The organism is Bacteroides sp. 3_1_23 (assembly GCF_000162555.1).
GTDB lineage: Bacteria > Bacteroidota > Bacteroidia > Bacteroidales > Bacteroidaceae > Bacteroides > Bacteroides ovatus.
In genome coordinates, this window is sequence record NZ_GG774949.1 from 1,248,124 (window position 1) to 1,360,869 (window position 112,746).

General features: G+C 40.3%; 60 protein-coding genes and 3 pseudogenes. 53 read left to right on the plus strand and 10 right to left on the minus strand.

Annotated features, from left to right (window positions below):
* The 22 genes and pseudogenes from HMPREF9010_RS19520 to HMPREF9010_RS19415 form a co-directional block, all read left to right on the plus strand.
* A pseudogene (locus HMPREF9010_RS19520) lies at nucleotides 1–3,095 on the plus strand (SusC/RagA family TonB-linked outer membrane protein); the annotation flags it as partial.
* Nucleotides 3,096–3,113: 18 nt separating this feature from the next.
* A complete protein-coding gene (locus HMPREF9010_RS19515) occupies nucleotides 3,114–4,691 on the plus strand; it encodes a SusD/RagB family nutrient-binding outer membrane lipoprotein (RefSeq protein ID WP_008647366.1) in 1,578 nt (525 codons plus the stop codon).
* A gap of 32 nt (nucleotides 4,692–4,723) precedes the next feature.
* Nucleotides 4,724–5,789, plus strand: a pseudogene (locus tag HMPREF9010_RS19510) (glycoside hydrolase family 18).
* 22 nt (nucleotides 5,790–5,811) lie between these two features.
* Entirely contained in the window at nucleotides 5,812–7,023 is a 1,212-nt protein-coding gene (locus tag HMPREF9010_RS19505; protein WP_008640544.1) for a DUF1735 and LamG domain-containing protein, read from the plus strand.
* A gap of 23 nt (nucleotides 7,024–7,046) precedes the next feature.
* Complete coding sequence (locus tag HMPREF9010_RS19500) at nucleotides 7,047–8,012, plus strand: BT_3987 domain-containing protein (protein ID WP_008647367.1); 966 nt, start codon at nucleotides 7,047–7,049, stop codon at nucleotides 8,010–8,012.
* Between the two features lie 164 nt (nucleotides 8,013–8,176).
* Nucleotides 8,177–10,378 (plus strand): DUF4838 domain-containing protein, encoded by a 2,202-nt coding sequence (locus HMPREF9010_RS19495; protein ID WP_032852463.1) that lies wholly within the window; start codon nucleotides 8,177–8,179, stop codon nucleotides 10,376–10,378.
* Nucleotides 10,379–10,475: 97 nt separating this feature from the next.
* Nucleotides 10,476–11,804, plus strand: coding sequence for an MFS transporter (locus HMPREF9010_RS19490; protein ID WP_008647371.1), 1,329 nt, complete (start codon nucleotides 10,476–10,478; stop codon nucleotides 11,802–11,804).
* A gap of 16 nt (nucleotides 11,805–11,820) precedes the next feature.
* Nucleotides 11,821–12,789 (plus strand): 1,4-beta-mannosyl-N-acetylglucosamine phosphorylase, encoded by a 969-nt coding sequence (locus HMPREF9010_RS19485; protein WP_004318517.1) that lies wholly within the window; start codon nucleotides 11,821–11,823, stop codon nucleotides 12,787–12,789.
* A gap of 7 nt (nucleotides 12,790–12,796) precedes the next feature.
* Nucleotides 12,797–15,070, plus strand: a complete 2,274-nt coding sequence (locus HMPREF9010_RS19480) for a GH92 family glycosyl hydrolase (RefSeq protein WP_008647373.1) — start codon at nucleotides 12,797–12,799, stop codon at nucleotides 15,068–15,070.
* Between the two features lie 294 nt (nucleotides 15,071–15,364).
* A complete protein-coding gene (locus HMPREF9010_RS19475; protein WP_008647374.1) occupies nucleotides 15,365–16,258 on the plus strand; it encodes a sugar phosphate isomerase/epimerase family protein in 894 nt (297 codons plus the stop codon).
* A 172-nt stretch (nucleotides 16,259–16,430) separates the two neighbouring features.
* Nucleotides 16,431–17,867, plus strand: coding sequence for a DUF4992 family lipoprotein (locus tag HMPREF9010_RS19470; RefSeq protein WP_008647375.1), 1,437 nt, complete (start codon nucleotides 16,431–16,433; stop codon nucleotides 17,865–17,867).
* Between the two features lie 29 nt (nucleotides 17,868–17,896).
* The gene (locus HMPREF9010_RS19465) at nucleotides 17,897–21,283 is read left to right on the plus strand and encodes a SusC/RagA family TonB-linked outer membrane protein (RefSeq protein WP_008647376.1); all 3,387 of its coding nucleotides are present in this window, start codon (nucleotides 17,897–17,899) and stop codon (nucleotides 21,281–21,283) included.
* A 12-nt stretch (nucleotides 21,284–21,295) separates the two neighbouring features.
* Nucleotides 21,296–23,488, plus strand: a complete 2,193-nt coding sequence (locus tag HMPREF9010_RS19460; protein ID WP_008647377.1) for a RagB/SusD family nutrient uptake outer membrane protein — start codon at nucleotides 21,296–21,298, stop codon at nucleotides 23,486–23,488.
* Between the two features lie 447 nt (nucleotides 23,489–23,935).
* Nucleotides 23,936–24,790, plus strand: a complete 855-nt coding sequence (locus HMPREF9010_RS19455; protein WP_004311799.1) for a DUF6261 family protein — start codon at nucleotides 23,936–23,938, stop codon at nucleotides 24,788–24,790.
* Between the two features lie 326 nt (nucleotides 24,791–25,116).
* Nucleotides 25,117–26,856 carry a thrombospondin type 3 repeat-containing protein gene (locus HMPREF9010_RS19450; RefSeq protein WP_008647379.1) on the plus strand — a complete coding sequence of 580 codons (1,740 nt, stop codon included), beginning with the start codon at nucleotides 25,117–25,119 and terminating at the stop codon, nucleotides 26,854–26,856.
* A 2-nt stretch (nucleotides 26,857–26,858) separates the two neighbouring features.
* Nucleotides 26,859–27,527, plus strand: coding sequence for a DUF3826 domain-containing protein (locus tag HMPREF9010_RS19445; RefSeq protein WP_008647380.1), 669 nt, complete (start codon nucleotides 26,859–26,861; stop codon nucleotides 27,525–27,527).
* A gap of 205 nt (nucleotides 27,528–27,732) precedes the next feature.
* The gene (locus tag HMPREF9010_RS19440) at nucleotides 27,733–28,656 is read left to right on the plus strand and encodes a glycoside hydrolase family 43 protein (protein ID WP_008647381.1); all 924 of its coding nucleotides are present in this window, start codon (nucleotides 27,733–27,735) and stop codon (nucleotides 28,654–28,656) included.
* Between the two features lie 32 nt (nucleotides 28,657–28,688).
* Nucleotides 28,689–32,009: an MGH1-like glycoside hydrolase domain-containing protein gene (locus tag HMPREF9010_RS19435; RefSeq protein ID WP_008647382.1), complete on the plus strand. Its 3,321-nt coding sequence runs from the start codon at nucleotides 28,689–28,691 to the stop codon at nucleotides 32,007–32,009.
* Between the two features lie 153 nt (nucleotides 32,010–32,162).
* Nucleotides 32,163–34,997 carry a glycoside hydrolase family 78 protein gene (locus HMPREF9010_RS19430; RefSeq protein ID WP_008647387.1) on the plus strand — a complete coding sequence of 945 codons (2,835 nt, stop codon included), beginning with the start codon at nucleotides 32,163–32,165 and terminating at the stop codon, nucleotides 34,995–34,997.
* Between the two features lie 199 nt (nucleotides 34,998–35,196).
* Entirely contained in the window at nucleotides 35,197–36,549 is a 1,353-nt protein-coding gene (locus HMPREF9010_RS19425; protein ID WP_008647389.1) for a glycoside hydrolase family 28 protein, read from the plus strand.
* Between the two features lie 96 nt (nucleotides 36,550–36,645).
* Nucleotides 36,646–38,610 (plus strand): DUF3826 domain-containing protein, encoded by a 1,965-nt coding sequence (locus HMPREF9010_RS19420; protein ID WP_008647392.1) that lies wholly within the window; start codon nucleotides 36,646–36,648, stop codon nucleotides 38,608–38,610.
* Nucleotides 38,611–38,811: 201 nt separating this feature from the next.
* Nucleotides 38,812–39,603, plus strand: coding sequence for a patatin-like phospholipase family protein (locus HMPREF9010_RS19415; RefSeq protein WP_008647394.1), 792 nt, complete (start codon nucleotides 38,812–38,814; stop codon nucleotides 39,601–39,603).
* A gap of 26 nt (nucleotides 39,604–39,629) precedes the next feature.
* Here HMPREF9010_RS19415 and HMPREF9010_RS19410 read toward each other — a convergent pair whose 3' ends face one another.
* From HMPREF9010_RS19410 to HMPREF9010_RS19390, 5 genes are all read right to left on the minus strand, one after another.
* On the minus strand, nucleotides 39,630–40,514 hold the full coding sequence (locus HMPREF9010_RS19410; protein WP_008647395.1) for an SDR family NAD(P)-dependent oxidoreductase: 885 nt from the start codon (nucleotides 40,512–40,514) through the stop codon (nucleotides 39,630–39,632).
* A 113-nt stretch (nucleotides 40,515–40,627) separates the two neighbouring features.
* A complete protein-coding gene (locus HMPREF9010_RS19405) occupies nucleotides 40,628–44,488 on the minus strand; it encodes a family 78 glycoside hydrolase catalytic domain (protein ID WP_008647401.1) in 3,861 nt (1,286 codons plus the stop codon).
* A gap of 31 nt (nucleotides 44,489–44,519) precedes the next feature.
* Nucleotides 44,520–45,986 carry a glycoside hydrolase family 140 protein gene (locus HMPREF9010_RS19400; RefSeq protein WP_008647403.1) on the minus strand — a complete coding sequence of 489 codons (1,467 nt, stop codon included), beginning with the start codon at nucleotides 45,984–45,986 and terminating at the stop codon, nucleotides 44,520–44,522.
* Between the two features lie 20 nt (nucleotides 45,987–46,006).
* Nucleotides 46,007–47,209, minus strand: coding sequence for a glycoside hydrolase family 105 protein (locus HMPREF9010_RS19395; protein WP_008647405.1), 1,203 nt, complete (start codon nucleotides 47,207–47,209; stop codon nucleotides 46,007–46,009).
* A 14-nt stretch (nucleotides 47,210–47,223) separates the two neighbouring features.
* Nucleotides 47,224–49,692, minus strand: coding sequence for a glycosyl hydrolase family 95 catalytic domain-containing protein (locus HMPREF9010_RS19390; protein WP_008647406.1), 2,469 nt, complete (start codon nucleotides 49,690–49,692; stop codon nucleotides 47,224–47,226).
* Between the two features lie 251 nt (nucleotides 49,693–49,943).
* On the opposite strand from HMPREF9010_RS19390, the gene HMPREF9010_RS19385 reads away from it, so the two are divergent.
* The 5 genes from HMPREF9010_RS19385 to HMPREF9010_RS19365 all read left to right on the plus strand — a co-directional run bounded on the left by HMPREF9010_RS19385 (nucleotide 49,944) and on the right by HMPREF9010_RS19365 (nucleotide 55,630).
* Entirely contained in the window at nucleotides 49,944–50,951 is a 1,008-nt protein-coding gene (locus HMPREF9010_RS19385) for a quinone-dependent dihydroorotate dehydrogenase (RefSeq protein ID WP_032852602.1), read from the plus strand.
* The gene (locus tag HMPREF9010_RS19380) at nucleotides 50,948–51,742 is read left to right on the plus strand and encodes an alpha/beta hydrolase (protein ID WP_008647410.1); all 795 of its coding nucleotides are present in this window, start codon (nucleotides 50,948–50,950) and stop codon (nucleotides 51,740–51,742) included. Before HMPREF9010_RS19385 ends, HMPREF9010_RS19380 begins: the two co-directional genes overlap by 4 nt.
* Before the next feature lie 70 nt (nucleotides 51,743–51,812).
* Entirely contained in the window at nucleotides 51,813–52,604 is a 792-nt protein-coding gene (locus HMPREF9010_RS19375; protein WP_004306212.1) for a head GIN domain-containing protein, read from the plus strand.
* A 262-nt stretch (nucleotides 52,605–52,866) separates the two neighbouring features.
* Nucleotides 52,867–53,481, plus strand: coding sequence for a DNA polymerase ligase N-terminal domain-containing protein (locus tag HMPREF9010_RS19370; protein WP_004306211.1), 615 nt, complete (start codon nucleotides 52,867–52,869; stop codon nucleotides 53,479–53,481).
* A gap of 385 nt (nucleotides 53,482–53,866) precedes the next feature.
* Nucleotides 53,867–55,630 carry a helix-turn-helix domain-containing protein gene (locus HMPREF9010_RS19365; protein ID WP_008647415.1) on the plus strand — a complete coding sequence of 588 codons (1,764 nt, stop codon included), beginning with the start codon at nucleotides 53,867–53,869 and terminating at the stop codon, nucleotides 55,628–55,630.
* 50 nt (nucleotides 55,631–55,680) lie between these two features.
* Here the strand turns inward: HMPREF9010_RS19365 and HMPREF9010_RS19360 are convergent, their stop codons facing one another.
* Together HMPREF9010_RS19360 and HMPREF9010_RS0124090 are read right to left on the minus strand one after the other, a co-directional pair.
* Complete coding sequence (locus HMPREF9010_RS19360) at nucleotides 55,681–58,464, minus strand: N-6 DNA methylase (RefSeq protein ID WP_008647416.1); 2,784 nt, start codon at nucleotides 58,462–58,464, stop codon at nucleotides 55,681–55,683.
* A complete protein-coding gene (locus HMPREF9010_RS0124090; protein WP_008647417.1) occupies nucleotides 58,445–59,260 on the minus strand; it encodes a DNA-methyltransferase in 816 nt (271 codons plus the stop codon). Before HMPREF9010_RS0124090 ends, HMPREF9010_RS19360 begins: the two co-directional genes overlap by 20 nt.
* Before the next feature lie 354 nt (nucleotides 59,261–59,614).
* Here HMPREF9010_RS0124090 and HMPREF9010_RS19355 point away from each other — a divergent pair, with 354 nt between their 5' ends.
* The 18 genes and pseudogenes from HMPREF9010_RS19355 to HMPREF9010_RS19275 all read left to right on the plus strand — a co-directional run bounded on the left by HMPREF9010_RS19355 (nucleotide 59,615) and on the right by HMPREF9010_RS19275 (nucleotide 86,770).
* Entirely contained in the window at nucleotides 59,615–60,556 is a 942-nt protein-coding gene (locus tag HMPREF9010_RS19355) for a hypothetical protein (RefSeq protein ID WP_032852604.1), read from the plus strand.
* A gap of 54 nt (nucleotides 60,557–60,610) precedes the next feature.
* The gene (locus tag HMPREF9010_RS19350; RefSeq protein ID WP_032852464.1) at nucleotides 60,611–61,771 is read left to right on the plus strand and encodes a restriction endonuclease; all 1,161 of its coding nucleotides are present in this window, start codon (nucleotides 60,611–60,613) and stop codon (nucleotides 61,769–61,771) included.
* A gap of 188 nt (nucleotides 61,772–61,959) precedes the next feature.
* Nucleotides 61,960–63,891, plus strand: a complete 1,932-nt coding sequence (locus tag HMPREF9010_RS19345) for a DUF262 domain-containing protein (RefSeq protein WP_008647427.1) — start codon at nucleotides 61,960–61,962, stop codon at nucleotides 63,889–63,891.
* Nucleotides 63,888–66,362, plus strand: a complete 2,475-nt coding sequence (locus HMPREF9010_RS19340; RefSeq protein ID WP_008647428.1) for a DUF262 domain-containing protein — start codon at nucleotides 63,888–63,890, stop codon at nucleotides 66,360–66,362. The genes HMPREF9010_RS19345 and HMPREF9010_RS19340 overlap by 4 nt, the downstream gene beginning before the upstream one ends.
* A 51-nt stretch (nucleotides 66,363–66,413) precedes the next feature.
* Nucleotides 66,414–66,734: pseudogene (locus HMPREF9010_RS19335) on the plus strand (PD-(D/E)XK nuclease domain-containing protein); the annotation flags it as partial.
* 790 nt (nucleotides 66,735–67,524) lie between these two features.
* Entirely contained in the window at nucleotides 67,525–68,271 is a 747-nt protein-coding gene (locus HMPREF9010_RS19330) for a DUF5131 family protein (RefSeq protein ID WP_008647431.1), read from the plus strand.
* Between the two features lie 98 nt (nucleotides 68,272–68,369).
* The gene (locus tag HMPREF9010_RS19325; RefSeq protein WP_008647433.1) at nucleotides 68,370–68,690 is read left to right on the plus strand and encodes a nucleotidyltransferase domain-containing protein; all 321 of its coding nucleotides are present in this window, start codon (nucleotides 68,370–68,372) and stop codon (nucleotides 68,688–68,690) included.
* Nucleotides 68,691–68,692: 2 nt separating this feature from the next.
* Complete coding sequence (locus tag HMPREF9010_RS25230; RefSeq protein ID WP_008647435.1) at nucleotides 68,693–69,091, plus strand: HEPN domain-containing protein; 399 nt, start codon at nucleotides 68,693–68,695, stop codon at nucleotides 69,089–69,091.
* A 138-nt stretch (nucleotides 69,092–69,229) separates the two neighbouring features.
* Nucleotides 69,230–71,326 carry a glycoside hydrolase family 127 protein gene (locus HMPREF9010_RS19315; RefSeq protein WP_008647437.1) on the plus strand — a complete coding sequence of 699 codons (2,097 nt, stop codon included), beginning with the start codon at nucleotides 69,230–69,232 and terminating at the stop codon, nucleotides 71,324–71,326.
* 36 nt (nucleotides 71,327–71,362) lie between these two features.
* On the plus strand, nucleotides 71,363–73,219 hold the full coding sequence (locus HMPREF9010_RS19310) for a right-handed parallel beta-helix repeat-containing protein (RefSeq protein WP_004306181.1): 1,857 nt from the start codon (nucleotides 71,363–71,365) through the stop codon (nucleotides 73,217–73,219).
* Between the two features lie 165 nt (nucleotides 73,220–73,384).
* Nucleotides 73,385–75,589, plus strand: coding sequence for an alpha-L-rhamnosidase C-terminal domain-containing protein (locus tag HMPREF9010_RS19305; protein WP_008647438.1), 2,205 nt, complete (start codon nucleotides 73,385–73,387; stop codon nucleotides 75,587–75,589).
* A 196-nt stretch (nucleotides 75,590–75,785) separates the two neighbouring features.
* On the plus strand, nucleotides 75,786–76,406 hold the full coding sequence (locus HMPREF9010_RS19300) for an RNA polymerase sigma factor (RefSeq protein ID WP_004310318.1): 621 nt from the start codon (nucleotides 75,786–75,788) through the stop codon (nucleotides 76,404–76,406).
* A gap of 7 nt (nucleotides 76,407–76,413) precedes the next feature.
* Complete coding sequence (locus HMPREF9010_RS19295; RefSeq protein WP_008647439.1) at nucleotides 76,414–77,421, plus strand: FecR family protein; 1,008 nt, start codon at nucleotides 76,414–76,416, stop codon at nucleotides 77,419–77,421.
* A gap of 200 nt (nucleotides 77,422–77,621) precedes the next feature.
* A complete protein-coding gene (locus HMPREF9010_RS19290) occupies nucleotides 77,622–81,122 on the plus strand; it encodes a TonB-dependent receptor (RefSeq protein WP_032852466.1) in 3,501 nt (1,166 codons plus the stop codon).
* 27 nt (nucleotides 81,123–81,149) lie between these two features.
* Nucleotides 81,150–82,895, plus strand: a complete 1,746-nt coding sequence (locus HMPREF9010_RS19285) for a RagB/SusD family nutrient uptake outer membrane protein (protein ID WP_008647441.1) — start codon at nucleotides 81,150–81,152, stop codon at nucleotides 82,893–82,895.
* A 29-nt stretch (nucleotides 82,896–82,924) separates the two neighbouring features.
* Nucleotides 82,925–83,818: an endonuclease/exonuclease/phosphatase family protein gene (locus HMPREF9010_RS19280; RefSeq protein ID WP_032852467.1), complete on the plus strand. Its 894-nt coding sequence runs from the start codon at nucleotides 82,925–82,927 to the stop codon at nucleotides 83,816–83,818.
* 16 nt (nucleotides 83,819–83,834) lie between these two features.
* Nucleotides 83,835–85,997 carry a hypothetical protein gene (locus HMPREF9010_RS0124095; protein WP_032852468.1) on the plus strand — a complete coding sequence of 721 codons (2,163 nt, stop codon included), beginning with the start codon at nucleotides 83,835–83,837 and terminating at the stop codon, nucleotides 85,995–85,997.
* A gap of 23 nt (nucleotides 85,998–86,020) precedes the next feature.
* Nucleotides 86,021–86,770, plus strand: coding sequence for an endonuclease/exonuclease/phosphatase family protein (locus HMPREF9010_RS19275; protein ID WP_232284318.1), 750 nt, complete (start codon nucleotides 86,021–86,023; stop codon nucleotides 86,768–86,770).
* A gap of 645 nt (nucleotides 86,771–87,415) precedes the next feature.
* On the opposite strand, the gene HMPREF9010_RS19270 is transcribed toward HMPREF9010_RS19275, so the two are convergent.
* A complete protein-coding gene (locus HMPREF9010_RS19270) occupies nucleotides 87,416–89,848 on the minus strand; it encodes an ATP-binding protein (protein WP_008647444.1) in 2,433 nt (810 codons plus the stop codon).
* A gap of 216 nt (nucleotides 89,849–90,064) precedes the next feature.
* Between HMPREF9010_RS19270 and HMPREF9010_RS19265 the strand changes: the two genes are divergently transcribed.
* From HMPREF9010_RS19265 to HMPREF9010_RS19255, 3 genes are all read left to right on the plus strand, one after another.
* Nucleotides 90,065–92,764, plus strand: a complete 2,700-nt coding sequence (locus HMPREF9010_RS19265) for a hypothetical protein (protein WP_008647446.1) — start codon at nucleotides 90,065–90,067, stop codon at nucleotides 92,762–92,764.
* 202 nt (nucleotides 92,765–92,966) lie between these two features.
* Nucleotides 92,967–97,166 (plus strand): malectin domain-containing carbohydrate-binding protein, encoded by a 4,200-nt coding sequence (locus HMPREF9010_RS19260; RefSeq protein ID WP_008647448.1) that lies wholly within the window; start codon nucleotides 92,967–92,969, stop codon nucleotides 97,164–97,166.
* A gap of 214 nt (nucleotides 97,167–97,380) precedes the next feature.
* On the plus strand, nucleotides 97,381–98,226 hold the full coding sequence (locus tag HMPREF9010_RS19255) for a helix-turn-helix domain-containing protein (RefSeq protein ID WP_008647450.1): 846 nt from the start codon (nucleotides 97,381–97,383) through the stop codon (nucleotides 98,224–98,226).
* Here HMPREF9010_RS19255 and HMPREF9010_RS19250 read toward each other — a convergent pair.
* Both HMPREF9010_RS19250 and HMPREF9010_RS19245 read right to left on the minus strand, forming a co-directional pair.
* Entirely contained in the window at nucleotides 98,223–99,725 is a 1,503-nt protein-coding gene (locus HMPREF9010_RS19250) for an ATP-binding protein (RefSeq protein WP_008647452.1), read from the minus strand. The genes HMPREF9010_RS19255 and HMPREF9010_RS19250 overlap by 4 nt on opposite strands.
* A gap of 172 nt (nucleotides 99,726–99,897) precedes the next feature.
* Nucleotides 99,898–101,427 carry a TlpA disulfide reductase family protein gene (locus HMPREF9010_RS19245; protein WP_050428252.1) on the minus strand — a complete coding sequence of 510 codons (1,530 nt, stop codon included), beginning with the start codon at nucleotides 101,425–101,427 and terminating at the stop codon, nucleotides 99,898–99,900.
* A gap of 126 nt (nucleotides 101,428–101,553) precedes the next feature.
* On the opposite strand from HMPREF9010_RS19245, the gene HMPREF9010_RS19240 reads away from it, so the two are divergent.
* The 5 genes from HMPREF9010_RS19240 (at nucleotide 101,554) to mgtA (ending at nucleotide 112,662) form a co-directional block, all read left to right on the plus strand.
* The gene (locus HMPREF9010_RS19240) at nucleotides 101,554–104,808 is read left to right on the plus strand and encodes a glycoside hydrolase family 2 TIM barrel-domain containing protein (RefSeq protein ID WP_083792317.1); all 3,255 of its coding nucleotides are present in this window, start codon (nucleotides 101,554–101,556) and stop codon (nucleotides 104,806–104,808) included.
* 36 nt (nucleotides 104,809–104,844) lie between these two features.
* Entirely contained in the window at nucleotides 104,845–107,694 is a 2,850-nt protein-coding gene (locus HMPREF9010_RS19235; RefSeq protein WP_008647457.1) for a glycoside hydrolase family 2 protein, read from the plus strand.
* A gap of 145 nt (nucleotides 107,695–107,839) precedes the next feature.
* Nucleotides 107,840–108,526, plus strand: a complete 687-nt coding sequence (locus tag HMPREF9010_RS19230; RefSeq protein WP_008647459.1) for a response regulator transcription factor — start codon at nucleotides 107,840–107,842, stop codon at nucleotides 108,524–108,526.
* Complete coding sequence (locus HMPREF9010_RS19225) at nucleotides 108,523–109,890, plus strand: sensor histidine kinase (RefSeq protein ID WP_008647461.1); 1,368 nt, start codon at nucleotides 108,523–108,525, stop codon at nucleotides 109,888–109,890. Before HMPREF9010_RS19230 ends, HMPREF9010_RS19225 begins: the two co-directional genes overlap by 4 nt.
* Nucleotides 109,891–110,010: 120 nt before the next feature.
* Nucleotides 110,011–112,662 carry a magnesium-translocating P-type ATPase gene (gene mgtA, locus HMPREF9010_RS19220; RefSeq protein ID WP_008647463.1) on the plus strand — a complete coding sequence of 884 codons (2,652 nt, stop codon included), beginning with the start codon at nucleotides 110,011–110,013 and terminating at the stop codon, nucleotides 112,660–112,662.
* Nucleotides 112,663–112,746 lie beyond the last annotated feature (84 nt).

A 112,746-nucleotide genomic window follows, 5' to 3' on the forward strand; every position in this document is an offset into this window, starting at 1 on the left:
GAATAATGTAATGAATCAGTTATCAGAGGAGTAAATGTCTAGTTTTTCAATAGTAGATAATCATATTGTACTTTCTGCGAAGAGTAATAAAGAAGACCAGCAAGAAAAAAACACCAATTACTGTAAGTGGTACTGTTACTGATTCAAAAGGAGAACCATTGATTGGAGTTAGTATTTTGGTAAAAGGAACTTCAAATGGTACTATCACTGATATGGATGGAAATTTCAAAATACAAGCAGCTAAAGGTGATGTACTTGAAGTATCCTATATCGGTTATGCCTCCCAAGCAATCACGCTTACTAGTGCACAACCCTTGAAGGTTACTTTAGGAGAAGATACGCAGGTGTTGGACGAAGTAGTCGTTACTGCATTAGGTATTAAGCGCGCAACTAAAGCATTAAGCTATAATGTGCAAGAAGTAAAAGGTGATGAATTGACAACTGTAAAAAGTGCCAATTTTATGAACTCACTGGCTGGAAAGGTGGCTGGTGTTAATATCAATGCATCTTCATCCGGTGTTGGAGGGGCTACACGTGTAGTTATGCGTGGTACCAAATCTATATCTTCAGACAATAATGCTTTATATGTAATTGATGGTGTTCCTATTTTCAATACAAATAAAGGTGACACTAACGGACAATATTCAGCCCAACCGAGAGGAGAGGGCATATCTGATATCAATCCGGAAGATATTGAAAGCATGTCTGTATTAAGTGGACCTGCTGCTGCGGCCTTGTATGGCTCTAATGCAGCATCTGGTGTAATTTTAATTACTACAAAGAAGGGAAAAGAAGGTAAGGCACGAATTATTATTTCTAATAATTCAACTTTTTCCAATCCTTTTATAATGCCTGAATTCCAAAATTCTTATATAAACCGTGCAGGTTCCTTTGCTTCATGGGGAGATAAAGCGTCTTCTCTTTTCGGAACTTATGAGCCAAAAGATTTTTTCAATACTGGTACTAATATCCAGAATAACGTTTCTTTATCTGTTGGTAATGAAAAGAATCAAACTTATCTGTCTGTAGGTACTACTAATGCAACTGGTATCATTCAAAATAGCAAATATGACCGTTACAATTTTACCTTCAGAAATACAACAAAATTCCTGAAAGATAAAATGACATTAGATGTGGGTTTTAGCTATATTATCCAAGAAGATCTTAATCTAATGGCACAAGGTGAATATTTCAATCCACTACCAGCCGTATATCTGTTCCCGCGTGGCGAAAACTTTGAAGCTGTGAGGATGTATAAAACATATGACACAACTCGTAAGATAGATGTACAGAACTGGGGATGGGGTGATCCTGGATACAGTATGAAAAATAATCCATATTGGGTGGCTAATGAGATGAACCATGGCATGAAAAAACAACGTTACATGGCTAATGCTAGTTTAAAATATGAAATTTTGGATTGGCTTGATGTAACAGGGCGCGTTCGCATTGATAATGCAACCAATGATTATTCAGATAAAAGAAATGCTTCTACCGATCTTTACTTTACTAATAGTTCTATTTATGGATTCTATAAGTACTATAAAGCTGACGATAGACAGGCTTATGCAGATGTGATGGCTAATATTAATAAACGCTTTGGTGACTTAAGTTTAAGTGCTAATATTGGCGGTAGTTTTACTCAAACTTATTATGACGAAAGAGGATTCCAAGGTGGTTTGAAAGATATGTCTAATGTTTTTAGTCTATATAATATGACTACAACTTTGGATAAAGATACTTATCCTATAGAAAGTGGATACAAACAACGCACCAACTCTATTTTTGCTAGTGCGGAAATTGGTTGGAAGAGTATGTTGTATATGACTTTAACCGGACGTAATGATTGGGATTCAGCATTGATTAATACAGAACAATCATCTTTCTTTTATCCATCAATAGGGCTTTCAGGAGTTATTTCCGAAATGGTAAAATTACCCAAAGCTATTACTTATTTGAAAGTACGCGGCTCATTTGCTTCAGTAGGTGCTCCTATTCCTAAGAATCTTTCTTCCAACAAAACGTATGAGTGGGACCCTGCGACTAGTCAGTGGAAATTACAAACTTATCGTCCTTTGCCTAAACTTTATCCTGAACGTACTAATTCTTGGGAAGCTGGTTTGAATGCCAAATTCTTTAATAATAGTTTAAGTTTGGAAGTTACCTGGTATAAGGCTAATACTCGCAAACAAACATTCCAAGTTCCTTTGTCAGGAACCGCTGTATATGCGACTATGTATGCACAGTCTGGTAATATTGAGAATAAAGGTATGGAATTCTCTTTAGGGTATAATAAATCATGGGGAGATTTCTCGTGGAATTCCAATTTGACTTTTAGTTTTAATAAAAATAAGATTGTAGAACTCTTGGATGATGCAGTGGATGATGAAGGTAATCACTATAGTTTGAGTGAGATAGATAAAGGTGGCATTGGATCGGCTAAAGTTATTCTTCGTAAAGGAGGAAGCATGGGAGACATGTATGTCACTAATCGTTTGAAACGTGATAACGAAGGAAATGTATTTATTGATAAAGCGAGCCAGAATGTGAAAAAAGAGGATATAAAGAATTCGGATGAGTTTATTCATATTGGCTCTGTATTGCCTAAGAGTAATTTAGGCTTTAGAAATGACTTCTCTTATAAAGGCATTAGCTTGGGATTCATGCTTGCTGCCCGCTTTGGAGGTATTGTTATCTCACCAACACAAGCTGTAATGGATCAGTTCGGAGTATCTAAGGTCACAGCTTTAGCACGTGATAATGAAGGTGTTCCTGTAAATAATGGAAAAGTGGATCCCCAGACTTATTATACAGAAGTGGGTGGAATAAGTGGATTGATGTCTAACTATGTATATAGTGCTACTAATGTTCGTTTACAAGAGTTATCGGTGGGCTACTCACTTCCAGCCAAATGGTTTAATAACAAATGTAATCTTAGTTTGTCAATAACAGGTCACAACTTGTGGATGATTTATAATAAAGCACCATTTGATCCGGAAGCTACCGCTTCTACTGGTACTTATTATCAAGGTGTTGATTACTTTATGCAACCAAGTTTGAGAAGTTGGGGATTTAATGTAAAAATACAGTTTTAACGATAAAAGAATAACCAAATGAAAATATATAAATTCATAACGCAGATTTCTATTGCAGGCTGTATGCTTGTTGGAACTCCAATGTTACAAGGATGCATGGATAATAGCTTGAATGATCCGCTGGGAAAAGTTTCGGAAGAAGAACTTGGACGAGATGGATTTGCTGCCAATGCTTTCTTCTTGACTTTATGTGATTATGCATATCCCATAGCTACTGAAAACATTTATAATACCAATGAATCCTTGATTGGTGACTGCTATGGGCGTTATCAAGTAATGGCAACAGATAAGTTTAAAGGGGCAAATTTTGCTACATATAACGCACCCGAGAACTGGTTAAACTGGCAGTTTGCAGATGATAATGTAATGGTATTGACGTATGGGGCATGGAATAAAATAAAGAATGTAACCCAAGGAACAGGAGTTAACTTTGCATGGGCACAGATTTTGAGAATTGCGACAATGCATCGTATGCTTGATATGTATGGGGCACTTCCTTATTCCCAAATTTCAAGTGATAAACTTTCGGCTCCTTACGATACAATGGAGGAAGCATATCATGCAATGTTTACTGATCTGACTGATGCTATTAATGTAATGACTGTTTATGTGACCGAAAATCCAAACAACAGAACGATGGCTAAGTATGATAAAGTTTATGACGGTGACTTTGAGAAATGGGTGAAATTTGCAAATTCACTGAAACTACGTATGGCCATTCGTATTCGTTTTGCAGATCGTGAATATGCCAGACAGATGGCGGAAGAAGCTATTAACCATTCTATAGGGGTAATTACTTCCAATGAAGATAACGCAACTTCTTTAGGTACTAAAAATCAATTGTATACGGTATTGGTACAATGGCCCGATCAATGTGTCTCTGCGGATATTACGTCCTATATGAAAGGGTATAACGATCCGCGTATGTCGAAATATTTTAAAAAGAAAACGAGCGATAAAGGAGATGATGATTATGTGGGGATGCGTGCAGGCTTGTCTTATGGTAATGATATTACCGGACCGACTTTCTCTAGAATAAATGTTGGAGAGATGGATCGTACTTTATGGATGAGTGCAGCTGAAACAGCTTTTAATAAAGCTGAAGCAGCAATGTTGGGATGGGATGTAAAAGGAGAAACAGTGAAAGATTTGTATGAATCAGCTATCAGACTTTCTTTTGCACAATGGGGAGTATCGGAAGGCATTGACCAATATCTGAATGATGAATCAAGTACTCAGGCTGATTATGTAGATCCTAATGAGAATAAGGGGAATGAAAGTGCTATTAGTTCTATAACCATCAAATGGAAAGATGATGCTGGTGAGGAAGAAAAACTGGAAAGATTAATAACCCAAAAATGGATTGCAATGTGGCCTTTGGGACAAGAAGCATGGAGCGAGTATCGTCGTACTGGGTATCCGCGTTTTTTCCCGTTATTGAATGGAAATGTAACCAATCTTCCTTCCGCTAATCGTATTCCGTTCCCACCGTCGGAATATATTCGTAATGCTGCTAATGTAAATGCTGCTGTAAGTAAATTGGGTGGCGCTGATAATTATCAGACTAAGGTTTGGTGGCAGCGTAGGGATAAGTGAATAATAGTATAATCTATATTAATGTAAATAGTATGAGAAAGATATTCTATTTTATAATGTTGTTATTTGGCATAACGGTTGCGAATACAGCGTGTGATGATTGGACAGACATGGAACCAAAATTCCAGGAAGATATGACGCAGTCGTCACTTCCGGAAGAATACTATGCCCAGCTTCGCGCTTATAAAAAAACAGATCATCCGGTTGCTTTTGGATGGTTTGGTAATTGGACAGGAAATGGAGCTACCTTAGAAAAATGTTTAGCTGGACTTCCTGATAGTGTAGATTTTGTTTCTATTTGGGGTAACTGGAGACATTTGACAGAAGCGCAAAACAAAAGATTTGCGTTATGTACAAAATGTAAAAGGTACTAAAGCTTTGATGTGTTTTATTGTTCAAAATATCGGTGACCAATTGACTCCCGAGGAATACAAAGATAATTATCTGGATTTTTGGGGATGGAATGAAAATAAGGAAGAAGCTATAAAGAAATATGCCCATGCAATATGTGATAGTATTGATAAATATGGATATGATGGCTTTGATATTGACTACGAGCCTAATTTTGGTCATCGAGGTAACATGAGCGGAAGTGATGAGAATATGTTGTTGTTCATCCAGACCTTGGGAGAAAGAATCGGGCCGAAATCGGGTACAGACAGGCTATTAGTAATTGATGGTGAACCACAGAGTATTGTATCGGAGTCAGGTGCTTATTTTAATTATTTTATAGTGCAGGCTTATGATTCTCCTGGAGATAATACTGGACGTGACCATTTGGATAGCCGTTTAAACTCTACAATAAGAAACTTTGATGGGCATTTGACTGCAGAAGAAGTTGCAAAGAAATATATTGTAACTGAAAACTTTGAAAAATGGGCTTTGTCTGGTGGGGCTGATTTCACTGATCGATATGGAAATAAAATGAAGTCATTAGAAGGTATGGCACGTTGGACACCTATTATTAACGGGAAAAAATGTGTAAAAGGAGGGGTCGGAACTTATCATATGGAGTATGAATATACAATTGATGGTACAGAAGAATCTTATCCTTATTTGCGTAATGCTATCCGCATTATGAATCCACCGGTAAAATAATAAATTTAAAGATATAATAATTATGAGATATCTGGTAAAAAATAAAAATACAATAATGTTCGCCTTTGCCATATTGCTTTGTGCAATTATAGCAAGTTGTGAAGATGCAAAGTATGATACTATCGGCAGTAGAATTTATTTAGCTGAATCCAGTAGTTTGTCTTATGAGTCCAAAAAGGTAACAGTAGCCGAAGAGGGTAGTGTTGTCACTGTGACTCCGCGGTCGGGACAAATTGCAACAGAAGATATAGAAGTTACTTTGGGACTAAGTCCGAAATCGTTGGAAGTATATAATACAAAAAGTGGTACGAACTATAAATCTATGCCAGAAGGTTCATATTCTTTTGATCAAAAGACAGTGGTTATAAAAAAAGGAGAATTAGTGGCTCCTACTGTTAAAGTAACAATTGATCCGTTGACAAAGGAAATGCTTGATTCTGGTGATAAATTTGCACTACCGGTTGCTATTACTGCTGTATCAGGTGGGCAACAAACTTTGGAAGGTGCAGATGTGATGATTTATATCATGGATCAGGTTATTATAACCTCTGCACCAGTGTTGACGGGTACAAAACCAATTACTATGGAAATGCGTCAGGATTATACAGTCACTCAATGGTCACTTGAAATGCGTATTAATATGAGCGAACTTGGGGATGGGGTGACTCCTGGAGTTGGTTATCCTGGTCCTCCTAGCTATCAGAATCAAGCAATATTTTCTGCAGGTCCAGGTAATGGTATCGCAGAAGATGGTGAAATTTATATCCGTTTTGGTGATGGCCCGATTCCTGGTAATATTTTGCAGATAAAAACACAAGGTACTCAAGTAAATGCTGCTACTAAGTTTAAAAATAATCAATGGTATCATTTAGCATTTGTTTGTGATGGAGTGAAATTGACTATTTATGTAAATGGAAATATTGATGCAACATTAGATCTTCCAAGAAAACCTTTGCGTCTTGTTAAGAATAGTTTTGGTATATGCAATGGTGATTGGATGGTTACAGATGCTATAGTTAGCGAAGTACGTTTTTGGACTACTGCTATTTCACAGTCGCAGATTCAGAATAATATGTTTGCGATAAATCCGGGTACGGATGGCTTGGAGGCTTATTGGAAATTGAATGAAGGGGCAGGAACCGAGTTTAAAGACGCAACTGGTCATGGAAATAAAGCCACGGCGCCTAATGGAGTTGTCAGATGGGTAGATGGCATTAGATCAGATGGTAAATAATATAATATTCAAATGATGTAATTATGAGATTGAAAAATATAATATGGAAAACAGTAGTGATGTCATTAATGGCATCACCACTGTGCATCTCTTGTGACGATGATGACGAAGTTACTGTGAATTCTAAGTTTTATCTTTCTACGAAAGTTTTTCCGGTAGATTCTTATGAAGCATCGTTGTCAGTGATTTTGAAAGATAATTCAGTGGTCGTAAATGAGTTACAACCTAATTATCGGTTTGTTGCATGTGCCACGGAGAGATTATCGAAAGATGTGAAAATAACAGCCGATAGTGATGATAATCTAGTAAGTGCTTACAATAAAGCTAATGATACGGAATATAACATATTACCTGCTGAAAATTATTCTTTCACCAATAAAACTGTTACTATTGAAAATGGAGAAAGTGTATCTGGAGATTCTATAAAAATAGAGCTGTTAAATGTAGGATCGTTGACTACAGAAGGGGGATATTTGTTGCCAGTTACCATATCTTCTATAGAAGGTAATAACTTAGATGCACTTAGCTCTAACAGAGGAGTAGTTTATGTGAAAATTCAAAATATTCATGTCAATGTAGAGTCCGGGCAACCGGCTGAAGGTACTTTGATTGCCGATCGTTCTGGCTGGACTGTAAAAGTTGCTCCGACGACTCGTGGAGATGCTAAAAATCTAATTGATGGAACAAATTCTGATGTAGCTCGTGATGGAGGAGCAGAATATTGGTTAACTGTGGATATAGGTAAGGTGCAGACATTAACAGGAATAAGAAATAAGTGTTATGCTAGTAGTTATTCACCGACTGCAGTAGAAGTATTTACTTCGAGTGATGGAGCAAAATGGAAATCTATTGGTGCTGTAACTATTTCAAGAAGTGGCACACAATATATTAAGTTTTCGAAAGCCGTTGAAACGCGTTATTTAAAGTATTATGTGAAACAAGGTCCCAATACGGTCAGCCTTACGGAATTTGACCTATATGCGAAATAATTAATAGGTTATTGAAAATTTTTAAGTCCCACTTTTTCGTATTTTCGGATAAAGTGGGACTTATTATATAAGTTAATAAATAAAAAAAGAAAAAGATTGATTGTTTAATAGTATCATATTGATTGTATTACTATTATATAATAACTTTTAATAGCAAGAAAAACATGAAATTATCTATTATTCTACGGATCTGTTTATGGTTTATGGGAATTAGTATGGCATTTCCGTCTCTCTCTCAAACAATGTTAGTAACTAATGGGAATACAAGTTCTAGGATCATTTTGAAAGAGAATAATCAAATATCGTGGACAGCTGCAAATTTGTTACAAACATTTATTCAAAAAGTAACCAGTTGTAAGTTGCCTGTTGTTATAAGTCAAACTCCTCGAAAAGGAGATATTCTCATTGGTGGTCAATCTCCGGCGGAAGTAACAGAGGACGGATTCTCTATTTCTACTCAAGACGGTATTCTAAAAATATCTGGTAAAGAAAACGGTGTTGTATATGGGGTTGTTACTTTATTAGAGCAATATTTGGGTATCGATTATTGGGGAGAGAATGAATATTCTCTTGCCCCTTCAAAAACAGTGAACTTACCCTTAATTAATAAAGTCGAGAATCCGGGCTTTCGTTACCGTCAGACACAATGTTATGCTATCCATACAGACTCTATTTATAAGTGGTGGAATCGTTTAGAGGAACCGAATGAAGTGTTTGCTGCCGGTTATTGGGTGCATACTTTTGATAAGCTTCTGCCTTCATTCATTTATGGGAAAGAACATCCGGAATATTATTCTTACTTCAAAGGAAAACGCCACCCGGGAAAGGCCAGTCAGTGGTGTTTGAGTAATCCGGAGGTTTTTGAGATTGTAGCTCAACGTGTTGATTCTATTTTCAAAGCAAATCCAGATAAGCATATCATGTCTGTAAGTCAGAATGATGGTAATTATACAAATTGTACGTGTGATGCTTGTAAGGCAATTGATGATTATGAAGGAGCATTATCAGGAAGCATAATCACTTTTCTGAATAAGTTGGCTGCCCGTTTCCCGGATAAAGAATTTTCCACATTGGCTTATCTATATACTATGAATCCTCCGAAACATGTGAAACCTTTGCCGAATGTGAATATTATGCTATGTGATATTGACTGTGACCGTGAAGTAACTTTGACGGAGAATGCTTCGGGAAAAGAGTTTGTGAAAGCCATGGAAGGATGGTCTAAGATTACCAATAATATTTTCGTGTGGGATTACGGTATTAACTTTGATAATTATCTGGCTCCATTTCCTAATTTCCATATTTTACAGGACAATATCCGTCTTTTCAAAAAGAATCATGCCACCATGCATTTCTCTCAAATAGCAGGGAGCAGGGGAGGAGATTTTGCAGAACTTCGCGCTTATTTAGTGTCAAAGTTAATGTGGAATCCAGAAGTTAATGTAGACTCATTGATGCAACATTTTCTGCATGGATATTATGGGGAAGCAGCGCCATATCTTTATCAGTACATAAAGATAATGGAAGGCGCATTAATCGGTAGTGGACAGAGGTTGTGGATATATGATTCACCCGTATCACATAAATATGGCATGCTAAAGCCTGCTTTGATGCGTCGTTATAATCATTTATTTGATTTGGCTGAAAAGGCTGTTGCAGCAGAACCCGATTTCTTAAAACGAGTTCAACGGGCACGTCTGCCAATTCAGTATTCAGAACTGGAGATTGCACGAACAGAGACAGAAAAAGACTTAGTAGATATCAATAGAAAGTTAGACCTTTTTGAGGAACGCGTGAAAGAGTTTCAAGTTCCTACATTGAATGAACGTTCCAATTCACCGATAGACTATTGCAAATTGTATAGGGAACGTTACATGCCACAGAAAGAAAAAAGTTTGGCTTTGGGTGCAAAAGTTACTTATCTAATTCCTCCTTCGGGAAAATATGCGGCATTAGGAAAAGACGCATTGGTTGACGGTTTGTTTGGTGGAGCAACCTTTGTTGATAGCTGGATTGGTTGGGAAGGAACCGATGGTGCATTCGTTATAGATTTGGGCGAAGCGAAAGAGATACATAGTGTGGAAACAGATTTTCTTCATCAAATAGGGGCCTGGATTCTTTTTCCTCTAAAGGTGGTTTATTCATATGCTGATGACGGTGAACATTATACGCATTGGAAAACGATTGATTTACCGGAAGAACGTACGGGTGAGGTAAAATTCCGCAGGGTCAAGGCTGAATCAGCTGGACCGATAAAAACTCGTTATGTAAAAGTAGAAGTCACTGGAACGAAAGAATGTCCGACTTGGCATTATGGTGTAGGCCATCCTTCGTGGTTCTTTATAGACGAAGTGATAATAAAATAAAAAAAGTAGGGGGGAGACGTTAGTAGTTTCCCCCCTTTAGTTGTATTATATATAGATGGGTCAGAAAAATGTTTTTTTCATCTATATACTATGATTTATGCAACAGAATAAAACTGTTTCTCAACGAAAAACTATTAACCCGGCTTGCTGGGTACCTACTGCTTATTTTGCAATGGGACTTCCCTTTATTGCTATTAATCTGGTTTCTGTTTTCATGTTTAAGGATCTTGGAATTTCGGATACGCAAATTGCATTCTGGACTTCTCTGATTATGATGCCTTGGACACTGAAATTTTTGTGGAGTCCTTTTCTTGAAATGTATCGGACGAAAAAATTCTTCGTATTGATTACAGAATTATTGAGTGGTGTATTGTTTGGAGTAGTAGCCTTTTCTTTGTTTTTCGATTACTTTTTCGCTATAAGTATCTCTACGATGGCAGTGATTGCCTTTAGTGGAGCAACGCACGATATTGCTTGTGATGGTGTATATATGGCTGAATTGAACAAGGAAGATCAGGCAAAATATATCGGAGTTCAAGGGGCTTTTTATAATGTAGCCAAATTGGTTGCTAATGGAGGATTAGTTGCTATGGCAGGAGCATTGGCAGAGCACTTCGGAGCAATAGAAGGTGCTTCGATAGATGCTAACAAAGGAGCGTATTCATCTGCATGGATGATTATTTTCGGCGTAATTGCGGCAATAATGGTACTGATCGGTATTTATCATATAAAAATGTTACCTTCTACACAGGTTCCGTCAACAACAAAGAAAACTGCATCGGAGGTTGGACACGAATTGGTAGCAGTAATTGCTAACTTCTTTACTAAAAAGCATATTCTTTATTACATCTGTTTTATTATTTTATATCGTTTGGCAGAAGGCTTTATCATGAAAATAGCTCCGCTGTTTTTACGTGCTTCAAGGGATGTAGGCGGCTTAGGACTGTCGTTAACAGAGATCGGCACGCTAAATGGTATCTTTGGTTCCGCTGCTTTCGTTTTAGGCTCATTGTTAGCAGGTATTTATGTCTCTAAGTTCGGATTGAAAAAGACACTGTTCACTCTCTGTTGTATTTTTAATCTTCCGTTTGTTGCCTATACTTTTTTGGCAGTTGCACAGCCTACTAATGTATATCTGATCGGAACTTGTATAACAATGGAATATTTTGGTTATGGCTTTGGTTTTGTCGGATTGACGTTGTTTATGATGCAACAGATTGCTCCAGGCAAACATCAAATGTCACATTACGCATTTGCTTCAGGAATCATGAATCTGGGAGTGATGCTTCCGGGAATGGTTAGTGGTTATCTTAGTGACTTATTAGGATATCGTAATTTCTTTATCTATGTGTTAATCGCAACTATTCCAGCTTTTCTGATTACTTATTTCATACCTTTCACGTATGATGACTCAAAAAATAAATAATATAAAATCAACGATTATGAATAAAATTCAAATTCCTTGGGAAGATCGTCCTGTCGGATGTACGGACGTTATGTGGCGTTACTCACAAAATCCAGTTATCGGACGTTATCATATTCCTTCATCTAATAGTATTTTCAATAGTGCTGTTGTTCCTTTTGAGGATGGTTTTGCAGGCGTATTCCGTTGTGATAACAAAGCTGTACAGATGAATATCTTTGCAGGTTTTAGTAAGGACGGAATTCATTGGGATATCAATCATGAACCTATTCAGTTTAAAGCAGGTAACACGGAAATGATTGAGTCGGAATATAAATACGACCCTCGTGTTACATGGATTGAAGACCGCTATTGGGTGACTTGGTGTAATGGCTATCATGGCCCTACGATTGGTATTGCCTATACTTTTGACTTTAAGGAGTTTTTCCAGTGCGAAAATGCTTTCTTGCCTTTCAATCGTAATGGTGTACTTTTCCCGCAGAAGATCGATGGCAAGTATGCGATGTTGAGTCGTCCCAGTGATAATGGACATACTCCGTTTGGCGATATATACATCAGCTATAGCCCGGATATGAAATATTGGGGTGAACACCGTTGTGTAATGAAAGTGACTCCTTTCCCGGAAAGCGCTTGGCAGTGTACAAAGATTGGTGCAGGTTCAGTTCCTTTCCTTACAGATGAAGGCTGGTTGCTGTTCTATCACGGTGTAATCACTACTTGTAATGGTTTCCGTTACGCTATGGGAGCTGCCATATTGGATAAAGATCATCCGGAAAAAGTTCTTTACCGTACACGTGAATATCTGATAGGTCCGGCTGCTCCTTACGAACTTCAGGGTGACGTTCCTAATGTAGTATTCCCCTGTGCTGCTTTGCAAGATGGTGAACGTGTTGCTGTTTATTATGGTGCGGCAGATACTGTGGTAGGTATGGCCTTCGGATATATAAAAGAGATTATCGATTTTACGAAACGAACGAGTATCATTTAATAAAGATATGAAACGTATTATATTAACTTACACACTTGCTTTTTCCCTTCTTTCCGCCTATGCGGGGGAAGGGGGGAGCCCTCCCCTAAAAAATACGGATAAAGGTCTTTTGATAGATTATGTAGATCCTTTTATCGGAACTACTAATTTCGGGACTACCAATCCCGGAGCGATTTGTCCAAATGGTATGATGTCTGTGGTTCCTTTCAATGTGATGGGATCTTCTGAAAATACCTATGATAAAGACGCACGGTGGTGGTCTACGCCTTATGAATATACAAACTGTTTCTTTACCGGATATGCTCATGTAAATTTGAGTGGAGTCGGTTGTCCGGAATTAGGTTCTTTATTGCTGATGCCTACTACCGGAGAACTGAATGTGGATTATAAGGAATATGGTAGTAAGTATAAGGATGAACAGGCTTCACCGGGTTATTATTCTAATTATCTGACTAAATACAACGTAAAAACAGAAGTCTCGGCTACTCCTCGTACCGGTATTGCCCGTTTTACTTTTCCAAAAGGAAAAAGTCATATATTGTTGAATTTAGGTGAAGGATTAACGAATGAGAGCGGTGCCATGCTTCGTCGTGTAAGCGATTGTGAGGTGGAAGGAGTCAAATTGCTTGGTACATTCTGTTATAACCCTCAAGCTGTGTTTCCTATTTACTTTGTATTACGGGTTAAAAAGAGCCCTTCTGCAACAGGGTATTGGAAGAAACAACGTGCGATGACGGGTGTTGAGGCTGAATGGGATCCGGACCAGGGAAAGTATAAACTTTATACTCGCTACGGAAAAGAAATAGCAGGAGATGACATCGGTACTTATTTCTCCTTCGACACAGAAGAAGGTGAGCAGGTAGAAGTACAAATGGGAGTTTCTTTTGTAAGTATAGAAAATGCCCGGTTGAATCTGGATCGTGAACAGGCTGGAAAGAATTTCGAGCAGATTCATGCTGAAGCACGCTCCAAATGGAATGATGACTTGTCACGCATAACTGTAGAAGGTGGTACGGATGCTCAAAAAACTGTATTTTACACAGCACTTTACCATTTGCTGATTCATCCTAATATTTTGCAGGATGTAAACGGAGAATATCTGGCAATGGAAAGTGATAAGATTTTGACAACAAAAGGAGATCGCTATACTGTCTTTTCTCTTTGGGATACTTACCGCAATGTTCATCAATTGTTGACTTTGGTTTATCCGGAACGTCAGATGGAAATGGTACGTACAATGCTCGATATGTATCGCGAACATGGATGGTTGCCTAAATGGGAATTATATGGCAGGGAAACATTGACAATGGAAGGTGATCCGAGTATTCCGGTAATTGTAGATACCTGGATGAAAGGTTTGCGTGATTTTGATGTTGATTTGGCTTATGAAGCAATGTATAAATCTGCTACATTACCCGGAGCGGAAAACTTGATGCGTCCTGATAATGATGATTATATGTCCAAGGGATATGTGCCTCTTCGCGAACAGTATGACAATTCCGTATCTCATGCATTGGAATATTATATTGCTGATTTTGCGTTATCTCGCTTTGCAGAGGCTTTGGGTAAAAAGAAAGATGCAGAGATATTCTACAAGCGTTCTCTGGGATACAAACATTATTATAGCAAAGAATTTGGTACTTTCCGTCCGATTCTTCCGGATGGAACTTTTTACAGTCCGTTTAATCCGAGACAAGGAGAAAACTTTGAACCGAATCCCGGTTTCCATGAAGGTAATTCCTGGAATTATACATTCTATGTGCCACATGATGTATATGGCTTGGCAAAACTAATGGGTGGGAAGAAACCTTTTATTGATAAGCTACAAATGGTTTTTGACGAAGGGCTTTATGACCCGGCAAATGAACCGGATATTGCTTATGCCCATTTATTCTCATATTTTAAAGGTGAAGAATGGCGCACACAGAAAGAGACGCAACGTTTAATAGACAAGTACTTTACTACCAAACCTGATGGTATTCCAGGAAACGATGATACGGGAACGATGTCTTCCTGGGCTATTTTCAATATGATTGGTTTTTATCCTGATTGTCCCGGACTACCCGAATATACATTGACGACTCCGGTTTTTAATAAGGTAACGATTCGGTTAGATCCGAAATGGTATAAAGAGAAAGAGCTAATAATTGAAACTAATCGCACTCAACCAGGAACTTTATATATTGATAAGGTACTGTTGAATGGTCAAAAGTTTAATAAATATCATATTACACATGATGAACTTGTTCACGGCAAATATTTAAAATTTGAATTGAAATAACACACAGTGTTTCATAGGTATCGTTTTTGGGTTGACAGGGCTGTCGGACTTCTTATGGTCCGGCAGCCCATTTTTTTACATTTACTTTTATTGTTACTTCTCGGAAAATAGCGACACTATATGCTCGGGATAGTGACGGTATCCGGCTAAAATAGCGTCACTATTTCTCCCGGATACCGTCATTATCTTATTTTCATTAGACTATACTCTGCCACATTTATAGTTATTCTCTGTTTTATAGGTGATTACAAAAATCTCTTTCATACGTCTACTATGTAAATTGTAGGCAATAAGATGAAAACAAGAAGAAATTTATTCAAACATATCCTTTGGATATTAATACTTGCAGAGTGTTTCCCTCTATTAGCGATTGCCGGATCGCAGCAAAAGGAACAACGTTATAAAATAGCTGTATGTGACTGGATGATTCTGAAGCGTCAGAAAATCGGTTCATTTCAATTGGTACACGAATTGAATGGTGACGGCGTCGAACTAGATATGGGTGGCCTTGGCAAGAGAGAAATGTTTGATAATAAATTGCGGGAACCTCATTTTCAGCAGCTATTTCGTGAAACTGCTCAAAAATATCAATTAGAGGTTTCTTCTATTGCTATGTCCGGTTTCTACGGACAGTCTTTTCTGGAACGTGCTAATTATAAAGAGTTGGTTCAAGACTGCCTTCATGCAATGAGAGTAATGAATACTAAAGTAGCTTTTCTTCCTTTGGGGGGAATCGAAACTGGATGGGAAAAGAATTCAGCACTTCGAACAGAAGTTGTAAAACGTTTGAAGGAGGTGGGAGATATGGCTGCTTCTGAAGGAGTAGTTATCGGCATTGAAACTCAACTGGATGCTAAAGGAGATGTGAAACTGCTGAAAGAAATTAATTCTTCGGGAATCAAGATCTATTTTAAATTTCAAAATGCATTGGAGAATGGAAGGGATTTGTGCAAGGAGCTGAAGATTCTGGGGAAAAAGAGGATTTGCCAGATTCACTGTACGGATACTGATGGAGTGACTTTACCTTATAATGAACGATTAGATATGAATAAGGTGAAAAAGACACTGGATAAGATGGGATGGAGTGGATGGCTGGTGATAGAACGTTCGCGTGACAAGGATGACGTACGGAACGTGAAAAAGAATTATGGTACGAATATTAAGTATTTGAAAAAGGTGTTTCAGTAAAGATAGGAGGAGATTATGATATAGTTAATATGATAGAGAGAAAAAAAAGCAAAATCTATTTTTTTATTCTTTTAAGTGATTACATATTTTTTGATTGTACGTCTTTCCTTAAAAGAACTTTTAGATTTTGAAGATATAATATATTATTTTTGTTTAAATTAAAATTTAATCTATGAAGAGTAAGATGAAGATTAAAACGAAAGTCGTCGGGAGCATAGCTTGTTTATCGATGATCTTATTTATGGGCTCTTGTGCGGGAGATGGTTTTGATGAAGAAACTTTCTCCGGTGGCGTGACGAATACGCAATTGGATTCGCCGAAAGCATCGGATGTGGCTTTTGAAAAACTGGCTACAACTGAAAATAATGTAAAAGTTACTTGGTCGGTTGTTATGGGTGCAGGTGGTTACAAATTTTCTATGTATATTGTAGATGACCCCGACCATCCTGTAGCTGTAGTGAAGGACAGCATTGTAGACGGGACAGCTGTGGTATGTCCTTGGGTAGAAGATACGAACTATAAGGTTGAGATTGCAGCATTGGGGAATGAAAAGTTGAATAATACAGCTTCCGCTTCCGCCACTGAAATCAGTTGGTCTACACTTGTTGCCGCAACGCTTGTTCCTAATGGTACAGATTTGACCACATATTTTGCAGAACATCCGGTGACTACTGGAAAAGATACAGAAGTTGCTTTCGAACTGGAAGCAGGAGGGACGTATTATATTTCAGGAGATTTGAACTTTGGCGTAAATAATGTACAGTTACGCGGAAATAAAACACGAGGGAATGCGAATGTGAAATTCACGGCTCCGGCTTCGATTATTACTTGTGGTGGAGGATTAGCTTTGAAGTTTATCAACTTTGATTGTGATGTAGTGACAGATGGGGCTTTTTTAAAGTTTGGTGATGTTCCGGAAGAGATATTGGATACAAAGAGAACCGATCATGGAAAAGTAACTAATCCTATGGTTATCCAATCTTGCAATATCAAGGCTGTTAGAAAATACTTAGTTCACATTAATGGAAAGAAGTATGGTATCCAAAATTTTGCAATCAGAAATTGTGTAATAGATTGCTATCAAGCTGCCGATCTGATAAACTTTAACTCTGGCAGTTCTATTGTGAAAGACTTCGAAGTTAGTAATTCTACGATTTATAGTCATAACCAAAACGGTTCTCGTTTTTTACGTTATGGAGGTGGACAAACAACCAGTTATGATGGTTGGTCAAGAGGATCGATGACATTTATAAGCAATACATTCTATAATCTCTCCTATTCCGGACAGAGTTTTAATGGCAATGGCTGGTCGCAGACACATAACGAGGTGATTTCAAAGAACAATTTGTTTATTGATTCATTTTCGGGAAATTTCAATCGTCGTATAAGAATGCAGGGTACAAAGGTAGCTGCAACTTTTGAAAATAACTGTTATTGGTACAATGGCGCATTGCCACTGGATGAGACATCCAATCGTGCGGATGGTGATAAGAGCAATTCTGCTTATGGCGTGGATCCGGGATTCGCTGATGCTGCAAACGGTGATTTTACGCCGAGTGCTCCCGAAGTATTCGCTCATGGTAGTGGCGACCCGCGTTGGTTAAATTAAAAAGATAATAAATCTAGAATACGATAAAGATGAAACATAAGAATATATATAGAATCAGTATCAGCCTGCTTCTTGCTTTTGTGATGGCTTTGCCGACAATAGCACAGAATACTAAAACATTCAAAGGAGTTGTGCTGGATGAGACCGAGCAACCTATTATTGGAGCTGCCATAAAGGTCGTGGGAACAACAGTGGGAACAATAACGGATTTGGATGGAAATTTCATGTTGAATGTTCCTGATGGTAAGGAAGTGGAAATCTCTTATATAGGATATGTACCACAACGTTTTTCTGCTCCATTCAAATTGACAAAGATCATCTTGAAGGAAGATACGCAGCAATTGGATGAAGTTGTAGTTGTGGGTTATGGTACGCAGAAGAAAGCGCATTTGACTGGTGCTATCGCCACTGTTCCCGTTGATGATATTCAGGATATTTCAAGTGGAAGTTTGGCCAGTACATTGAGCGGTTTGGCAAATGGTATCTCTGTAAACGGAGGTGATACTCGTCCGGGACAAAACGCTACGATTACTATTCGTCAGAATGGTGAGTTGGAAGAAATGGGAGGTACCAACCTGCAGCCATTGTATGTTATTGATGGTTACATTTATCCTACGGAAGTAAAAGTGGGAAGTACTTATACTAATTTGGGTGCGGAAGCGTTTAACAACTTAGATCCATCAGTTGTGGAAAGTATTTCTATCTTGAAGGATGCTTCTGCAGCAGTTTACGGTGCTCGTGCAGCAAATGGTGTTATTCTGGTAACCACAAAAAAGGGAAAGTTAGGTGCGCCTAAAATTTCATATAATGGAACATTTGGTATTACAGATGAAGTATCTCGTCCTAAGATGTTGAATGCGTATGAGTATGGCAAGTTATGGAATGCAGTACGTATGGCTGACCCGACGGAGACAAGTATTGATCCGTTAAGAGCTATTTTTCAGCAGGATGAGTTGAATGCCATGAAAAGTTTGCACTATGATTTACTGGATAAATATTGGGAATCCGCATTGACGCAGCAGCATAGTGTAAACCTGAGCGGTGCTACTGAAAAAGCCAGTTATTTTGCCGGAATTTCTTATTTTGATCAGGATGGTAACTTAGGTAAGCTGGATTACAATCGTTGGAATTACCGTGCTGGTGTAGATGTGAAAATCAGCAAGTGGATAAAAGCGAATGTACAGGTCTCCGGTGATTATGGAAAGAAAAATACTCCTCTGAATCAGGTCGGAGGTTCGTCTGCAGAGAAAGATTACAATACGCTGTTGACACATCCTTATTATATTCCCGAATATGTGGGTGAATATGCGGTAGCTGCTTACGGTCCTACTAATTCATCGGTAAGTAATATTCAGAATTACAATTTCAATGTACTTCAGAATAATGGCGACTATAAACGAAACATGACATCAAACATGAATATTAATGCCGGGTTGGAATACGATTTCGGATGGAATAAATGGTTGAAAGGACTGAAATTGAAGTTTACTTATTCGAAGAGTGTCAATACGAATAAGACAAATGATTATGGTACTTCTTATAATCTTTATTATTTGGAGACTCGTTCTGGTAGTGGAGAACATTTGTATACTCCAATTGAAGGAGCGGATAACAGTGCATTTGAAAATACTAGTTTTTATTTGGCAAATAGTGGAAAACCGGTGGTTAACTCCAGTACAAGTGATATTACTGGATATTTGTCTCGTTCCATGACTCGTTCGGATAACTATCAGATGAACTTTACTGCAGCATATAATAGGGATTTCGGACTACATTCTGTAGGAGGTTTATTCTCCATTGAAAAGTCTGAATCAGAAACAGAATATTTGTACGGTATGGTTACTAACCCATACGAATTTACGACAGGACAATCTAATTCGGTAGACTGGAATAGTACTCCTAGTACAGAATTCACTCGTTTTGAGTCGGGTAATTTATCTTATATCGGTCGTTTGAATTATTCTTATGATAACAAATATTTACTGGAGTTCCTGCTTCGTTCGGATTCTTCCACCAAGTTTGCTCCTGAAAATTATTGGGGATTTTTCCCGTCAGTATCTGCTGGTTGGGTGGTTTCACAAGAAGAATGGTTTACTAAGAACGTTACATGGATTGATTACTTAAAGTTGCGTGCATCTTTTGGTTTGACCGGTCGTGATAATACAACAGCATGGCAATGGTTGCAGACTTACGGAACAGATAAGGATAAAGGGCCAGTATTTGGCACTAGTACAGAGGCCAATGCCGGTAGTCACCTCACAATGAATAAAAACAATGCAGCAATCAATCGGGATGCTCATTGGGATAAATCTTATAAAGGTAATTTGGGGCTTGATTTCAATGTTCTCGATAATCGTTTATCATTCAATATTGACGCTTACTATGAATGGAACCGTGAGATGTTGCTTAGTTATAATGCCTCTGTTCCATCTACAGTGGGAGCTAATTCTGCGAAAGTGAATTATGGAGAATTGAATACTTATGGTGTCGAACTGTCTGCTACATGGAGAGACAAGATAGGTAAGGATTTTAAGTATAAAATTCAGTTGAACACCGGGTATAGTGATAATGAGATTTTGGTAAGAGACTGGGATCAGAAGCCTACTTATAAGAGCTATAAGAAGGGTGATCGTTTGGATCAAGGCATCTGGGGTATGCAGTGTATCGGTATGTTCCGCAGCTATCAGGATATTGACGAGTATTTTGCCAAGTACAATATTACTTCCTATATGGGTAACGTTAAAGAAGATGTAAAACCGGGTATGTTGATTTATAAAGACGTGCGTGGAGCCAGACAAGATGATGGTACATACGCCGGACCGGATGGTGTGGTTAGCTCTGAAGATGACCAAGTACGGTTATCTAATCGAAGCAATCCTTACAGCATGACAATGAACCTGAACGCAGAATGGAAGGGGCTTTCTTTGACAGCTCAGTTTAATGCGAGCTGGGGTGGTTATAGTTTCTTGCCTGATGATGCAATTTCTTTAGGAAACCAAGGAACATCGGCTAATAAGTATAATGATTTGGAATATGCAAATATGCCTTCGTTCTGGACTACAGACAATATGTTTGTGTATAACGACGTAGTAGATGCAGCAGGTAATGTAGTGGTGAAAGCCAATCGCAATGGAAAATATCCGAACTTGAGATGGGGCAGCGTGAATGCAGTAACTTCTTCTTTCTGGAGAGTAAGCGGAACACGTGTCAAACTGAATCGCGTTACATTAGCTTACCGTATACCGTCAAAATATACAAAAATGATAGGTATCGAAAGTTGCCGTTTTAACATTACAGGACAGAATCTATTAAGTTTCTATAATCCTTATCCGGATAATTTTATTGATCCGATGACTACTTATGGGAATTATCCTACCCTGCGTAAATTCACGATTGGTGTTAATTTAACATTCTAAAAGAACAGTAAAATGAAAAGAAAAAATATATTCCGTATCAGCGTAGCTTTTTGGGCGATGACTGCGTTTACTTCTTGTAGCGACCAGTTCATGCAAGACAAGCAGAACTTTGACAGCACTACTGCCGATGCTTATAATTATTGGAGTGGTGCACTGGGACGTGTAGCAGATGTTTATAGAGTATGTCTGCCAGATCCTAAGGCTACTCCCAGTTCAATGTATAACAGTACCGGTTTAGCAGACGACCAATCTAAGTCGACTGAAGAATATAGTGGATTCAGTGCTTTTGTCGATCCACTCAAGCCGTTGACTTATCAAACCGGAAATAATCCTGTACCTGATTACTTTGAAGGAACGAAAGGTGATCCTATAACTTCCGCTTATGGACGTATTCGTAATATTAATGATGTCATTGCAGGCATTGAAGGAAGCACGCTTTCGCAGGAAGAAAAGAATGAGTTGTTAGGGCAGGTTTACTTCTTTCGTGCATGGTGCTATTATAATTTGGTGAAATGGTATGGTGGTGTGCCCATCATTACGGAAGTACAGGAACCTGTTGAAAGTTCTGTTGTTCCCCGTTCTTCCGCAAAGGATTGTTTCAAATTTATTTGTGACGATTTGGAGAGAGCTGAAACATTGTTAGCACCTTTTACGGGAGCCGGACAATGGATGTCTGGTGATAATTACGGTCGTGTTACTTCCGGTACAGCAGTGGCTTTGTTGGGTCGAGTACGTGTACTATATGCCAGTCCGTTATTTAATCGCTCCAATGATTTGTCTCGTTGGACACAGGCTTACAATGATATAAAAAGATCTATTGACGTGCTGACAGCTGCCGGATATGGCTTGGCTAATGAAAGTAATCCCGGTGTGAACGCTTCCGGTTGGGCTAATCTTTTTACTGAAGTGCCGAGTCAAGAAGCTGTATTTGTAACGCTACACAACACGCTGACGGAAGGAGTTCCTGATTATCGTAAGAATAATACATGGGAAAATGGCATCCGGCCGTACAATGCTAGAGGAGGAGGTGGCAAAACACCTTCCGCCATGTTGGTAGATATGTTTCCTATGTCTGACGGCAAGATACCTGCAACTTGTGAAACATACAATACGTTAACTAAATCAGATATACCTTATTATCGCGAATTTCCTTTCGTCGATCGTGATCCGCGCTTCTATCGTACATTCGCTTTCCCGGGAATTCGTTGGTCGTTTGTCGGTAATCCTACGACACAAGGGAACCGATACCCGCACAATGGTCCTGATTATGAACTTTGGAACTATACCTGGTATACGGATGCAGCTTATGTAGATGATATTGAAGCCAATAGCAGTGTGACCTATGGCGCTGATGGTCTCCTTAATGATGTAAAAGGTTTTTATGTACGTAAACGCTCTGATGACAGAGATGTGAATGCTATTGCCCGTTATGTCTATGATGAAAAGTCCGGGGGATTCACACGTTCTGCCGCGCCGTATATGGAGATTAGATATGCGGAAGTATTACTTAATTATGCAGAAGCAGCATGTAATGCGGGTGAGATGGGAGTTGCCGTTGATCAATTACAAAAAATCCGTGCTCGTGTTGGTTATAAAGCTGAAAATAATTATGGATTGGAAGCAGGTTTGGACGGTGACCAAGCTAAATGTATGGCAGCTATCATGTATGAACGTCAAATTGAATTGGCATACGAAGGAAAACGTTTCGATGATATGCGTCGCTGGATGTTGTTTGATGGCGGCATAGAACTTCCTGAAGGTGCGCCTGCTACTTGGAAACTGACTGGCTGGGGTGGAAACACATGTACATATCTTGGTTTTAAGCCACTCAACGGACAACGTCGCGAGAATCTTGAATTCCGTACAACTGTAAACGGTGGCATTGGTGGAACAAATGTTGACGACGATCCGTTAGTAAAAGCTGGAATTACCCGTCCGGCTGCAATGGATTTGAGAAAGGATCTTGCCAGCGAACAGGATAGGCTGAAAGAATTTTATTCAAATTATTTGACCCGTAAGACAAAGAAAGGCGATTCTTATGATGATAGCCATTCTCCATTGTATATCGCGTTCCTTCCAAGGTATTATATCCTTGGTTTCCATCAAGGTATCCAGGGTAATAATAGTACATTGCTGCAAACCATCGGCTGGGGAGATTACAACAACGGTGGCGCAAACGGTACTTTTGACCCGCTGGCTGAATAAAAAACTCAACTTCCTTCGATAAGAACCCTGCATTTCGGTGCAGGGATAATTACATCGGAGATGAATCACAGGATGCTTCGGCATCGAAAACCATAGAAATTCACCGGTTCCTCCCTCTTTTCTTTGAGAAGACGGCAGGAATTGGTGAATTTTTGTTCGTTAAATCAGCTGATTTTAGTTATCTTTGCCTTCGCAAACTTCTCAAAACGCTTCCCCAAGCCTGCTGAATGCCTGCAAACTTCCAGAAACGCTTTCCCAAGCTTGTAAAATGCCGGAAAACTTTTTAAATCGCTTTTGCAAGCTTGAAAAACGCCTGCAAATTTTAAAAAATGCTTTCACAGGTATGCAAAACGTCCGCGAATTTACAGCAACCATTTCGCGGGCTTGTCCGGACTTCGAATTTTTCAGAGATAGATAGAACAAGTATGAATCCCGAAAGAAAAAATTATGGGAAGTTATCAAAAAGCAGACGGTATCACACTGTCACAACTGAACAACACTGAGTACACCAATTTCATGAATCGTGTGCTGACACTCCTCACCGCAGGAAGTATTTCCAAACTGACAGTAACAAACATCGTGAACAGCATCAAGCCGAAGTTGGTACAAATGGAAGACCTGGTGAACCGTTCCACGGCCAACGCCGAAACAAAGGATTTACTGAAACTGGATGCCGAACGCGATTCGTATGTCAGTTATTTGTTGGCTACTGTCCGTGCGGCCAAAAACTCACCGTTGGCAGCGCAACGAGATGCATATAATACCTTGGAAATCACGGTGCGCCCTTATACCGGACTGGCACGCATGCGCAATATGGAGGAAACGGCAGCCATCAGCGGACTACTGCTTGATTTCCGCAAGGAAGCCGTGAAAACCGCCGTTACGGCACTCAATTTGGATGCCATATTAACGGCACTCGAAACCGCCAATAAAAACTATTCGGCACTGACAGACGCCCGTTCCGTTACTCGTACAGCAGAATCGGTTGCGGACTCAAAGACTGTGCGTGCGCAGCTTGATTCACTCTACGATGACTTGGTGATGCACATAACCGCTGTCAATATACTGACTCCCTCCATAACGGAAGCTTCAGCGTTTCTTACTGCTCTCAACCAAGTCATAGCCGAAACAAAAGCTGCTTATAATCGTCGTAAAGGTATTACGGCTCCCTCAAAGCCTTCCGGAGGCAACGGAACGATAACGCCTGGTGAAGGTGAAGCTCCCGATCCTGATGAAGGCGGTGGAGTAACTCCTCCTTCCGGTGGCAGCGACAGTGGCGAAGCTCCCGATCCGGCTCTCTGACGGCAGCTAATAGAAGAGAAAATGTGAAAAGAGGGAATCTTAAGATTCCCTCTTTTCTTTTACACCAAGCTATTCCGGTTATTCGGATTTCGTGTGTGACACATTCCTTCCTTCGTCGTTTTTTCTTCCGATAGAGAAATGACCGGCAGAAAAAGACACTTTTCAGCAAAGTGATTCTCGATAGTACTACACGGACCATTGGAGACTGGAAAGTCGTTTCTCTCCCCCGCATTTGATAAAAGATCATCATCACTGATTACAAATCTTTTCTTCTTTCGTCTTATTATTGTATTTTTGAATTAACAACTTCACAAAACCAAATAAAAATGAAGAAGAAACAGGTACTTTTAGCAGTTTTTGCTGCAACAATGTTGACTCCGACCGTTGCATGGGCGCAATACCCACAAATATCTGGCGAAGCCAAAGAAAACTATACAAAAATGATGACTGAAGAGCGGAAACGCTCTGATGAAGCATGGGCAAAAGCGTTGCCGATAGTACAAAAAGAAGCTAGAGAAGGACGTCCATATATTCCTTGGGCTGGTCGTCCGTACGATTTGCCACAGGCTGATATCCCTTCATTCCCAGGTGCTGAAGGTGGTGGTATGTACAGTTTCGGTGGTCGTGGAGGTAAAGTGATAACTGTCACAAATCTGAATGATCGTGGACCGGGCTCTTTCCGTGAAGCATGTGAAACTGGTGGTGCACGTATTATCGTATTTAATGTTGCCGGTATCATCCGTCTGGAATCTCCGATTATCGTCCGTGCTCCTTACGTAACTATTGCCGGACAAACAGCTCCAGGAGACGGTGTTTGTATTGCTGGAGAATCATTTTGGGTAGATACACATGATGTTGTTGTACGTCATATGCGTTTCCGTCGTGGAGAAACGAAAGTATGGCATCGTGATGACTCTTTCGGAGGTAACCCTGTTGGTAATATAATGATCGACCACTGCTCCTGTACATGGGGATTGGATGAAAACATTTCTTTCTATCGCCACATGTACGACCCGAGTGAAGGACAATATGAAAGCAAAGATTTGAAACTTCCTACTGTAAACGTAACTATTCAAAATACTATCTCGGCAAAAGCGTTGGATACATACAATCATGCGTTCGGTAGTACGTTAGGTGGTGAGAACTGTGCGTTTGCCCGTAACCTTTGGGCTAGTAACTCTGGCCGTAACCCTTCTATCGGATGGAATGGTATATTTAATTTCGTTAATAATGTAGTATTCAATTGGGTGCACCGTTCTTCTGATGGTGGTGATTATACCGCGATGTTCAATATGATTAACAACTACTACAAACCGGGACCTGCTACTCCTAAGGATTCCAATGTAGGACATCGTATCTTGAAACCGGAAGCAGGACGTAGTAAGCTGGATCATAAAGAATATGGGCGAGTATATGCCGACGGAAATATAATGGAAGGCTATCCTGAAATAACTAAAGACAACTGGAATGGCGGTATTCAGATTGAAACTCAACCGAACACTGACGGATATACTGAATACATGCGTAGCTATCAGCCGTTCGAGATGCCGTATATCAATATCATGGGAGCTAAAGATGCTTATGACTATGTATTGAAACATGTAGGCGCGAATATTCCTTGTCGTGATATTGTTGACGAACGTGTGATTGAAGAAGTTAGAACAGGTATTCCTTATTATGAAAAGAAACTTCCTAAAGACGCTTATGGTGACTTGACAGGTTTGTCTCCTAAGTCAATGGGGGAAGACGGACAGTTCAAGTATCGTCGTTTGCCGAAAGATTCTTATAAGCAGGGTATTATTACTGATGTTCGCCAGATGGGTGGTTATCCTGAATACAAAGGTACTCCTTATGTTGATACAGACAAAGATGGTATGCCGGACGAATGGGAAATTGCTAACGGATTAAATCCGAACGATCCGAGTGATACCAATAAAGACTGTACTGGTGACGGATATACGAATATTGAAAAATATATCAACGGTATCAGCACAAAGCATAAAGTAGATTGGAGAGATATGAAGAACAACTACGATACATTGGCTGAAAAAGGAAAATTAATGTAATTATGAAAAAGATACTGATACTATCATTGCTTTTTATTTCCGGTTGGATGTCTGCGCAGGCAGTCGACTTAAATAAAGAGAATCGTGATCCTGAATATGTAAAGTCTATTGTCGGCCGATCACAAAAGATCGTTGATAAACTCGGACTTACAGATGCGAAAATAGCCGAAGATGTTCGCAATGTCATAGCCAATCGTTACTTCGAATTAAATGATATTTATGAAGTGCGGGATGCTAAAATCAAGAAGATAAAAGAATCTGGGTTGACCGGTGAGGCTAAAAATGAAGCTTTGAAAGCCGCGGAGAATGAAAAAGATGCAGCGCTATATCGTTCACATTTCGCTTTTCCTGCCAATTTATCTCTCTTTCTTGATGAAAGGCAAATAGAAGCCGTTAAAGATGGCATGACTTATGGAGTAGTAAAAGTGACTTATGACTCACATCTGGACATGATTCCTACTTTGAAAGAAGAAGAAAAAGCTCAAATCTATGCATGGTTGATTGAGGCCCGTGAATTTGCGTTGGATGCAGAAAATTCGAATAAGAAACACGCTGCTTTCGGAAAATACAAAGGACGTATCAATAACTATCTGGCTAAACGCGGATATGATCTGAAGAAAGAACGTGAGGAATGGTATAAGCGTGTAAAAGCCCGTGGAGGTTCTCTATAATTAAAAAATAAGATACTATAAAAAGAAGTGAAATTCTTTCCCATTGTAAATGGTTAGTTTGTTTGATGGTGGAAAGGGTGGCTCGGAGAGTCGCCCTTTTATCGTATATAAATTTTGAATCTACTGATTCTTCTAGTATATTTGAGTACAAATGGCGCTTTCCATCGTCTCCTCTGTATAAAAGATACAAATATAGAATATACAAATGAAAAAGTTAAGAAATACATTAGCCGCAATAAGTCTTCTGTTTCTGGCTTCTTGTGGGGGGAACAAAGACTACTACATGTTCACTTCGTTTCATGAACCGGCTGATGAGGGTTTGAGATACTTATACAGTGAGGACGGAATGCATTGGGACAGTATTCCGGGAGTTTGGCTAAAGCCGGAACTGGGACAGCACCAGCTCATGCGGGACCCCTCGATGGTACGTACTCCGGATGGAACCTACCATTTGGTCTGGACTACAAGTTGGAAAGGTGATTTAGGATTTGGCTACGCACATTCCAAAGATCTGATCCATTGGTCGGAACAACAGATGATTCCTGTAATGGCAGACGAACCGACTACTATTAATGTATGGGCTCCGGAAATTTTCTATGACGACGAGAACGATCAGTTCATGGTCGTATGGGCTTCCTGTGTCCCCGGACGTTTCGAAAAGGGAATAGAAGAAGAGAATAATAATCATCGTTTATACTATATCACTACAAAAGATTTTAAAACCGTTTCGAAAGCAAAACTTTTGTATGATCCGGGATTCAGCACCATTGATGCCGTTATCGTGAAACGGGCAAAGAATGACTATGTAATGGTACTCAAGGATAACACCCGTCCGGAACGTAATCTGAAAATCGCTTTTTCCGATTCTATGACCGGTCCTTATTCGCCCGCATCCCAGCCTTTCACTGAATCCTTTGTAGAAGGCCCGTCTGTAGAGAAGTTGGGCGACGATTATCTAATCTACTTTGATGTATATAAGAAAAAAATATATGGCGCTATGCGTACGAAGGATTTCCGGAACTTTACAGATGTAACAGAAGAGGTAAGCATCCCTGTAGGACATAAGCATGGAACAATATTCAAAGCTCCGGAATCAGTAGTAAAGGCATTGCTGGAAGAAAAGAAATAAATCTGGAACTAATTTAAAATCAGAAATAAATCATGAACAACTCTGCTAAAATTCTTTTTGTACTGGCTGCCGGATGGTTGACTACTACAGCCTTTGCACAAGATAGAATCCATTATACAGGAAAAGAATTATCAAATCCTGCTTATCACGACGGGCAACTGTCTCCGGTAGTCGGAGTGCATAATATTCAATTGGTACGTGCCAATCGCGAACATCCGGATGCTTCGAACGGCAATGGATGGACTTATAATCATCAGCCGATGCTGGCTTATTGGAATGGCCAGTTTTTCTATCAATACCTGGCAGACCCTTCTGATGAACACATACCGCCTTCACAGACTTTTCTGATGACTTCGAAGGATGGATATCACTGGACGAATCCGGAAATTGTATTCCCTCCTTATAAAGTGCCCGATGGATATACCAAAGAATCTCGTCCGGGTGTGCAGGCCAAAGATCTGATTGCCATTATGCACCAACGTGTTGGATTTTATGTCTCTAAATCCGGCAAACTGATTACAATGGGGAATTATGGAGTTGCTTTGGACAAAAAGGATGACCCCAATGATGGAAACGGTATTGGCCGCGTAGTTCGTGAAATAAAGAAAGACGGTTCTTTCGGACCGATCTATTTCATTTATTATAATCATGGATTTAATGAAAAGAATACCGATTATCCATATTTTAAGAAAAGTAAGGATCGTGAGTTTGTGAAAGCTTGCCAGAAAATTCTCGATAATCCGCTGTATATGATGCAGTGGGTGGAAGAAGCCGACCGTGAAGATCCTCTCATTCCGTTGAAGAAAGGATATAAAGCATTCAATTGTTATACATTGCCGGATGGACGTATTGCCAGTCTTTGGAAACATGCACTTACTTCTATCAGTGAGGATGGCGGACATACCTGGGCAGAACCGGTGCTTCGTGCAAAAGGCTTTGTCAATAGCAATGCAAAAATCTGGGGACAACGTCTAAGTGACGGAACGTATGCTACAGTATATAATCCATCGGAATTTCGTTGGCCGCTAGCTATCTCTTTGAGTAAAGATGGGTTGGAATATACGACATTAAATTTAGTGCATGGTGAAATCACTCCAATGCGCTATGGAGGAAATTATAAATCATACGGTCCCCAATATCCACGTGGTATTCAGGAAGGTAATGGAATACCTGCAGATGGTGATTTATGGGTTTCTTACAGTGTGAATAAGGAAGATATGTGGATTTCCCGCATTCCTGTTCCGGTAGAGATAAATGCTTCAGCACATGCGGACGATGATTTCTCAAACAATAAATCAATTGCAGAACTGACTGACTGGAATATTTATTCTCCGGTTTGGGCTCCGGTTTCTCTGGAAGGTCAATGGCTGAAACTGCAAGATAAAGACCCGTTTGATTATGCCAAAGTGGAACGTAAAATTCCGGCTTCTAAAGAATTGAAAGTATCATTTGATTTGAAAGCCGGCCAGAATAATAAAGGCACACTCCAGATTGAATTTCTGGATGAGAATGGAATAGCCTGTTCTCGTATGGAACTTACTGATGATGGCATTTTCCGATTGAAAGGCGGCTCCCGGTTTGCAAATATGATGAAATATGAAGCAGGAAAGGTTTATCATGTAGAAGCAGTCCTTTCTACTGTTGATCGTAATATTCAAGTATATGTAGATGGTAAGAGAGTAGGGTTGCGTATGTTCTATGCGCCCGTGGCTGCTGTGGAGCGAATCGTATTCCGTACTGGCGTACCTCGTACATTTCCGACTGTAGATACTCCTGCCGATCAGACGTATGATCTGCCAAATGCAGGTGCGCAAGATCCATTGGCTGAATATGGCATTGCCAATGTGAAAACATCTTCTACAGATAAGGATGTGTCTTCTGCTTTTTTAAAGTATGCTGACTTCAGTCATTATGCAGACTATTTCAACGGTATGGAAGACGAAAATATTGTTCAGGCAATTCCCAATGCAAAGGCTTCGGAATGGATGGAGGAAAATATTCCTTTGTTCGAGTGTCCGCAACATAACTTTGAAGAAATGTATTATTATCGTTGGTGGTCAATCCGTAAGCATATCAAGGAGACTCCTGTAGGCTATGGCATGACCGAGTTTCTCGTTCAGCGTTCTTATTCAGATAAATATAATTTGATTGCTTGTGCAATTGGACATCACATTTATGAAAGCCGTTGGTTGCGTGATCCGAAATATTTGGATCAGATTATTCATACATGGTATCGTGGCAATGATGGCGGTCCGATGAAGAAAATGGATAAGTTCAGCTCATGGAATGCAGATGCTGTTTTGGCTCGTTACATGGTAGATGGTGATAAGGACTATCTGCTGGATATGAAGAAAGATCTGGAAACCGAATATCAGCGTTGGGAACGTACGAACCGTTTGAAAAATGGATTGTATTGGCAGGGTGATGTACAGGATGGTATGGAAGAATCAATCAGTGGAGGACGGAAGAAGAAATATGCCCGGCCGACAATCAATAGCTATATGTATGGCAATGCTAAAGCACTTTCATGTATAGGAATTCTTTCCGGTGATGAGGGGATGGCTATGAAATATGGCATGAGAGCAGATACTTTGAAAAATCTGGTAGAAAATGAATTGTGGAATACACGTCATCAGTTTTTTGAAACGATGCGTACGGACTCTTCTGCGAATGTGCGTGAAGCAATCGGATATATTCCCTGGTATTTCAACCTGCCGGATACCACCCAAAAGTATGAAATTGCCTGGAAAGAAATTATGGATGAAAAAGGCTTTTCTGCTCCTTATGGACTGACAACTGCAGAACGTCGTCATCCGGAATTCCGTACACGTGGAGTAGGCAAGTGTGAGTGGGACGGTGCTATCTGGCCGTTTGCTTCCGCACAGACATTGACAGCAATGGCTAACTTTATGAATAATTATCCGCAGACTGTATTGTCTGACAGTGTATATTTCCGTCAGATGGAATTGTATGTGGAATCACAGTACCATCGTGGTCGTCCCTATATTGGTGAATATTTAGATGAGGTGACCGGTTATTGGCTGAAAGGAGATCAGGAACGTAGCCGTTATTATAACCATTCTACTTTCAACGACTTGATAATTACAGGACTGATCGGACTTCGTCCGCGTTTGGATAATACGATTGAAGTGAACCCCTTAATTCCTGCCGACAAGTGGGATTGGTTCTGTTTGGATAATGTATTATATCACGGTCATAATCTGACGATTCTTTGGGATAAGAATGGTGATCGTTATCATTGCGGAAAAGGATTACGCATTTTTGTAGATGGTAAGGAAGTAGGACATACAGATACATTGACTAGAATTGTTTGTGAAAATGTACTCAAATAATCTTTATTTTTAGACATAAGAACAAAAGAACATAAATGCTGCGCTTTGAAATTATTACTATTGCTTATTGAACTGCTATTTTATTTTTTGTTCTTATGTTCTTCTGTCTGAATTAGATTCCCATTTATCGAACAAATAAAAGATACTTGAAAAATGAAATTCAAAAAGATTCTTCTTTCATTGCTAATTTGTTTGTCTTGTTTTGTACAGGCGAAGAATATAACCATCAGTCGTCTTACCTGTGAGATGCAGGAGGGACTGGTAGTGGTCGAAGGTTCACCCCGTTTGGGCTGGGTGATGGAATCGCCGGAAAATGGGACACGACAATCTGCCTATGAGATTGACATTCGGGAGGCTTTTACAGGACGTTCCATTTGGAATAGTGGGAAGGTTTATTCTTCGCAGAGCCAGTTAGTTTCTACAAAGGGGGCAGATATACGTCCTGATAACTCATTTAATTATAGTTGGCGCGTTCGTGTTTGGGATGAAACAGATACGCCTTCCGAGTGGAGCAGTGAAGCGAAATTCCGGGCAGTACCCGAAAGGTTATCTTCGGGGCAATGGATTGGAGCTATTACCCGACAAAATGCTCATTTACCGGAAGGGCGTAAGTTCCACGGTGGAGAGCTGAAGAAGCCGGAAGTGAAAGCAGCTTGGGAAGCAGTGGACACTTTGGCAAAGAAAAGTATTTGTTTGAGAAGAACATTCCAGGTAGGAGATGCGACAGAAGGGGGTACAAACCGTAAACCGGGCAAGAAAATAGTGGAAGCAACGGCATACGTTTGTGGGCTGGGATTTTATGAATTTTCTTTGAATGGCAAAAAAGTAGGTAACAGTGAGTTTGCTCCATTGTGGAGTGATTATGATAAAACTGTTTACTATAACACATACGATGTAACGGAACAATTGCGGCGTGGTGAGAATGTCGTAGGAATCTTATTGGGGAATGGATTCTATAATGTGCAGGGGGGGCGTTATCGCAAATTACAGATCAGCTTTGGTCCTCCCACACTTTTATTTGAGCTGGTTATTAACTACGAAGATGGAACATGTACGACAGTTCATTCAGATAATGACTGGAAATATGATTTTAGTCCGGTAACCTTCAATTGCATATATGGAGGGGAAGATTATGATGCGCGTCGTGAACAGAAAGGATGGAATCAGATTGGCTTTGATGACAGTCACTGGCGTCCGGTAGTCATACAGGAAGCTCCTAAAGGAATACTTCGTCCACAGATGGCGGCTCCGGTGAAAATCATGGAACGGTATGATATTCAAAAGGTAACAAAACTAAATGCGGACCAAATTGCATCAGCTTCTGTATCAACAAAGAGAACAGTCGATCCTTCTGCTTTTGTGTTGGATATGGGACAGAATCTGGCTGGCTTTCCGGAAATAACAGTACGTGGCAAACGTGGTCAGAAAGTAACTCTGATTGTAGCCGAAGCATTGACAGAGGAAGGTGCTTGCAATCAGCGACAAACGGGACGTCAACACTATTATGAATATACACTGAAAGGTGAAGGTGACGAAACCTGGCATCCTCGTTTCTCTTATTACGGTTTTAGATATATTCAAGTCGAGGGGGCTGTCTTAAAAGGACAAAAGAATCCGCAGAAGTTGCCTGTGTTGAAGAATATTCAATCCTGTTTCGTATTTAATTCAGCTAAGAAAGTTTCCACTTTCGAATCATCCAACCGAATATTTAATGCTGCCCATCGATTGATCGAAAAAGCAGTGCGTAGCAATATGCAGTCTGTGTTTACAGATTGTCCGCATCGTGAAAAACTAGGCTGGCTGGAGCAGGTGCATTTGAATGGTCCTGGGTTATTATACAACTATGATTTGACAGCTTATGCTCCGCAGATTATGCAGAATATGGCAGATGCGCAACATGCCAACGGTGCCATGCCGACAACTGCTCCGGAATACGTAGTTTTTGAAGGTCCGGGTATGGATGCTTTTGCCGAATCTCCGGAATGGGGTGGTTCTCTGGTTATTTTCCCATTTATGTACTATGAGACGTATGGAGATGACTCGTTGATTAAGAAATATTATCCGAATATGCGCCGTTATGTGGATTATCTGAAGACTCGTGCAGAGATGGGTATTCTTTCTTTCGGCTTGGGAGATTGGTATGATTATGGAGATTTTCGTGCCGGATTCTCCAGGAACACACCGGTTCCCCTGGTGGCTACCGCGCATTATTATATGACAGTAATGTATTTAATAAAAGCTGCGAAAATGGTTGGCAATGACTTTGACATTCATTATTATACTTCTTTGGCACATGAAATACTTGCCGCATTTAATAAATGTTTTCTCAATAAAGAGACAGCACAGTATGGTACAGGGAGCCAATGTAGTAATGCACTTCCGTTATTCCTCCAGATGACGCAGGATTCAGATGAACAAGGCAGTTATCAACCGGATGCAAAGTTGGATGAGAAAGTACTTATGAATCTGATTAAAGATGTGGAAGCACATGGCAATCGCTTAACGACCGGTGATGTGGGTAACCGCTATCTGATTCAGACACTGGCGCGTAATGGTCAGCACGAACTTATTTATAAAATGTTCAATCATGAAGAAGCTCCCGGATATGGTTTCCAGTTAAAATTCGGTGCTACAACTTTGACCGAGCAGTGGGACCCCCGTCAAGGTTCTTTCTGGAATCACTTTATGATGGGACAGATTGATGAATGGTTCTTTAATTCACTGGTCGGTATTCGTCCTTCTACCACTCCAAAACAAGGTTATCAGAAGTTCATCATCGCTCCCCAACCTGTGGGAGATTTGAAATATGTCAAAGCGTCGTATGAAACTTTATACGGTACCATTAATGTGGACTGGACTTGTGAGAATGGAACTTTTACTTTAAACGTGTCTGTTCCGGTGAATACTACCGCTGTCGTTTACCTCCCGGGCGAAAAAGAACCGAAAGAGATACAGAGCGGAACATATCAATTGATTTGTGCAAAATGAAAGAGACATTTTATATATATTTGTAGAATGAAAAACAATGTATTCGTATAAAAAATCATGCAGCATCTTTATTTTAATCATGTAGCATGTTTGAAAAAAACATCTCAATGATTGTCTTCAAACATTGGGAAGAAAAAAAGATTCTATTAGCATGATTTTTTAGAAGGAAACGATGAAATATACTTTAATAATATCGATTATGAATTTACGAACAACTCTTATCGTCTTTCTTTGCTTCTGTGCAACCACAGTTCTTCGTGCCGAGCGTGTAGATATGCTGAAGGCCGGTGCAAAAGCAAATGGCAAGACTCTTAATACAAAACTAATCAATTCAACGATTGACCGTCTGAACCGTGGGGGCGGAGGTACTCTTTTCTTTCCTGCCGGGACTTATCTGACGGGGAGTATCCATCTGAAAAGTAATATTACACTGGAGTTGGAAGCCGGAGCTACCTTGCTCTTTTCCGATAACTTTGATGACTATCTTCCTTTTGTCGAGGTTCGTCACGAAGGAGTGATGATGAAAAGTTTCCAGCCTTTGATTTATGCGGTAGATACCGAGAACATTACGATCAAAGGAGAAGGAACTTTGGACGGACAAGGAAAGAAATGGTGGATGGAGTTCTTTCGTGTCATGATTGATTTGAAAGACAATGGTATGCGTGATGTGAATAAATATCAGCCAATGTGGGATGCAGCAAACGATACGACAGCAATTTATGCTGAAACGAACAAGGATTATGTAAATACATTGCAACGTCGCTTTTTCCGTCCTCCGTTTATTCAGCCCGTTCGTTGTAAGAAAGTAAAGATTGAAGGAGTGAAAATCATAAATTCTCCCTTCTGGACGGTCAATCCGGAGTTTTGCAACAATGTAACCATAAAGGGGATCACCATAGATAATGCACCCTCACCAAATACGGACGGAGTGAATCCGGAATCCTGCCGCAACGTACATATCAGCGACTGCCATATATCAGTAGGAGACGATTGCATCACAATCAAGTCGGGAAGAGATGCGCAGGCCCGTCGTTTGGGAGTACCTTGCGAGAATATCACTATCACCAACTGCACCATGCTTTCCGGTCATGGAGGCGTTGTTATCGGCAGCGAGATGAGTGGGAGTGTGCGTAAAGTTACTATTTCCAATTGCGTGTTTGACGGAACAGATCGTGGAATCCGTATTAAGTCGACCCGTGGAAGGGGAGGAGTCGTTGAAGATATTCGTGTCAGCAACGTCGTAATGAGCAACATTAAACAGGAAGCTGTTGTATTGAATTTGAAATACAGTAAAATGCCTGCCGAACCTAAGAGTGAACGCACTCCGATATTCCGTAACGTACATATCAGTGGAATGACTGTGACAAACGTAAAGACTCCGATCAAAATAGTGGGCTTGGAAGAAGCGCCAATATCTGACATCGTTTTGCGTGATATTCATATTCAGGGAGGGAAACAGAAATGTATCTTCGAAAATTGTGAACGTATCATGATGGATGACGTAATCGTCAATGGTGAAGTAATTAAAAGCACCACAGATACCACAGATTAACACAGATTTTTAATTCGACTAAATTATAAAAATAATAAATCTGTGAAAATCTGTGTAATCTGTGGTGAAAAAACAACTTACATAAATTAAAAATAAATGAAACGAATCCTTTTTACTATGCTTCTTGCCGCATCTCTTTCGGCCGAAGCCCAGACGCAAACATACGAGACGGAATTTGCCCGTCCCTTGAACGAAGTACTGACGGATATACAGAACCGTTTCGGAGTCCGTTTGAAATATGACATTGATACGGTGGGAAAAATGCTGTCTTATGCCGATTTCCGTATTCGTCCTTATTCCGTGGAAGAATCCTTGACGAATGTATTGGCACCTTTCGATTATAAATTTGTTAAGCAGAAAGGAAATATGTATAAGCTGAAAGCATACGAGTATCCACGTCGTACAGATGCAGACGGAGAGAAGATGTTGGCTTATCTGAATACACTCTATACAGACCGACAGTCTTTTCAACTTCGTGCCGATTCTCTGAAAAAAGAGGTACGTCAGCGTTTAGGTATCGATACTTTGCTGGCTCAATGTGTCAAATCCAAACCTATTCTTTCAAAGATACGTAAGTTTGATGGCTATACCGTGCAGAATTTCGCGCTTGAAACACTTCCCGGGTTATACATTTGCGGTTCTATCTATACGCCCCAATCGAAAGGAAAACATGCGTTGATAATCTGCCCTAACGGACATTTTGGTGGCGGACGTTATCGGGAAGACCAACAACAACGTATGGGAACTTTGGCACGTATGGGAGCTGTTTGTGTAGACTATGATTTGTTTGGATGGGGAGAGTCGGCTTTGCAAGTTGGCAGTGCGGCACACCGTAGCAGTGCGGCGCACACTATACAGGCAATGAACGGCTTACTGATTCTTGACTACATGCTTGCTTCCCGTAAGGACATTGATACCAGCCGTATTGGTACGAATGGCGGTTCGGGTGGAGGTACCCATACTGTATTATTGAGCGTATTGGATGATCGTTTCACCGCTTCAGCTCCGGTGGTGAGCCTGGCTTCTCACTTCGACGGTGGCTGTCCCTGCGAAAGCGGAATGCCTATTCAATTATCTGCAGGAGGAACCTGTAATGCGGAATTAGCCGCAACTTTTGCTCCTCGTCCACAACTGATCGTATCGGATGGTGGCGACTGGACGGCCAGTGTTCCTACTCTTGAATTTCCTTATCTGCAACGAATCTATGGATTCTACCAGGCAAAAGATAAAGTAACGAATGTACATCTTCCCAAAGAGAAACATGACTTTGGCCCGAATAAGCGGAACGCCGTTTATGACTTCTTCGCAGAAGTATTCAAGTTGGATAAAAAGATGTTGGATGAAAGCAAGGTCACCATTGAACCGGAATCCGCTATGTATAGTTTTGGCGAAAAAGGAGCTTTGCTTCCTGAAGGCGCCATCCGTTCTTTTGACAAGGTAGCTGCCTATTTTGACAAGAAGGCTTATGCTAATTTAAAATCAGATGCTTCTCTCGAAAAGAAAGCCATTGACTGGGTAGCTTCTTTAGAGTTGAACGATGATAAAAAGGCAGGTTTTGCAGTAACTGCCATTTATAATCATCTTCGTAAAGTGCGTGACTGGCACAATGAGCACCCTTATACAACAATCCCCGAGGGTATCAATCCTCTGACAGGCAAACCGCTTTCCAAGCTCGACCGTGAAATGATTGCAGATTCCGCTATGCCGAAAGAAGTACATGAAAGGCTAATGAAAGATTTACGCAGAGTATTGACGGAAGAACAGATTGAACAAATCTTGGATAAATATACGGTAGGTAAAGTTGCTTTTACCTTGAAAGGTTATCAGGCCATTGTGCCCAATATGACAGAGGAGGAAACAGCTTTCGTTCTGGAACAGTTGAAATTGGCTCGCGAACAAGCTATTGACTACAAGAATATGAAGCAGATTTCTGCTATCTTTGAAATTTATAAAACCAAATGCGAACAGTATTTCAATGAGCATGGTCGCAACTGGCGTCAGATGTTCAAAGAGTATGTGAATAAGCGAAACGCAGAAAAGAAGGCTCAAGGAAAGAAATAAATGAAGGTATACCCTTAACCTTCTGCATAACCGGAATATCTCCGGGATAATAGAAGAATATAATAGAGCTATGCTTTGCAACTGACAAAGCATAGCTTTATCATATCTAAAGCTATGCTTTAGTTCCCCTAAAACACTGCTATAATTTATTTCTTCACGATTACTAAACATCTTTTTCGCAGAAAATGTGTTATTTTGTAGATGGCTAACAGAAATGTATATGATATGGATAAGCAAAAAGTAGCATTAGTCCTTTCCATGGGGGGAGCACGTGGAATAGCACATATAGGAGTAATTGAAGAATTACTTCGTCACAACTTTGAGATTACTTCCATTGCAGGAAGTTCTATGGGAGCAATGGTGGGAGCAATGTATGCTTCAGGAAAAATGGAAGAATGTAAAGAATGGCTGTATAGTTGGGATAAACGCAAAATGTGGGAATTGGCGGATCTTACCTTAAGCCGGGATGGATTAGTGAAAGGAGACCGTTTTATCAAAGAACTGAAACAAATCATTCCGGACATGAACATCGAAGACCTGCCTGTCCCTTATGTGGCGATGGCCACGGATATTGTCTGCGATCAGGAAGTCAGGTTTGACAGAGGGAGCTTACATGAAGCTATCCGTGCGTCTATTTCTATCCCTATGCTTTTCCGTCCATTAAGAAAAGACGGTATGGTATTGATTGATGGAGGTATTCTGAATCCTCTTCCATTGAGTCATGTGCAACGCACTGAAGGAGACATTCTGATAGCTGTCGATGTGAATGCCCCCATTGATACCGGAAAGAAAAAGAAAGTATCTCCTTATAATCTGTTGACAGAATCTTCCAGGATGATGATGCAGCAAATCACCCGTTATCAGATAGAACGTTGTCAGCCGGATATCTTAATTCAAATTTCCGGCGATACGTATGATATGTTGGAGTTCCATCATGCTGCTTCGATAGTGAAAACTGGAGTGGAAGTTGCTCGAAGAATATTAATGCAATAAATAGTATTCATTAAAGTGATAGATTTTTATTCAATATAAATCATCTTTTTCGTCATTCCCCCGTCAATAGTGATGTTTTCTCCATTGATGAAATCATTGTTTTCCTCGCAGAGAAACAGACACATGCGGGCAATATCTTCCGGTTTACCTACCCGCCGGGAAGGATGCTGTGAATGGTCTTCCGGTTGGAGTTGAGCATAATCATGAGTCTGTATCCATCCCGGAGCAATGGAATTTACGGTGATATTCCATTCAGATAAAGACAAAGCCAATGCATGAGTCAAAGAATAGATACCACCTTTCGATGCTGCATAACCTTCACTTCTCGGTTCACTCATCAGATAACGTGTAGAGCAGATATTTATAATTCGGCCGTATGGGTTGGGAGAGGGCTGCTTTTTACGATGGATGGCAAGCAGTCGGGAAGTGATGAATACAGGACGCAGGTTAATAGAAAGAATTTTGTCGAAATCTTCTACACTTGTTTCTGTGATAGAAGAAAATTTGCTGATACCGACGTTGTTGACAATAATATCAATATCGTTCCATTCGGCAAGAATGGTTTGCATACAACTTTCAAGCGCGTTTTTATCACTTACGTCGACTTTATGGAATATAGCCCCGGTTGCCTTCGCAGTTTCCTGTCCCGATATTTCGTTTATATCACAAAAGGCAACTTGATTTCCAGCCAGGCGAAAAGCTTCTACTATTGCTTTGCCTATTCCTTCCGCTCCGCCTGTTATAAATACTCTTCTTTTTGAGTCCTCCGGTTTTGAAACCGTTGAAGTGTGAGACTTCGATTCAGCCGGACGTACTGTTGTTTTCTTCTTACCATATTTTTGTGCTTGTTTCCAAGCAGCTTTTCGGGCTTCGTATTGTTCCTGTTGTCTCTCTATGTAATTATCTGCCATCGTTATTTTTTATTTATTGGCAAATGTAAAGTATAAAATGGATAAATACAAGAATCGACCGCTCTTTTGCGGACAAAGGAGCAGTCGATTTCATTCAGATGGTCGTTCAAAATTTAAAACTTTGTCAGATCTATCTCTGCATATTTAATTCGTTGACGGCGCCAAGTGTAAATGGCATGCAGTTTCCCGTCTTTCCCTTGAATAATGCTAGGGTAAGAGTATTGGCTAATCGGACTATCTTCTAATGTAAGAACAGGCTGCCAATTGATACCATCTTCTGAAACGGCCACACAGAGCGGAGTACGCGGACCTTTCGGAGTTCCGGGCAATGTAGAGAAATTATTGTAGATAAGTATATGTCTACCGTCTTTCATTGTCACAGCATCCGTTCCGGAATTATTATTCGGAACATCCAGTAGCGTTACTTTACTCCACGTATCACCATTATCGCTGCTCCACGCAGTTGCTACCTGTGCGTTACGTGTGCGGCAGAGTATCTGTAATCTTCCATCCTTATGCTTCAAAATACTGGGTTGTATTGCATAAACAGGTTTGGCTCCTTCTCCTTTGATAGCTTCTCCGCCTTCCTGGTCATCCACATTCATATCCCCCTTTTTGCGGTTTTGGGTGGGGACGGATAACTCGGCATCCAGTGGTCCGACCATCTTCCAGGTCTTGCCTTTATCATCGGAAATCTCGAAATGAACTCTCCATCCGTTACTTCCTTCCGTACTGGAAGGGCAGATGATACGCCCATTGATATATTCCGGCTTATTCTTAATAGGTCCAAGAAAACCTTCCGGAAGCGGTTCGCGTTTGCTCCAGGTCTTTCCTCCGTCGCGTGAACGAACTAACCATCCTGTCCAGTCACTCACTTTCAGACCTATTTTATAGAATAAAATCAAGTCACCTCCGGGAATCTGGAAAAGAACCGGATTCCAACAAGCTTTTCTGCGGGCAATAAGTTTTCCTTTTTCATTTTTCACAGGTGTACAAGTTGAATCGATTCCAGCCAATGCAGCTTGTGAATCTTTGAGCGAGAACACACCGTCAGCGGCAAGTTGGGGGGCGGTCCATTCTTTTGAGTCTTTAGGCTTACGACATACCCAAATGCAACAATCCGGATTGCGCTCTTTGGTTCCTCCGAAGAAAGAGGCTACGAGATCGCCGTTCTTCAGTTCTACAATCGTAGCTCCGTGACATTCGGGGAAAGAAGCTTTTTTGTATAGGAATTCATCACTTAGAATAGCTGTATTCCGGGTGGGTATGTCTACACTGAAGTGATATTTTCCCGATCCGATCTTTTCCTTCCGTCCATCCGGTAGGTGCACTTCACCTGTTGTGTTGGCAGGAAGCTCGATGTCCCATTCCAGATGAGTAGGAGTCTTTGCCCACCGGCTGATTATTTTCCCGTAGATACTCATGTATGAGGCATCCACATTGCTCAATTCCTGGATTTCAAAAGCCGGTTGGAAAATGATATGTTTGTAACCGGACTTCCAGCGGTCTGCACGAATACCTGCCAAATTATTGAAACACCAGGGTAATAAATCGCCTAAAAGCATCACGTGATTACCGCTGTTCATTTCAGGATTGGCCGTATCACCGTTCCATAACTCCCAAATAGTGGTAGCACCTTTTTCAACCATATATCCCCAAGATGGATATGTTTTATTGGTAGCCAATAGGTAGGCTACATCGGCATGGCCACGACGGCTCAATTCGCGCAATAGCCATTGCACACCGATTACTCCGGTACTTATATGTCCCTTGTTGGTGGTGATAATAGAAGTGACGGCATTTTTAGCTACCTCATGGATGTAGTTCTTAGGTACCAGTCCAAAAGCAAGTGGCAGGATATTGGCAGTAACTGTGTTGTTGCCATAGAAAATGCTGTCGGGATATAAAGTATGTCCCGGTACGGGAGAAGTACCTTCTTTTATGTGCAGAAAACGGGCATTGAATGCATCTTTCATACGATGTTCCAAATCTTCCCATTCTTCTGCGTCAGCTTTCAGCCCTTGCAGGCTTGCAAAGCGGTGCATCAGTTGTAATACCTTCAGATAATAAGCGGTGGCGATCAAGGCACCGTCGGTCTTGCGGGAGGGGTCCTTACTATGAATTAACTCCAGTGATTCGGGTGGAACACACCAGTCACCATATTTATCTTTGGTGATGATAAAATCCTCTGTCATGTAGTATTCACGGATATGAGATACCCACTTCTTGATAGCCGGATAATTCTCTTCGATCGGACGTTTATCTCCAAAGTTCGTGAAAAGCATATCGCAGGCCATCGGTAAGGCGGCAGGCCAGGTCACATTGTCCGAATAGTAGTTCCAGTATGCCGGGGCTACATCAGGAATACAACCGTCTTCCCGTTGCGCTTCGCGAATGTCACGCGCCCATTTGGTATACATGGCGTAATTATCGAAAAGCATACTTTCTCCCCAACAACCCATGGTACGGTCACCCAACCAGGGTTGGCGTTCATTCCGTTGCGGACAGTCAACCGGCATCCCTTTATAGTTGCTCCGGATTCCCCAAAATGCATTACGGACAATCTTATTCAGAGTTTCATCGGAACAGTTGAAAGTACCGGTATGTTCCATTTCATCTTCTACTACTTCGGCAACGAAATCTTCTGCTTTGGCGTCCGGATAACCGCTGACTTCTACATAACGGAATCCATGATAAATAAAGCGAGGCGCCCAGGTAGCATCTTTTGTTTCGCATCCGTTGGCAACATATACATCTGTAGAACGGGCATCCCTGAAGTTTCTTGTATAAAGTTCACCATTATCTTGCAGGCTTTCTGCAAAACGGAGACGGATGCTGTCACCGGCTTGCCCTTTTATCCGGAAACGTACCCATCCCGCCATATTCTGACCGATATCCAGAATATATTTGCTACCGAGCTTTTTAATAGAAACGGGTTTCAAGGTTTCTGTGACTTTCATGCCCGGCATCATTTGTGCACGCAATGTTCCCGAAGGAATACTGACGCGTTGGGCCTGCATCCAGTCCTTGTCATCATATCCGGTTTGAGTCCAGTCTCCTAACTCTTTACGGGCATCGTATTCTTCGCCGTCATATTCATTGTTGCTACGGATAGGACCTTCAGTAGTTAATTTCCATGAAGTGTTTGTAGCAATTGTTTCTTTGCTGCCGTCTGCATATTCAACAATCAGATTCAACCGAAGCTTAGGATAACCGAAAGTCGGTATCTTATACGGTTTATAGTTCTGACGCATCGTATAGAAGCGGCCATTTCCGAGAGTTACTCCCATAGCATTTTCTGCCTGAAGTAGTGAAGTCACATCGTATGTGTTGTACAGAATCGTTTTCCGGTAGTCGGTAGGAGCAGGTGCCAGTACTTGATTGCCGATGCGTTGCCCGTTGATAAACAGCTCATATAATCCCATTCCGGCGATATGTACTGTGGCACGTTTCACGCCTTTCTTTAACGCAAACTCTTTTCGAAGATAACGGGCTGCCAAACGGCTCCATTGTGTTTCGCTGTCTCCGGGAGCGGCCCGATCCAAGCCGATCCATTGTCCTTGCCAGTCCGCTTCATTAAATAGTCCTGTGGTCCAAAAAGCCGGAGCACTCCAATTCGTTGCACCTTTGTTGGTGTCGATTTTCACTTTCCAATAGTAGGAAGCATTACGTTTTAATGTTTTTCCCTGATAAGTGATCCATTGGGAAGCGTCAGATTCAATCTTTCCTGAATCCCATATATCTCCTTTTTCTTGTTCCAATAGTTCCGGGGAAGATGCGACAAGAATGTGATACGCAGTCTGTATCACATTCTGTTCATCCGATTCGATGCGCCAACTCAATCGGGGCTGGCGCACGTCGATACCTTCCGGACTTTTCAGCAGTTCCGTTCGCAGATCAGTGATATCTATGGCTGCGTATATGGACCCGGTAAAGAGCAGAAGAAAGAAGAATGATACTATCCTTTTATTCATAAGTATGTTTTCATCATTCGTTTATATAAGATTATTTATTCCATTTTTGTTGTGCGTCCGGTAACTCTGTCCAGTCTTTCCCTATATAGTTCTTACTACTGTCCACTACAATCAGGATATGGTCGTTCCCGCTGCAATAACCGCTATCGTGCTGGAATTTATGCACACCATTATCAAATTCTCCGATGTATTCCAATTTACCATCTTTCGTAGTGTACCACCAGGCATTCTTTTTCGCACCGCTAATCTTGCTGAAATCAACTTCCATCGGACGTCCGGTATAGTTGTATACCATCAGATAATCATTACCACGTGTAGCGATAGCGCGGTCGTAACGTTCTCCATTCTGTCCTGCAATGATAGACTGATCGGGTATGCGTTCGAAGAACGGGAAAGTCAGCATTAGGTTTTTCAGATACTTCATCTGATTGTAGCCCGGATCATTCAAAGCATCATACCAGGGCTTTTTTGCACCGTAAGCACCACCTACACCCGGTTTGATAAATTGCATGATGGAATTATGACCGTAAGTATGTCCGAAAGCTCCGGCAAATACAGACCAGTAAGCATAACGGCGTACGTCATAATCCTTCCACAACAGTTCATTCTCATCGTGCAGGCCATGAGGAATTTCTTCGTAGATCGGTTCGCCGTCAATCACAGGTTTCATGGGTTCCATGGCCATGCTGCGTTCTACAAAACGCCAGTTATCTTCTTCCGTATTTTCTTCGATAGGATAGTCACCATCTCCGAAACGTTGTCCGTAGCGGCGGTGTCCGCTTTGGAACATGTTGAAATCCAACCAGGGAGCATTATTGAACCAAGTTGCGGAGGTTGTCCTTCCGCGTGGATGGAATGTCATCAGGTGATTTTTGTCGATAGCCTTGATAGAGGTTGCTAATGCTTCCCATTCGGCTGTTTTCACGTCTCCGCGAATATCCCCACCGATAAACCAGATAATATTGGGTTCGTCCTTATAACGCTCCGCTAAAAACTTGCCGTATGCTTTTGCCTGTTCTACAGTTATTTCGCCCCGATTTACCGGGCTTCCCCAAATACAGACCATGCCGATATATTGTCCCTTCTTTGCTGCTGTACGGATGATGTAATCCATGTGATCCCAATAACCGTATACGCCTTTTTGATTGATGTTTTTGAAGTTGTATCCGTCAATCATCGAATATTGTCCGTAGATATTCATAGACGGAACATTGTTCAACGTTTGAACCTGAATCACGTTATATCCGCGACGTTTACATTGTTCCAGGTAATATTCGGCTTCATCCCGGTTCAAGCGTTCGGGCAATAGCCAACCGGTTTCTCCTAACCAAAAGAAAGGAGTGCCATTTTCGTGTTTCAGATAACGTCCCTCTTCGGAAACTACGAGCTTGCCATTGTTCCAGGGGATATACGTCTTTTGTGTTTTCTTCTGTGCTGCGACCGAAGTTGCCATTGTCAATAGCAGCAACAAAAGAGGAAGAATTTTGAATTTTCTCATTGTACTTTATCGTTTTTAGTTTATTTCTTTGTCATTTTCTCATACTCAATAGCAGCCAGAATAAATGAACCTACCGATTTCGGATCATTTTCTATGATCGGTTCACTGATATAATATTCAAATGAGCCGTCACGGTATCTTTTTGAATCTCCACCCAATCCTGCAACAGCACAGCAATTGGTGATTGTATAACTGCCATCTTCTTCCAAACGGGTAAATGTCTTTACCATTCCGTCAAAGGCTTTTTGTGTAGGTTCGATATACTCGTTGCCAATATATCCTTTATTGATAGCTTTGGCAAGCGTATAGATAAATAGGGCAGTGGCAGATGATTCCAAATAATTACCTTCACGTGCTCCCTGATCGGTTACCTGATACCAGGTTCCGGATGAAGGATCTTGGTATTTCACAATCGCTTTTGCCAATCCCTGTAGAATTTGTATAATGCTGTCACGTCCGGCTGTTTCCTGTGGCAGGAAGTCCAGTACATCTACAATAGCAGCTCCATACCATCCGATGCTGCGACTCCAAAAATTAGGAGAACAACCTGTTTCAGGATTTGACCATTTCTGTTCGCGACTTTCATCCCATCCGTGATAATAAAGCCCTGTTGCAGGATCATAAGTCTTGCTATTTATCAAAAGAATTTGTTTTGTTGCTTCGTCAAATAAAGCGGGTTCATTAAAAGTAGCCCCATATTGAACCAGATAAGGAGAAGCCATAAAAATTCCGTCCAGCCACATTTGATGAGGATATCTCAATTTATGCCAGAATCCTCCCTCACTGGTACGGGGTTGCTCTGCCATTTGCTTGCGCAAAGTATCCATGGCTATTTTGTAGCGTTCGTCTCCGGTCTGTGCGTAAAGATCGAAAAGAATCTTTCCGCCGTTGACATTATCAATATTGAACGAAAGATATTTCATGGTTTTGATATGTCCGTCAGCATCGATCAGGCTATCCGCATAAATCTTGGCATACTCATAATATGTACTGTCCCCGGTATGTTTCCATTCTTCCAACATGGATTTCACTACAAGTCCGTGGGTATATCCCCAACGTGGTTTTTTTGCTTTTTCAATCATCCAGGGTTCGGGAAAACGTTGCATTTCGGAGCGTGCCATGCGTTCACTCCATTTTTCCGTTTCTGCTTTTTGAGGTGCTGTGCAAGCCAGAAAACAAGCAGTTCCACAGACGGCAATCAGTTTTAATAAGTTCTTGTTCATTATCGGTCGAGTTATTATTTTCCAATCAGTACATATTCTTTTCCTGCTTTGGTAGGCAGATCATAGAGGTAAGTCTCTGCAATTTCCACTTTGTTCAAGTTTGCTTTTTCGTTGATCAACGGTTTCGGAATACTAGGGACTATATAAAGGGGATTCGGGTTTTCGCCTTTGGCACGCTTCAACCCCTTGCCTGTTAATGGGTTGAGCGAACGTAAACGACAATTTCCTCCCTTATGAGATTTGACAACCAGCCGGCTAACTTTTCCGTTTTTCCAACTCAAATCAAGTTCAAAACCTCCACGGGCAATGATTCCCTTGATAGAACCTTCTTTCCAAACGGCAGGCAATGCAGGAAGTAAATATATAAAACCGTCGTAACTTTGCATCAACATCTCTGCAATACCTGCGGCACAACCAAAGTTCCCATCAATTTGAAATGGCGGATGCGCATCGAACAGATTAGGGTAGGTGCCTCCTTTTTTCTTTTCGTTGCGTACGAGAGTCAACTGGTCAGTTATCAGTTTGTAAGCGTGGTCGCCATCAAGCAGGCGTGCCCAAAGGCAAACTTTCCATCCCATACTCCACCCGGTCGACGGGTCGCCACGATGAATCAGAGAAGTACGTGCCGCATCGAATAGTTCAGGAGTACGGTAAGGGGAAATCTGATTGCTGGGGAAAAGTCCGTACAAATGAGAAATATGGCGGTGCACATCCTTCGGATCATCCCAGTCGAACATCCACTCCTGTAATTGTCCCCAATGTCCTACCTGCATGGGAGCCATTTCTTTGAGACGTTGTGTCAGATGAGAGGCAAACTCCCGGTCTGTATCCAGTATTTGAGAGGCAGATATAATTGCTGTCCAAAGATCGAACACCAATTGGTTGTCCATGGTGCATCCGGCAGCTGTAGTAGCTTTTCCATTGCTTCCCGAATGTACATTCTCCGGTGAATTACTGGGGCAGACTACCAGCCAGTTGTGCACGGGTTCTTTCACCATAATTTCATCAAAGAAACGTCCGGACTCTTTCAGTATCGGATAAACGGAACGCAGAAATTCCACATCCCCGGTGTATAGGTAACGCTCCCAAAGATGTCGGCAAAGCCATGCGCCACCACTGGGCCACATACCCGAAGGAGCTTTGTCAACTGCTCCTGTAATACGCCATATATCTGTGTTATGATGCAACACCCATCCGTTGGCTCCATACATAATCTTAGCCGTCTCTTTTCCTGTGTCACTCACTTCTTTTATCAGACGGAATAACGGTTCATTCAGTTCACTTAGATTCGTTACTTCCGAAGGCCAGTAATTCATTTCCAAATTGATATTACAAGTATATTTACTATCCCAGGAAGGAACTAATTTATCATTCCAAATTCCTTGTAAATTGGCGGGTTGTCCTCCCGGTTGGGAAGAACAGATCAACAGATAACGTCCGAATTGAAAATAAGTAGCAACCAGATGTGCGTCATTGGTGTTTTTGAAATTCTCCACACGCTTATCGGTTGTCACATTTGCATATTGGTCTTCTCCTAAATCAAGAGAAACACGTGTCAGATATTGTCGGTAGAAATCAACGTGATTCCGCTTCGATTCAATGAACGGATGAACCATTGCCTTTGCCAAATAGTTTTTTGCCCGTTCTATCTGATTACCGGTGATGTCTTGATAGTTATTGAAATTAGTTGCAATAGATACATAGATGATCGCTTCGTCGGCTTTCTCTACAGAAAGTATTCCATCGGCGCAAGCTATTTCTCCACCTTTATTTTTAGCAGTCAATCTGCCTTGAAATTCTACTTTTCCTTTCAATCCTTCATGCAAGGAAGAGACTCCCGAGAGTGTTACACAGTTTCCCTCTTCAGAAGCGATCATAACATCCTGATGAGGGGAGGTAAGCTGTGCATTGAAAGTAATTTGGCCGGGGCGATTGGCAGTCAGTCGTACCATTACTACCTGATCGGTAAATGAAGTAATCGTTTCGCGTTGATACTGCACTCCGTCTACTTCATAACGTACGATTGCACGTGCGGAATCCAGACTTAATTCCCGGTAATAGTTAGAATAACGTGTATGTCCGGGAAAAGCGATTCGTAAATCTCCGAAACTTTGATATGGCATTCCTGAATTCGTCTTTGCCATCACCTTTTCTGTAGCGAGAGTTTGTGCTTCCAGATATTTTCCGGCAAAAACAAGTTCACGCACTTTGGGAATATACTCCAGTGCATTCGGATTAGCGTTATTATTGGGATGTCCCGCCCAAATGGTTTCTTCGTTTAGTTGTATTTGTTCTGTGCCCGGTGTTCCATATACCATGGCCCCCAAACGACCATTTCCAAGGGGTAATGCCTCGGTCCATACCTGCGCGGGACAGTCATACCATAGCTTGTATTCGGGTACAGATAACTTTTTCTCCTGTGCATGAATACAACCTACAGATACTATTACCAACAGATATCCGATTAATCTCTTTTTATTCATTTCTTTCTATTGCTTTTATTCTTATATAAACCTGTTGTTTACATACTTTTATAAAAGAGACGATTGAAAGTTCTTTTTGTACCCATTGCACAAGCAATAAGAAATAGGAATAATTAAAAGTTATCGGGTATAAAAAAAACGAACTTCAATATCCGGCTAAAAAGAACTTACTTTGCATCTGTAAAAATACTCCTGAAAAGTATAATTTCAGATATAGACTTATGTATTTACTATTAAACAAGTATATGAATATGTATAATTTAATCATTAGGCCGTTATTATTTTGCATTGATCCGGAAAAAGTGCACCGGATGCTTTTAAGCTGGTTGAAGTTTTATCGCTATTTGTTTCCGGTCCGAGCTTGCGTGAGAGGCTACAGCAGAGTTTCTGATCCATTTTCGTATGGGCATTTGCAATTTAAGAACCGAATTGGACTGTCTGCCGGGTTTGATAAGAATGCAGAGGCTTTTGATGAGTTGGCAGACTTTGGTTTCGGCTTTCTGGAAGTAGGTACAGTAACTCCTGACAGCCAATCAGGAAATCCTTCCCCACGTATTTTCAGATTGGTGGATGATGAATCGTTGATTTCACGTACGGGCTTCAATAATTGTGGAGTAGATGCTGTCCGGCAACATATCAGGAAATATAGAAAGCATTCTTATGTATTAGGAGTAAATATTAATAAGAATCCGCTTTCTACAGGAGATCAAATTATCAAAGATTTTGAGTCGACTTTCATCCATTTATATGATTGTGTGGATTATTTTACCCTAAACTGGGGTAGTATAGATAACGATCTATTTGCTATGGTTTTAGAAAAGCTCACAATATTTCGTCAGGCGGCGAACAAAAGATGTAATATTTTCATTAAACTTCCGGCAGATATAGATGAAAAAGCACTGGATACAGTCATTTCGCTTGCATATAAATACTCTATAGAGGGCTTTATAGCCACGGGACCTACAATGGATCGTTCAGGATTGCATCAGGCAGAAACAAAACAATTGGAGAAGATTGGCAACGGCGGGGTGAGTGGCCGGGGTATTGGAAAGAAATCGCAGGAAGTAGTGCGTTATTTATCCGAACATACCGATCGGCACTTTCTGATTATCGGAGCAGGAGGAATCATGACAGCCGAAGATGCAGCCGGAATGATTTCTCAAGGGGCTGACATGATACAAATCTATTCGGCTTTCATCTATTCCGGTCCGTCTATTGTTCATAAGTTAGGAAATAAACTTAAAAACGAATTGAAATGAAGAATTTAATTTGTGTAAGCCTGTACGATAATTTATCGATGAAGGTATATAACTTGTCGGAAGTGAATAATAAAGAGCTGATGGGGATAGTGGAAAATGCTCCTGAAGGAACTTTATTTGTTTTTACCAGTGAAAAATCAAATGGTGGCAGTGTTATTATGTGTCCCGGCGGCGGCTTCTTAAAGACCAATTTGGAACATGAAGGTCTTGATTTCGCCGAATGGTTCACCCAAAAGGGAATGACTTATGTGCTTTTCAAATATAGAATGCCTCATGAAAATCCTGATATTCCTAGACAGGACATCCGGTTGGCATTAGCAGTTATACGAGAAAAATTCCCGGAATTTAGCAAACGGGTAGGAGTAATGGGAGCTTCTATTGGTGGATATTTGGCCACTTGTTCGGCTACGATATTATCTGATAAGGAAAAGCCTGATTTTCAGATATTAATGTACCCGGTAGCTAGTATTGATGATCGTTTAACGCATCTTCCCTGCCGTGAACGGATGTTTGGTCACTCTTATTCACCGGATAAGATGGTACAATATTCACCGATTGAACATGTCACTTCAAGTACACCCGTCGCTTTTATAGTGGCTGCCTCAGATGACAGTGTGGTCAGTCCCCAGAATGGAATACAATTTGCTGCCCAATTACAGAAATCTGGTGTTCCTATATCCTTGCATATATATCCTACAGGAGGGCATGGATTTGGTTACAATGATAGCTTTGTGTACAAACAGGAATGGCTTCAGGAACTCGATGTATGGTTGGAGAAATTAATTTATTAATTCTTTTAGTTGCCATACTTTGAAATATACTTCTTATATTTGTCAGTAGAATATTTAATAATAAGAAGTTATGAAAAATTTTAATGTTACATCTATGCTAGTAATGCTGATGTTCATGTGTATTACAAGTATGCAGGCGCAGAGTATTACTCCCAGTAAGAAGTATATCACGAAAGAACTGAATAATGTGAGTAATTTCAGTTCAATCAGGGTCCTGGGTAGCCCCGACGTTGAGTATCGTCAGAGTAGTGATTCTAAAACAACAGTTTCTATATATGGTTCGGATAACCTGGTTGACCTGTTGGAAGTATCTACGGTAAATGGAGTGCTGCAGGTAAATATAAAGAAAGGCGTTAAGATTCTTAGTGGAGAACGCCGGTTGAAAGTGATTGCCTCTTCTCCTTCATTAGATGATGTAGATATTAAAGGCTCGGCCGATGTATATCTGAAAGGTACCCTCAAAGGAGCTGATTTAAATCTGAATATAACAGGTTCCGGAGATATTGAAGCCGAGAATTTACAATACACCAATCTATCTGCTTTTATAAAAGGTAGTGGAGATATTGATGTGAAGAATGTGAAGGCCACTACTGTAAAAACGATAGTTAGCGGTTCTGGTGACGTGAATATGAAAGGTTCCACTCAAACGGCTATGTTGACTGTGAATGGTTCCGGCGATATCAGTGCCGACAAATTGACGGCTACTAATGTAGTTGCTACAGTTTCGGGTTCCGGTGATATATCTTGTTACGCTTCCAAACAGTTGGACGCAAAAGCCAGTGGTAGTGGAGATATTGAATATAAAGGAAGTCCTTCTATTGTAAATAAGCAAGGCAAGAAAGACTCAATTTCCGGCAAGTAAAAAATTAGATCTCTTACAGGAAGCGGGTAAATATGTAACATAGTACATATTTACCCGCTTTTGCTATAAACAAACATAATACATGATAATTGGGGGCATACATTTCTGGGAGAAAGGTGAAAACGAGTAGAAAAATAAGTAAGCAAACGTAAATACGATTTTAAAGCTATTAAAATAGATGAATTCCGGCAACAAACAGATATACTGATTGTTGTGTCAATGAATCATTCGTTTTTTTTATTCACCTGAAAAAATACAGACTATGGCAAAGAATTCTCCCGATGAAGGGAAAAGTACAAAGATGGTAGAAAAGCAGGTAGATCCCTCTTTTAACAACCTCAAAGAGTACCGGGCAAAAAGACAATTCAGTGAGACTCCGGAACCGATGGCGGATACCGTGGAGACTCCAAGCCGGATACCTGTTTTTGTTGTCCAAAAGCATGAAGCCAGTCATTTTCATTTCGATTTTCGTCTGGAAGTGGATGGAGTGTTGAAAAGTTGGGTGGTACCTAAAGGCCCTTCCATGAATCCGAAAGATAAAAGACTGGCTATACAGGCAGAAGATCATCCTTTGAGTTATGCACACTTTGAGGGAGTTATACCCGAAGGCAACTATGGAGCAGGTACAGTGGAAATATGGGATAGCGGAACCTATGCTTACGTCGGTAATAATCGTAACATATCCGCTGCCATTAAAAACGGAATACTTGAATTCAAATTACATGGTCATAAGCTCAAAGGCCTGTTTACTCTTATCCATACTAATATGGACGACCAGGACAGAGACTGGTTACTAATCAAGAAAGATGATATCTTTGCAGTCACTCATGTCTACGATGCGAAGAAAATTTCATTGTATGATGAGGTATTTCTATGATATATATGTTTCTTATGATTAAACGATACTCACTTGCATATATAATTTTCTAATTATATATGTAGCTTTATAATTCAATATACTCTATTGTTTTGATGATTCAATTAACTTTTATGATATTATGACCGTATTATTTACGATGAAAATAATTAACTAATGAGGATTGCCTGGGTAAAATGAAGGCTTGATGGTATACCCTCTTAATATTTCGGTAACAAAAGACATTGTTACCATTTTTGATAGAAAACACCCATTGTTTTTGTCGGAAACCACCTCCTGTGTATACATTGAAAAGTTTATACTTGCATCGGGTTTTAAGCACGTTAAAAGATTCTTAGGCGTGTTTTACTAAAGGTGTAAAATATTAATCAAATCCGATATTAGTATGAATGATTGTTACCTGAATTTCTTAGTAAGCTTCCGAGCTTTGTTTTCTTTAGATGTTGGAGCCAATTTAGTAAACAGTAAACAAACTATTGGCATCATTTTACCCGATTTGTCGTTGCTCGGATATGCGGTCCCTGTGGAAAGTTTCGGCATTGGGCTATTTGTGATTTTGTTTGCCTACCTTATAATAGAATACAATGTGCAGTTGTTATCACATGAAAAATTTAAGATTGCTATGAATATGCTCCATACTGCACATACACCGTTAATATTGTTGCGGAATCAATTGGAAGAACTTAAAACAGGCAATCTTCCTGAACCCCTTTCCCAACAAGTGGAAGAAGCATTGGGATATGCCGAATGTATCATATATTGTAACCGGAATATTGCAACTCTAAATAAAGTAAATAAGAGAATTCCTCCTAAAACGTCAACGGTAAATTTGGAACTTTCCACTTATGTTACTTCCATTGTCAATCAATGCCGGGCTCATGCCAATTCCCGCCAGATACGGCTGACTGTCGGTGAATGTTCGGGTTGTGTCAGTTGCAGGATAAACGAAAACATAATGACTGCAGCACTTCAACATCTTATCAACAAGATGATTTTGATTTCCGAGTCAGGCTGTTGCATATCGATCAACGTAACCCACACAATGAATTCCTGGCAGTTGCAGATTAGCAATAACGAAATAGCCGGGCAAAGAGCAGGGAAAATGTTTCCCTTTATTCCTATTATATTTCCCGTGTATGGATATAGTGATTTATGGACGGTAAGAAAAATCATCCGTCTGCATGGCGGAAAAATAACCGGATGCAGACATGGTAAAGCTGCTACTTTCCAAATCGTTATTCCGACAGACTGCCATTGCCAGAATCAGTCATGCCCGGTATTGAAACATTCTTCTGCAAAAACGAAGACCCAAATAGATGATTCCTGCGAGAGTCCTAAGAGCGATAAACAAAACACTAAAGCGAGAGAAACTTCTCATATCCTATTAGTGATGGCAGATAAGTTATTCAGTGATTATTTGAAGAAAACTTTATCACGCTATTTTCAGATTTCAGTCCTTGATAATCCGGAGCTGCTAATCAATACAGCTATCAGTCAAAATCCTGATGCGATCATTATTGACGACAATGTGAATGGAATAAGCGGAGATACACTTAGTACTCAAATTAAAGAAAATAAAATGATGGGCTACATACCAATCATTCTTCTATTAAGAACCTTTGACAGCGAAAGCTATTTATCTCATTTAGAGAGTGGGGCAGACCGTCTGGAATTACGTACGGAAAGTATTTGTAAACTTAGGGCAGACATACGTATGCTTGTCGAAAACCGCATGGTCTTGCGCGAACGGATCAGGCTGTTTCTGTCAGATGCCATTTCTCCGATGATACCCTCAAAAGCCGAAATAGAAACAGAAAATGCCGACCGGAATTTTATGGATAAAGTCAATAAAATCCTGGAAAAAAATCTCTCTACTGATAAATATACAATAGATAAATTAAGTCTTGATATAGGAATGAGCCGTACTGCTTTTTATAATAAGATAAAAGAGATTACGGGAAACCCTCCTGAAGAGTATATCAATTCATTCAAAATGGACAAAGCACTTAAATTGCTGGCTTCCCAGCAGTATCGTATTTCGGATATTGCAAGTATACTGGGCTATTGCGATGCTAAATATTTTGGAAAGAAGTTCAAAGACTTTTATCATGTATGTCCGTCCGATTATATAAAGAGCATTGTTGGATAAAAGAGTATAGAAAACGAGGGTGTCCAAAAGTGAAGTGCACCCTCGTTTCTTTATGCCTTTTTACGTTTTTTCTCTTTGACTGCAAATCTTGTTTTATACAGATGTAATAAAGTCTGCTTTATTGTATCATAGTACTTGTCCAATCCATAGATCTTTAATAACATCAGCTCAAAGTCGATTCTATCCTTTTGTTGTAATTCCTTTTCAAGAGGTAATCTGTCTCTATTGAAAATAGGTTGAAATGCTTTTATGATTTCTTTCTTTTGCGCATCAGACAGTAACTCCGGATTGAGTATCTTGAAATCCTTCTTGAATTTAGTTTCTCTAAGGTCAAGTGCTCCCAGTCCCCTGCCAAATCCGAAACTCTCAATGAAAAACATACTCAAAATATTATTCAGTAATGCAAGTAGGAAAATCTTGTTTTCATCTTTGTACTGTTCCTTTATTGAAAAGCCAATCATCCGTTGATCGAAGAAAGAACGTTTATCAAGCATGGCTATAAATAAACTTTTGTCGAAATTAATATTAACGACAAAATCTGCCATGTTTTTTGTGCTCATTTCATACCAAAACATATTTGGTTTACGTAAAGCTATAGGTAATAGCTTCTTATTTGTTTTATCCATTTGGTTTTCAAAAGATCTTATCCAATTCAGAGTCCCGGTATGATTTAAAGTTTCGAGTTCTTCGATACTTTTTGAACAACAGAAAGCCTGCGTCTGACTAGTTGCAATGAATGAAGATGCTTTCTTTAAGTTTTTTAGAACAGGCTCAATATATTCATCTTCTATTCCGTGTCCTTTTGCAGGATAAAACATACGATTACAACCTCTTCTTTCTCCACGTATAAAATCGAAAAACTTTTTAGAGTCAATAAGCTTCTCGGCTATCGTAGGCAACCAATTCAAATTAGCAAAATATCCGGACCATGGGATTCCGATATTTTCCAATTGTTTGATTTCATTTATTGAATAAGATTGAATATTGACCCAATCAGACTCTTTATTAAGAATGATTTCACTACTTAATTTCTTAATATCTGCTATGTTCTCAAGTTTCTCTTTTAATGTACAGAAAGAAATTCTCCTGTCTAAATTTACCGGATCAGAAATCTCCCTCTTGGTTGCTATTAATAATGTGGTGACAACCTTTGCATTATTGAACCATCGTCCTTTCCCGGAAATAACAACACAGTCAATATTGAAATATTTTTGAATTAACTCTAAGAATATTTCTCCATAGTCTGTTCCAAGCCATGCATTAGAAAGTATTAATCCAATTTTTCCATTGTCTGAGATAATGTCGTACAAGTAGAAAGGAATATATGCAAATATATCACTCTTTTTACTTAGTGTCTTTTTCGCTTTAGTCTGTTCCTTGATTAATTTATTGATTTCCTTTATATTCGGATTGAGCTTTTTGATCTCTTTCTCTCTTATAAAAGGAAGATTAGATATGATATAATCTACCTTAGGCAGTTGCTTTTCTACTTGATTTCCATTATTGGGATCTTTAAATACAATAGTTTGTCCTGCGTGCAACTCAATTACATCCGACCTGAAGATATGCAGAACTTTTCCAATATTGCCGGGATTGGATAAGGTCAGTGTTGATAGCTGGATAGGAAATGAATGTTTGTCCGAAGCCCAGATACTCTCAATAATTTGCTCTTGACCAATTTCATATTCTTCTTTAAGAGAATAAGCCTGCTTAATAATAGTTCCCGTTCCACAACAAGGGTCGAGGGTAATTCCATCTTTTTTATCTATCGTTAGCCTTGTTAATAAATCGGCTAGTTGAGGAGGAGTCGCAAATTGTCCGGCCACTTTTCTTTTGGCATAGGCGATGGACGATTGCAGTAAGTTTTGCAAGATTTGAATATCAACTCCTTCAATATTAAGGTTTGAAAGAAATACATTTAATTGAACTAGCTGCTTCCATGCATTATCAGATACTAATTCATTAGCGATATTATTCCCAAAAATATTCCAAAAATTACAGTGCTCCGAGATGTTGGCTATTATTTGTAGGGCTTCACTGACAGTTGTATCGAAAGTAATTGTTTCAATAATCTTTGCCTCATTGAAATGCCGTTTGATAATGTTGCCAAAAATAATCTTGAAAAACCAGTCGGTCAATATAACCTTTGATAGAGTGGGCAGTTTATGCTTAGCGTCTTTTTGGGCTTGCGAGCTAAATCCATATTCTGCTGCAGAAGAGAGCCACCAATTATCTATTTGCGCATCGAGTACTGCACTACTTTTTATATTCTCTTTTATGTTTTCTGCTGTCGAGTCTATATTTTCGAGAACGATATCGATTATTTTATCAATTGCCAATATCTCGGAAGATCCACTTTCAGTTATTTCTCCATGCTCGAAATAATCATTTAAATCTTCCAGAATGGTATGTAGAAGATCTTTCCAAAGATTCTCATTTTCTTTCACCTCTGAACGCGAATGAAGGTCAATACTATTCCATGATTTCAAGATAGAATATGTATTCCCTTTCTTAACATACAAAACTGCGCTTGTCACATTCCAAAGAATAAAACTATTATTGTGCAGTATCTCTGATTTTATCTTGGCGTTATTTATTAATTCCGTGTCAGTTATAGGGGTATCAGGCATTTTGAGTTCCCATCCCTGCAAAATTATCTTTTTGGCAGAGTCTTTGAAGATAAGCACGTCCGGAAATAAACTCGATTTTTCATTCCTGATTGTATTCTCTCCTCCGGCACTTTTTACATGCCAACTTTTGTTAGTCAGGTAAAGATTGATTTCGCTAATGACATCAATGGCCCAACTTCTTTCATTATAGTTGATTTGTGGCATCCGTTTCTAAATAGTTTAAGGTGTGATATTTGGTGATTGGTTTTTTGAAAAGTTTGCGAGTCGCTGGAGTCACTTCTTCTCTTTTTAGTGTTTCTGAAATCCTATCCATACAAATCTTGATATAGTCAGTAGGCTGTATTCTGTGCAATAATACATCTTCATTTTTTTCTATTCCGATAAAACTTCTGTTTTCCAGAATGGCCGATAGCAGGAAGCTGCCGCTACCGCAAGCATTATCCAGAATGATATCCCCCGGGTTAGAAAATGTTCTGATTAGATATCTACCCAATTCAACAGGCTTTTGTGTCGGATGATAGACTTCGCCTTCCGATTCGGCCGTTTTCACATATACAAAGTCGTCATGATCCTCCTCAAAGAATACCACATCATTGGGATAACGTTCACCATCGCTTTTTACATGCTGTGGCTTGAACTCCCCATAGCTTCCTGTATATTGATCTTTTCTGATCCCCTTATCATACGCTTCCCCTTTAGTCATTTGCGGATTGTACACCGGCTGTTTTTTATAGAAAATACAAATATCTTCGTGCTTACGAAGCGGTTGTTTTTTGGCATTTAAAAAGTTGGTCGGTTTTGATTTGATCCAGGTAATCTTGTATTTGAATAATTTCTCCTTGCTTAAAATCAATTTGGCTGTAAAAATACCTTGTGCGGTTAAAACGATTGCTCCATTATCTTTAATAATACGTTCGTATTCAGCCCAAAGAGCCTGCAAATCAATCACGGAATCCCATTTATTTTGTGTGGTACCATACGGTAAATCACAAAGTATCATATCTATGGATTTATCAGGAATGGATGGCAATATGTTCAGACAGTCGCCCTGAATGACTTTGTTTACAAAAGGTTTGATGCCTTTCTGCTGTTTTTCTTTTTTTGTATGACTCCTTCTAACAATCGTTTATCTTTCTCTTTTATATCTTTGGATGTAGAACCCATGGTTTGCATATTAAATATTTAAATTGTCATTTTCTGTCAAAAGTAGAAATAATAGGATTATCTCCCAAATTTATTATATGAAATAATGGTATGAATGAATCTTTTTCAATTCATATTTCGAAGAGTATATATTCGATTTGATTATCTTTGTCTGATTTTTGAAACTTTGAATATAAAGATAACTACGCTTATGTTACAGAAAACATTCTTAGCACGTTGCGACAATAGGGCTTGTCTAGCTAAAACAAATATAATGAGTGGCTCACCGGAGGCTTGGCTGTCTAATGATATATTATCCAAGTCTAATACGTTTGGTTTGACTTTCGATTTCTTCGTTGATTGGGCGATTAATCGAATTTCCCCTTATGTCTGGATTAAAAGAATACTATTGCCTAACTATACTTATGATGAATTTATCGGTAAGTTGGACTTTGAAATGGAAAAAGAATTTGGCAAAGATTATTTATGCAGACTAGGACGGTTCGCAACAGAATATGATATGCAAATTCAATTTATTGTGTTTCATGATGAGTTGGATTGGTCCAACGACAGAAATGAGTTGCTAATTGTTTCTTTATCCTTCAAGGAAGGGTGTTATAGCTTTTCTTCTCAAAAATATAGCTTGTCAGGATTTAAAGAACTGATAAAGTCTCATTCCGGAGGTCCAGTTTCAATAGGTTCCAAAGGACTTATTTATGGTACCTCAAGGTTAGAATGCAGTTTGTCTAAGACAGATAGTTTATATCCGGGTGATGCAGACCTTCTACTTTTGAATGAAGATAATAAAGCGGTTTGCATTCTTGAATTCAAGAAACACACATTGCCCAGCCCTGTCTCAGAGCAATGTTTTACAAACTATTATCCACGTCCTGACGGGCGCAAGTATAAACGCTTGGCCTTATTAAGAGATTATTTGGCTTCTAAATCCAATAGTCATATTTTATTTTTTGTTCTTTATTACCCAACTCAAACATATATTGAGCAACAATGGAAATTGGAGGTAATAGAAGGTAATGCCTTTAGTTTGCGAGCAACTGATAGTTTTACCTTTGAATTACCTGCCGATAAATCAGATAATGAATACAAAAAGGTTATTGAAAAAATATCTCAGGTGATTGCTGCTCGTAGCTAGATTTAGATAGAAACTTTACTTTATTGATTAAACATATAAACACTGAATAATATTATGATAAAAATTCCATTGTATCCAGATTACAGTACTACAGTTACACTGTTGGAGATAATTGCAGGCATGCCTGTCGCCGATTTTAAAAATATGTGGAACACAGTTTGGGGGTTGCGAGGAACACCGCAAAATACTGTGGACTGGACTAATCCTGATGAGTGGATCGATAAACGATTATCTGGGAGAGATAGGGAGATTGCTAATAAGATTTGGCAAGAAAGTAATAAAACGGTGAATCCTCGTTGGACTCGCGGTTGTCAATTTCTTATTTCTGGTTATAATCTTATTTCAGAGAGTGATGGTATTTATCAATTAACGGAAGATGGAAAAGTTTTTATTTCTAGTTTAACTAGTGAAGTCGTGAGGAGAATAGATATTGAAGAGGGAGTGATCCAAATTCTTCGTCAGTTATCTTTGATTGGTAATGGTAAACGTGCTGATTTGTTGGATGAATGGAAGGAATTTATAAAATACAACTCAAATATAAAACAAGATTCTGTAAGTAAGGACTATTTGCGGCGAAGACTTGTAAATTTGCTTGATCGAAAATATGTAAAACGTGAAGGGAATACTTATTATATAACGAATAAGGGGTTGGATTATCTTCAATTTGTAGAGCAATCTAATCCAGATTCTACCATAAATAAGGAGACACAGTTAATAAAGACAGTCGAGTCGTTTAATAAGGAACAAAGACATTTATTAAAAAAGTCTCTTGAAGAGACTACTCCTTATAGATTTGAGAATATAATAAAGGATCTTCTTGTAGCGATGGGGTACGATGACGTTACTGTAACAACTCCTACAAATGATAAAGGGGTTGATGTTACTGGAATCAGCCAAAATGGAATTACTACGGTAAAAGAAGTTATTCAAGTTAAACGTAACATTACCTCAAATGTAACTCGTCCAATCTTGGATGCTCTTCGTGGTTCTCTTCATCGTTTTGATGCATTTCAAGGTACCATAATAACATTATCGGACTTTGCAAAAGGAGCAAAGGAGGCGGCTATTGAAAAAGGGGCAGCGCCTCTTACCCTTATTAATGGAGATAAACTTATTGATCTTCTGATTAAGAATAATATTGGTATTATTCCTAAAATAGCCAATTATTATCTTGTTGATGAAAAATATTTTGAAGAAGAAGAGAATGTAGATTGATTGCTATGACTTTTTAAACATGATACCATTATGGTATCATTGTTTGATATTGTACATTGAGGTCTTGAAGGGGAAAGTACTATCTTCTATTTGGCTTCAATGAGATTTTTCATATGAAGGAATGTGATGAATAAACAATATGCCTACGTGCAGAGTGTGCATATACCATTTTGATAATGATATAAATTATGAATACATTAGAATTGAAATCTATTATAGATTTGCAGGGAATGTCTTTTTACATACCTGCATATCAACGTGGGTACCGATGGACAGTGCAACAGGTTGAAGATTTATTGGGGGATATTTCTGAATTTATAAAGAAGGGGGGTGTCGGGATATATTGTCTTCAACCTTTGGTAGTAGTCAAAAGGTATTCCGGAGAAATAATGACCCAAATACACAACGCGGAAAATGTGGATGAAGTAAAACGTATATTAAAAGGACAATGGGAAGTTGTCGATGGTCAGCAAAGATTGACAACAACTCGCCTGATTCTTGATGTGCTGAAAGAACCTTATTATGACATCCAATATGAAACACGTAATGATAGTGAGGAGTATTTGAAAGACATTAACAGTTTGACATTCGCTGCAAAAAAAGAAGATAACATTGATTATTATCATATTTGGAAAGCTGCTGATACAATAAAAGGATGGCTTGAAAAGCATAAAGATGTTGATGTAGAAACATTTAAGCATATTCTTTTGAATCAAGTGAAATTTATTTGGTACGAGACGAGTGATAAGAATCCAAAGGAAGTGTTCACTAGACTTAATATCGGTAAGATATCACTAACTAATGCTGAACTAATAAAGGCACTACTTTTGAATAAGTCTAATTTCAATAGCAATGATAATAATAAAATACGTATGTGGCAGCAGGAAATTGCTATGGAATGGGATGTTATTGAATATTCTCTCCAATCAAGAGATTTTTGGCTTTTTCTAAATGACATTGGATATGAACATCCTACCCGCATTGATTTTATTTTCGATATGATTTATGAACAGGATATGCTGAGATGTGGGAGTAATATAGAAAAAATAAGCGCTGATGAGCTTCATACATTTAGATATTTCAATCATTTCATGGAACAACAGAGAGGCTTACAAGTTGAAAAATCTATAAGAAAAATATGGGAAAAAGTAATGGAAATATATCAAACTCTGAAAGAATGGTTTGACGACAAAGACCTTTACCATTATGTAGGATTTTTGATTTGTAATGGGAGAAGTATTAATAAAATTTATGCGGAATGGTTGAAGTGTGATTCAAAATCAGATTTTAGAAACTATTATCTGATAAGTGAAATAAAGAAATGTATAAAAAACAAAGATTTGGATACTACTTTGTACGAAAAATATGGTAATGGAGGTGCTAAGACTAACTGTCGCCCTATTCTGCTTTTACATAACATACAAACTATCATAAATCAGAATCAAGTATTGAACTGTAACAATAAATATGGAACAGGTGTGTTTTATAAATTCCCATTTCATCTTTATAAATCAGAAGGTTGGGATATAGAACATATAGATTCTAACACAGAGAATGCATTAAATGATATTAAGTCACAGCGTGAATGGTTACTCAATTCCTATTTTGGACTTAGTGGTGATGAAAATGTGCAGATAAGGAAGGAAATAGAGGTATTTTTCAACCAATATTCGAGTAAGGTATACAATAACAATGATGTCGAAGATAAAAAGGTAGAACGAAATAAACAGTTCGAACAATTATATGCCAAAATTATTGATGGAACCGGTAAAGGAATAAGGAAATTAACGCAGGAAGAAAAGAATATGATATGGAATTTTACGCTTTTAGACTCTTCTACTAACCGCAGCTATGGTAATTCCATTTTTCCAGCGAAAAGAAGAGTTATTATCGGCAAAGAACAGGGGAAATTGTTTCAGCCGCCATTTTTAGATACAGAAGGGCAAATAGTGGCAGGAGCAACGCAAGCAGGGCAATCGTCGTTTATTCCACCTTGTACTAAATATGTATTCATGAAATACTATAATGCTAAGTCGTTTACTCCCAATGAATGGAGTAGAGATGATGCTGAAGCATACCTTATAAATATAAAAGAAACACTTAAAGAATTTCTGTCATGACTGAATATAGTAAAGAAACCTCCTTTTGGCATCTGTTGAAAGAGAAAAGAATTGTCATTCCAATCATACAGCGTGATTATGCACAAGGAAGAATTGGTAAAGAATATCTGCGCCAGCGTTTTCTTGGACAGCTACTTTGTGCCTTGAAAACGGATACCCCAGAATCCAAATTAGTACTTGATTTTGTATATGGCAGTACCGAGGGGAATATTCTCTATCCATTGGATGGTCAACAGCGTTTGACAACGCTGTGGCTACTACATTGGTATCTTGCATTGCGTGCTGGTGCACTTGATGAAGATGGGCAAACATTGCGAAATTTTTCCTATGAGACAAGGACTTCATCAAGGATATTCTGTGATAATCTTTGTAAGATCAAAGCTAGTTATAAACCTGAAACAGATGATGTTGTATCATTCATACGTAACCAACGTTGGTATTATTCTTCTTACGATCAGGATCCTACGATTCAATCGATGCTTTGTATGCTTGGAGGATCCGGAATGGAAGGAAAGAGCGATGGCATTGAAAAAATGTTTTCCTTTGGAGAAGATTTTGGAAATTATTTGGATAGATTAAAACGCCCTGATGCTCCAGTTAAGTTTTATGTACTGAACATGGAAGACAAAAACATGCCCCTTTCCGACGATCTTTATATAAAGATGAATGCCCGTGGTAAGATTTTGACAGATTTTGAAAACTTCAAGGCAGACCTGTTGAATTATAAACTAGAAGATAAAACACTGCTAATAAGAGAAGACGATGCGTATGAAGAAAGTTTCCGACATCTGCTTGATACGAAATGGACGGATATATTTTGGCTCAATCATTCAAAAGCACACCGTATTGATGAGATCTTTATGAAGTTCATCAATAGATTTTTTCTGAACTGGTATATTGCAAATTGTAATGTTGGGTCAAAGCCGGAAGATATAACATCAAGTGACTTTTATAAGTCTATGACAACAAAAAGTGCTGTAGGGGTAAATGATTCAGAATATCAAAATATCTCTGTTTATAAATATGTGCTGACACACGAATGTATGCAAGCCTTTTATACCTGTATGAATAATTTGCATGATTTATATGAGCAGATTATTCCTAAAGATGTCAATAATGAGAAACTCAATATTTGTACACTTGAGGTAAATAAGTTTTTTAATCCATACTGGAAAGATGTTATCACTGAAGATGAAAATAACAAGGAAAGTCGTTTATTCTATTTTATACCTAAGTATATTGAAGAGAATATATTGACAACTATTACTCAACAGCAGAGAATTGTTTTTCATGCTGTATGTGTATATCTTGAACGTTGTAATAAGGTTGATATAGAGAAGTTGAAAGATTGGATGCATTTCGTATGGAATATAGTTGAGAATAGTTATATCGATAGAGAACAAGTTGTAAGTGCTATTCGCTTTTTTGAAAGAGATCTTGATTCTTTACCACATGATAGTGTGACATTTGCTGCGTCACAGGATATACTACAGTTTTTAGCAAAGATAGATCCCACACAGATTAAAGAAGTTTTTGGAAAAAGGCAGCTACTTGAAGAAATCTCCAAAGCTAAGAAAATAGATGAGGATTATTGCTGGAAGAAAAAAATACATGAAGCGGAGAGTTTTGCATTCTTCAATGGATCTATCGCTTTTCTTTTTAACGATATTGAAGGGAGAATGGATGATTGGGGCAATTTCGATCAGAAAATGTCCGTTGCCAAAACTCTATTTGATGAAAACGGTGTAAAAGAGGAGCGGGTAGTAATGGCTTTACAAACTCTATATAGCTACTGTAGTGATTGGATAAGGCAGTTATGGTGGAATGCCAGAATTTTTGACGGAACTTCAAGCACATGGAAAAACAACATTCTTAATAGTGTTGACAGAAATTATACATACATATATGCATGTCCTGTCCATCATATACTTATGGGAGATAATCCATCTGAAGTCCTTCATGAATATAGAAGCATGCGTATGCTGACCGATAAGGCTTTGATAGAGTACATCGTAAAGAAGAATGAACAAAAGAGAGAAATGTACATACGTTGGCCACATGATGCCTTATATTTTTGTGGTGACAAGCGCGGTGTTTTACTTAGTAATAAATTTCGGGATGACTCAATAGCAAAGCTTTTGAATGATGGCAGGTTTAGTTTGAACGATGAGAGTATTAAAATAGCTAATACTGGATTACTGTGGGGCTTTGACATAAACCTAGTCTATCATTTAGGGAATGGTCATGATATTAACCTTCAGTGGTATCGTGAACATAATGCTAATAACTATGATATCTACTTGATGGATGAAAACTGGAATTATCGTCATCGTTTGAATAATTTAGATAATGCAGAAGGTGATAGGAGGTATTATTTTTGTTTTAATATGATAAAAGAAACAGAAGATTTTATTTTCACATTCATAAAACAATTAAAGAGTGAGTTTGCTGAAATATTGAACGGTGAATAATGCAATGCTTATGAACTCTTCAAATCACTTTTGTATTTGAGAAGTTCATAAAATTTCCCTTACGAACTGAACGAAAAGACCGAACGGCATTATCAAGTCGTATTAGTCGTATTCTATCTGGTTTTTAAACTGATGGGACAATTTACCGGAGCAGAGGTGCTTAGTGTCCGTGGACGAGCGGATGCAGTGGTGAAAACTCCGAAGTATATCTATGTATTTGAGTTTAAACTGAATGGTATTGCTGAACAGATCTTACAACAGATAGATGAAAAAGGTTATCTGATTCCTTATCAGGCGGACGGACGTGAGCTGGTCAAAGTAGGAGTGGAGTTCAGTGCAGAAAAACGGAATATAGACCGATGGTTGTACTAACTCAATAACCATAGTGTTAAATCCGGGTTATATTCCCAAGGATCATTCAAATGTTTTTTGAGTATTTGCATAGAAATATATAGAATAATACTATCTTTGTAGAGGTATATCGGGCTTAATGGAGTGATTGTTCAATAATATTCATATTCATCATCGGGATATACAATGAGAATGAGGGCGAATTTTTCTATTGTGATAATTGGAATTGTATAGCCCTAAATGTGCGAATAACGTAAAAGTGGTAGCTTTTGAGTTTGAATTTTGCATATACTAAAACAGGCTATTTTAAAATATTAGCTATTAGTCTTGTTTGTAAACAGATATTATTCTCTTAGACATGAATATAATTTGCCGTATTTGTGATTATACGGACCTTTGCAGAAGGTAACTAACAAACAATATTAGGGATTAATGATTATATATAATAGTCGATTAGCAAAATGTCTTCTCGATAAAAAGAAACATTCTTTTATGATTTTAGGGTGCTACTTTGCCCGTTATAAGCAATTAGAATTTTGGGAGGAAATGGAAAACCGGATTCATGTAAGGCAATACATAGAATACTTTTGCCTGCATTGTTATCGGCAGTAGGAGTATCGATATGAGTGAAGCTGTCATCATCAAGATGGGCTGACTAAGATAAAGATCCCTTGTGGATCGGCTGCCTGTGAAGGTCGCTCTATTGTTTGTTTTGTTTGTGTTTTGGTGCACCTTTATTCTGTTGAAGAATAAGGTGCACTCTTTTTATGGTTATGTAATAGTTTAAATATATCTTTGAAGAAAAAATAAGATGCGTGAAAAAGCTTCAATGTGGAATCTTTGGCATGGCTGTCACAAATTGAGTGAGGGCTGCCGCCATTGTTATGTGTATCGGACGGATGGTAAATATGGAAAAGACAGTTCGGTGGTGACAAAGACAGAAAAGTTTGATTTACCCTTGCAGCGTAAAAAGAATGGTACGTATAAAATACCTTCGGGGAATTTGGTATATACCTGTTTTACTTCAGATTTTCTTATTGAAGATGCAGATGAATGGCGTGCTGAAGCGTGGGAGATGATGCGGATACGGCAGGACCTTCGTTTCCTCTTTATCACTAAGCGGATAGACCGGTTGCAACAGTGTCTGCCTCTCGATTGGGGAGATGGCTATGACAATGTGACCATTTGCTGCACGATGGAGAACCAGGATAGGGTGGATTATCGTTTACCTATTTATAAAGAAGCCCCTATTAAACATAAGATCATCATCTGTGAACCGCTTCTTAGTCGGATTGATTTCAGAGGTGAGCTGGGAGAATGGGTGGAACAGGTCGTTGCAGGAGGAGAGTCAGGAAAAGAAGCTCGGGTATGTGATTATGAGTGGGTGTTGGATATCCGGCAGCAATGTATAGATGCGAATGTCGGTTTTTGGTTTAAGCAAACAGGGAGTTATTTGCTGAAAGAGGGATATGAATACAAGATTGCCCGGCAGTTCCAACATTCGCAGGCGAGGAAGGCAGGATTGAATTATACGCCTGGACTAAATGATAATAGTTAAATAGAGGCTTTACTTGGGAAACCTGAAATACTAGTCGCATTATTTGGAAATAAATGAATTTATTTGTTTATTTGTATAACAGAAATAGGGTTGATATAATGAAAAATAAAGAAAACATATTGCAATCTATAAAGGAAACTTTAAAGCAGACTGTTCCGTCAGGAACCAAGGTCTATCTCTTTGGGTCACAAGCCAGAGGAGATGCTCGTGAGGATTCTGATTGGGATATTTTGATTTTGTTGGATAAGCCTAAATTAGAGGGAACAGATTATGATAATATCTCCTATCCTTTGAGAGAGTTAGGCTGGAGTGTAAAGGAGTGTATTAATCCTGTGATGTATACTTTGAAAGATTGGATGAAGTATAGTTTCTCCCCTTTCTTTCATAACATAAAAGAGGAGGGAATAGAACTAATATGAGTATGAATGCTAGTGATATAGAGGCTGTAATTTATTACAGAAAGCAAAAATCTTACGCCACATTGAAAGAGGCTGAAGATATGATTGAGAGTGCCCATTGGAATTTGGCTATACAGAGACTTTATTACGCTGCTTTTTATATGGCTTCAGCACTATTATTAAAAAACAAAGTTTCTGCTCAAACTCATAATGGTGTAGTCGGACAGCTTGGCTTACATTTTGTAACCACTGGCAAGTTGGATAAGGAAAATGCCCGATTGTATTCTCGATTACTTCAAAATCGGATAACGGGCGATTATAATGACTTTTTTGATTTTACAAAGGAAGATGCTGTAGAGTTGTTAGAGCCTACTCGGAATTTGATAAATCAGCTAGACAAACTGATGGATGAAAGTGAATAGTTTTATTTTAGAAACATAATCCCAATAAAAAAGCGAGGACTTACCCAAGTCTTCGCTTTTTTGTTTTATTGAGTACAAAATACGGATAATCACGTCTTTTTATAAAGATATTGTGTAAATTTTAAATTATCCATATTAATGAAACAGATAAAACTGTTACTTCTTTTAGCTTCCGCCTCCGTTACGGGAGCACTTGCGCAAAGCAATGGATTGACGGATATGAGTCAGAGCCGTTTTGCGAAGATGGCGAATACCGGAATCGGTGCCGTACATTGGACGGATGGATTCTGGGGAGATCGTTTTCAGGTATTTAGCCGGACTTCCCTGCAAAGTATGTGGAACACTTGGAACGCGCCGGAGATCTCTCACGGTTTCCGTAATTTTGAGATTGCTGCCGGGGTATGCAAAGGAGAGCATTGGGGACCTCCATTTCATGACGGAGATATGTATAAATGGATGGAAGGTGTCGCTTCTGTCTATGCAGTTAATAAAGATCTGGAGTTGGACAAGTTAATGGATAACTTTATTACTTGTGTCGTAAAAGCCCAACGTGCAGACGGTTATATACATACGCCTGTTGTTATCGAAGAACTGAATAAAGGGATTGACTCTCATGCATTGGAGGATCAGCATAAACAAACGGTCATTGGAACGAAAGTAGGTGACGAGGATGAAAAAGGAGCTTTTGCGAATCGGTTGAACTTTGAGACTTATAATCTGGGACACTTGATGATGGCGGGTATTGTGCATCGTCGTGCCACCGGAAAAACTACTCTTTTTGATGCTGCTGTGAAAGCGACGGATTTCCTCTGTCATTTTTATGAAACGGCTTCTGCCGAACTGGCTCGTAATGCTATTTGTCCCTCTCATTATATGGGGGTAGTTGAAATGTACCGGGCTACCGGAAATCCCCGTTATCTGGAACTTTCAAAGAATCTGATTGATATCCGTGGCATGGTGGAGAACGGTACGGACGATAATCAGGACCGTATTCCTTTCCGCGATCAATATCGTGCGATGGGACATGCGGTACGTGCCAACTATCTGTATGCCGGAGTAGCGGATGTATATGCAGAAACCGGTGAGCAGCAATTAATGAAGAATCTGACTAGTATCTGGAATGATATCGTGACCCGGAAAATGTATGTGACCGGTGCTTGCGGTGCTCTTTATGATGGTACATCGCCCGATGGGACTTGCTATGAGCCGGATAGTATTCAGAAGGTACATCAGAGCTACGGACGTCCTTATCAGTTGCCGAATAATACAGCGCATAATGAAACATGTGCTAATATCGGAAATATGCTTTTCAACTGGCGTATGCTGGAAGTGACAGGGGATGCGAAATATGCTGATCTTGTAGAGACTTGTCTTTATAATAGTGTATTGAGCGGTATCAGTCTGGATGGAAAGAAGTATTTCTACACGAATCCGCTTCGTATCAGTGCCGATCTTCCTTACACACTTCGTTGGCCGAAGGAACGGACGGAATATATCAGTTGTTTCTGCTGTCCTCCGAACACATTGCGTACGCTGTGTCAGGCACAAAACTATGCATATACATTGAGTCCGGAAGGGATTTATTGCAATTTGTATGGGGCAAATACATTGACAACGACTTGGAAAGAGAAGGGAGAAGTAGCTCTGACACAGGAAACGGATTATCCTTGGGATGGAAATGTACGTGTAACATTGGATAAAGTTCCTCGTAAGGTAGGTACTTTCTCGCTCTTCTTACGTATTCCTGAATGGTGTGAAAAGGCTACGCTTAGGGTGAATGGGCAGCCGCTGCAAGTCAATGCGAAGGCAAATTCGTATGCGGAAGTAAATCGTGCATGGAAGAAGGGGGATATAGTGGAGCTGATGATGGATATGCCTGTCCGTTTGCTCGAAGCTCATCCGTTAGCAGAGGAGATTCGTAATCAGGTGGTCGTGAAGCGCGGGCCGTTGGTGTACTGTCTGGAAAGTATGGATATTGCAAACGGGGAAAAGATTGATAATGTATTGATTCCCGCTGATATAAAACTAACTCCGAAGAAAATCACAATCGAAGGCAGTCCGATTGTTGCACTCGAAGGGATGGCACGTCTGGCATCTGCAACTTCGTGGGAAGGAGTGCTTTACCGGCCGGTTGTTCAGGCTGAAAAGACAGTAAATATCCGCTTGATTCCTTATTATGCCTGGGGAAACAGAGGAAAGGGAGAAATGACTGTATGGATGCCTCTTGCCAGATAGTCCGGATTGTTTAGTATACAGAAATGAAAAAAAGTCATGAAAAAGTTATTTGTAACGGCTATATGTATCTTGTGCAATCACTGGCTATTGGCTGGAGAGATATGGATTTCTCCCAAGGGCAGTGACTTCAACGATGGAACTCGTCAATCTCCTAAAGCCACGCTGACTTCTGCCTTGCGACAAGCACGAGAATGGCGCAGGACAGAGGATAACCGTATTCAAGGTGGAATCACAATCTATATGGAGGGTGGAACGTATGCCTTCCATGAACCGGTTTTTATCCGTCCGGAAGATAGCGGAACCAAGGAATCGCCCACAATTATCCGTTCGGTAGGCGATGAAAAGGTGGTATTGAGTGGGGGAATCTGCATAAATGGCTGGAAGAAGCAAGGGAAAGTTTGGGTAGCAGATGTACCGGTATTTAATGGACGTCCATTGGATTTCCGCCAGTTGTGGGTGAATGGAAAAAAGGCTGTTCGTGCCCGTGATGTGGAGGATTTCGAAAAGATGAATCGCATTTGCAGTGTGGATGAGAAAAATGAAATTCTTTATGTGCCTGCAGTTTCCATTCGCAGACTTATTGATAATAAAGGGAATTTGAAAGCTAAATATGCCGAGATGGTATTACACCAGATGTGGTGTGTTGCCAATCTTCGGATTCGTTCAGTTGAAGTGCAGGGAGACAGCGCAGCAATACGTTTTCATCAACCGGAAAGCCGGATTCAGTTTGAGCATCCCTGGCCGCGTCCGATGGTGACGACGGACGGACATAATTCTGCTTTCTATCTGACAAATGCCCGCGAATTGCAGGATGTACCCGGAGAATGGTATCATGATATAGATGCCCGTAAAGTATATTATTATCCACGGGAAGGAGAGAAGATGCAGGAGGCGGAAGTGATCGTGCCTGCCGTTGAGACATTAGTACGGGTGGAAGGAACTTTGGATCGTCCTGTGTGTCATATTCGTTTTGAGAAAATTACTTTTTCCTATACTACGTGGATGCGTCCGTCAGAAAAAGGACATGTACCTCTTCAGGCAGGTATGTATCTGACAGATGGTTACCGGATTGATCCGAAAATGCAACGGAACTATTTGAATCATCCGTTGGATAACCAAGGATGGTTGGGACGTCCCGCAGCTGCTGTTTGTGTGGTTGCTGCAAGGCAGATTGATTTCGAGCGTTGCCGGTTCGAGCATTTAGGCTCGACCGGATTGGATTATGAAGAAGCGGTGCAAGGCGGTGTTGTTCGTGGCTGTCTCTTCCGCGATATTGCCGGAAATGGTCTGTTAGTCGGCAGTTTTTCTCCGGCTGCCCATGAAACGCATTTGCCATACGACCCTGCTGATCGTCGGGAAGTATGCACACAGCAACAAATCAATAATTGCTATTTCACGGAAATAGGCAATGAAGATTGGGGATGCCTTGCCATTGCTGCGGGATATGTAGGGGACGTCAATATCGAACATAATGAAATCAGTGAAGTGCCTTATAGTGGCATCAGTCTTGGTTGGGGATGGACGCAAACTGTGAATTGTATGCGTAATAACAGAGTACATGCCAATCTGATTCATCATTATGCGAAACACATGTATGATGTGGCAGGTATTTACACACTCGGTTCGCAGCCGAAAAGTTATGTAACGGAGAATTGCGTGCATAGTATTTATAAGCCGGGGTATGTGCACGATCCTAATCACTGGTTCTATCTTTATACGGATGAAGGTTCTTCCTTTATTACTGTACGTGATAATTGGACAGAAGGAGAGAAGTATCTGCAAAATGCCAATGGCCCGGGAAATGTATGGGAGAACAATGGCCCGAAGGTGGATAATGATGTTCGTGAACGTGCGGGACTGGAAGCAGGATATAAGGATTTACTGAATTATTAATAGCAGCCGATAAATAATCTTATTGTAAGATATGCTTCGTTCCACCATGGTGGAACGGAAAGATAACCTAGGCAGAACGAAAGGGAAACCATGGTGGAACTAAACGTCGACCACTGTGGAACGAATTATTTCTTACGATTCAGTTTGTTAGTAATAGAAAGAAAAATGAAAAAGAAATATATGATATTGCTTAGTGCCTTGTCTTTGGCAAGCAGCACATTTGCCCAGACCTGGATATGGTATCCGGGAGACTACGAAATCTGGCTGGGAAATCAAATGAATAACCGTCGTACGGAACGAGGTGCATTTTTTCCTCCTTTTTGGAAAACGGACAGTCATTATGTTGTCGTAGAATTCAGCAAGCAACTGAATCTTTCCGAGCCGGAAGAAATCTTTATTGCTGCCGAAGGAAAGTACAACGTCAAACTGGATGGAAAGCTCCAGTTCGGTATGCCGGAAACCATGTTGCTTCCGGCCGGAAAACATAATCTGAACATCAAAGTCTGGAATCAGGCAACTCCTCCCACTATTTATGTGAAGGGAAAAACGGTGAATTCAGACTCTTCCTGGCGTGTGACTTACGAAGATAAAGAATGGATTGACGAGAGCGGAAAAGCCAGTGACACATCTGCCACTATCTATATGGATGCCGGATGCTGGAACTTTGACGGAGCTACCCAACGTCCTTCACAATTCAGTCTGATGCGTGAACCGCAGCAACCTGTTACGAAGTCAGAACAGTCTGAAGGAGGTATTCTTTATGATTTTGGAAAAGAAACATTCGGATTCATCACATTGAAGAATCTTTCCGGAAAAGGAAAAATAGAAATTTATTATGGTGAAAGCCCGGAAGAAGCAAAAGATAAAGCATATTGCGAAACATTGGACAAACTCTTGCTCGAACCGGGACAAGTGACCGACCTTGCTATCCGCAGCACTTCTCCCTTGAGTAATTCTGAAAACGAATATACATTGGAGAACAGTAAAGCCTTTCGCTATGTCTATGTAACTCACGAGCCGGGTGTACAGATTGGAGAAGTCTCCATGCAATATGAATATCTTCCTGAAGAATACCGCGGAAGTTTCCGTTGTAATGATGAAGAATTGAATCGTATTTGGGAAGTTGGCGCATACACCATGCATCTCACTACCCGCGAATTCTTCATTGATGGTATCAAACGTGACCGTTGGGTATGGAGTGGCGATGCTATCCAAAGTTATTTGATGAACTACTATCTTTTCTTTGATAACGAATCCGTCAAACGTACAATCTGGTTACTTCGTGGCAAGGATCCTGTAACCAGCCACAGTAATACAATCATGGACTATACTTTCTACTGGTTCCTTAGCGTATATGACTATTATATGTATAGTGGCGACCGCCATTTTGTCAACCAACTGTATCCACGTATGCAAACAATGATGGATTACGTGTTGGGACGTACCAATAAGAATGGCATGGTAGAAGGTATGACCGGTGACTGGGTATTTGTGGACTGGGCAGACGGCTATCTGGATAAAAAAGGCGAACTCTCTTTTGAACAAATCTTATTTTGCAGAAGTCTGGAAACGATGGCTTTGTGTGCGGAATTGGTTGGAGATGCCAATGGCAAACAGAAATACGAGAAACTGGCTGCTGCTTTGAAAGCAAAGTTAGAACCTGCCTTCTGGAATAACGAGAAACAGGCATTTGTACATAACTGCGTCAACGGTCAGCAAAGTGATGCGGTCACCCGCTATGCGAATATGTTTTCTGTCTTCTTTCAATATTTGAATGAAGATAAGCAACAAGCCATCAAACAGTCTGTTCTGCTGAATGACAGTATTCTGAAAATAACGACTCCCTATATGCGTTTTTACGAGCTGGAAGCCCTTTGTGCTCTTGGCGAACAGGATGCTGTAATGAAAGAAATGAAAGCCTATTGGGGTGGAATGTTGAAGGAAGGCGCGACCTCCTTCTGGGAAAAATATAACCCAGAAGAAACCGGAACGCAACATCTTGCCATGTATGGCCGTCCTTATGGAAAGAGTTTGTGCCATGCCTGGGGAGCGAGTCCTATCTACCTGTTGGGCAAATATTATCTGGGAGTAAAACCTGTAAAAGAAGGATATAAAGAATTTGCTATTGCTCCTGTGTTGGGAGGATTGAAATGGATGGAAGGCACTGTACCCACTCCGAATGGCAATATCCATGTCTATATGAACAGCAAAACGATGAAAGTGAAAGCAACAGAAGGGAAAGGCTATCTAACCATCAAAAGCCGTCGTCCACCTAAAGCAAATATCGGAACACCGGAAAAAGTGTCGGAAGGAGTATGGCGGCTCTGGATTGATTCACCCGAAGAAAGAATTGTTACCTATCATTTATAATACATTGTTAATTAGTTAGTGGAGTAGTCCTTGATTAATGGATCCTCTTTTATAGTGGGGGATTGTTAATCGGGCACTTTTTTTATTGGAATTTGTGCCACCTTTTCTAAATTTTACTACTTTTGTTTTGTGAAAGACACTTAATTGTAATACGTCTTTTGTTCTTTTGGAAAAACAATTAAACAAAATCCAAGGAATGTTAGATAAATCAGCTCAATACACTAATACAGATGACGAGAAGCTCTTTTCTTTCATAGAAAAAGGAGATAAAGGAGCTTTTACACAAGCTTATGACAGATATCATAAGCTGCTATATGTATTAGCTTACCGTTATTTAATGAATGCAGACATGGCAGAAGATGTAGTACAACATGTCTTTGCTCGTTTATGGGAATTTAGGTCGGAACTACATGTAGGAATCAGCCTTAAAAACTATTTGTTCACTATGACGAAAAATCATGTCTTAAATCTGATTCGTAATGAGAATAGTGCAATCAGCAAGAACTATGAAATAGCACAATCGACACCTGTCTACGAAGATAATCTGATAGAAAATCTGGAGAAGAAAGAATTGATGGCCTCTTTTTATAAAGCGGTAGATATGCTTCCTCCACAAAAACGTAGTATTTGTTTGATGAAAGTGAAAGAGGAACTAACGAATCAGGAAATAGCCGAACGGATGAATCTGTCTGTTAATACAGTCAAAACACATTATACGGAAGCATTGAAAATGCTACGTATTCATTTAAGTAAAATGCTAATAATTGTTACTTTTGTCACACTAATGACATATTTGAGTGTCCACTATTTAAGATAAAAAGAGAATGAATCGACCCACTGATAAACAAATAGAAGAAGTGCTTGCCGGAGTTGCTACACCGGAGGATGCAAAATTTGTGGCGGAATGGTTTGCCACAGAAGAAGGGAACATTTACCTGGATGCTGTGATGACTCGGGAGGCAGAACATTTAAAAGCCAAAACGGCAGAAATATATGTGGACCATACTATACCTTCAGAAAAGATGTACCATCAGATCCAAAAGAACATATCACGCAAACAGATCAAACGTATCTGCTTCCGTGTGGCTGTAATCTTGATTCCCGTTATTTTCCTGATAGGTCTTTATTTACAGATCAATTCCCGGGTGGATTTATTCGGCACTACGGAATATGAGGAAATTCGTGTAGCTAAAGGAGAGCGGATACAGATGATGTTTCAAGACGGGACGCGAGTTTATATCAATTCGGATTCCTGGTTGAAGTATCCTAAAAAGTTCGGATTGAGTAAGCGGGAAGTTTTCTTGGTGGGAGAAGCCTATTTCGTGGTAGCCAAGAATAAAAAACGTCCGTTTATTGTTAATCTGAACGGACCTTCCGTTCATGTATTGGGTACTTCTTTTGATGTACAAGCCTACCCGGAGAATAAAGACATTGTGATCTGTCTGGATGAAGGACATGTAAACCTGACTCTCTCCTCTGCAAAAGAATACCCGTTACTGCCGGGCGAGAAACTGACATATAATAAAGAAAGTGACCGGTGCCGGATAATCAAAAACGATCATTCAAGGCAAGTCTCAATGTGGAAAGACAATGTGATTTCTTTTAAAGATACTCCGCTGACAGAAGTAGTCAAGGTTTTGAACCGCTGGTATAATGTAAACTTTAAGATAGAGGATGAGCAGGCATCGAAATATGTATATACGTTGACCTCGGATAATACGATACTGGAGAAAGTGCTTCAGGATTTGGAAAAGATTGCGCCGGTAAAATTTGAATATGATGAAGTCCGGAAAGAAGTGACAGTCCGAATGAAACAGGACGGAAAGAAGTAAAATATACTGGATAGGATAATAGAATGAGGACAGGCTGTGTATATACGCAGCCTTTACTGTTTTAGAATAAGAATGTTATGAAATAAATTAGGCTTATGCAAAAAAACTCTTTTTTCTCTCACCCGCTTTTTTGACTTGTGTGTCTACTAAGCATAAATGAGATTTTAAATCTAAGTTTAACTTTAATCAAAGCAAGTAGTATGAAACACAAAGTTCTGCTCGTATTGTTGCTGGGGATAATCATAAGCGTTTCCGCTTCTGCCCAAAAGGTGACAATGAATCTTAAACAAGTAAAGCTGGAGAAAGTATTCTCTGCTATTACACAGCAAACTGGTCTTACGGTGGCTTATAGCCGTACGATCGTCAATCCGGATCGAATAGTGACGGTAGAAGCAAAGAATCAGGAACTATCTAAAGTTCTGAATGATTTGTTTCTCGGTACTAACGTGAACTATGAGATCGGAAAAACAAAAATTTATTTGAAGGAGAAAGTTACGGATTCTGAACAACAGACCAGTAATGCGAACAAAAGAAATATATCCGGTCGGGTAGTCGATGAGAAAGGAGAGCCGATTATTGGCGCCAGTGTGATGGTGCAAGGCAGCTCTTTGGGTACAATAACGAATGTAGACGGACGTTATACTTTGGCTAATGTTCCCGAAAGCAGTACGATTACAGTCTCATATATCGGATATATTACAGTTAATTACGCTGCTACCAGCAGAAATCTGTCTCAAGTAGTTCTCCGCGAAGATAGTAAGACACTGGAAGAAGTGGTAGTGGTGGGATATGGTACGCAAAAGAAAGTAAACCTGACTGGTGCCGTTGCTATCGTTTCGGGTGATGAACTGACGACCCGTTCTGCTGCCAACTTATCACAGCTTCTGCAAGGTTCTGTACCGAATATGAACGTAAACTTTAGTTCGGGACGTCCCGGACAAGGGGGAAGCTTCAATATCCGTGGAGTCAACTCCATTAGTGCGGATGCAGCACCTCTGACTATCATTGATGGAATCGAGGGAGATATAAATAAGGTAAACCCCAATGACGTAGAATCCATCAGTGTTTTAAAGGATGCTTCGGCTGCTGCCGTATATGGTGCCCGTGCTGCTTATGGAGTTATTTTGGTTACAACCAAGAATGGAAAGGTAGGCAAGACCAATGTCAGCTATAACGGTCGTTTCAGTTTTGGTGAAACGACAACTTCTACGGATTTTGAGACGCGTGGTTATTATTCGGCCGGTATCAATGATATGTTCTACAAAACATACCAGGGCGTCCCTTATACACATTATACCCAAGAAGATTACCATGAATTATGGATTCGCCGTAATGATAAAGTGGAAGATCCTTCCCGTCCATGGGTGGTAGAAAAAAACGGAGAGTATAAATATTACGGCAACTTTGACTGGTATAATTGTTTGTTTGATAATACCCGCCCTACTTGGGAGCATAACTTGACGGTTTCGGGAGGAACCGAAAAAGTGAAGTACATGCTATCAGGCAACTACTATAATCAGAAAGGAATTATCAGAATAGATCCGGACCGTTTTAAGAAATATACGTTCCGTTCGAAAATCATTGCCAATATCACTTCCTGGTTTGAATTGAGTAACAATACTTCCTATTACCATTCTGAATATACCTATCCGGGACTATCAGGAGTGAATGACGTTTTCACCAGAGCCGGGCGGCATGCTTTGGCAAGTATTGTGCCGATGCATCCGGATGGAACTCTGGTTTACAGAACAGGTTTGACAGACACAGGAGAAGTGGCAGATGGTGTTAGTGCCGTATTATTGAATGGCGGCCACCATAACCGGGATCGTGAATATGAGTTTGTAACTACGTTCGAGGCCGTATTGAAACCCATCAAACATTTTGAGGTTCGTGCAAACTACAGCTGGGCGCATTACAACCAGCAGAATTTGAATCGTTCCGTAGATGTATTATACTCCAGAAATCCGGGAGAAACAATCACAATGGATAACGGACGTACCAGAGGCAATTATTTGTCGGAAATACAAAACAACCAGATACGCCAAACTTTCAACTTATACGGGACGTATGACAATACCTTCGCAAATGCACATTCTGTAAAGGTCATTGTGGGAGGTAACTATGATTATAAGTATTTCAAGAAACTGGGAATGAAACGTAACGGGTTACTCTCTGAATCTCTCGATGATTTTAACCTGGCAAAAGGTGATGATATATCCATAACCGGAGGACAAGAGGAATATGCGATTCTTGGTTTTTTCTATCGTTTGAATTATGGATATAAAGACCGCTATCTATTTGAAGCCAGCGGACGTTATGACGGTAGTTCCCGTTTCCGTCGAGGACATCGTTTCGGTTTCTTCCCGTCGTTCTCTGCCGGATGGCGTGTCAGTGAAGAAGCCTTCTTTACACAAGCCAAAAACTATGTAAGTAATCTGAAACTAAGACTGTCTTACGGATCATTGGGAAATCAGAAAACAGTAGGCTATTATGACTATCTGCAACTTATTAATACCGGAGCGGTAATGAACTATGCTTTCGGAGATACTACGAAAGGCGATTATGCCTATGAGTCAGCTCCGAACTCTACCGATTTGACTTGGGAAACTGTAATCACAAAAAATATAGGTTTGGACTTGGGTTTTCTTAATAACCGTTTGAATGTATCTTTTGATGCATATATTCGTGATACCAAAGATATGTTGATGGCAGGAAAGACTTTGCCTGGCGTATATGGTGCCTCTTCTCCCAGAATGAATGTGGCAGACTTGCGTACGAAAGGGTGGGAAGCATCTATTACTTGGGGAGATAGTTTTACTTTGGCAAGCAAGCCTTTCAACTACCGGATAATGGCTGGTATCGGAGATAACACCTCCAAAGTGACAAAATATGATAATCCCAACCGAACGCTGACTGATCCTTACGAGGGGCAGCAGTTAGGCGAAATATGGGGATACGTGGTAGATGGATACTTTAAAACGGATGAAGAAGCAAGGAATTATAAAGTGGACCAATCGTTCGTTAACCAAATGATTAATGCAAGCGCTTTGGATAATGGACTTCATGCCGGTGACCTTAAATTTGTCGATTTGGATGGTAACAACAAGATTGAACAGACAACATCGGCTAATGACCGGAAAGACATGAAAGTGATCGGTAACTCATTGCCGCGCTATAATTATAATTTCGGAATCTCCGCAGACTGGTATGGGATTGATTTTTCAGTTCTTTTTCAAGGCATTGGCAAACAAAACTGGTATCCTGGTGCTGAAACGTCCATGTTTTGGGGACCTTATTCCCGACCATACGCTAGTTTTATTCCTTCCGACTTTATGAGTCAGGTATGGAGTGAAGAAAATACAGATGCTTATTTCCCACGTCCCAGAGGATATGTGGCTCTCGGTAGTAATCGTGAATTGGCAGTGGTTAATACTAAGTATTTGCAGAACCTCGCTTATTGTCGGTTGAAAAATCTTTCTATTGGTTACACATTGCCGGATAAATGGCTTTCTAAAATAGGTTTCGAGAAAATACGTGTTTACTTTAGTGGTGAGAACTTGCTGACATTCACTAAGCTACATTCCGATTATATTGATCCGGAACAAGCATCGGCAAGTAACAGCTGGAAAACAAGTAAAAGTGACGCAAATATTTATCCCTGGGCAAAGACGTACTCTTTTGGTGTAGATATAACATTTTGATAATAAGGAATATAAAGAAAATATAGTATGAAAATAATGAAATATACATTGTGGGCGGCTGTTGGTCTGTCGTTGTTATTTGCTTCTTGTGAAAGCATATTGGATATCAATCCGAAAGATCGCTTGACGACTAAGGATTATTTTACGAATGAAGAGCAATTACAGTTGTACAGTAACCAGTTCTATTCAAACAATTTTCCGGGTGACGGTGATATTTATAGGGACGATGCTGATATGCTGATTGTATCTCCTTTAAGCGATGAAGTGAGTGGGCAGCGTGTTATTCCGGAAACGGGTGGAGGATGGAGTTGGAGTGCACTGCGATCAATTAATTTTTTATTGGATAATCTGGGAAACTGTAAAGACCAGAAAGTGCGCGACAAATATGAAGCCCTGGCACGCTTCTTCCGTGCTTATTTCTATTTTGAAAAGGTGAAACGTTTTGGAGATGTACCTTGGTACGATAAAGTACTCGGCTCGGATGATGCTGATTTATACAAAGCCAGGGATTCACGAGAATTTGTGATGGGAAAGATAATGGAAGATCTTAATTTTGCCATAGAGGTTTTTAAAGAAACCAACCGGACAAAAGAACTTTATCGTGTAACCTGGTGGACTGCCCAGGCATTAAAGTCACGTGTAGGATTATTTGAAGGTACTTATCGTAAATACCATGGATTGGGTGATTATGAGAAATACTTGAATGACTGTGTAAGTGCCTCTAATGAAATTATGACTGCTTCCGGAGGATATTCATTGTATCAATCCGGCTCACAGTCCTATCGTAATCTCTTTAAATCCGAGAATGCGATTGATGCGGAAATCATATTGGCAAGGGATTATAATAATGATTTGAGTTTGGTTCATAAAGTACAAGCTTTTGAGAATTCTCCGACATTAGGCCGCCCCGGACTTTCGAAAAAACTGGTCAATTATTATTTAATGAAGAACGGCAACCGTTTCACCGACCAGCCCAATTATGCAACAATGGAGTTCAAGGATGAAATAGTCAATCGTGATCCGCGTTTAGCGCAAACAATCCGTACTTCAAATATAAATATGAATGTCACGATGACCGGATACCACCTGCTGAAATATGCAAATGATAATATGAGCTATACAGGTGATTCAAGCAATGACCTTCCTCTGTTCAGATTGGCAGAAGTTTATTTGAACTATGCCGAAGCAAAGGCAGAATTAGGCACACTGACGCAAACTGATATCGACAATACGATAAACAAATTGCGGGCACGTGCAGGAGTAACGGGAAAACTGAATATGAACGCAGCAAACCTTGCTCCGGACCCTTATATGTGTGCTCCGGAAACCGGTTATGTGAATGTCACAGGAGATAATAAAGGGGTGATTCTGGAAATCCGCCGGGAACGTGCGATAGAGCTGGTCATGGAAGGCTTCCGTTATTATGATTTGATGCGCTGGAAAGAGGGGCAATGTATGTCCCAATCCTTTAAAGGGTTTTATCTTCCTGCTACAGCTATCAACAAAGCGTACGATATTGATGGAGACGGAACAAATGATGTCTGTTTCTACACCACATCTTCGCAACCCAATGTTGGAAGTGTGACGTATGTAAAATTGGCTTCCGATGGAAGTGGCACCTCATTGTCAGAAGGTAATTATGGCAATTTGTTGTGCTATAGCTGGATCGACCGTACCTGGAATGAGAACCGTGATTATCTGTATCCGGTACCAAGACAGGAAATAACACTATCTGACGGTGTTGTAACCCAAAATCCGGGATGGAATGAATAACAAGTATAAAAGATATAAATAATAGATTTATGAAAAAGATAGTAATATATACATTGATTTCCTTCATATTCTCTGTTTTTGCCAGCAGTTGTGAAGATAATAAAGACAATTCATTATACTATCCTGATTTCACGTGGGATACAGGAGATAGCGAGGAAGACGAAGACCCCGTAACTGAAACGTCCATGCGTGTAGCAACTTATAACTTACAGGTGGAGACTGGTACAGGATGGACTAACCGACGGGAACGTGTGGCACAATTAATCAAAGACTACGATTTTGAGATTTGTGGATTCGAAGAAGCCAGTTGGGAACAACGTTCCTACTTAGGAACTCAACTTGCGAGTGATTATCAGATTCTCGCTTATGGTCGTGACACTGGAAATGACGATAACAAGGCAGGAGAGATGAGTGGCATTTTATATAAGAAGAGCCGCTACACATTACTGGATGCCGGACGTTTCTGGTTTTCCGGAACTCCGGACATTCCTTCCAACGGATGGGATGAAACAAATTTCAAACGTTTCTGTGTATGGGGAAAATTCAAGGATAGCAAGACTCAAAAAGAATTTTATCTTTTTGAAACTCACATGCCTTTGGCTGATAATGCTAGAAAACATGCATGCCAAATGCTGGTGGATGCAGTTTCCGATAAAGCAAAAGACAATACTCCCGCATTTTGTACCGGCGACTTTAATGCTACTCCTGATGCTCCCGAAATAGCCACTACGATTTGCCAAAGTGGTATATTAAAAGATGCATATCGGGAAGCGGCCGTTCAGCATGGAGCTCTCTTTACATTTCCTTCTAAAAAGACCAGAATTGATTTTATTTTTGTGAAACATGCTACGGTGCTTTCTACCCGCACTATTGTCAGTTCTTTATCCGATCATTATCCTATGGTGATCGTAGTAGAAATCTAAAATAAAAATGAAGATTATGAAAAACAAATTTTATCATATAAGTACATACTCGGTAATGAGATATTGGACCATTTTATGGATGGCTATTTTATCTTTCTCATGCTCTGATTTTAATCCGATGGATTCCTATAGCCGTATTCCGCCGGATAGAAACACAGACATAGATGACGGAGACGAGGGTGACGGAGCAGGCGGGCTTTTTGAAAAAGGTTATGGAACAGTGAACAAGCCCTATCTCGTTATGGATGTGATACAGATTCAGAATATGAGTGAGGCTTTGGTGAAAGGAAAGATGATTTATTTCCAATTGGGAGCTGATATTGATATGAAGTCTATATCTAATTGGGATCCATTGAACCCAACCGGTGACTATTATATCTATTTTGATGGAAATAATCATATTATAAAGAATTTCACCTGTACAGACAAAGCGTATGCCAGTTTTTTCGGTATTTTGGCCGGGACTTGTAAAAATGTCGGTTTCTATAATGCCCATGTAGAAGCAGCTACTAATAGTGGGGCAGGGGTTATCGGCGGTTATATCGGAGTGAAAGCTCCGAACGCTGTAGAGAAGACAGGGCAGGTGGAAAACTGTTACGTCTCCGGAAAAGTGAAAGGAAAGTATGCTGGTGGAATAGCTTCCCGTATGGGTAGACCGTATGGAGGACAGATTTGTTATATCAAAAACTGTTATTCCACAGCAGAGGTTATATCTACAGGAGATGAATGTGGAGGTATTGTAGGTTCTATGTATGAAAACAGTGAAGTGTCGTATTGCTATTCTACAGGTGTATTAATTGGAGCCAATTCAGTGGGAGGTATTGCTGCACTTCCTTCCGAAGGAGCTAAAATTACGTCCTGTGTTGCTTGGAACTGGAAAATAACAGGTCCTGCTGCCAGATCTGGACGTATCAGTGGAGTTTTGTCTCAAGGTGAAAATGGACATCAGGCGGATCCCGTCGCATCTGAATGTTATGCATGGGAGGATATGATTTGTACAGGATTTACTCCGGAGGATAATGCAGGTTCCGTTTCGACAGGAAAATATGATGGAGTGAGTGAAAGTGCTCTGACTTTGCAGAATAGCATTGCTAATTGGGGGACCCCATGGCATAATGTTGGGAATATAGATATGGGATTCCCTATTTTAGAGTGGCAATTGGATAGAGAAGATTATGCTAGTTATGGAGGACATGACAACGAACCGGAAGGAGATTTTGCCAATGGAGACGGAACTCAAAATAATCCTTATGTGATTGCTAATGCTATCCATATTCAGAATATGAGCAAAGCCCTCATTGAAAAACAAACGACTTATTTTGTCTTGAGTGCGGATATTGATATGCAGGGGATCAAGTGGGCACCTCTAAATGATGCTAATGGTTACCATAAATGGATTGATTTCGATGGACGCAATCATGTAATTAAAAACCTTACTTGTGAGTCAGGCACATATAGAAGCTTCTTCGGGGTATTGTGTGGAGAATGTAGAAATGTGGGATTTGTGGATGCAAATATCTCATCTCCGAATACTGGTATTGGCATCATAGCCGGTTATGTAGGATTGGCTGCCGGTGCAGAGAATTATACTGGAAAGATAACAAACTGCTATACTACCGGAGTACTGAAGGGGTCGGGAGCAGCAGGTGGAATTGGCGGTGTACTTGGTGGTTCGGGATATATCAAAAATTGCTATTCCAGTGCTACTGTTATTGATCAAATTGCTAACAATGCAGGTAAAGCCGGTGGAATCATCGGAAGGGTGAATGGCAATACCAGTGGAAGCAGTATTGAAAACTGTTATACTAGTGGTGATATCAATGCCATAGGTGGAGGAAATGCCGGAGGTATAGTCGGCAAAGTGGATGGCGGTAAACTAGTCATAAAAAATTGTATTGCTTGGAATAGTATGTTGGTTAGTACCGATAAAGCAAAGGTGGGACGTATAGTCGGAGGTACTGCCAATGCTACTTATGAAAACTGCTATGCTTATGACGGTATGATTTTGAAAGCAGGAGAGGCTACATTTACCGTTTCAGATGAGACATCACCGTCCGGTAGTAGTTTCCAGGGAGTAGCTAAATCTGCTAACGAGCTGAAAAACACTGTCATAAACTGGGATTCTTCTCTTTGGAAAGAAGGAGGCAACGGCTACCCGGTATTTAAATGGAGTAAATAAATTGATATTTAATGATTTGTAATATGAAGTGTTCTATAAATAAGAAATATTATTTTCTACTTTTGATTTTACTTTTTGCCGGAGGTCTTCCGGCAAAATCTTCCAACTTAGACAAAACGAAACCGGAAGATATTATTCGCCTTGCATCTTATAACATCCGTACCAAAGGAGACAAGGGGGATAAGGCTTGGGAAGTCCGTCTGAACGCATTGGTAGATGTTGTGCGACGGAATAAGTTCGATATGTTTGCCATACAGGAAGGACGTACCTCTCAATTAAAAGATATGATGATTCTGAACGAATATTCTTATATCGGTCGTGATCGTGACGGGGATAATAAAGGAGAACATTGTGCCATTTACTATAAAAAAGATCGCTTTAAGGTGTTGAAACATGGTGATTTCTGGTATTCGGAAACTCCGGATATACCTTCTTATGGTTGGGGAGCACGTTGTCGCCGGATTTGCACTTGGGGATATTTTAAAGACCTCCGGTCCGGGAAGAAATTCTATGTATTTAATTCGCATACGGATCATGAAGCAACAGAAGCAAGACGGCAATCTTCGTTCATGTTGTTGGAACAGGTAAGGAAAATCGCTAAAGGCAGACCAACCTTTTGCACCGGTGATTTTAATGCCACTCCGGACGAAGAACCGGTACAACTTCTCCTGAAAGATAGTTTATTACTGGATTCATATAAATGTACTTTGACGCCTCCTAAAGGACCGTCCGGTAGTTTTTATGCCTATGACAAAACTGGAAAAACAAGCTAAGCGCATAGATTTTATTTTTGTGACTCCAAAAATAAAAATACTTTCTTATCACACCATTGATGATGATATAAAGTATAATAAGTACTCTTCAGATCATTTTCCTGTAATGGTGGAAGCGCTACTGAAATGAGAAAAGGAATAAACATTTGAATAGTTATAAAAAACAAGTTGTAAAGGTCGTTCATTACTATAAGTGTATAGATATATTTGTATATATCGCATTGGTGTTGTTTCGGCCTTTACACTGTTTTCTTTTTCTCATACAAGATGCTAATAAACTCATAGAACGTTTATAATAAAAAGTGAAATAGTTTATTATAAACGTCTCTTGTATTTATTATAAACGACATTCATAGAAATTCGTCAAACGGCACTGAATATATTAAACAAAACGGGGTGAAATTAGCAAAAATTTCACCCCGTTTTTACTCTTTCAGACATATATTTATGTATCTGAAAAACTACTTTATGTATCTATTTTTGTATATATCATTTTGATGTTAGCTAATTGGTTATTGCAAATATAGAAAATAAAAAGGGCAAAGTCAATAGTTCTATTCATTTAGAATCCACAAACTGCCCGAATATATTGATCATATTAATATTGAGAAACCAAACATGCGGACAACTCTTTTTATAGTCAGTCTAGTCAGCAGCATGGTACGGATGTGTAAACCAGAAGCAGGAACCTATTCCTTCGGTCGAATCCACGCCAATTTCTCCTCCCATTTGGGAAACAATGCTTTTGCAGATAGAAAGTCCAAGTCCTGTACCCTGAACAAAGGTATTGAGCTTCACAAAACGTTCAAATACGCTCTTTTGCTTTTCTTCCGGTATTCCCATTCCGGTGTCGCGCACATAGAATTTTATTTTCTGATGGGATACTTGTTCATATCCCAGGGTGATACTGCCTTGCTGGGTGAACTTTAACGCGTTATTTATAAAGTTACTGATTACTTGGGTGAATCTGTTTTTATCCGTATAGATATAACATTCCGGGAATGGTTCCTCAAAAATCAATTCAACACCTTTACTCACTTTCATACTCATTGATTTGATGATTTCAGCACACGTCTCATTTACATCCACATTGGTATATACAAAATTAAATGTTCCCGCTTCGATTTTCGAAAGATCGAGAATGTCCGATATCAGTTGCAAGAGAAGTTCATTATTCTCTTGCACAATCTTGATATATTCCTGCCGTTCGTTTCTGCTGTCCGTTTCTGCCAGAAGACTGGAAAAACCGACAATAGCATTGAGAGGAGTACGGATCTCATGACTCATGTTAGCTAGGAAAGCCGACTTCAGACGATCCAGTTCTTCCGCTTTATCGCGGGCAATAATCAATTTCTGTTCAGTTTCTTTCAAAGGCGTGATGTCATAATTGATACACAACATCTCAATAATGCCGTCTTGCGGACGATAATCTCTGACCATTACGTTAATGCTGGTCCATGTATATTTGCCATTCTCCCTGCATACACGAACTTCTTTACGCAAACTGGTTGCCTTTCCCGTTTTCACTTCACCTACAAAGTTTTTCAGAACAGCCTGATCTTCAGGAACCACATGTGCATATACTCCGATAACCTGTGGCATGGGAATACCTTCTTTCTCTCCCAAATTCCTGTACCATGTATCTTGGGCATATCCGTCTCTTGTCAATACATTGAAATGAGCAAATCCTACCTTGGCGTAATCACCGATTAGAAGAAACAGATTCTCAAATTCCTGTATCTTGGTGTATGCATTGGTCGTTTCCGTCATATCTATGTTGATAAACAGATAGTTGATAAACTGATTTTGAGAATCATAGAGAGCAGTAACCTTTGTAGTAAGATTGATAATCCCATTTCTCCGGGTGTTCACATACTGGCTTATTTTTGAGAAATCATAATCAATGGAGAAATCGACATCTTCTTTCGCTCTTAATTTCTCTTTTATTTCTGAAGGAATATTGGGATTATCGAACAAATTAACTCTTAATGCTTCATTCTTGTCAGACAAGCCGAATATTTCAAGCTCTTTATCATTAATATCTACCAGATAACCGTCTTTGTCATAAAGTTCGACGCCAGCCGGAAGATTCTTATAGATGTTTCTCAATATCTTTTCGCTGTTATCCAAAGCAAGACGATCTTCCTTGGCTTGTAACTCCGACTTTCGCAATTCGATGCAAATACTGATAATATTAGCAAGAGAGGAGAAGCATTGATAATCCACATTGCTCCAGCTACGCTGCGTTCTTACCATATCAATTCCCATATAGCCCCATACCTCTTCTTTGGAGATTAGCGGAACTACCATCAGCGACTTGATATCTTGTATCTCCAACGTCTGACGATATTCCGCAGCTTCTTCGGGCATGTCGTCCAGCGTGTTCAGAATGATAGCCCTTCTTTCGGCTATCTGATGGTTCCACCAGGTAGAAGGGTCCCAGGGAATATTGCTCAAGAATTCCTGTTCCTTGGATATTCCTTCGGCGGTAACCTCATAAGTGCAATCCTGGCGTTGTTCTTTTCTGTTTATTTCGAAGATATAGATACGATCGCCCAAAAACTGGTTGAGGAGATCTCCTAATGTCTTGTTAACCACTTGAGTGACATCATCACATTGCAGAAAAGCAAGCAATGAATATGAAATATTAGTTTGTTGGTAAAGCAGATTGCTCACTTGAAAGAAATCAATGTTTTCATTCGTAGTATCGATCGGTCTGTCAATATATTGCAGAAAGCCCGTCATATTCCTATATCCCTCTTTATCGGGCTTTTGGAAATTAATCTTAGAGTACACCCATATTTCCCCGTCTTTTGCCCGGATTGGGAACATTTGTTCGTATGTCTCCAGATAAGAAAGAGACATATATTCATTTTTAAGACGCAGCCGGTGATCTTCACGTATTCTTTGGTGAAATTCGGTGAAACTGATGCGGTTACTTTCAAGGCCGAGTAAGCCAACAATAAAGTCAGAGCAGATATATTCTTTATTTTTCAAATCTGACTCCCACCATCCCATTTTGGCCATTTGTGCTATCTGAACGTATTTTTCATAGTCATAATTTGTTTGTTCTTTCATATTGTTTGCTCTTGTTTTCTGTTTTATATTATAAGCTAGCCGGCAAAGATAAGCATAACTTTTAAATAATGAGGAATTTGCATATCACAGCAGGATGAAAGTGGAAATTTGGTGCTGAAAAGTGGAAAAAGAGACAAATGAGTACAAACAGGGGATTATTTCGTCTTTCTCTTAGTGAAGAAGTGAATTATATAATCTATAATATATATCAGAAGAATGAAAAATACCAGATTATTCATGTTTGCGGCATGCACACTTTTTTTGGCAGCGTGTGGCAGGCAAACCGTGAAGATTATGACTCCGCCGGATGCGTCAAATCGTGTTTTGTTTGGTGCGGAGCAGTTACAGACTACCTTGGATAAAGCCGGTTATCAGGTAATGATGCAACAGGGAGACACGACATTCTCCGATCCCGAAATCAAAACGATTCTCTTGACGGAAGTAAATGACACGACGCTCAAGAAAGAAGGTTTTCATATTTCGACGACGGGCAATCTGACCAGAGTGTCCGGCAGGGATGGGAGTGGTGTCATTTACGGATGCCGTGAACTGATTGACCGTGTGAATGATTCGGATGGTAAGTTGAACTTCCCGGAGGAACTGAAAGACGGTCCTGAAATGGTATTGCGTGGCGCATGTGTAGGATTACAGAAGATGACTTACCTGCCGGGACATGGTGTGTACGAATATCCGTATACGCCGGAAAGTTTCCCCTGGTTTTATGATAAAGAGCAGTGGATTAAATACTTGGATATGCTGGTTGCCAACCGCATGAATTCGCTGTATCTTTGGAATGGCCATCCGTTTGCGTCATTGGTGAAACTGGAAGATTATCCGTTTGCACTGGAAGTAGATGAAGAAACCTTCAAAATGAACGAAGAAATGTTCTCTTTCCTCACGGAAGAAGCAGACAAACGCGGTATCTTTGTCATACAGATGTTTTATAATATCATTCTTTCCAAACCTTTTGCTGAACATTACGGACTGAAAACACAGGACCGTAACCGTCCTATTACTCCTCTGATTGCCGATTATACACGCAAGAGTATTACCGCTTTCATTGAAAAGTATCCTAATGTAGGATTACTTGTTTGTCTGGGTGAAGCGATGTGTACAGTGGAGGACGATGTGGAATGGTTTACCAAAACAATAATTCCGGGAGTGAAAGACGGATTACAGGCATTGGGACGTACGGATGAACCGCCTCTTTTGTTGCGTGCGCACGACACGGACTGCAAACTGGTGATGGACGCTGCCTTGCCGCTCTATAAGAATCTTTATACGATGCATAAGTACAATGGTGAATCGTTGACTACCTACGAACCTCGTGGGCCTTGGTCGAAAATTCATACGGATTTGAGTTCGTTGGGTTCCATTCATATCAGTAACGTACATATCCTGGCAAATTTGGAACCGTTCCGCTGGGGTTCTCCGGATTTCGTACAAAAGGCGGTCACTGCCATGCACAATGTACACGGTGCCAATGCGTTGCACCTTTATCCGCAGGCCTCATATTGGGACTGGCCTTATACGGCGGACAAATTACCAAACAATGAACGTGAATTCCAGTTGGATCGCGATTGGATCTGGTATCAGACCTGGGGACGCTATGCGTGGAACTGCCATCGCGACCGTACAGATGAAATGGGTTACTGGGACCATCAGTTGGGCAAGTTCTACGGAACCTCTGACGAAAATGCAAGTAATATCCGTGTAGCATACGAAGAAAGCGGAGAGATTGCTCCGAAGTTGTTACGTCGTTTCGGTATTACAGAGGGAAATCGCCAAACGTTATTACTGGGTATGTTTATGAGTCAGCTTGTCAATCCGTACAAATATACGATCTATCCGGGATTCTATGAAAGTTGCGGACCGGAAGGGGAGAAGCTGATAGAGTATGTAGAAAAAGAATGGAAAAAGCAACCTCATGTAGGTGAAATGCCTTTGGATATTGTTGCTCAAGTAATAGAACATGGAGATAAAGCAGTAGCGGCTATTGATAAAGCAGCAGGTTCCGTCTCTTCAAATAAGGATGAATTTGCACGTTTGCAGAATGATATGCATTGTTATCGTGAATTTGCGTATGCGTTCAACCTGAAAGTGAAAGCTGCCAAACTGGTATTGGATTATCAATGGGGAAAAGAGATTAAGAATCTTGAAGAAGCTATTCCTTTGATGGAACAAAGCTTGGAACACTATCGCAAATTGGTGGAACTGACGGACGAACATTACTTGTATGCCAACAGTATGCAGACTGCCCAACGTCGTATTCCTATCGGTGGAGATGATGGAAAGAATAAGACTTGGAAAGAATTGCTGGTACACTATGAGAAGGAATTGGAAAATTTCAAAGCCAACCTCGCTTTGTTGAAAGAAAAACAGAATGGAAATGCGGTGACTGAAACTGTCGAGATTGCTGCCTGGACTCCTGCAAACGTGAAACTGATTTCTAATTATCCGACAGTGAAAGTGGATGAGGGTATTTCTTTATTTGTGGATGTTCCAGGTAAGATAGAAGCAGTAGCTCCGGAATTGAAAGGAATGAAGGCGCTCCGCTTTAATGGAAATGAGCAGAGAGAGAAAGGCACAAGCATCACTTTCGAAACGGATGCTCCGGTGAAATTGTTAGTCGCTTATTTCAAAGACGACCAGAAAAAGTATGCAAAAGCTCCGAAACTGGAAATCGATGCGTCAGCCAATGATTACGGTCAGGCGGAACCTGTATTGACGAATGCTGTCCGTATCAATGGAATGCCTTTGGCAAATGTGCATGCATATAGTTTTCCGGCTGGAAAGCATACGTTGATGTTACCCAAAGGCTATCTGCAAGTGTTGGGATTCACGGCTGCGGAAACGAAAGTGCGTAATGCTGGGCTTGCCGGGGATGAAGAAACGATGGATTGGTTGTTTTATTAATGAGAATTTATATTTCACCACAGAGGACACGGAGGACACAGAGTTCTTCTCTCTCTTTTCCGCAAGTAAAACAGAGCGATACATACGATTATAAATACGTAAGACTCTTTGTTACTCTATAGTGGATAAAAATAATAAACCTCTGCGTCCTCCGTGTCCTCTGTGGTGAAATATTAAGTATTAAACGATTAGAAAAAGTATCATGAAGAAGTTATTGCTGGCAGTTTTTAGTATAGCCACCACTTTCTCTCTATATGCGCAACGGGAAGTTCCGCAAGAACGAATGGAGCAGATTTACGAGGAAGTAAAGACACCATACAAGTACGGGCTCGCAGTTGCCCCGGCAGACAATTATCATAAGATTGATTGTCCTACCGTTTTTCGCCAGGGAGACAAGTGGCTGATGACTTATGTGGTTTACAACGGTAAAGGTGGAACCGATGGTCGTGGTTACGAAACGTGGATAGCAGAAAGTGATAATTTGCTCGAATGGCGCACTTTGGGACGGGTTCTTTCTTATCGGGATGGAAAATGGGACTGCAATCAGCGTGGCGGATTTCCTGCATTGCCGGATATGGAATGGGGTGGAAGCTATGAGCTTCAGACTTATAAAGGTCGCCATTGGATGACTTATATCGGTGGTGAAGGAACGGGCTACGAAGCTGTAAAAGCTCCGCTTTATGTCGGACTGGCATGGACGAAAGGAGATATTTCTACGGCACATGAATGGGAATCTCTGGACAAACCAATTTTGAGCATCCATGATAAAGATGCCCAATGGTGGGAAAAACTGACTCAATATAAGAGTACCGTTTATTGGGATAAAGATAAAACATTGGGAGCTCCGTTTGTGATGTATTACAACGCGGGCGGGCGTCATCCGGAAACGGATTTAAAGGGCGAACGTATCGGCATTGCGCTTTCCAAAGATATGAAAACATGGAAACGCTACTCCGGAAATCCGGTCTTTGCGCATGAAGCAGATGGAACCATAACAGGAGATGCGCATATCCAAAAGATGGGAGATGTGTATGTGATGTTTTACTTCTCTGCTTTTGAACCTTCGCGTAAATATAAAGCATTCAATACATTTGCCGCCAGCTATGATTTGGTGAACTGGACCGACTGGAAAGGGGCCGACCTGATTATCCCCTCCAAGAACTACGATGAACTGTTTGCTCATAAGAGCTATGTGGTGAAACATGACGGAGTGGTTTATCATTTCTATTGTGCGGTAAACAACGCAGAGCAACGTGGCATTGCCATTGCTACCAGTAAGCCGATGGGACGTTCGGCTGTCCGTTTCCCGAAACCGGAAATCAAGAACCGCCGGCAGATCACTACATTGAATGAGGGTTGGAAAACCTGGATTACAGAGGCAACTCACTTGAAAGGTAATTTTATGATGCCTGCAAAAATAGTGAATATTCCTCATAATTGGGACGATTATTATGGATACCGTCAGTTGACACATGGAAACCTGCATAGAACAGCTATGTATGTGAAAGATTTCACGGCAGATGTAAAATCCGGGAAACGGTATTTCCTTCGTTTTGACGGAGTGGGTACATACGCCACCATTACAGTGAACGGAAAGAATTTCGGTCGCCACCCCATAGGGCGCACCACATTGACTTTGGATGTCACAGATGAATTAAAACAGGGAGTAAATCGCTTGGAAGTGAAAGCCGAGCATCCTGAAATGATCGCCGATATGCCTTGGGTATGCGGGGGATGTTCATCGGAATGGGGATTCAGTGAAGGTTCCCAGCCGTTAGGTATCTTCCGTCCTGTGGTATTGGAAGTTACAGATGAGATTCGCATAGAACCTTTCGGTGTACATATTTGGAATGACGAAAAAGCTGCTAACGTATTTGTTGAAACAGAGATAAAAAATTATAGTAAAACAACAGAAACGGTAGAGTTAGTCAATAAACTAAGCAATGCCGATGGAAAACAAGTTTTCCGTTTGGTTGAGAAAGTTACTTTAGCTCCGGGAGAAATGAAAGTGATTCGCCAGCAGGCTCCTGTTGAGAATCCTGTCTTGTGGAATACGGGAAATCCGTATCTCTATAAATTGGCTAGCATGATTAAGCGTGATACGAAGACGACGGATGAAATTTCGACACCCTTCGGTATTCGTACCATTAGCTGGCCGGTAAAACGAAACGATGGAGACGGACGTTTTTACCTGAATGGGAAGCCCGTGTTTATCAATGGAGTATGCGAGTATGAGCATCAGTTCGGACAAAGCCATGCGTTCAGTAATGAACAGGTTGCCGCAAGGGTAAAACAGATACGTGCAGCCGGTTTCAATGCGTTCCGGGATGCTCATCAGCCCCATCATCTCGATTATCAGAAGTACTGGGATGAAGAGGGGATCTTGTTTTGGACACAATTTTCCGCCCACGTGTGGTATGACACTCCGGAGTTTCGTGAGAACTTTAAAAAGTTGCTTCGCCAATGGGTGAAAGAACGTCGTAATTCTCCGTCAGTGGTGATGTGGGGATTGCAGAATGAAAGCACTTTGCCTCGTGAGTTTGCACAAGAGTGCAGTGACCTTATCCGGGAGATGGACCCGACTGCCAAGACAATGCGTGTCATAACAACCTGTAATGGTGGCGAGGGTACAGACTGGAATGTGATTCAAAATTGGAGTGGTACGTATGGAGGAGATGTGACGAAATACGGCCGTGAACTCTCTCAAGCGAATCAATTATTGAATGGGGAATATGGAGCGTGGAGAAGCATCGGTCTGCATACGGAACCAGGGGATTTTCAAGTGAACGGAGTGTGGAGTGAAGACCGCATGTGTCAGTTGATGGAAACTAAAATTCGTTTGGCAGAAAAGGCAAAAGATAGTGTTTGCGGACAATTCCAGTGGATATACAGCAGTCATGATAATCCCGGACGTCGTCAGCCAGATGAAGCGTATCGCAAAATAGATAAAGTAGGTCCGTTCAATTATAAAGGATTGGTTACTCCATGGGAAGAACCGTTGGATGTATATTATATGTATCGTGCCAACTATGTTCCGGCTGCAAAAGATCCGATGGTTTACCTGGTATCACATACATGGGCCAACCGTTTTGAAAAAGGACGTCGCCGTGCCACTATCGAGGCTTACAGCAATTGTGATTCTGTATTGCTATATAATGATCTGACAAATGAAAAGGCAACCTTCCTCGGACGTAAAAAGAACAACGGAACAGGCACTCATTTTATGTGGGAAAACCGGGATATTCGTTATAATGTGCTTCGTGCTGTAGGATATTATAAAGGTAAACCGGTAGCAGAAGACCTGATCCTATTGAATGGTCTGGAGCAAGCCCCTAACTTCAAACTTCTTTATCAGGATGATAAAAAGATATTGAAAGGAGAGGCAGGATATAATTATCTGTATCGTCTCAACTGTGGAGGGGATGATTATACAGATAGCTTCGGACAGCTCTGGTTGCAGGACAATACGAATTATTCCCGTTCATGGGCGGAGAATTTCAAGGATCTGAATCCTTATCTTGCCAGTCAACGTACCACCAATGATCCGATTCATGGCACTCGTGACTGGACGTTATTCCAACATTTCCGCTTCGGACGTCACCAACTGGAATATCGTTTCCCTGTGGCAGACGGAACATATCGTATTGAACTGTATTTCACAGAGCCGTGGCATGGTACGGGCGGAAGCGCTTCTACCGACTGTGAAGGACTGCGCATATTCGATGTTGCCGTGAATGATTCTGTTGTATTAGATGATTTGGATATTTGGGCTGAAAGTGGTCATGACGGAGTGTGTAAAAAGATAGTATATACCACAGTGAAAGGTGGAATGTTGAAAATTCATTTCCCGGAAGTGAAAGCAGGACAAGCCTTGATTTCAGGCATTGCTATTGCCAGCACAGATCAGGAACTGAAACCGAAGATATTCCCTGCATCCGGTTGGAGCTGGGAAAAGGCGGATAAAGAAGTGATGGAAAAGACTCCGAAAGAGTTGCTTCCGGAAGATAAAAATGCTCGTGTCAGTATATCATACGAAGCGGAAATGGCTGTACTGAAAGGCAAATTCCAAAAGAAAGAACATCGAAAACAGATCGGAGTGTTTTTTGGTAAAGGAAAAGGCAACAGCATTGAATGGAATGTTTCTACCGGGTTGGCACAAGTGTACGCGCTTCGCTTTAAATATATGAACACTACCGGAAAGCCAATACCTGTCTTGATGAAATTCATTGATTCAAAAGGAGTGGTATTGAAAGAGGACATATTGAACTTCCCGGAAACACCGGATAAATGGAAGATGATGAGCACCACTACCGGAACCTTTATCAATGCCGGACATTACAAAGTATTACTTTCGGCAGAAAATATGGACGGTCTGGCATTCGATGCATTGGATGTTCAATAAGTTTTTTAGAAAAACACACATATAAACAGAAAAATAAAAGCGGGACATTAAGAAGTTTGAATATACTTCCGGTGTCCTGCTTTTCATATTTTGATACTTTCTTATAAATAAAATATAGATGTTATTTTTTTAAGATTCGATGTTCTGATTTTAATTATTCGAGGGAGAAACTTCAAATAATCCCTATATTTGAAATCAAAAACAAAATAACACAATGGAGAGTGATTTACCTAATTTTGATTTGCCGTCTGATTATATTGTTGGAGAAGGGTATGGGATAAATTTATTAAAAAGGTATAAAAACTTTCCTTGCAGGGTAAAAGCCGGTTTTTTCATTCTTTGTGTAAAAGGGATAATGCAAACGACAATCAATGGGAATCTTCAAAATATTGGTGAAAATGATTTGATAACCTTACCGCCCGGATATTTTATGGAAATTCTTGATTTTTCACCGGATATTCATATCTATTATGCCGGGTTCTCATCCGAATTCATAGAGGGTATAAATCTAATGAAGTCTACAGAACATCTTCTCCCTATAATTATGGAAAATCCGATAATAAGATTATCTCCATTGCAGGCTTGCAGTTATAAAATGTTCTATGAATCGTCAATTCTTTCGTATGCTTCTCCAAAAACATTGGCAAACAAGGAAATAGTAAAGGCGGTTCTTACCATGTTCCTTCAGGGAGCCACTGAAATTTATAAAATGCAAAATAACTTGTATTTATCTTCCCAGTCAAGAAAGTACGAGATTTATCAGGATTTTTTGCAATTGGTCATGAAATATTATACTAGTCATCACGGAACCTCTTTTTATGCCGAACATCTAGGGCTTAGTTTGCCGCATTTCTGTTCAACAATAAAAAAGGTTGCAGGCAACACTCCTTTGGAAGTCATAGCTTCCATTATTCTGATGGATGCCAAATCCCGGTTGAAGTCAACCAATGAGCCGGTGAAGAATATTGCCTTATCTTTGGGATTTAATAATATCTCTTTCTTCAATAAGTTTTTTAAGCAACATACGGGTGTTACCCCACAGGAATACAGGGGGCATTAAACTTCCACCGGCTGTTTCTCGAGTGGTAATGTAACGGTAAAACGGCTGCCTCTTCCTACTTCCGATACAACAGAAATACTCCCTTGCAGATGTTCTACAATCGTTTTGCAGATAGAGAGTCCCAACCCCGTACCCTGCTTGAAAGTATTGACTTTATAGAAACGGTCGAATATTTCTTTCTGGCATTCTTGGGGAATACCTTCCCCCGTGTCCTCCACAAACAGACAAACTGAATCGTCATTTTCCGGATTAACCATAAAACCAAAATGAATATATCCTTCTTCTGTAAATTTCCGGGCATTATTTATGAAATTGCATATTACTTGTTTCAAGCGTGTAGCGTCAGTAGTTATGTAAATATCATCATCCGGCAAGATTGCTTTTATTTCGATTTCCGGCACATTTTTCACGACCTGCTCTTTCTCTATATCCTTCATTATGGATTTGAGGGAGTAATTGGAATAAGTAAACTTGATAGTGTTTGATTCAATCTTGGACAAATCAAGTATATCGTCAATCAATCGTACTAAATGTTCGCTATTGATGCTGATTAGTCGCACGAAATCGGCACGTTCCTCTTCACTTAACTCATCATAAGTAGAACCTATAACATCAGAAAAGCCGACTATTGCATTCAGCGGCGTACGGATTTCATGACTCATGTTGGCTAAAAATGCCATTTTAAGACGATCGCTTTCTTCTGCTTTTTTACGTGCCTCGATTAAGGTGTTTTCTATGTCTTTATATTCCTGAATACTCAAGCAGATTCCCACTAACCGATAGGGATGACCGGATATGTTTGCAATATAAGTAGACTGCCCTTCAAACCATTCCCAAGTACCATCCCCCCGGCGCAAACGGAATGGAACTGTTTTGTCAAAAGTTGTATTACCACTAAGTTGTACAACAAAGGCGTCAGCCATAGTTTGCCGATCGTCCGGATGAATCATATTCACATATTCCTCCATTGTCAAAGTATTATTCTCTCCGGCTGGAATACCTAAATGTTCAAAATAACGATCATCAAGAGTAAATTCACTACGGCTTATGTCATAATACCAGGGGTATATCCTAGTTCTTTGCAAGGCTGTATTTAATATATATTCTTGTGTCAGTTCCACTGTAATATTACGGAAAAAGAACAAGATGATTTTTTCGCCCTCTTCATTTTCCATTGTAGCAAATTCTCCTCTTATCGGGAATTGTGTATAGTCAACTTGTTCCTGCATAAATGTATGTTCAGGCAGTGAGTATACTTTTTTGCCCTGATGAATTTCTTCCAAAATGGTCGAGAGTATATCTTCTTTCTTATTTAACAGCTTGAATATCTTGTTGGTCGGAAGAGGCATCATCGCATTGACTGACGAATGTACATGGAGTTCCGTAAGAGCTTGCTGATTCAGTTGTATGACTTCTCTATTTATATCCAATATGATAACTCCGTCAGGCAGAATATTCAGCAAATCATCATTGTAGAGTGTTTGTCCGTTCGCTTCCATATTTTGTTATTTTTCGTTCAATGTACAAGATAATAATTAAATTCATAACAAAGAAAGCCATTTTACTGAAGAAAACATTATTTCAACAAACCTTTTGTACCTGTTTATACAGCTATTTTAATTTGCAACACATTGAATGTTAATACGATATTCCTTTTTTAAGATTCGATACTCATTTATTAAGCCTCACTCCGTTTATTTGCCAGTCATTTTTTTCTGTTCCTTCAGTGAAATTGAATGATTGCACAGAAGAAGACAACGGTTCGAATGTGAGTGAAAATTCTGCTTCGCCGCTTTCAGGCAAATAAAAGTGCTCACCGGGTTTAATCCCATCTGCTTTCTTTAAGGTATACGTTTCACCTTTCTCATCTACCAATCTACAATTCGGGCTGACTCGTATCCAGTATTTGGGAATATAATAAGCGTTGAAATGTACGATGGTAGCGGTGTCTGTCAGTACCACTTGCTTGACTTCAAGAATATCGGTATTGGTTGATTCCGACACCGGATAGTTAACGACTTTTGTATTTCCTTGCCATGTAATACTCATTTCATGTTTGACAGCATCCAGATACCTGCGCATTTTTAGTTTCAAACTGCCTTTGCCATAACCCGACCATATTTTCATGATTTTACCTTCGGGAGAGATAAGGACATAGTTGGGAATACCTCGAACTCCATATTTAGCGTATAATCCGGCTGTTTGTTTTAAGTCATTTAAATTCTGCCAGGTCATTTCATGTTTTGCCGAAGCTGCCTTCCACCTGCTTTTCGTATCGGAGCTTAGACTAATGATAGTAAGACGCTCTTTATATTGTTCTTGAATCTCTTTCATCTCTGGTAAAGCCATAATGCAAGGACCGCAACCGCTACTCCAGAAATCAAGCAATATATATTTTCCATTGAAATCAGTCAGATGATGAATCTTTCCATCCAAATCGAAAAGTTCGGTATCTGCCATTTTATCTCCCTCTTTCACAACTGTAGGCGGGAAAAGATTAACTGTAATTTCCTGTCCTGTTATAGAAGTTTTTTGTGCTTCATTCATTCTATTATACAAAGCCAGTGTTTCATCTTTATAAGAGAAATTTGGATTGTACTTCACCGACATGCTCAATTTATATAGCCTGTCCATCCAAATGTTTGATACAGGAAGTTCCTGCATCAGTTTCATTTCACGTTTGCTGATTAAAGCTGAAATACTGTCTTCTTTCGCACGTAGAGCCTTCCGTTCGGCTTCCGGGGCAGAACGCAGACTTCTTGCTTTGATAGACAAACGTTGATACTCATCCCATAAATCGTGTGAATCTTCAATAAACCTATTATATTCTATTTGTTCCTTTACAGGGCTGTCTACTGTCCACGTATGTATCAAGGTATTCGTTCCGGTTACTTTGATTCTTGCATTAGGAGTTGCATAAATCTCCAGCGACATGGAAGGAAAATCATCATTACGGGTACACATTAGAGATAATTTGTCTAAACCATCTTCTCCGGCATTTCGTTTGAAGAAGAAAGTACCGTTTTGTATGGTATCCATGGCTACTGTACTTCCTACATTTCCGTCAAGTAGAAAAAGAGAAACAAGAGTTCCATCCTTTACACCTTCCACTTTACCTTCAATCGTATACTCGTGTTGTGCTTGTGAAACGAGACTGCCTAATAAAAAGAGGCTGCTAAATAGTAGTTTTTTCATCATCATAATATTAGAAGTAATTATACGCCACAAGGTAAAGCTTTTCTTTATAGAGTGTTACTCCTTTTATTGTTCTTTAATATTTCTGTAAAAGAAAGGGGTACAAAATGCCCTTTCGTTCGTCTACTTGATATGAAGAAAAAAGAACGAATGAAAATATATACTTTACTGCTTGGCGCATTGTTTGTAAGTCCTACACAGGCACAAACAATGCATGATTGGGAGAATCATCATGTTCTCCAGATCAATCGTGAACCGGCAAGAGCCGCTTTTACCCCTTTCTCTGTACAGAAAGGAGACGGTTCAATCTCTTTAGACGGAACCTGGAAATTCCGTTGGACTCCCGTTCCCAATGAAAGAGTCATGAATTTCTATCAGACAAATTTTAATGATAAAGATTGGACGGATTTTCCTGTTCCCGCCAATTGGGAAATGAACGGATATGGCACGCCTATCTATGTTTCAGCAGGCTATCCGTTTAAAATAGATCCTCCACGGGTGATGGGAGAACCGAAAACTGACTATACCACGTATAAAGAACGGAACCCGGTAGGGCAATATCGGCGTACCTTTGTCTTGCCGGCCGGATGGGAAGCGAATGGACAGACTTTTCTACGATTTGAGGGCGTAATGAGCGCCTTTTATGTTTGGATTAATGGCGAACGGGTAGGGTATAGCCAAGGCAGTATGGAACCGAGTGAATTTAATGTCACGAAGTATCTGAAATCCGGAGAAAATCAAATTTCACAGGAAGTCTACCGATATAGTGACGGTTCTTATCTGGAAGATCAGGATTTCTGGCGTTTTGGTGGTATTCATCGTAGTATTCATCTGATACATACGCCGGATATTCATGTCCGTGATTATGCGGTACGCACTCTTCCTGCATCTGCTGGTGATTATGAAGACTTTATTTTGCAAATTGATCCGCAATTCAGTGTATATCGAGGGATGACCGGAAAAGGGTATGTCTTACAGGGAGTATTGAAGGATGCTTCAGGCAAAGAAGTTGCCACATTGAAAGGCAATGTGGAAGATATTCTTGATTTGGAGCATAAAGCAAGCCGGATGAATGAATGGTATCCGCAGCGTGGTCCGCGTAAGATGGGACGTTTGTCAGCCATTATAAAATCGCCGGAAAGATGGACGGCAGAAACACCCTATCTTTATAAATTACACTTAACTCTCCAAAATGGAGAAGGAAAAGTCGTAGAACAGATAGAACAGGCCGTGGGCTTCCGCTCTGTAGAAATCAAAAAAGGACAACTGTTAGTGAATGGTAATCCGGTTCGTTTTCGTGGAGTGAACCGCCACGAACATGATCCACGGACGGCACGTGTCATGAGCGAAGAACGGATGCTTCAGGATATTCTGTTAATGAAACAGGCGAATATAAATGCCGTACGCACCAGCCATTACCCCAATGTCAGCCGTTGGTACGAGCTATGCGACAGCTTGGGATTGTACGTGATGGACGAAGCGGATATAGAAGAACACGGATTGCGTGGAACACTCGCAAGTACCCCCGACTGGCATGCAGCATTTATGGACCGTGCGGTCCGTATGGCGGAACGTGATAAGAATTATCCATGTATTGTAATGTGGAGCATGGGAAACGAAAGCGGTTACGGACCGAACTTCGCTGCTATTTCGGCATGGCTGCATGATTTCGATCCCACTCGTCCTGTACACTATGAGGGGGCACAGGGAGTGGACGGAAATCCTGACCCGAAGACGGTCGATGTTATCAGCCGCTTTTATACCCGGGTGAAACAGGAATACTTAAATCCCGGCATTGCAGAGGGAGAGGACAAGGAACGCGCTGAAAATGCACGTTGGGAGCGGTTGCTGGAGATTGCGGAGCGTACCAATGACGACCGTCCGGTAATGACGAGTGAATATGCACATTCCATGGGGAATGCATTAGGAAATTTCAAGGAATATTGGGATGAGATATATAGCAATCCCCGTATGCTGGGTGGTTTTATATGGGATTGGGTAGATCAGGGAATCTACAAGACATTACCCGATGGCCGTACCATGGTGGCTTACGGCGGTGATTTTGACGATAAGCCGAATTTAAAAGCTTTCTGCTTTAATGGATTACTGATGAGTGACCGTGAAACTACGCCTAAATATTGGGAGGTAAAGAAGGTATATGCACCAGTTGAACTGAAAATGGAAAATGGGAAGCTGAAAGTGACGAACCGGAACCATCATATCGATTTATCATCTTATCGCTGCTTATGGACATTGTCTGTGGATGGAAAACAGAAAGAACAAGGAGAAATTACATTGCCGGAAATAGCTCCAGGAGAAAGTGGAACAATAGATTTGCCGACTTTCCGTTCATTGAATCCTCTTTCCGATTGCCAACTGAAAGTAAGCATTGTTTTGAAATCGGATGCTCTTTGGGCAAAGGCAGGACATGAAGTGGCTTGGGAACAATTCTGTTTGCAAAAAGGAGATTTAGCTTCTGCTGATTTAATTAATAAAGGAACGCTTCAAGTGGAAGAGGATGATAAATCTTTATTGATTAGCGGACGTGGTTTTTCTGTTCAGTGGGAAAAGAAAGTGAACGGAAGTATGACCTCCCTTATATATAAGAACAAAGAAATGCTGACTCACTCCGATGATTTTCCGGTTCAGCCTGTCACTCAAGTTTTCCGTGCTCCGACAGATAATGACAAGAGCTTCGGAAACTGGTTGGCTAAAGACTGGAAATTGCATGGAATGGATCATCCGCAGATAAATTTGGAATCTTTCCACCATGAAAAACGTGCAGACGGGGCGGTCATTGTCCGGATTCAAACAAGTAATTTATATAAAGAAGGAAAAGTGGTGACGACTTCTGTCTATACGGTCTTTTCAGATGGAACGATTGATCTGAAAACAACTTTCTTGCCACAAGGAGTTCTTCCTGAAATTCCCCGTTTAGGAATCGCATTCTGTCTGGCGCCTGCTTATGATACATTTACCTGGTATGGCAGAGGACCACAGGATAACTATCCTGACCGCAAAACATCTGCTATGATAGGGCTTTGGAAAGGAAGCGTTGCAGACCAATACGTACATTATCCACGTCCGCAGGACAGTGGAAACAAAGAGGAAGTGCATTATCTTACCTTGACCGACAAACAGAATAAAGGTATTCGTGTTGATGCGGTAGAAAACGCATTTTCTGCATCTGCCCTGCATTACACTGTACAGGACATCTATGAAGAAACTCACGATTGCAATTTAAAACCACGTGCGGAAGTCATTCTTAATATGGATGCTGCCGTACTCGGATTAGGAAACAGTAGTTGCGGACCGGGTGTATTGAAGAAATATGCCATAGAGAAAAAAGAACATACGTTGCATATCCGCATCAGTAGTAAACAATAATAGCAATAAATAACTAACACAATTATAAAAGTAACAATGAAAAAAGTAACCACTTTATTATCAACCTTGGCGTTGGCAACTACCCTGGCTGCTCAAAACCTTCCACAAACGGAAAGGCAATATCTCTCCGGTCACGGATGCGACGATATGGTTGAATGGGACTTCTTTTGTACCGACGGACGCAATTCCGGCAAATGGACGAAAATCGGCGTACCTTCCTGTTGGGAATTGCAAGGCTTCGGCACTTATCAGTATGGAATCACTTTCTATGGAAAGCCATTTCCTGAAGGCGTTGCCGATGAAAAAGGTATGTATAAGTACGAGTTTGAAGTTCCGGAAAAGTTTCGCGGTAAACAGGTCAATCTTGTATTCGAAGCTTCAATGACAGATACGGAAGTAAAAGTGAACGGACGCAAAGTGGGTTCCAAACATCAGGGAGCCTTCTATCGTTTTTCATACAACGTCACGGATTTCCTGAAATATGGCAAAAAGAATTTACTGGAAGTCACTGTTGCCAAAGAGAGTGAAAATGCCAGTGTGAACCTTGCCGAACGTCGTGCTGATTATTGGAATTTTGGCGGTATCTTCCGTCCGGTGTTCCTGGAGGTGAAACCAGCCGTAAACCTGCGGCACATTGCCATTGACGCAAAGATGGATGGAACTTTCCGTGCCAACTGCTACACAAATATCTCTAATGACGGAATGAGCATCCGTACACAGATTTTAGATAAAAAAGGGAAAAAGATAACGGAAACCACCGTACCCGTAAAAGCAGGAGGCGACTGGACTTCCCTGCAACTGAATGTATCTGACCCCGCATTATGGACAGCGGAAACTCCGAATCTTTATAAAGCGCAATTCTCTCTATTGGATAAGACCGGTAAGGTTTTGCATAGTGAAACAGAAAATTTTGGTTTCCGCACGATTGAAGTACGCGAAAGCGACGGACTTTATATAAACGGAGTACGCATCAATGTACGTGGTGTCAATCGCCATAGTTTCCGTCCTGAAAGTGGCCGTACGTTGAGTAAAGAGAAGAATATCGAAGATGTTCTTTTGATGAAAGGCATGAATATGAATTCTGTCCGTTTGAGCCACTATCCGGCTGACCCGGAATTTTTGGAAGCCTGTGATTCTCTCGGACTTTATGTGATGGATGAATTGGGAGGCTGGCATGGCAAGTATGATACCCCCACCGGAGTACGTCTGATTGAAGGCATGATAGAACGTGACGTGAATCATCCGTCTATTATTTGGTGGAGTAATGGTAATGAAAAAGGATGGAATACCGAACTGGATGGAGAGTTTCATAAATACGATCCGCAGAAACGTCCGGTTATTCACCCGCAAGGTAACTTCTCCGGTTTTGAAACCATGCATTACCGCTCTTACGGAGAAAGCCAGAACTACATGCGCTTACCGGAAATCTTTATGCCTACGGAATTCTTGCATGGTTTGTACGATGGCGGCCATGGTGCCGGATTATACGATTATTGGGAAATGATGCGCAAGCATCCCCGTTGTATCGGTGGCTTCCTTTGGGTATTGGCAGACGAAGGTGTGAAGCGTGTAGATATGGACGGATTCATTGATAACCAAGGAAACTTTGGAGCAGACGGTATTGTAGGACCACATCACGAAAAGGAGGGTAGCTACTACACTATCAAGCAGTTATGGAGTCCGGTACAAATCTTGAATACTTCTATCGACAAGCAATTTGATGGCAAATTCTCCATAGAAAACCGTTACGATTATCTGAATCTGAATACTTGCCGTTTCCTTTGGAAGCAAGTAAAATTCCCGCTGGCAACAGATGCGTCCAATGCTGCTATTCAAGTGTTGAAAGAGGGTGAAGTGCAAGGCAGTGACGTGGTTGCTCACTCGGCAGGCATTTTGGATATAAAAACAAATATCCTCCCCAATGCAGACGCCCTCTTTCTGACAGCAATCGACCCATACGGCCATGAACTTTGGCGCTGGACTTTCCCGGTCAACAAACTGAATCAGCAGACTGAACAGCTTTCTCCCTTGTCCAGTCGTCCTGCTTATACAGAGACAGAAAATGAGCTTACTGTGAAAGCGAATAAGCGTACGTTCATCTTCTCAAAGAAAGACGGACAGCTGAAAGGAGTATCTGTAGATAACCGTAAGATTAACTTCGCCAATGGCCCCCGTTTCATTGGAGCCCGTCGTGCAGACCGCTCATTGGATCAGTTCTATAACCATGATGATGAGAAAGCAAAAGAAAAAGACCGCACATATAGCGAATTCCCTGATGCTGCCGTATTTACGAAACTGGACGTAAAACAAGATGGAGGTGATCTGATTGTTACCGCCAATTATAAACTGGGTAATTTGGATAAAGCTCAATGGACAATCAACCCGAGTGGGGATTTGGCTTTGGACTACACCTACAATTTCTCCGGTGTTGTAGATTTGATGGGTATTCGTTTCGACTATCCTGAAGATCAGGTAATCAGCAAACGCTGGCTGGGTGCCGGACCTTACCGTGTATGGCAAAACCGTATTCACGGAACGCAATACGATGTATGGGAAAACGACTATAACGATCCTATTCCGGGTGAGACCTTCACATATCCCGAATTCAAAGGATACTTTGGTAATGTTTTCTGGATGAATATCCAAACGAAAGAAGGCACTATCAGTCTGACAAACGAAACTCCCGACGCGTATATCGGAGTATATCAGCCTCGTGATGGCCGCGACCGTTTGCTTTATACTCTCCCCGAAAGCGGAATCTCTGTCCTGAACGTGATTCCTCCGGTACGTAATAAAGTAAACTCCACCGATTTGTGTGGTCCCTCTTCACAACCGAAATGGGTAAATGGTCCACAAACCGGACGAGTCATTTTCCGGTTTATGTAAATGAATCATATAAAGGTATCCACATTGCGTTGGGTACCTTTTTTATTTGGCCTTCTCACCGATTTTTCAAGGAAAAAGGCTATAAGTGGGGAATAATCATTATTTTTGTTTCGTTTTATACATTCAGATTAATGAATTCTTTCCTATGTACACAATACTAATTATAGAAGATGAACCCCGGGTTGCAAGTTTGCTGATGAACGGACTGGAGGAAAATGGCTATCAGACAATGGTGGCTTATGACGGACTAATGGGGTTACGGCTTTTCCAGACGCACACATTCGATCTGGTTATATCCGACATTGTTTTGCCTAAGATGGACGGATTTGAACTGGCGAAAGAAATTCGCAGAACCAATCCCAATATCCCTATATTGATGTTGACGGCATTAGGATCAACAAACGATAAACTGGACGGTTTCGATGCCGGTGCAGACGATTACATGGTGAAACCTTTTGATTTCAGAGAGTTAAATGCCAGAATCAAAGTGTTGTTGAAACGTGTAGCGGGTAATGCACAGGAATTGCCGCAGGAACTTGTCTATGCAGATTTGCGTATTGACCTTCAACGTAAAGACGTAGAACGAAACAGCATATCCATAAAACTTTCTCCTAAGGAATACAACTTACTGTTATATATGGTAGAAAATGCCGAAAGAGTATTGAGCAGGGTTGAAATAGCAGAAAAAGTATGGAACACCCATTTTGATACAGGAACGAATTTCATAGATGTATATATCAACTATCTCCGCAAAAAGATAGACAGGGACTTTGAACCGAAACTTATTCATACCAAAGCCGGAATGGGTTTCATACTGACTGATAAATTATGAAGATCAGGACAACGTTGACTCTACAATATGCAGGGCTTACAGCTGCGGTATTCTTTGTTTTTGTGATGGCTGTCTACTATGTAAGTGAACACTCGCGTAGTAATGCTTTCTTTCGTAATCTTCAAAGTGAAGCTATAACCAAAGCGCATTTATTCCTTAAAAATCAAGTAGATGCCAAAACCATGCAGTCCATATACCTGAATAATCAGAAGTTTATTGATGAAGTAGAGGTTGCCGTCTATACAACAGATTTTAAAATATTATATCATGATGCTTTGCAAAACGATATTGTCAAAGAAACACCGGAGATGATAAAGCGTATTTTACAGCGGAAGAACATCAATTTCTATGTAGATGAATATCAGGCTATAGGACTGGTGTATCCGTTTGAGGGCAAAGACTATGTGGTTACTGCCGCAGCCTATGATGGTTACGGATACGCTAACCGGGATGCGTTAAGAAATATGCTCATTCTCTTATTTATCGGTGGATTGAGCGTATTGGTGGTTGTGGGGTATATCCTTTCGCGAAGCACTTTAAAACCGATACGTAACATCGTGAAAGAAGCGGAGAAAATCACGGCATCGCATATTGATAAAAGATTGCCCGTAAAGAATGAACAGGATGAACTGGGAGAATTGAGTACGACATTCAATGCATTGTTGGAGCGCCTGGAAAAGTCTTTCAATTCACAAAAGATGTTCGTCAGTAATGTATCTCATGAATTACGTACTCCGATGGCAGCCCTTACAGCTGAACTGGATTTAGCTTTATTGAAAGAACGGAGTTCCGAACAATATCAGATGGCTATCGGCAATGCATTGCAGGATTCTCATAGGATTGTAAACCTGATCGACGGATTGTTGAACTTGGCAAAAGCCGACTATCAATCGGAACAGATCACAATGGAAGAGGTCCGTTTAGACGAGCTGTTGCTGGACGCCAGAGAGCTGGTATTAAAAGCTCATCCGGATTATCACATCGAATTAGTATTTGAGCAAGAAGCCGAAGAAGATAATGTGCTGACAGTAATTGGAAACAGTTATTTACTGACCACTGCTTTTGTGAATTTGGTAGAGAATAACTGCAAATATTCTTCCAACCGAACTTCGTCAGTCTTGATAGCCTATTGGGAGCAATGGGCAATCATCCGCCTGTCAGATACCGGTGTAGGCATGTCTGATACGGATAAAGAAAACCTGTTTACACTGTTTTATCGCGGAGAAAACAAGAATATTGCTCCCGGAAATGGTATAGGTATGGCCTTGACACAAAAGATCATCCACCTTCACAAAGGCGAACTTACCGTATCTTCCCATAAGGATGAGGGCACTACCTTTGTGGTGAAGCTCCCGCATATCTAAGAAATTCTAATCGTTTTCTAATACCACTCTAATCATTCTCTAACAGCTTCCCGGTGAAGTCCTCCTTACTTTTGCATCGAATTAATAAATGCAGTTAGTAACTAAAAAAAAATAGAGATTATGGTATGGAAGAAAAAACTGCGTTCACCACAGTACACATTCAATTCAGAGAAAGTATTTTTGGTTGCCACACAACCCGGTAAGTCAATCTATTCATACTTGCAGACAACCAAGCTTGGATTAACACAGGGAGAAGTGCAGGAGCGACAATCCATTTATGGAAGAAACGAAGTGGTACATGAACAGAAAAAGAATCCGTTTATCCTGTTTATCAAAACGTTTATCAATCCTTTCATTGGCGTTCTGACCGGGCTCGCCATAATATCCTTATTTTTGGATGTATTGATGGCCGATCCTGGAGAGCAGGAATGGACGGGAGTCATTATCATCTCATCCATGGTGCTGTTCAGTGCTATCCTGCGTTTTTGGCAGGAATGGCGAGCAAGTGAGGCTACGGATTCTTTAATGAAAATGGTAAAAAACACATGTCTTGCCAAACGTGCCGGTGAACAGGAAGAAGAGATCGAGATTACGGAACTCGTCCCGGGGGATATCGTGTATTTGGCAGCTGGGGACATGGTTCCCGCTGATATTCGGATCATCGATTCTAAAGACTTGTTTATCAGCCAGGCTTCATTAACAGGAGAGTCCGAACCGATAGAAAAGTTTCCGGAGATACAGGGACAGCAGTTTCGGAAAGGAAGCGTCATCGAGTTGGACAATATTTGTTATATGGGTTCCAATGTGATAAGTGGTGCGGCAAAAGGAATCGTTTTTGAGACGGGGAACAAAACCTATCTGGGTACTATTGCAAAGAGCCTGGTCGGACATCGTGCCACTACAGCTTTTGACAAAGGCATTAGTAAAGTTAGCTTTTTGTTGATTCGCTTCATGCTGGTTATGGTTCCATTTGTATTTTTCGTAAATGGCTTTACGAAAGGGGATTGGTTTGAAGCTTTCATATTCGCCATATCCGTTGCGGTTGGCCTTACTCCGGAAATGTTACCGATGATTGTGACTGCCAACCTTTCCAAAGGAGCGATAGCCATGTCCAAAAAGAAAACAATCGTAAAGAATCTCAATGCCATTCAGAATTTTGGAGCGATGGACATACTCTGTACTGACAAAACCGGTACATTGACCTGCGATAAAATCGTGTTGGAAAAATATATCAATGCAGATGGCAGTGACGACAACAGTAAACGTATTCTTCGTCATGCTTACTTCAACAGTTATTTCCAAACCGGTTTAAGGAACCTGATGGATAAAGCGATTCTTTCCCATGTAAGAGATTTGAGCCTGGAACATCTGAAGGATGACTATACCAAAGTGGATGAAATACCTTTCGACTTTACGCGCAGAAGAATGTCTGTTGTAATAGAAGACAGGCAGGGAAAGCGGCAAATCATCACCAAAGGAGCGGTAGAAGAGGTTCTCGATGTCTGTTCCTATGCCGAGTTCAACGGGCAGATTCATCCCTTGACTGATGCCTTGAAAATCAAAGCACAGATGATTAGTGAAGAAATGAATCAGCAGGGGATGAGAGTATTGGCAGTTTCCCAGAAAAGTTTTATCGAGAAAGATTGTAATTTTGCCATCGAAGATGAAAAAGAAATGGTACTGATCGGGTATCTTGCTTTTCTTGATCCTCCGAAACCTTCTGCTGCCGAAGCCATCGAACAATTATATGCGCATGGAGTAGCAGTGAAAATTCTATCGGGAGATAATGATGTCGTAGTGAAAGCGATTGCCCGGCAGGTAGGAATTGATACCAGTCATTTTCTTACCGGGATAGAAATAGAGAATATGGACGAAACAGCATTGAAAGAAGCGGTAAAGGATACCACTTTATTTTCAAAACTGACTCCATTACAAAAGACACAAATCATCTCTCTGTTGCAGGAACAAGGCAATACGGTAGGGTTCTTGGGAGATGGAATCAATGATGCAGGTGCATTGCGTCAGTCGGACATTGGTATATCAGTCGATTCTGCTGTGGATATAGCCAAAGAAAGCGCAGATATTATCTTGTTAGAAAAAGATTTGATGGTATTGGAAGACGGAGTGCTTGAAGGAAGAAAGACATTCGGCAATATCAATAAGTATATCAAGATGACTGCCAGTTCCAATTTTGGTAATATGTTCAGTGTGATGTTTGCCAGTGCATTCCTGCCGTTTCTGCCCATGATGCCGATACATCTATTGATCCAGAACTTATTGTATGACATATCACAGACAACCATTCCATTTGACCGTATGGACCCGGAGTTCCTGAAGAAACCCCGTAAATGGGATGCGTCCGATCTAAGTCGTTTTATGATTTATGTAGGTCCCATCAGTTCTATCTTTGATATTATAACGTATCTGGTCATGTGGTACGTATTTAGCTGCAACAGCCCCGAACATCAGACACTGTTTCAGACCGGATGGTTTGTGGAAGGTTTGTTATCACAGACATTGATTGTCCACATGATACGTACCCGCAAGATACCGTTCATACAAAGCCGTGCCACATGGCCTGTGATGGGACTGACCTTCTTAATCATGGCAATAGGTATTCTTATTCCTTTCACTGCTTTCGGGCGTTCCATCGGATTGACAGCTCTTCCTTTGAGCTATTTCCCCTGGCTGGTTGGGATTTTGCTCTCTTATTGCATTTTGACGCAGATCGTGAAGAATTGGTATATTAAGAAGTTTGTGCGCTGGTTATAATCCACAGTATCATATTTTATTCAGAAATCATTAAGCGATAAATATCTAATATTTTCTTATATAGAATATTCTAACCTACAAAAA

Coding starts and splice junctions, on each gene's coding strand:
- HMPREF9010_RS19515 (WP_008647366.1), top strand. CDS start 3,114: ATGAAAATATATAAATTCATAACGCAGATTTCTATTGCAGGCTGTATG.
- HMPREF9010_RS19505 (WP_008640544.1), top strand. CDS start 5,812: ATGAGATATCTGGTAAAAAATAAAAATACAATAATGTTCGCCTTTGCC.
- HMPREF9010_RS19500 (WP_008647367.1), top strand. CDS start 7,047: ATGAGATTGAAAAATATAATATGGAAAACAGTAGTGATGTCATTAATG.
- HMPREF9010_RS19495 (WP_032852463.1), top strand. CDS start 8,177: ATGAAATTATCTATTATTCTACGGATCTGTTTATGGTTTATGGGAATT.
- HMPREF9010_RS19490 (WP_008647371.1), top strand. CDS start 10,476: ATGCAACAGAATAAAACTGTTTCTCAACGAAAAACTATTAACCCGGCT.
- HMPREF9010_RS19485 (WP_004318517.1), top strand. CDS start 11,821: ATGAATAAAATTCAAATTCCTTGGGAAGATCGTCCTGTCGGATGTACG.
- HMPREF9010_RS19480 (WP_008647373.1), top strand. CDS start 12,797: ATGAAACGTATTATATTAACTTACACACTTGCTTTTTCCCTTCTTTCC.
- HMPREF9010_RS19475 (WP_008647374.1), top strand. CDS start 15,365: ATGAAAACAAGAAGAAATTTATTCAAACATATCCTTTGGATATTAATA.
- HMPREF9010_RS19470 (WP_008647375.1), top strand. CDS start 16,431: ATGAAGAGTAAGATGAAGATTAAAACGAAAGTCGTCGGGAGCATAGCT.
- HMPREF9010_RS19465 (WP_008647376.1), top strand. CDS start 17,897: ATGAAACATAAGAATATATATAGAATCAGTATCAGCCTGCTTCTTGCT.
- HMPREF9010_RS19460 (WP_008647377.1), top strand. CDS start 21,296: ATGAAAAGAAAAAATATATTCCGTATCAGCGTAGCTTTTTGGGCGATG.
- HMPREF9010_RS19455 (WP_004311799.1), top strand. CDS start 23,936: ATGGGAAGTTATCAAAAAGCAGACGGTATCACACTGTCACAACTGAAC.
- HMPREF9010_RS19450 (WP_008647379.1), top strand. CDS start 25,117: ATGAAGAAGAAACAGGTACTTTTAGCAGTTTTTGCTGCAACAATGTTG.
- HMPREF9010_RS19445 (WP_008647380.1), top strand. CDS start 26,859: ATGAAAAAGATACTGATACTATCATTGCTTTTTATTTCCGGTTGGATG.
- HMPREF9010_RS19440 (WP_008647381.1), top strand. CDS start 27,733: ATGAAAAAGTTAAGAAATACATTAGCCGCAATAAGTCTTCTGTTTCTG.
- HMPREF9010_RS19435 (WP_008647382.1), top strand. CDS start 28,689: ATGAACAACTCTGCTAAAATTCTTTTTGTACTGGCTGCCGGATGGTTG.
- HMPREF9010_RS19430 (WP_008647387.1), top strand. CDS start 32,163: ATGAAATTCAAAAAGATTCTTCTTTCATTGCTAATTTGTTTGTCTTGT.
- HMPREF9010_RS19425 (WP_008647389.1), top strand. CDS start 35,197: ATGAATTTACGAACAACTCTTATCGTCTTTCTTTGCTTCTGTGCAACC.
- HMPREF9010_RS19420 (WP_008647392.1), top strand. CDS start 36,646: ATGAAACGAATCCTTTTTACTATGCTTCTTGCCGCATCTCTTTCGGCC.
- HMPREF9010_RS19415 (WP_008647394.1), top strand. CDS start 38,812: ATGGCTAACAGAAATGTATATGATATGGATAAGCAAAAAGTAGCATTA.
- HMPREF9010_RS19410 (WP_008647395.1), bottom strand. CDS start 40,514: ATGGCAGATAATTACATAGAGAGACAACAGGAACAATACGAAGCCCGA.
- HMPREF9010_RS19405 (WP_008647401.1), bottom strand. CDS start 44,488: ATGAATAAAAGGATAGTATCATTCTTCTTTCTTCTGCTCTTTACCGGG.
- HMPREF9010_RS19400 (WP_008647403.1), bottom strand. CDS start 45,986: ATGAGAAAATTCAAAATTCTTCCTCTTTTGTTGCTGCTATTGACAATG.
- HMPREF9010_RS19395 (WP_008647405.1), bottom strand. CDS start 47,209: ATGAACAAGAACTTATTAAAACTGATTGCCGTCTGTGGAACTGCTTGT.
- HMPREF9010_RS19390 (WP_008647406.1), bottom strand. CDS start 49,692: ATGAATAAAAAGAGATTAATCGGATATCTGTTGGTAATAGTATCTGTA.
- HMPREF9010_RS19385 (WP_032852602.1), top strand. CDS start 49,944: ATGTATAATTTAATCATTAGGCCGTTATTATTTTGCATTGATCCGGAA.
- HMPREF9010_RS19380 (WP_008647410.1), top strand. CDS start 50,948: ATGAAGAATTTAATTTGTGTAAGCCTGTACGATAATTTATCGATGAAG.
- HMPREF9010_RS19375 (WP_004306212.1), top strand. CDS start 51,813: ATGAAAAATTTTAATGTTACATCTATGCTAGTAATGCTGATGTTCATG.
- HMPREF9010_RS19370 (WP_004306211.1), top strand. CDS start 52,867: ATGGCAAAGAATTCTCCCGATGAAGGGAAAAGTACAAAGATGGTAGAA.
- HMPREF9010_RS19365 (WP_008647415.1), top strand. CDS start 53,867: ATGAATGATTGTTACCTGAATTTCTTAGTAAGCTTCCGAGCTTTGTTT.
- HMPREF9010_RS19360 (WP_008647416.1), bottom strand. CDS start 58,464: ATGCCACAAATCAACTATAATGAAAGAAGTTGGGCCATTGATGTCATT.
- HMPREF9010_RS0124090 (WP_008647417.1), bottom strand. CDS start 59,260: ATGATACTTTGTGATTTACCGTATGGTACCACACAAAATAAATGGGAT.
- HMPREF9010_RS19355 (WP_032852604.1), top strand. CDS start 59,615: ATGTTACAGAAAACATTCTTAGCACGTTGCGACAATAGGGCTTGTCTA.
- HMPREF9010_RS19350 (WP_032852464.1), top strand. CDS start 60,611: ATGATAAAAATTCCATTGTATCCAGATTACAGTACTACAGTTACACTG.
- HMPREF9010_RS19345 (WP_008647427.1), top strand. CDS start 61,960: ATGAATACATTAGAATTGAAATCTATTATAGATTTGCAGGGAATGTCT.
- HMPREF9010_RS19340 (WP_008647428.1), top strand. CDS start 63,888: ATGACTGAATATAGTAAAGAAACCTCCTTTTGGCATCTGTTGAAAGAG.
- HMPREF9010_RS19330 (WP_008647431.1), top strand. CDS start 67,525: ATGCGTGAAAAAGCTTCAATGTGGAATCTTTGGCATGGCTGTCACAAA.
- HMPREF9010_RS19325 (WP_008647433.1), top strand. CDS start 68,370: ATGAAAAATAAAGAAAACATATTGCAATCTATAAAGGAAACTTTAAAG.
- HMPREF9010_RS25230 (WP_008647435.1), top strand. CDS start 68,693: ATGAATGCTAGTGATATAGAGGCTGTAATTTATTACAGAAAGCAAAAA.
- HMPREF9010_RS19315 (WP_008647437.1), top strand. CDS start 69,230: ATGAAACAGATAAAACTGTTACTTCTTTTAGCTTCCGCCTCCGTTACG.
- HMPREF9010_RS19310 (WP_004306181.1), top strand. CDS start 71,363: ATGAAAAAGTTATTTGTAACGGCTATATGTATCTTGTGCAATCACTGG.
- HMPREF9010_RS19305 (WP_008647438.1), top strand. CDS start 73,385: ATGAAAAAGAAATATATGATATTGCTTAGTGCCTTGTCTTTGGCAAGC.
- HMPREF9010_RS19300 (WP_004310318.1), top strand. CDS start 75,786: ATGTTAGATAAATCAGCTCAATACACTAATACAGATGACGAGAAGCTC.
- HMPREF9010_RS19295 (WP_008647439.1), top strand. CDS start 76,414: ATGAATCGACCCACTGATAAACAAATAGAAGAAGTGCTTGCCGGAGTT.
- HMPREF9010_RS19290 (WP_032852466.1), top strand. CDS start 77,622: ATGAAACACAAAGTTCTGCTCGTATTGTTGCTGGGGATAATCATAAGC.
- HMPREF9010_RS19285 (WP_008647441.1), top strand. CDS start 81,150: ATGAAAATAATGAAATATACATTGTGGGCGGCTGTTGGTCTGTCGTTG.
- HMPREF9010_RS19280 (WP_032852467.1), top strand. CDS start 82,925: ATGAAAAAGATAGTAATATATACATTGATTTCCTTCATATTCTCTGTT.
- HMPREF9010_RS0124095 (WP_032852468.1), top strand. CDS start 83,835: ATGAAAAACAAATTTTATCATATAAGTACATACTCGGTAATGAGATAT.
- HMPREF9010_RS19275 (WP_232284318.1), top strand. CDS start 86,021: ATGAAGTGTTCTATAAATAAGAAATATTATTTTCTACTTTTGATTTTA.
- HMPREF9010_RS19270 (WP_008647444.1), bottom strand. CDS start 89,848: ATGAAAGAACAAACAAATTATGACTATGAAAAATACGTTCAGATAGCA.
- HMPREF9010_RS19265 (WP_008647446.1), top strand. CDS start 90,065: ATGAAAAATACCAGATTATTCATGTTTGCGGCATGCACACTTTTTTTG.
- HMPREF9010_RS19260 (WP_008647448.1), top strand. CDS start 92,967: ATGAAGAAGTTATTGCTGGCAGTTTTTAGTATAGCCACCACTTTCTCT.
- HMPREF9010_RS19255 (WP_008647450.1), top strand. CDS start 97,381: ATGGAGAGTGATTTACCTAATTTTGATTTGCCGTCTGATTATATTGTT.
- HMPREF9010_RS19250 (WP_008647452.1), bottom strand. CDS start 99,725: ATGGAAGCGAACGGACAAACACTCTACAATGATGATTTGCTGAATATT.
- HMPREF9010_RS19245 (WP_050428252.1), bottom strand. CDS start 101,427: ATGATGATGAAAAAACTACTATTTAGCAGCCTCTTTTTATTAGGCAGT.
- HMPREF9010_RS19240 (WP_083792317.1), top strand. CDS start 101,554: ATGAAGAAAAAAGAACGAATGAAAATATATACTTTACTGCTTGGCGCA.
- HMPREF9010_RS19235 (WP_008647457.1), top strand. CDS start 104,845: ATGAAAAAAGTAACCACTTTATTATCAACCTTGGCGTTGGCAACTACC.
- HMPREF9010_RS19230 (WP_008647459.1), top strand. CDS start 107,840: ATGTACACAATACTAATTATAGAAGATGAACCCCGGGTTGCAAGTTTG.
- HMPREF9010_RS19225 (WP_008647461.1), top strand. CDS start 108,523: ATGAAGATCAGGACAACGTTGACTCTACAATATGCAGGGCTTACAGCT.
- mgtA (WP_008647463.1), top strand. CDS start 110,011: ATGGTATGGAAGAAAAAACTGCGTTCACCACAGTACACATTCAATTCA.